Origin of the sequence: Lactobacillus sp. ESL0681, from assembly GCF_029392835.1 — a bacterium.
In the GTDB taxonomy this organism is placed as follows: Bacteria; Bacillota; Bacilli; order Lactobacillales; family Lactobacillaceae; genus Lactobacillus.
Map to the genome: position 1 here is coordinate 113,884 of NZ_CP113943.1, position 115,343 is coordinate 229,226.

Below are 115,343 nucleotides of genomic sequence, written 5' to 3' on the forward strand. Positions count from 1 at the left end.
AACCAGATTATATAACAGTAGCAACTATTGCTTATTGCTGATAATTATGTAAAACTATATTTATATTTTTTAGAAAGTGGGAGAATATGAACAAAGCAATTAAAACTAAAGTAGCAATTGCTACTTTAATGGTGATCCTTGGCGTTGGCGGACAAAGTCAGCAAGCTAGCGCTAAGACGTATAGTAAGGCAATTACCAAGGTAGCTGGCAATAAGAATTACGCCATTTACCATCACGCGACTAAGAAGGGGCCGTCAGGCAAATTTACTTCAACTAAGTATTTTAAGCATGCACAAATTCAATCCAAAAAGTCGGTGAAAACTAACAAAGGTACTTATTGGCAAATCATTGTTGATGGTCGCAACGTTGGTTGGGTTAAGCAAAACTTTTTTACACGTAATAAAATTTCCGTTGCTAAGAAGGTTAGCCTGGTCAATAATGGCAATTTTAGTTTCAATCCTAAAGACGCGATTAGCTATGTAGCTGATAGCAAGGGAACAGCGGTTGATACCAGTAAGGTCAAAACGTCGGTTACTAAAGTTAGCTCAAACAAGCCAGGTACAACTACGGTCAATTATAGTTATGGCAAAGCCAAAGCTAGTGTTAAAGTTACAGTTCGCTCTGATCCAAAAGAGGGTGTAGCTAGCGCATCCCAAATCCCTAAGAATGGTCCTAAGGCGGTGTCAACTTGGAAAGGCAGTTCGAAGTCTTCATCTAGAAATTGGAATGCTAAGCATAATTATACCATTGAGAATAAATCAAATACCTTTAAGGCCAACGGTTTAACGCTCAAGACCAAATTTTTCCAGCCACGGTTTGTTAGTCTTGATTACCACAAGGCAGGAGACAAGATGGGTCAAGTTGGGGTGATTCCTGAAGGGATTACCTTTCGCGGTCACGATTTCACAGTGGCCCTCTTCAATAAGAGCAGTGATCAGTACGGCCATTTGGTGTCTTATGATTTAAGCAAGCTTAATAAGTACAAAGCACAGGATTTGCCGGGACTTAAGTGGTCAACTTTTAGGAAATATGCATCACATATCAAGGTTAGCCCATACATTAAGCTCGGACATGGTCAATCATTAAGTTCGTCTAGCAAGTACTTCTATGTGTTAGCTAATGATAATAGTGCTAAAAATTCGGATAAGGCAGAAGAAATCTTGCAAATTCGAAAATCTGATATGCAGATTAATCAGATTTGGTCATTTAAGATTGCTAATGGCAGTTCGCCGCGCTATATTCATAACGCGACCTTTTCCGGTGACAACACGATGTATTGTCTATTCCATAATGGCAGCAATCATCGCTATGAATATTGGAAAGTGACACGCAGCGGAGATACGTGGACACCAGAAGAAATTGGTGCAACGCAAAGTGACTTTATCAGTAATGGTTCACCTGTTCAAGGCTTTACTTATGATCCTAAGCATCAGCAATTTTATATTGGATTTAATGATTATCTCTTCAGGGTTAAAACAGATGGTACTTATCAAGGTAAACACCATTTAAAGACTAAGCGTGAAATTGAGGGCTTGTCAGTATCTAGCAGTAAACTTTACGTTGAATTTGCACAACGCGGCGAATTAACAGTCGGTAAAACTAAATAATCAAAAAAGCAGCTTCAAGCCTGAAGTTGCTTTTTTAGTTATTATGGGTCCCCTGAGAGTCGAACTCAGATTTTAAGAACCGGAATCTTACGTGCGATCCATTACACTAAGGACCCAATTAGAACATTAATAAGTATAACAGAAATTTAGCGAAAGTAAAATTTTTTATGGTAATTTTGGCTGAAGTCATGCTAGTTAAGCAAAATGGATTTTCGGCTGATTGAATTTTTATTATGCTTACCTATAAACTATCCCAATTAATATCATCTACGTTGGTAAAACCGGTATTATCGTTTTGCCGTCTACGCACTGTTTTTAATACCCCTGTATTTTCTAAATACATGGTCTCATTAATTGTAGTTATTGACTTAAGATTATCCATATTACTCCTAACATTTAATATATATTAAAGCTTAGCAGATTTTAAGCAATTTGTTACTTAAAGTTTATATAATTAGCGATAACGATAGTTTGATTATTTAACTTGATTATATCAAAAAGAATTTATTAAGAGGTGAATTATGAAAAACAAATTTAGAAAACTGCTACTATTGGGAACAATCGTTGCTAGTATTGTAGGAATAAATTCATGCGTATCAATCTATGCTAAAGCAAATAGTAAGCCCAACGTTACTGTTAAAAAAGTTAGGTCAAAAAAACTAACAGCTTTTCCTAAAAAAATGCGTGGTAGTTGGTATAGCTATGTTGATGATAAATTAGATAAAATTGCGATAACTAAAAATAAGGTTTCGTTGAAGAATGGTACTTACTTTACTTTAAATAAAAAAGTTAAAAAGTCACAGGGTAAGCATCACTTCATTAGCACTACTAACGAAAAGATAGAAGATGCAGTTTATGAAGAAACTGAAAATAAGTATATTGCTACCAAAGAAGGTAAAAAACAGAGAAATGCTTATCGCGCTGATAAGTATGAAGGTCATCCTGTATTACTGGTTACAAATTTAAATAATGCTGATTTTACTCAGAACTACTTTAAAAGCAAAAAATTAGCCAAGCAATATACGAAAACACATTATGAACTAGCAACGATAACTTTACCTAAAGGCTATACTACTGAGAACATCCGGGAGGCTATGCGTAATGATGGTAAGTTTAACGCTGAATTTTTTCAGGCTTTGAAAAAGGGTGTGAAAGAAAATGATTTTAACAGAACTGTTGCAGCTGAAAGTCCAGCTGATGAGAAGTTAATCGTTAACCCGGGAAAACTAACTGTTAAGGAGCAAACAATACTGAATGAATATGTCTTAAGATTGATTAATGACGCTAGAAGTCAACTGAAATTGAAACCATGGCTTACAAGTATGGGGACTGAAAAGTTGGCTGATGATATTGCTGCTAGATATAATGCAGGCAACAAAGACTTATATGATGACGATCCAGATTTTATTATCGAAGCAGGTAAGGCTAACGGTCTTAATTTAACTGATGGGTCTGTTGATGCTGTACTTGGACGTGGTGCAACTGGTATGGATCAAATCTCAATGACGACTTTAAAGAAAATAATTTATGAGCAGATAAAAGCTGACATATTTGGCTTTCAAGCCACGGACATGTCGACCGAGGGTGGAATTAAATATGGTAATCTAGGGCTTGCTTGGCGACCAGTTGATTTCGCTTTGCAAGCTAATGATGAGAATAACTATAATTTTGCAAGTCAGTATCCTAGTTTTTTCTTGAATATCACTTCCGACAACCAAGATGATGACTACTCATATTTCAGTTTCAGGCTAACTACTGTTAAGAATATGCCTGCTCCAACTTATCAATTTCATTATGTTAGCCTTCCCGAATCTCTTCTCAAAAATAGCAAGATCAATGTTGGATTTAAGCCTTAGCAAGCTAATAATACTGTATGAGTTTTACCAATAGTATAAATGGATGTTTTTGCTGTCAATAATAAGGGAATATGTCCCAAAAATAGTTAAACATTAGCGGGAATTTTTCCCGCTATTTTTATACGTATTTATGCTTTTCATGTGCTCGTTTTTGTTGAGCCAGAAATGAAGCTTGTTTCCACGGATGGCTCATTGGTGGAATGTACTTCTTTTTAGGCTTTTCAGGTTTAGCTGCCAAGTCAATCTCTGTTGATACTGTGACATGCTTATTTACCTGTGTTAAAGCATAAACTTGCTCATCAACTGCGATAAATAGCTGTCCATCTAAAGCCTGGATGACTAATCCTTTGGTTCCTTTTCCAAAGCAGATCAATTTACCAGCAGTATCAAAGGCCTGATAGTGCTTATTTTTAAAAGCAATTGTGGCACCACTATCAAAATACTGCCAAGGTAGTGTTAATTTTTTCAGGTGTAGGGGCTGTTTCAAAGACAGTTGGAAACTGGTGATAATCTTGACCAAAGAGCTGGTTAAAAGCAGGTACGAAGGTTTCTGTGAGGTATTGATTAGCACCAGCCAGTGAGTTAATACCTGCTAAGCGCAGTTCCATCTTTAGACGACTTTGAACAGTTTGGTTAGCACGTTCAACCATACCTTTGGCCTGCGAAACACTAGTGGTTACCAGATTAGTGCCCAAGGTTTTACAAGCATAACCGAATTGCGTTAAGACGTCTTTATGTTCAAGCTTGGTTTTGGCAGTTTCATAGTTAAAGACGGTGCGGTTATCTGTTTTGAAGCAGTAAGGAATACCATAATTCCTCAAAATTTGTTCAAAAACATGATAATAACCGTTTAAAGTCTCTTGCCAATCAAAATAAGCGCCAACGAGGTTGCCAGTGGCATTATCGATTGCCAGATGCAAGGAAGCCTTTTTAGTACCGAACCAAATAATGTCAGAAGCATCCATTTGGATTTCTTCGCCAAAGTATTTACAACGTGCTTGGCGTGGGTGAGCATCTTCTAAGGCAACGAGATGCTTAACAGCATCATCAAGTTGTTGTGATTGAGCATGAGGGTGTTTAGCCCGATATCGCTGCTTAGCTAACCGTTTACGAGTTCTACGCCAAGTTTTAGGCGGGTAGATATCAGCAGCGGTAAGCAAATTATAAACCAAAGTGTAAGAGACCTTAATTTGTTCACGAGTAGCTAATAGTTCGGTGTAGTGCTTAAAGTTACAGCCTTGATATTTCTGTTGATAAAGAGTTACAATTTGCTTGTTAATCTTTGTAGAGAGAGAGTTAACAGGATGGCGGTCTTTGTTCCCATGAACGAAGGCCGCTTTTCCTTGTTCCTGATATTTTTTAAGTAGTCGGTTAACCTGTCTAACAGTAATGCCTAAGGTCAGTGCAGCGCGATGCTTATTGCCGTGATGATCAAGTAACTCTTTAATTACAAGATATTTTCTTTCAGCGTTCATATTTAATCCAATCCTTTTCAATTTGACCATAACCTCCAATAAGGAGATTATGACATAAAAATTTGGGACATTATTGCTTAATAACACTTAAGACATTATCGCTTATTAATCACAACCAATAGTATAAATGGATGTTTTTGCTTGAATTTTCACAAAAGCACTGCTATACTATAAATGTCGATGGAGGAATGTATGATTTAAGATATTTGTAAATCAGCATGACTCTTATATTTTTGGACATTCTGGGACAATAAGTGACAAATGATGGGTCATAATTGTCCCAAGATAAAAAGGAGAGAAGGTATGTACTCGGAATTTCCAGTGCTCGAGGCTCTCGTTCCCGATATCTTAAAGGTTTTTCGTCAAAGGATTTCAATTCTCGAACAGATTTCACTGAACGCACCAGTTGGCCGCAGAAGTGTGGCTCAAGCGTTAGGGTTATCGGAGAGAAATGTTCGAACCGAAACTGATTATCTCAGCAAGTTAGGTCTGATTGAGGTTAAGAGTTTTGGAATGTTCATGACTGAAAAAGGACAAGAAACCTTGCAAGATGCGGCTCCTCTGATTGATCGGCTAGTTAATGCTCGCAAGAGTGAAATTGAACTGGCACGTAAACTTGGGATTGAGCGAACAATTATTGTTCCTGGCGATAGTGACTTGCAAGAGCGCGTTTATGAACGGATGGGTACAGAACTTAGCTCAGCCTTAGACTTGTTATTGCCATTAGGGCAATCAATTATCACCGTTTTAGGTGGAGTTGCTTTGTCAAAGGCAGCTGGTTATTTATCTAAGAGTCTGGGAAATAATCGACAGTTAGTGTTTGTTCCAGGTCGTGGTGCCTTGGGCGAGAATGTCGCGATTCAAAGCAACACGATCGTTCAAGCAATGGCTGCTAAGACTGGCGGTGAATATAAAACATTATATTTGCCGGAACAAGTTTCTAAAGAAGCCTATAAATCGCTAATTCGTGAAGCAACAGTTGCAGATGTCTTAGAAGACATTTCGCAAAGTGATGTAGTAATTCATGGAATTGGTCTTGCTCATGATATGGCAAAACGGCGCGGATACGATTCAATTCGCTTATCCGAGTTACGCGAGAAAAAGGTGGTCACCGAATGTTTTGGGTGTTTCTTCGATGGCAATGGTAAGATTGTCGATCGCGTGCAACAGGTTGGCTTGCAGTTCGAGAATCTCAATAAAATACCTCACATATTCGCTTTTGCTTGTGGAGGTCGCAAGGCTAACGCAATCAAGGCTTATATGCCCAATGCTCCTCATCAAACCTGGTTAATTACTGATGAAGGAGCCTCAGATAAGATTTTAAAGGAGAAATAATTCTCATTTAAAATAAATTAATTTATATTTCTTATATAGTTCTTAAGGAGGACTTTAGAATATGACAGTTAAAATTGGTATTAACGGTTTCGGCCGTATTGGTCGTTTAGCATTTCGTCGGATCATGGATTTAGGCGAAAAGTCAAAGGATATCGAAGTTGTTGCTATTAACGACTTGACTACTCCAGCTCTTTTAGCACACTTATTAAAATATGACTCAACTCATGGTACTTTCAACCACGAAGTTTCAGCTACTGAAGATTCAATCGTTGTTGATGGTAAGAAATACCGTGTTTACGCAGAACCTCAAGCTCAAAACATTCCATGGGTTAAGAATGATGGTGTTGATTTCGTTCTTGAATGTACTGGTTTCTACACTAGCAAGGCTAAGTCACAAGCTCACCTTGACGCTGGTGCCAAGAGAGTCTTGATTTCAGCTCCTGCTGGTAACGACTTGAAGACTATTGTTTACTCAGTAAATGATGATACTTTAGACTCAAGCGATAAGATTGTTTCAGCTGGTTCATGTACTACTAACTCATTAGCTCCAATGGTTGATGCTTTGCAAAAAGAATTCGGCATTAAGGTAGCTACTATGACTACTATCCATGCTTATACTTCAACTCAAATGTTGCTAGATGGTCCAGTTCGTGGTGGTAACAAGCGTGCCGCTCGTGCCGCAGCTGCTAACATCATTCCTCACTCAACTGGTGCTGCTAAGGCTATTGGTCTTGTTGTTCCAGAATTGAATGGTAAGGTTAACGGTCACGCACAACGTGTTCCAGTTACTGATGGTTCATTGACTGAATTAGTTTCAATTCTTGACAAGAAAGTTACTGCTGATGAAGTTAACTCAGCAGTTAAGAAGTATGAAAGTCCTTCATTTGCTTACAACGATGACGAAATCGTTTCAAGCGATGTTGTTGGCATGACTGCTGGTTCAATCTATGACCCAACTCAAACAATGGTAACTACTGCTGGTGACAACCAATTAGTTAAGACTGTTGCTTGGTATGACAATGAATACTCATTCACTTGCCAAATGGTTCGTACTTTGTTGAAATTTGCTACTCTTTAATCATTAGTTGATTAAACTTAAGTAGTAAAAGAGAAGGCGGAGGGAAATTCTTCCTTCCGCCTTTTTTTGAAAGCAAAAATAATTGAGTTATCGGAGGATTATAGATGGCTAAATTAACTATTTCAGATCTCGATGTAAAAGATAAAAAAGTTTTGGTTCGGGTTGACTTCAATGTGCCAATTAAAGATGGTGTGATTGGTGACGATAACCGGATCGTTGCTGCATTACCAACTATTAAATACATTATTGAAAATGGCGGCAAGGCGATTTTGCTTAGCCACTTGGGACGTATTAAGTCGGATGATGATAAAAAAGAATTGTCACTTAAACCAGTTGCTGCTCGTTTAAGTGAACTCTTGGATAGACCGGTAACATTTGTACCTGAAAATGAGGGTAAATCAGTTGAAAGTGCTATCGATGAGATGCATGACGGTGATATAATTGTTCTTGAAAATACTCGTTTCCAAGATATTGATAATGATTTTGGTAAACGTGAAAGTAAGAATGACCCAACTTTAGGTGAATACTGGGCTAGTCTTGGTGATATTTATGTTAACGATGCCTTTGGGACTGCGCACAGAAGCCATGCTTCTAACGTTGGTATTGCTGAAGCGATGAAGAAGGCTGGCAAGCCTGCTGCAGCTGGTTACTTAATGGAAAAAGAAATTAAATTCTTAGGTGACGCTGTTGCTAATCCAGAACATCCATTTGTAACCATTTTGGGTGGTGCCAAGGTTTCTGACAAGATTGATGTTATCAATAACTTGATTCCTAAATCAGACCACATCTTAATTGGTGGGGGAATGGCATATACATTCTTAGCTGCTCAAGGTCATGATATTGGTAAATCATTATTTGAACCAGACAAAGTTGAGTTAGCTAAACAACTTTTGAAAGATGCTGATGGTAAAATCGTTTTGCCAGTTGACAACTTGGCTGCGACTGAATTTTCAAATGATGCTTCTCGTGAAGTTGTTGGCGATGACATCCCTGACAACATGATGGGCTTAGATATTGGTCCAAAGACCGTTGAAAAGTTCAAGGAAATTTTGAAATCTGCTAAGACAGTTGTTTGGAATGGACCAATGGGTGCTTTTGAGATGCCTAATTTTGCTAAAGGAACTTTAGAAGTTGGTAAGTCATTAGCAGATTTAGAAAATGCTACTACCATTATTGGTGGTGGTGACTCGACTGCTGCTGCTAAGCAATTAGGTATTGCACCGAAGATTTCCCACATTTCAACTGGTGGTGGTGCTTCCTTACAATACCTTGAAGGTAAGGACTTGCCAGGAATTGTCTGCATTTCAGAAAAGTAATTAAGAAAGGATCTAAATATATGCGTACACCAATTATTGCTGGTAACTGGAAACTGCACATGAATCCAGCCCAAACAACTGAATTTGTAGCAGGAGTTAAAGATCAATTACCAGATTCAAACAAAGTTGAAGCATTGATCTGTGCTCCAGCTGTTGACCTTGACGCTTTGGCAAGTGCTGCTAAAGGCTCAAACTTGAAAGTCGGTGCTGAAAATGCCTACTTTGAAGATGAAGGTGCTTTTACTGGTGAAACTTCACCAAAAGTTTTAGCTGAAATGGGCATGGATTACTGTGTGATCGGTCACTCAGAACGTCGTGAATATTTCCACGAAACTGATGCAGATATTAACAAAAAAGCTAAAGCTTTATTTGCTAACCACATTACGCCAATTCTGTGTTGTGGTGAATCTCTTGAAAAGCGGGAAGCTAATCAACAAGCTGAATGGGTTGTTGGTCAGATCAAGGCTGCCTTAAAAGAATTGTCTGCTGATCAAGTTTCGCAATTGGTTATTGCCTATGAACCAATCTGGGCAATTGGTACTGGTAAAACCGCCAGTTCTGATCAAGCTGAAGAAATGTGTAAGACAATTCGTGAAACGGTTAAAGACTTATATAATGAAGAAACTGCTGAAAATGTTCGTATTCAATACGGCGGTTCAGTTAACCCAAGTAACGTTAAAGAATTAATGGCTAAGCCAAACATCGATGGTGGTTTAGTTGGTGGGGCAAGCTTGAAGCCTGACTCATTCTTGGCATTAGTTAATTATCAAGATTAATTTTAATATTTTAAAAAAGACCCTGTTAAAGGGTCTTTTTATATGCCTAATGGACTTGAACGTAAAATCCTTAAAGAGGCTGGGCTAACCAGACATTAACTAGTTACGCAAAGTTGATAAATTATCACTTTGCGTTTTTTTAAAGAGGTGAATAAAATGAGTAAAACTAATGATCTATTTTTGGTCTATCCTGCTGTCTTTACTCCAGAAGCTAAGGGCGGATATTTGATAGAATTTCCGGATATTCAAGGAGCATTTACAGGAATTAACACCGACGATATTTCATATGGTATTGCTATGGCTGAAGAAGCGCTAGGACTGACTTTGGCAGATTATATTGAAAATGCCGATTCGGTGAACCCACCCTCCAACATTAATGAAGTAAAGGTACCGGAAAATGCCTTTGTAACTTTGATTAAAACCAATGTTTCTAAATATTTGAATAATGATAAACTAGTCAAGAAAACTTTGACTATTCCGCAATGGGCTGACCGCAAGGCTAAAAAGCAAAAGCTAAATTTCTCAGCTTTATTGACTAATGCCATTTTGCAACAGAAGTAAATGTTTGCATATATCCGTTTAGATAAAAAATAACCAGTTATTCTTTTGATAATAACTGGTTATTTTTGATGATGATATTTCAACTGAATAATTTCAATTTGGCTTTTAGTAACTTCGGTGTTCACTGTTAATTTTTCTTGACCAAAATCCACTTAGTTCATGTTGTAGTGGCTCTGGTTTGCCAATACCAGTAAAAGGATGCCGAATTGTGTCCATAATCAGTTGATCAATCTTTTTGACTAACGCCTTATCGATTTTTTTCCATTCTATATATTCTTGCCAAGCAGCTTCGGTAAATAGAATGTTTAACTTAGTCATTTGCTAGCTGCTCAAATTCTATCGGTGTCAATAAGTGACTTTTTGAATCAGGCTTGTCAAGCTGGTTAATGGAGTTCTGCAGCGCATTACGGTTCTTTTGAGAAGCAAGTAAATAATTAGTTTCTTGCCAAGAATTATATTCACTTTCTGAAATAACAACCACATTTTTGTTTTCTGGACGAGTAACAATCACAGTTTCACCAAAATTAGTAATATCATCTGCATATTTTTTAAAATTTTGTCTTAACTCTTTTGTACTAACAGCCCTAATATCTGCTGGCATGTATATCACCTCAAATAAATTATAGCATGTGTATCTTATTAAGTACAAATATTTACGAAAAAGATTCAATTTCTGATTTTAGAGCTGGAGCAATATGATCTGCGCCAATCTCTTCAAGTAACTTGGCATAATGATTAGCATGTAAAATGTCATGATTGCAAATTGCAATTTCGGCTTGACAGAGTAGTAATTTGTCATATTGATGGTTAGCCTTAGCAATTGCTGCAGCCTTAGTTAAGCTAGTCTTGGCAGCTGCAAAATTATGATTATCTAAGTATAAGCTAGCCGAATTGATTAAGACACTGCATTTTAATGATTTAAGAAAGGGATAGTGTTTGTCAATCTCATCAAGAACTTTAGAAATTATTTCTTGGTTGGTCACATTGTCAAAGGCATAGGCAATCATGTTAAGAATGTAAATATCATTGATAGTTAGAAGCTTAAACTTTTGTAAATGATTATACCAAATGGGCTGAACTAGTTTCTTGGCTTTTTCAATGTCATGATCTTTACTTATTATTAAGTCTGCTTGTAAAATTAGAGAAATTCGTTCAATGTCCGAATCATTTTCAATCTTTGAACATTTTTTTAGAAGTTGCTCAATTTTATTAGTTTCGGTGCTATGGCTAATGTCAAGTAGCTGATAAAGAATTTTTTCTTTTGGAGTAAATGAATAGTTTGCCTGAATATATTTGAATTCCAGATCGCTAACACCTAAACGCTCAAGTAAGACGTCATAATTGGCTCGAGGACAATAAATTTTACCAGATTCAATCTTTGAAATAGTTTCACGACTAAATAAGTCTTTAGCTAAGTCTTCTTGGCTGATTCCACGCCCTAAACGTATTTTACGAAATGCTTCTCCGAATTCTAAAATAATCATAATTTTACTCCTCTATTCTTATGAGCTAAGTGTAATGCACAATTCATTAATTTGCAATGTAGTAATTGTCCAAAGTATAAAATATAAGTGGTGTGCAAAAATTGCACGGGACAAGCTAGTAAAAATACGATATTATAATTTTGAACATTAATTAATGCATTAAATGTGTTCAAAAAGTTATTTATTTTTTAGTTCGGAGAATAATCATGAGCGGATTACTTAAATTTTGTACATGGTGGTATAAAAATAACTGTGAAAGTAGTTTAGAAGAAGGAGATAATTAAAATGAAAAGCTTAAAGAAAATTGCTGTTAGTCTAGCAACGGTTGCTACAATTGGCATGACTGCTGTTCCAGCATTTGCTGCTTCGGAAAATGATTCGGTTGCAGAAACGCATATGGTTAGTGGGGATAGCCCTTTACTTCTTGCTCGTACAACAAGTTCTGCTAGTGGTGGAACATGGAAATATGACGTTGGAAGTACATACGTATGGTCCTACTACTATCATAAGACTAAGACTCATAAGGCTTCCGTTAAAGCGGGTGATGTGTATATTACTAGTGGCTGGACTAAGAAAGGTAAATGGGCTAAGGCTTCAGCTAAAAAAGCTTTCCCTGATTTTAGGAATTCCATGTATTATGATGTTAAATAAAGTTGGATTTTAATTCTTTTGTAAACCTCACGGTTTACAATAAATCGTGAGGTTTTATTGTAAACACCTGTGAGGTTATAATGCTTAAAAAAATCAAATTGCTATTATTTGCAGCATTAACAACTGCTATGGTTGGTATTTTCGCATTGTTGTTTAACTCATATGCTACTGCTTCTATTCCTAATACAGCCAATTCAATTATGGTTGTTGCCTGGGATAATAAGCAGTCTAAAAGAAAAATCTTCACTCAGATGACCAAACTAGCAAATGATGAGAATATTTCGTTAGTGAAAGCCCGTTTTAATAATTTAAATGGTCATAATAGTAAAGCAATTTATGAGTTTAATTCTGATAAGAGAGCTACTGGTTCTTTTTACCGGAGTGAGCAAACCAAAAAACTAGATAAGCAGGCATTGCAGCTAGAAGCCGTGATTGGTTATTATTATACTTCTGCTCGCGGAGCAACTTTAGAAAAATTATTTAGCAAATTCAAAAAATTGGGTCTAAAAATAATGGCTGCAGATACTGCTTTGACGCCTAAGCGGTTATTTATGATGGTCACTGGCAGTTTCTCAGAAGCGATAATTTTTGCCTTTATTAGTCTACTAGGCATCTTGTTAATTGTGATGTTGCTTGAGAAGATTTATCGATTTAAGGCTTTTGCTGTAATGAAGATTAATGGTTATAGCAATTGGCAAATTATTAGGCATGACTTGTTAAAAGAACTTTTACCACTGGGAGTAATCGATCTAGTGCTAATTGCATTAACTTTTTTCTGGAGTATTTGGCAGTTGACGGCTTCAGGAATAAGTCTGTTCATGTTATATATGGTAGCAATTACTTTTAGCTTAACCATTATCTTTTTGGTGCTGGATTTAATATCATACTTAACCTTAAAGTTAATAGATATTTATGCGGCTATTAAGGGACAAACTAATACTAAGCAATTGTTAGTAATTGGATACTTATTAAAAATAGTAATTATGATTTTATTAACTGTAAATACCGTAGCTTTAGTTAATGGCGTTAAGGATTATCAAATGGACCAAACAGCTATTAAGTTATGGAATAATCAACAAACAAATTATGACTTAAGTCTCTTTTGGGATGATGAAGATCCAGATGCGCCAAATGTTAAAGAAACAAATGAAGTTGGCAAGGCAGTTCATAGATTGGCAATTGAGAATGAGGCAATTCTTGCTAGAAATTCACAAAATTTGCAGCCTAAAATTCATGACATAGATCCTGACTATGGCAATCTAATGTATGTCAATTCAACTTATTTAAAGAAGAATCCAATTAAACTGGCTAATAATACTAATTATGTTTTACCTAAATTATCTAAAAATAATGTGGTGTTACTAGTACCAGAAGATCGCATGTTTCAATTGGCAAAATTTAAAAAGCAGTTACGTGATTTTATTAAGTTTCAACGTAGTTTGCCTAATTACTATTCAGTCCACGGAGCGATTAAGTTAAAGGTCGTGCCGATTAAGAGCAAGCAAATTATCTATAATTATCAACTTTTGGCAATCATGCAAGATACGGTTTCAGTTGATCCGATATTGGTTGTGGTCAATGATGAATTACTATCAGATAACTTCTACTTGGCTACTGCTAGTCAAGGGTTACTTCGGTTTACCGATTTAACTAAATTACGGAAAAGTGTTAAACGCTTGGGTTTGACTAATAATGTTGTTGGTATTTCTAATCAAAAAGTGCAATTAAGCGATTATAAGACGCAAACAAAACAAAAATTTAGTGTTTTAATTATTGCAGTGATCATTTCTATTATCCAATTAGTTTTCATTGAGATCTTTATTAGTAGCAGCTTTTTACAAAGGTGTCGGCGAAAAATGGCAGTTAATGCTATCTTTGGCAGAAGCAACCTCAAACTTATTAATATGTTTCTTTTAGGGAATTTATTACTCGACTTGCTTGTGATGATAATTGTTTTGCAAATCGGACATGGGTTAAGTAATATCCCAATTATGTTGGTCTTTTTGTTATTAGAAACCATAGTAATCTTGTTTACTTGTTGGCGTGGGCAAAAAAATTTATTAACAACTCTTAACCATGGAAATTAGGTGGAAATAATGATTAAAGTAGAAGCGATTACTAAAGAATTTAAACAAAAACCCGTCTTAGAAAAAGTTAACTGCCAGCTCTCTGCCGGCAAAAGCTATGCCATTATTGGTAAGAGTGGAGCTGGCAAGACAACTTTTTTGAATATCTTGAGTGGATTAGAGCAGCCAAGTTCTGGCAGCGTGACCTTCAATGATTTATCAGTTAATGCTAAAAATCAGAAGCAACTATATCGCAATCATTTTGGCTTTGTCTTTCAGAATTTTGGCCTGATTGATAATGAAACGGTTAAGCAAAATTTGGCTATTGGTTTGGCGAATCAAAAACTTACTAAACAGTTGGCACAAGAGGCAATGCAAGCAGTGCTTGAACGAGTTGGACTAGGCAAATTATCGCTTAAGCAAAAAGTTTATATCCTGAGTGGTGGTGAGCAGCAACGAATTGCTTTAGCGCGAGCAATCTTGAAGAAACCTGATGTGATTTTTGCTGACGAGCCAACGGGGTCGCTCGATACTGAAAACAGTGAAGTAGTGCTCAATTCGCTCTTAAACGACTTTGGTCCAGATGCTACTGTAATTATTGCCACACATTCACCGCAGATTTGGCAGCAGTGTGACTATGTAATTGAAATTAAAAATCAAACTATTCATATTACAGAAAATGAGAGAATAGCCAGATGAAGAAATTTTTACTAACTGTTTTCGGTATAATAGTTGTCTGTTGTGGCGGTATTTTACTAATCCATAATCAATACACGGATTATATCAATCCGTTAATCAACATGGAGATTAGTTATGCCAAGGTGCCTAAGCATACGCAAAAATATCGTAATGTGCAGGCCGTTGATAACAATGGCAAGAAGTTACCTTATAAAATTAAATATATTGGCGGATATGATCCAGGTCGGCAGTATATCTATATCGAGCACAAAGGTCAATACGTCAAGCAGATTGAATATCTTCCTAAAGATAAATTTCCTGGTCAAAAATAATTAAAAAAATCCGTTGCTAATTAGTAAGGGATTTTTTTGTTGCGCAATTTTAGAGAGCCTAGAATTTCTTGAAAGATATTTTTAATTAATTGTTGTAAAAATATTCATCTAGTATTAGAATATTAAAATATAATGAAATCAATTTGAAGCTAGTTTAAGGAGGACAAAATGACGAAAACAGCGTATACAAATGTTAATCTCTATGATGGCGAGCAAGAAGCGATCAAGGCAAACAGCTACATGGTAGTTGATGATGGGACTGGTAAGATTACTGCTATGGGCACGGGCCAAGCGCCAGCCGCTGACCAAACGGTTGACTTAGCTAATAAATATGTGATGCCTGGTCTGATTAATTGCCATACTCACACGGTTAATGATCCCAGCGCCGCTGATGGCGATCCTACAGCTAATGTGGTTGAGACGACTGTGCGTTCAGTCAAGAACCTGCATACATTTTTGCAGTCTGGTGTTACCTATATTAGAGAATTGGGCAGCAATTATGATATTGATATTACGCTAAGTCGTTTGATAGCTGAAGGGAAAATTACTAAGGTTCCAGAAATTTTGCCGTCGGGTCGAGCATATTCGATGACTGGTGGTCATGGCGATACACCTAATTTTGGTCATGCAGTTGATTCACCAGATGAAATGCGCAAGGCTGTCCGTCAGGGTTTGAAATTAGGTGCTAAAAACATTAAAGTCATGGCAACTGGTGGTGTTATGACTAAGAATGACTTTATGAATGATCCACAACTTAGCGTTGCCGAAATGCATGCTGCAGTTGAGGAAGCTCACCATAAGGGGTTGACGGTTGCGGCTCATGCTGAAGGCAATCCAGGAATTATGAATGCCATTAAGGCTGGAGTCGATAGCATCGAGCATGGCTTTTATGTTAATGATGAAGAAATCGACTTGATGCTTGAGCAGGGGACTTATTTGACGCCAACTGTTGTGGCTGACTGGGCTTTTCCGACATACGCTGAAGGTAAGGTTCCAGAATGGGAAATCAAAAAGGCGGCTGATGCACTAGACGATTTGCGTAAGAATATTACACATGCCAAAGACCGCGGCGTCAAGATTACTTTAGGAACAGATGCTGGTACGCCATTCAATGACTTCTCCATGACGCCAGTTGAATTACAGCTGTTAGTGGAACAAGGCTTTACTAATTATGAAGCTCTGCGAACTAGCGTTAATTCTGCTAAATTGCTGCAGATTGATGATGAATATGGCACCTTAGCTGAGGGGAAGTATGCTGACTTCTTAGTCTTAGATGAAAATCCGTTGGCAGATGTTCATGCAGTAGCCCAAGCGGATAAAGCTGTCTACAAAAAGGGCCAACGGGCATATTAAGCTAGAGACATCAAAGATAGGGGCACTTAATTATTCCGATCTGCATAATGAAAAAAGCTCAGGAAAACCTGAGCTTTAACAGCTGAACTACTTACGCAGTTTGTCAATGATATCTTTGATATCATCAAGCACATCTTGAGCTTTTGCAAACACAAGATACAACATGAGTAAAAATAGTATTTTGTACGAGATACTTAACGTGCATGCAAAGTGACTACTTGCAACGCGCGGTGACGGTCAATTATGACCGTCTTTTTTTATACAACATTTTTTGATAAATTATGAGAAACACATAAAAATGGCATTCTTTATATTTACTAGCTTTTGATACTTTTTAGATTTTGTCTATATAGTTAAGCTATGGCTTTTTGGCTAATTTGTATTTTCAAGTCTAGCGATGTAATAAATAACATTTATAATTGCTAAATTATTATCATTTTATTTAATTTAATATTGTAAAACGATTTGCTAAGTATTAAAATATTAAATTATAATGAAGAAAGCGACGATTTAAGGGGTGAATAATCATGACCAAAACAGTTTATACAAATGCAAAGTTATATGATGGTGCAACAGAAGCTGTAAAAGCTGATAGCTATCTAGTGGTTGACGATGAAACGGGGAAGATAACTTTGATTGGTACTGGTCAGGCACCAATAGCTGATCAAGTAGTCGATTTGGCAGGCAAATATGTGATGCCAGGACTTATCAATTGCCATACTCATATTGTGAGTGATTCAGACAGTTATGATGCTGACTTAGGAGCTGACGTTGTAACAGCCACAGTTCGAGGCTTGCAGCACTTGCATGATTTCTTGCGCTCAGGTGTGACTTATATTCGGGAGTGCGGCAGTGCATATGATATTGATATTACAATGAGTCATTTAGTGCAAACAGGTAAAATAACTAAGGCACCTGATATTATGCCGTCTGGAATGGCATATTCAATGACTGGTGGTCATGGAGATTCGCCTAGCTTTGGACACTTAGTTGATTCACCTGATGAAATGCGTAAAGCTGTTCGTCAAGGTCTGAAAAAAGGTGCCAAAAACATTAAATTAATGGCGACTGGCGGAGTCATGACCAAGAATGATTTTATGGATGATCCGCAACTTAGCGTTGCCGAAATGCACGTTGCTGTTGAAGAAGCTCACCATAAGAATTTGATTGTTGCAGCTCATGCAGAAGGCAATCCAGGAATTATGAATGCGATTAAAGCCGGGGTTGACAGTGTTGAACATGGCTTCTATGTTAATGATGAAGAAATTGATTTAATGCTTGAGCAAGGAACTTATCTGACTCCAACGGTAGTGGCAGATTGGGCATTTCCAACTTATGCCCAGGGTAAAGTGCCAGAATGGGAAATCAAAAAGGCCATAGATGCTTTAGATGATCTACGTAAGAATATTACTCATGCCAAAGAACGCGGCGTACCAATTACCTTGGGTACAGATGCTGGTTCACCATTTAATGATTTTACGATGACGCCCGTTGAGTTGCAGTTATTGGTAGAGCAAGGTTTTACCAATTATGAAGCTTTGCAAACAAGTGTAAATTCAGCTAAGTTAATGAAGATTGACGATGAATATGGCACGTTAGAGGAAGGCAAATATGCCGATTTTCTGGTCTTAGACGAGAATCCGTTGGCAGATGTCCATGCAGTGGCACAAGCCGACAAGGTTGTCTATAAAAAAGGTCAGCGTGCTTATTAAATAAATTTTTAGGAGAAAATCATGAATCAAACGGTATATACTAACTTTAATCTTTATGATGGTGAGAAAAACGATGTTCAAGCAGATAGCTACATGTTAGTTGATGATGTGACGGGGAAAATTACGAAAATTGGTATAGGTAAAGCACCAACAGCTGATCGGACAATTGATTTGGCTAATAAGTATGTAATGCCGGGCATGATTAACGTGCATACGCATGTTGATAATGATTCAACCACTTTTGATGGCGATCCTGAAGCGAACGTAGTAGTTGCAACTGTACGAGCAGTTCAAAATCTGCATGAATTTTTGCGTTCTGGAGTTACTTATATTCGGCAGTGCGGTTGTTCGTATGATCTAGATATTCCACTTAGCCAAATGATTGCTACAGGCAAAATTACTAAGGTGCCAGAAATGATGCCGTCTGGAATGGTATACTCGATGACCGGGGGCCACGGCGATGCCCCTAATTCTGGTAATCTAGTTGATTCACCCGATGAGATGCGTAAAGCCGTTCGACAAGGAATGAAAAAAGGTGCTAAAGCAATCAAGGTAATGGCAACTGGCGGGGTCATGACTAAGAATGACTTCATGGACGATCCACAATTAAGTATTGCTGAAATGCACGTTGCTGTTGAAGAAGCTCACCACAAAAATCTGATTGTCGCAGCTCATGCTGAAGGAAACGCAGGTATTTATAATGCGGTAAAGGCTGGAGTTGATAGTATTGAACATGGTTTTTATGTAGATGATGAAGAAATCGATATGATGCTTGAGCAAGGAACTTATCTAACCCCAACGGTAGTGGCAGATTGGTCTCTGGCCAAATATGGCAAAGGTGTTTTACCTGATTGGGAAGTTAAAAAAGCCGCCGATGCTGTTGATGATCTGCGTAAGAATATTACGCATGCTAAGGAGCGGGGCGTAAAAATCACTTTAGGTACGGATGCCGGAACACCTTTTAATGACTTTACTAAAACTGCCGTTGAGCTTCAGTTATTGGTAGAGCAAGGTTTTACTAATTACGAAGCGCTACGCACGAGCGTTAATTCGGCTAAGTTAATGAAGATTGACGATGAATATGGCACGTTAGAGGAAGGCAAATATGCCGATTTTCTGGTCTTAGACGAGAATCCACTAGTTGACATCAAGGCAGTTAACGAGCAAGATAAGGCTGTCTATAAAAAGGGACAAAGAGCCTATTAACTTAAATCAAATAAAAACGCTGTGTTTAAACAGCGTTTTTTCTTACTAAATTAATTTAGTTTGATACTAATATTGCCACCAATCGGTGGAAAAGTCGGTAATTTTAACGGAGTGGTGTGCCATTGGGTAAATAGTGTTGCACACAATAAAATAAAGGGGACGTCTTCCGGTCTAGAGATATCACAGGTCAAGACAACACCGGTTTTATTTACCTTCGTCTTTACAGTTGCTACTTGTTTGACACCAGATAAAAACTTGTAGCTACCTTTTTTAATGCTACCAGTGACTAAGTAGTTGAGCCTAGTAACATAAAAGAGATTAGCAATTTTGCTATTAAAGCGTTTGACCTTAACTAGCGAATGGTTAACCACATCGATTGTGAAGGAAGCGATGATGCCATTTCGATCAGAATAAAGTCGTCCAATTTCAGTACCAAGGGTAGTTTTTAAATATAAAGTATGGTTAGGATTATCAAGATTTCCTTGAATAATGAATTTTAATTCACCATTATCGAAAGCAACTGGGATTTGACCATATTCTTGTTTTTGACTTAATTCCATTAAATAGCGCATTAGTCAACCTCTATTCTCGCGCGTTATTTTTGATAAACTGTCTTAAAATATGACCCACGCCATCGTCGTTGTTAGATTTGGTTTCAATCTGCGCGACCTGCTTAATAGCTGGTACAGCGTTTGCCATTGCAACCCCTGTACCAGCGGCACGGATCATGCTTTCGTCATTAAGATTATCGCCAATTGCTGCTACTTCTTCAGTTTTTAAGCCTTGTTTATGAGCGTAATCGAGCAAAGCTGAACCCTTTTGTGCCCGAATATCGTTGATTTCAATGTTGGCGGCAGAACTGGAAGTCACAGCCAAATCGCCAAGCGCTGTGATTTCTTCTTTGACTTCTTTAAATGCTGCATAACCTCGTCCGTCAAAGGCGATAATTTTAGTAATTTCAAGTTGCGGGTCGGCTAGTAACTGTTCAAAATTATCGACTAAAGTCATGCTAAGCATTGCATTGCTGCCAGCAGAAATAGCCACGGCTTCTTTAAAGGTTACGTTGGGATTAAGTGCTATTAGAGAATGAGCCAGATTAACAACACGTTGGCTGATGTCTGCTGAATAAATTTTGCTTTTTGTGACGATTTCAAAATAAATTTGATGTTTATATAAGATTTCTGCAACTGCTCGTGCCTTTGCAGTGGGTAATAAATGCTTAACTTGCAAGTTGCCGTTTGCATCGTAAATCAAAGCTCCGTTAGCATTGATAAAGCCAGTTTGTAAATCAAAGTCTTTCAGAGCGCTACGGGCTTGCTCAGGTGAGCGACCAGTTGCCACCAGAAATTCAATTCCACTATCTTGGGCAGCACGAATTGCTGAGATATTCTCACTAGAAACAGTCATGTTGCTGTTAAACAGTGTACCGTCAAGGTCACAAGCTACTAATTTAATCAATGGTAAGTAACGCCTCCTAATAATACTTATACAATTCCTAGTTTAATACTAACACAATGTGCGTAATCCGCAGCAAGTGCTTATGAGTGAAATTGCTAAAAAAATCTTTAATTAGCAATTTTTTGTCCAGTTTCATTAATTTTCATGATACCATAAAAGTTAAAGGAAGAGAGGCTAGCTTATAATGAAACAGTTTATTGGCAATGATTGGGATGCCGTCTTGGAACCTGTCTTTTCAAGTAGTCAGTATCAGGAATTACATAATTTTTTAAAGAACGAGTACGCTACTAAGCAGATATTCCCAGATATGTATCATATTTTTACAGCTTTTAAGTTGACCACTTTTGCTCAAACTAAAGTAGTTATTTTGGGACAAGATCCTTATCATAATCCTGGACAAGCAACTGGGATGAGTTTTGCTGTGATGCCGGGAACTAAACTGCCACCATCATTACAAAATATTTATCAAGAATTATATGATGATGTTGGCTGTCAACCGGTTAATCACGGTTATCTCAAGAAGTGGGCTGATCAAGGAGTACTGTTACTAAATGCTGTTTTGACTGTCCCTTATGGTCATGCAAATGGTCATCAAGGACGCGGCTGGGAACAGGTGACTGATGCGGCAATTGAAGCGTTAAGTGAGCGCGGTAAGGTAGTTTTTATTTTATGGGGCAAGTTTGCTCAGAATAAAATTCCGCTGATTGATCAAAAGCGTAATGTGATTATTAAATCACCGCATCCGAGTCCATTTTCGGCAGATCGTGGTTTCTTTGGCTCACGACCATTTTCACGTTGTAATGCTGCCTTGAAAAACATGGGTGAAACACCAATAGATTGGCAACTGCCGGCTACTGTTACACAAGCTGATTTAGCATAGATAGGATTAACATGAGCGTTTTTAAATTATTAGAAGAAAAAGTTAAAATTGCACCTAAAAAAATCCGGATTGTCTTTCCTGAGGGAGATGATGAACGGATCCTGATGGCAGCCAACCGCTTAGCAGCAGCCCAAATTATTGAACCAATTTTATTAGGCAAAGTTAATGAACTTAAACAATCGGCTAGGCAGCTAGGACTAGATTTATCAGGGGTTACACTAGTTGAACCAGAAGCTGATGCTGAAATGATTACTGCTTTTATTGCAGCTCGCGGCCGCGAGCTTGAACGGCAACAGGTGCATGAACAACTGCAAGATGCCAATTATTTCGCTACCATGCTAGTTAAAATGGGTAAGGCAGATGGAATGGTGTCAGGTGCAGCGCATTCTACAGCACAAACGGTTAGACCAGCACTGCAATTGATTAAGACTGCAAAAGGGATGCATAGAGTTTCTGGTAGTTTTATCATGGAACGTGGTAGTAAAAAATATCTTTTTGCCGATTGTGCAATTAATATCGAGCCTGATAGTGCAACTCTTGCTGAGATTGCAGAACAATCTGTTCAAACTGCTAAAATGATTAATCTAACGCCAAAAGTGGCCTTTTTGAGTTTCTCTACTAAAGGATCTGCCCAAGGCGAGATGGTTGATCGAGTAGCTGAGGCGGCCAAATTATTTAAACAAAAGTGTCCAAGCATTCCTGCTGATGGTGAATTACAGTTCGATGCCGCGTTTGTTCCAGCGGTTGCCAAACAAAAAGCACCTGATTCCCCGCTTAATGGTCAAGCTAATATTTTTATCTTTCCAGAATTACAATCTGGTAATCTTGCTTATAAAATTGCACAGAGATTGGGTAATTTTGGTGCAGTTGGACCAATCCTGCAAGGTTTAGCTCAGCCAGTTAACGATTTATCGCGTGGTGCTAGTAGTCAAGATGTTTATGACTTGGCAATTTTGACAGCAGCCCAGGTGTTAGAAAAGAATGGGCGAGGATAAGATGAAGCTTGAAGTAAATTCTGCAAGTGAAATGCAGCAGCTTGGTGTGATAATTGCGCAAACTGCTCAAGCTAGTGATGTATTATTGCTTAGTGGTGATTTAGGTGCTGGCAAAACCACTCTGACACAGGGAATTGGCCGCGGACTTGGTGTTAAAAGACCAATTAAAAGTCCGACCTTTACGATTGTGCGTGAATATCGCGAAGCTAGATTGCCATTATTTCATATGGATTTTTATCGACTAGTTGATGATGATTTAGCTTCGATTGATTTAAATGGTTATCTGGCGCAGGCAGGCTTGGTAGTAATTGAATGGCCACAAATGATTAAAGATAATCTGCCTAAAACATACTTGCAATTGACGATTAAGCGTATTGATGATAGTTGGAACTCAACTAAGCGCTTAGTTATGTTTAAGCCGCAAGGTGATCGGGCAACAGCTTGGAGCAAGGAAATTTATTCACAAATCAAATAAAAAACAGGATTGCAGTAATTGCAGTCCTGTTTTTCGTGAATCAAATTTAAACTTGTTCAACCAACTTTTTGATTGCCTCATCGCCAAATTGCTTGTGCTGAGCAATTAAAATACCACCGCAGGCTTCACTATCACTTAGAGCATTGTGATGATGCCAGAGTTCAACTGCCAAAGCGTCTGATACAGTATCAAGTTTATGGTTGGGCAAATCTGGTTCAAATAACCTACTGGTCTTTAAAGTATCAATGACTAAATAATGAGGTTCTTGAATATCATAGCGAGCAAGACTCTGTCGCATAACGTTGGTATCAAAGCGTGCATTATGAGCACAAACGAGCATACCTGGTTGAAATAGTTCCTTAATTTGTGGCCAAACTTCGGCCATAGTTGGCGCATCTTGAACATCTTGAGCGGTAATGTCATGAATTTGAATGTTACGTGCATCAAATGGCATTTGCGGATTGATGACAGTATAAAAACGATCAACAATTTGATCATCGCGCACCATTACCAGTGCTAGCGAACACGCGCTTTCTGGATGACGATTAGCGGTTTCGAAGTCCATTGCAATAAAATTCATTTTTTCTCCTTTAAAACTAATTTTTAGTATAACATAGTGTGAAGCGAGTAAGTGAATGCGGTAAAATAAAGAATAGATAAAGAGGTTTTAGCTTTGGAATTACTTAACTTAAAAAGGAATGGGCTTGAAATTAACCAGCAAGTTCCACTTAGTAAATATACGTTTACTAAGACAGGAGGACCAGCAGAATATTTAGCTTTTCCACGAAATCAGTCTGAACTAGAGCAGCTACTGCAGGCTGCTAAACTTGATGAGCTTCCCGTAACGGTTATAGGTAATGCCTCTAATTTAATCATTCGGGATGGCGGAATTGACGGTCTAGTGCTGATTTTGACTAAAATGAACCAAATAACGATCAGCAAGCAATCAGTCACTGCTGAAGCTGGCGGGAGAATAATTGATACGGCTTTTGCGGCTGCTAATCATGGTCTTAGCGGCTTAGAATTTGCTGCTGGGATCCCGGGCAGTGTTGGTGGTGCGGTCTATATGAATGCTGGAGCATATGGCGGCGAAACTAGCCAGGCACTATTAAGTGCTAAAGTGCTAACTTTAACTGGTGAGATCAAAGAATATTCTAATGAAGAAATTCACTTTACCTATCGTCATTCACTTATGCAAACCACTGGGGATGTCGTAATTGCGGCAACTTTTAAATTGCATCCTGGCAAAAAGTCGGCTATCCTAGCTCAAATGAATTATCTTAACGCATTACGCCGTTATAAGCAGCCATTAGAATATCCGTCTTGTGGCAGTGTCTTTAAACGGCCAGTGGGTCATTTTGTTGGTCCGATGATTATTCAGGCCGGATTACAAGGAAAGCAAATTGGTGGTGCACAAGTTTCTCAAAAGCATGCCGGTTTTATTGTTAATAAAGGTGATGCTACTGCGACGGATTATCTTAAGTTAATCAAATTAATTAAAAAGACAATTAAACAAAAATTTGGGATAGATTTACAAACTGAAGTCAGAGTCATCGGTAAACCCAGCAATTAAAATTGCAAACTAGCAAAGGAGGAGAACTTATGCATTTTAACGTGGCGAATCTTTTAACTTGGAATAACTTGTCAATTGTACTTGATATTTTAATTATCTGGTTCGTAGTTTATCACTTAATTGTCTTGATTAGAGGGACGAAGGCAGTTCAATTAGCCAAAGGAATCGTATTGATTTTTATTGTGCGATTAATTGCAGGGGTTTTGCAGCTGCATACGACTACTTGGCTACTTGATCAGGTAGTTTCTTGGTCGGTACTAGGAATTATTATCATTTTTCAGCCAGAAATTCGGCGAGGTCTAGAACACTTAGGACGATTACCGATTTTTGGTGGGCATGAGGCTAGTGAGCGCGATGAGTCATTACGCTTTATTGATGAGCTTGACAAGTCAATTCAATATATGTCTAAAAGGCGGATTGGTGCTTTAATTACCATTCAACAAGAAACTGGTTTAGAAGATTATATTGAAACAGGTATCAAACTTGACGCTAAGGTAACTGGTGAATTATTAATTAATATCTTTATTCCTAATACACCGCTGCATGATGGTGCTGTAATTATTGGTAAAGATCATGAAATAGCTGTAGCTGCCGCATATTTACCATTATCTGATAGTACGATGATTCCTAAGCGGCTAGGGACTAGACACCGTGCAGCAGTTGGTATTTCAGAAGTTACTGATGCAATTACAATTGTTGTTTCGGAAGAAACTGGTGGAGTAACGATTACCCGTAACGGTCGGTTTTATTTAGATATGAGTCGAGAGGATTACTTAAAATACTTAAAAGCGGAGTTAGTTCCAGAAGAAAAGTCAACACCCAAATGGTACCAAAAATTATTCAATAAAGTTTGGAAATGGGGTGCTGATCGATGAAAGCTTTTTGGAAAAAGTCTTGGTTTATTAGTTTATTGTCATTGCTAATTGCAGTTTTATTAGTAATTTATACAAATTATACCCAAGAAGGTTTTATGACCCAGGGACAGCCAGAACGTACTAAGCAAACGGCTAGTGAGAAGCAAACTGTTAAGGTGCCGCTGCAAGTGTCTGTTAATACTGATAATTATTATGTTGTTGGCTATCCTGCTAAGGTCAGTATTACGCTTGAGGGCTCTAGCGCATTAGTTACTTCTGCTGTTAATACACAAAATTTTCGGGTATATATTGATTTGACTCATAAGAGTGTTGGCGATCATACAGTAAAGGTTCGGGTTAGTGGGCTGAGCAATCAAGTTTCCTATAAAATTAATCCTAAATCTGTTCATGTAAATATTCAAAGACGAAAATCAGTCACAGAGCCTGTACAAATAGAGTATAATAAGGATGCTGTGGCCCATGGTTATAAGCTAGGCAAAACGAGCGTTTATCCGCAACAAGTTGAGATAACTGGTGCGCGGAGTGAAGTTGATCAAATTGATCAGGTAGTAGCTAAGGTTACTCTACCTAATGAAATTAATCATACTTATGAGCGGCAGGTGAGTCTAATCGCTGAAGATAAGCAGGGGCGTCAGCTTAATGTAATCATCGATCCGGCAACCGTTAAGGTAACTATTCCGATTTCAGTAGCCAAAAAGGCAGTTAAGGTAGATTTACGACCGCAACATGAAAAAGTGGATAAAGTTTATTCATTAACTGCTAAAAATGATTATGTTACTGTATATGGCAGCCAAGAGGCGTTGAAAAAAGTTAAACGGTTAAAAGTGCCGATTGATTTAAAGGATGTTCAGTCTACAACTACTAAAGAGGTTAAATTACCATTGCCTGATGGTGTGGTTAAAGCTGAACCCAATCAAATTAGCGTTCAAATTAAAGTTAAAGAATCGATGAATTCTAATAATGCTAAATAAATTTTACTTAAGGAAAGGTTGTTTTTAATGTTGAAATATTTTGGCACTGATGGTGTGCGTGGAGTTGCTAATCGAGATTTATCACCAGAGATGGCGTTTAAATTAGGTCGTGATGGCGGCTATGTTTTAACTAAAAATAAGCAAGATCAGCAAGCCAAGGTTTTGGTTTCAAGAGATACTCGGGTGTCTGGTGAAATGCTAGAATATGCCTTGATCTCGGGGCTGTTGTCCGTTGGGATTGAGGTTTTAGAAGTAGGAGTAATTACCACACCTGGATTGTCCTATTTGGTTAGAGCTCAAGGAGCTGATGCTGGTGTACAAATTTCGGCTTCACATAATCCGGTCCAAGACAACGGAATTAAGTTTTTTGGTAGTGATGGATTAAAGCTCTCTGATGAACTAGAAGGTGAGATTGAAGAATTAGTGGATGCCACCGTTGACTCTTTACCTAGGCCTTCAGCTCAAGGCTTGGGCACTGTAACTGATTTTCATGAAGGTAGTTCGAAGTATTTACAATTCATTGAAAATACGATTCCTGAGGATCTTGATGGAATTAAGGTAGTCATTGATGGTGCTAATGGTGCTGCCAGTAACTTGATTTCACGGTTATTTGCTGATTGCGGCGTCGATTTCACTACTATTGCTACCCATCCTGATGGTTTTAATATTAATGATCAAGTTGGCGCTACTCATACAGAAAAGCTGCAGGCAGAAGTGGTTAAGCAAGGTGCCCAGCTCGGTCTAGCTTTTGATGGTGATGCCGACCGCTGTATTGCAGTTGATGAAAATGGTCATGAGGTCGATGGCGATCATATTATGTATGTCATTGGGACGTATTTAAAAGATTGTGGTCGTCTTAAAAACGATACTATTGTGACTACTGTAATGAGTAATCTTGGCTTTACTAAAGCCCTAGAGCGTCAAGGAATTAAGAATGTACGCACTCAAGTTGGTGATCGCTATGTTTCTGAAGAAATGCGTGCTCATGGTTATAATTTAGGTGGTGAACAGTCTGGTCATGTTATTATGACAGATTACCACAATACTGGAGATGGAATGCTGACAGGCTTGCATTTGATGTTAGTCATGAAAAAGACTGGTAAATCTCTATCAGAATTATTAGCTGACTTTAAAGAGTATCCGCAATGTTTAGTTAATGTACCTGTCGATGATAAAACTGCGTGGCGCAAACACCAACCAATTCTTGATGTAATTGCAGAAGTTGAACAAGAGATGGGCGGTGAAGGTCGAGTTTTGGTTAGACCATCGGGCACTCAATCGCTATTGCGGGTAATGGCGGAAGGCCCAACGCAAGAACAGACTGATGCCTATGTCAAGCGCATAACTGACGTGGTTGAAGCAGAAATGGGCGAATAAAGTAAAGTTTATAACGATAAAATCCTACTTTTGGTAGGGTTTTTTTGTTGGCAAAATCACCTAAAAATTTTTTCTTTTTTATCAAGGTGCGTTGTATACAATCCCACTGCACATAGTCTATACCAATTATATAATATATTGCTTGACCAATTTAATATATTGGTCTAATATTCCATGTGTTATAACGAATTAATGGATTAGTCCATATTTAAAGCATTGACTAGACCAAAGGAGAAAAATATGTGCGGAATTGTTGGAATTGTTGGTAAATCGGCCAGAGAAGTAATCTTAAGTGGCTTAACTAACTTAGAATATCGTGGTTATGATTCGGCGGGGATTTATCTCAATGACTTGGCTGGTAAAGAGTATCTGGCTAAGGCGACTGGAAAGATTCATCAGCTCGAGGCTAAGCTTACTCCAGATCAACAAGGCTTAGTTGGGATTGGACATACTCGTTGGGCTACTCATGGAGAACCATCAGTCAATAATGCCCATCCTCAATTTGACGAAACTAAGCGATTTTATTTAGTACATAATGGTGTGATTGAGAATTATCAAGAACTAAGAAGCCAATATCTGTCAGAAGCAGCTATGGTTTCCGATACGGATACCGAAGTAGTAGTGCAATTGGTCAGTAAATTTGCTCGTGAAGCTAACTTGTCAGCCTTTGCGGCTCTGAAGAAGACTTTAAAGTTGCTTAAAGGATCATATGCCTTTTTATTAATTGATAACACTAAGCCAGATCATATTTATCTAGCTAAAAACAAGTCACCATTACTATTGGGAATTGGAGATAATTTCAATATTATTGCTTCTGATGCATTGTCTGTTTTAGATCAAACCAAGACTTTTATTGATCTCCATGACGGTGAAGTTGGTGACATTACCAATGATAGCTATTACTTGGAAACTCTTGCTGGAAAACCGGTAATTCGCAAGCCTTACCAATTAGAGATTGATCCTAATGCCGCTTCAAAAGGGACTTATGATTTTTACATGATGAAAGAAATCTGTGAGCAACCAGCTGTATTGCGACATTTAACGCAGTACTATCTTGATAAATCGGGCGAACCTAGAATAGATGATGAAATTGTTAAGACTATGGCACAAGCAGATCGCTTTTATATCTTTGCTGCAGGGACTAGCTATCATGCAGGGCTAGTTGGCAAAATCTTGCTCGAACATTTAACAGGTATCCCGACCGATGTTGGCTATGCTTCGGAAGCTGGCTATCATTTTCCTTTATTATCACGTAAGCCATTTTTTATTTTCTTATCGCAATCTGGGGAAACTGCCGATTCGCGAGTAGTCTTGCAGGAAGCAATTAAGCGAAAAATTCCTAGTTTAACTTTAACTAATGTTATGGAATCTACTCTGGCGCGAGAAGCTAATTATGCAATTTCACTTGAAGCGGGTCCAGAAATAGCGGTGGCTTCGACTAAGGCTTACACTGCGCAAATAGCAGTTATGGCGATTTTGGCTAAAGCAATTGGGAAACAGCTGAAAACAGTCACTGCTAAGCAATTTAATTTAAAGACTAACTTGGCTTTAGCGGCTGAAGGAATTGAACAGCTAATTGCAAATCAAGCGAAAATTAAGCAATTGGCCAAAACGAAGCTAATTTCATCACGTAACGCTTTCTATCTTGGACGCGGAATTGATTATCCAGTTGCCTTGGAAGCAGCATTAAAATTAAAAGAAGTTTCATATATTCAAACAGAGGGCTTTGCAGCAGCAGAGTTAAAGCATGGGACAATTTCACTGATTGAAAATGATACGCCAGTGATAGCTTTGATAAATGATCCAGTAACTGCTGGCCTCATGCGAGGCAATATTCAAGAAGTAGTCGCTCGAGGAGCTCAAGTGATTACTATTGCGAGTCAGGATTTGGCACAAGCCCAAGATGATCTTGTATTAGCCAATATTGATTATTATCTGTCGCCATTAATTTCAGTGGTGCCAACACAGTTGCTTGCTTATTATGCGGCTAAGGAAAAGGGACTGAATGTTGATCAGCCGAGGAATCTTGCTAAAAGTGTCACAGTTGAATAAAAAGTAAAAAAGGTCGTAAGTAATTGCGACTTTTTGTATAATAAAGGAGTTGATAAAAAAATAGTGGGAGGTTAAGCTATGGGGATTAAATTAATTGCAGTCGACTTAGATGGGACATTGTTGACTAGTAACAATGAGATTTTGCCGGAAACTGAAAAATTGCTCAAGCAAGCAAATGAGCAGGGCATAAAAGTTGTTTTGGCTACTGGCAGACCGTTATCTGGTGTAATGCGGTATAACGAGCAGCTTAGTTTGGCAGGAAAGGCAGACCAATACAATATTGTATTTAATGGCGCCGTAATCCAAAACTTAGCTGGCAAAGTTGTGATGGATCAGAAGATGAATTATCATGATTTTACTAACATGATTCGTTTGCAAAGATTGGCTCATGTTAATCTTCATTTTGAAACGCCCGATTGTTTTTGGTGTTGTGATCGTGACTTGGCAGCTAGCCTCGCCTTGAATGCTGCGACTACCAATAACATGATTAAAGTTCGCCCGGTTGAAGAAATTCCACAGGATTTTTCCTTTAATAAGGTTGGCTTAACGATGATTGATGATTTGCAAGAGATGGATAAGCTCTGGCAAAATCTACCAGATTGGGTTTTTGCAAAGTATGATGTTGTCCGGAGTTTTCCTGAAATTATTGAGCTTAACCTTAAGAATGCCTCTAAAGGCAATGCCTTATTACAGCTAGCGGCTCGTTTACAAATTGCCCCCAATCAAGTAATGGTGTTTGGCGATCAAGGTAATGATGTCTCAATGTTTGCTAATCCGGATTTTAAGAAAATTGCGATGGGCAATGCAATTGAGGCCATTAAGGATAGTGCCGATTATGTAACAGATGATAACGACCATAACGGAATTGCCAAGGCACTCAAAAAGTTCGTTCTATAGTAAAATGAAGTTAGGCTAAGTAAATGGTTACAAAAAATAACGTACATAATATTTCTGAAGCCGAATGGGAAGTTATGCGAATTGTTTGGACACTCGGTGAAATTCATACTGGACAAGTAATTGCAGAATTACAGGCTAAAAAAGCTTGGTCTGAATCAACCATCAAGACTTTGATGGGTCGTCTTGTTAAAAAAGGGCTGTTAAAGACACGTAAGGATGGTCGCAGATTCGTTTATTCAGCAACAGTTAGTGAAAATCAAATGATGCTTGAGGCAACTCGTCAGATGATGGGGCATATGTGCGATATGCACAAAGGGCAAATGCTGCTAGAACTAATTAAGGATGTTCCGTTGTCAAAATCTGATATTGAAAAACTTGAAAAGCAATTGACGCAAAAAGAGCAACAGGCTCCAGACACAGTTGATTGTAATTGCTTAGCTTCCGAGCAACATGATTGTTAGGGAAAGAGTAAGATTTACACTAGGAGGTATTAGAATGAAAAAAATTAGCACAATTCTTTTGCGATTAGTGTTTACAGTTTTAATTTGTCTGTCAGGCTACCTACTTTTGACTAGCCCATTGCAATTAAATGTTGCCAACACTCGTGATATGGCTAAGGAAGTGCTACATAAGTCAGTTGATGCAGAAAATGATCCAAAATTAAAAGCTTCTTTAGAGTTGGCTCAAAAGTTTGGCTTAGAGGATAAGGTGCTTGAAGCCTTACCTAAGAAGTATCAACGAGATTTTTCGTACAATAGTTTGTATGACTTAGGCGTGACTTATAAGCAAAATGGTGAACTAACTGCTCATGATTTGGCTTTACCGGAAAACAATCAGGTACAAAAAGCTGTTAGTGAAGTGATTCTACATAAGCTTAACCATGAATTAAAGGAAAATGCTGAGCAAGTTGATCAAGTAATTAGTGTTTTTCAATATTTCGCCTTTGCAATGGTCTTGGTCTTTACTTTGGCTGCACTATTGGCAGTGTTTGGTCGATATTTTGCGTCGATAGTTACCTTATTAGCAGCAATTGGTTCCTTTGGATTTTTGCAGTTTTATGCCAATCAGTTAGTAACTGTCTTGCAAAAGCAATTGTATCATGGAATCAATTTTGTCAATTCACAACAATTATGGTGGGGCTTGTTAATCGGAATTGTTGCTGGCCTTATCTGGCCAATCTGTTTGAAGTTAACCAAAAAGCGTGCTTAATTATTTTAAGATGAAGCAGGCTAGTTACGATGAGTGTAACTAGCCTGCTTTATTTTGATAACGAATACAACTTGCATTTTTATTTACAGACTACTAGTATAGATATTTAGTTAGCAAGCTAACTAATAGGAGGAAAAATAGATGCAAAGAAAGTTAGATACAAAGTTAATCTGTTCTATTCTGGCAGCAGGATTAATGTCATTTTGTGGTGTATTAATTGAAACGGCGGGAAATGTGACTTTTCCAACGTTAATGCATGAATTTCAGGTTAATATGGCCACAGTTCAGTGGATGACAACGGGCTATTTACTGGTTGCCTCGATTGTTATGCCACTGTCAGTTTATTTGAAGAAGAATTTCAGTTCGCGTAAATTATTTATTGTGGCTGCAACTCTATTTATTTTAGGATTAATAATTGATGCAAGTGCCAATCATTTTGAATTATTAGTTCTTGGCCGAGTTGTACAGGGAATTGCTGCAGGCATCGCGATTCCACTGATGTTTAATCTAATTCTGGAAAGAACGCCATTTGAAAAAATTGGGTTAATTATGGGAATTGGCACGATGATTACAGCTGTTGCCCCAGCTTTAGGACCAAGTTTTGGCGGACTTATAGTTAATAAGTTAGGCTGGCGGTTTATTTTTATTTTAGTGATTCCGATCATGGTGATTTCTTTAATTCTTGGCTTAATCTTTATTACCAAAGATCCGTATGACCTAGAAAAGCCAAGTTTGGATTGGGTTGGTTTTCTGAGTATTGCAGTTACGTTTATTGGGGTTATCTTAGCGTTTAGCAATTTATCGACAATTCTGCGTAAACCGCTGAGCTTTTGGATACCATTAATTTTGGGAATAGTTGCACTGACTATTTTTATTAAGCATTCTCTTGTTGCAGACAAGCCCTTAATTAACTTGCAAGTGTTTAAGCAAAGCAAATTTACGTATGGCCTATGTGCGTATTTTCTATTTCAAATTAATACTTTAGGGCTATCATTTATTTTACCTAATTATGCGCAAATCGCTAATCAGCAGACAGCCTTGACAGCAGGTCTATTGATGTTGATAGGTGCTCTCTTAGGTGCAATTCTTTCACCAATAGCTGGACGTTTATTGGATAATTATGGCGCGCGTAAGCCAATTATGCTGGGAGGTATCTTAGAAATACTTGGCGGGTTACTTTTCTGCGGCTTTTCAGCAAATCTTTCAGCGGGCAAAATTATGTTATTTTATAGCATTGTCATGGTTGGTATCGGACTAGTGATGGGTAACACGATGACTAGTTCTTTGGGTGCCTTGACTGAAAAAGAGAATGCTGATGGCAATGGGCTATTTAATATGGCACAACAATTTGCTGGTGCAGTTGGCACCGCAATTGTCTCAGCGATTGTTCAAGCAGTAGAGCAGGCTAGTCACGCGCCAAATGCTGCCGCTAAGTTTATTAGTGGTGCTCAAAGTGGGCTAATCTTTTTAATTATTCTCGTTATTATTGGTGTATACTTACTTTATCGCGCTACTAATGAGGTAAAGAAATAATGCAAAGAAGACTAGGTCTGCTGTTACAAAGATTGCAAAATGTGTATAGTCGTAATCTTGATCACTATGCTAAAAGTATCGGCTTAACTGGTACCCAAATGCTAATAATTGAATATTTGGCTTCTTTTAGACAGAAAAAGCCACTTTACCAAAAAGATGTCGAACATGAATTTAATATTAGGAAGTCAACAGCAACTAATATTCTAAATTTAATGGTTCAAAAAGGGTTAATTGTTAGAATGACTAGTTCAGTGGATGCACGCCTAAAGGAGCTTGAACTCACACAAAAAGCAGAACAGCTTGACGAACAAGTTACTCAATATTTTATAGCTTCAGAACAAAAAACCGAGCAAATCTTGGGCAAACAGGCTAAACAGGAATTGATGGCAGATCTAGTTAAACTAGAACAAGCATTAAATAAGTAAGATAAAAGCAGCTACACCGAGTCGATGTAGCTGCTTTTATTATCTATTTTAAATGTTCTGCGAATTTTGCAATATTATTATCAAGATAATCCTGATCAGATATGTTTTGTGGTAATTTGCTGTAAGCGAATTTAAAGACAACTTGACCTAGATTCATTAATAACAGGTTACTGACTTCCAAATTAACATTAGTGTCAGCTGGAATTTCGTTAGCCTTTATCATTTCCTGAAATAGCTTACGATAGAGGTATTTTTCCATGATAATAATATTTTGACTGGCATTAAGTAATTCTGGATAATCTTGGTTTTCGTGGAGTGAAATAAAGAAAATGCTGCGATGCTTCTCTAAAAAGTGTTGTGAAAGATTAACGGCATTTTGGATATCCTTTTGTGGATCACCACTTAATTCAAAATTGACTTCATATTCATTAATTTCATTTTCACATTGATCAATTAGTGCATTTAAAATACTCTTTTTATCAGCAAAATGGCGAAAAATAGTACTTTCATTAATCCCAGCTTCAGTAGCGATCTTTTTAGTAGTTGTGCCCTTGTAACCGTAAACACTAGTTAATTTAGCGAAAGTATTAACAATTTTTTGATCCATATAATTGGAACGCATCTAATTCCCCTTAGTTTTATTTTCTATATTAGCATATTCAATGGGTCATTATACCAACTAATTAGCCGATTGGTAAAGAAACTAAATTGGCATTAGTCAAGATATGCTATATAATGCCTAGTAGACGAATATAGGAGGCATTTAGATGGAAAAAGAACAAAGAATGCAAATTTTGTCAGACTTGGTTGAACTTCATTCGGTTAATGGGGACGAGTTACCAGTTGCCAATTACCTCAAGAAGTTGTTAGATAATGCTGGAATCAAGAACGAGATTTTACCATTAAAGGGTGCAACTAATCGGGCAAATTTAGTAGCTGAAGTCGGTTCTGGTAAGCCAGTCTTGGTAATTTCTGGTCATATGGATACAGTCGATGTCAATGAAGATAAGTGGAACAGCGATCCATTCAAGATCAGTAAAAAGGGCGATCTACTTTATGGTCGCGGGACTACTGATATGAAGGCAGGTCTGGCTGCAATGGTGATTGCTTTAATTGAACTTAAAGAAAAGCAAGTCGAAATTCCTGGGACAATTCGTTTACTTGCAACTGCTGGCGAAGAAGTTGGTCAGCCGGGAGCAGAGCAATTGCAACAAGCAGGTTATCTTGACGACGCAGATGCCTTGTTAATTGGCGAACCATCTGGGTATAATCGGTCAGTTTATGCTAGCAAGGGAGAAATTAATATTAACTTGCTAGCTAAAGGTAAAACTGCGCATAGTTCAATGCCATTCATGGGAATTAATGCTGTAGAAAATATGCTAGAATTACTGAATCAAATTAAGCAGCGTATGCATGAGCTTAGTGAAGATAAGCATAATGAAGTTTTAGGTGATACAGTTTTTAATATTGATGTTATCCATGGCGGTAATCAGGTTAATGCCATTCCTGGGACTGCTAACGCAGAACTTAATATTCGTACAATTCCAGAATTAACCAATGAAACCATTATTGCTGAATTGCAAAGTGTGGTTGAGCATTATAATGCTGATCATCAAGGACAAATTGAAATGTCGGTTGGGATGGATATTGTGCCGATTGTTGGCGATCCAAATGCTAAATTAGTCCAAGTGGTTCATGCAGCAGCTAAATCTTATGTGCAACAACAAAAGCAATCGGCTGCAGAGCTCAAAGCAATGCAGCAAGAAGCGAGTTTATTAGGGCAAACATATGAGCCGGGAATGATCTTAAATGAAGGTGTCTCAGGTGGTACTGATGCATCAAAATTCTTGATTAATAACCAGACCGGTTTTGCCTATCTGGTTTATGGTCCAGGTAGCAATACACCACACCAAGATAACGAATATGTTTCTGAGCAAATGTATCTTGATTTTATTGAAATTTATAAGCAAATCTTTCAAAACTATGGTAAGTAAAGCTCGGGATTAAAATTGACGCTAGGCAAACTGCTTAACGTCTTTTTTTGACTAAAATAGTTTGCCAGTTTTAACTAATGAGGTGGAAGTTAAGTATAATTTTAGTTAGAATTTTCTTTATAAGGGTGGGAAGTGTCATGTTAAGAAAACAAGCAATTAATGTAGGTGTCTTGGCAGCTAAATTGCTGATTGAATCAGGTTCAGAAATTTGGCGGGTTGAGGATACTACTAAACGAATAATCAAGTGTGCTACAAACGAGAATCCGGAAGCATTTATCAGTTTAACCGGGGTTTTGGTTAGTTTGCCTCGCACCTCTTATAGTCGATTTGTTCAGGTTGAAAAACGTAGTATTAATATGGCGCGTATTAGCAAGGTTAATCAATTATCGAGGCATTATACTGCTGGCAAAATTAGTTTAGATCAATTAGAGCGAGAATTATTGGGAGTTCAAGCTTCTGGTCCACAATTTCCAATTTGGTTACAGACTTTAGCTGCTGGAATGGAAGGCGCATTGTTTATGTATATTTTTACACAAACCTATGATTGGCGCGATTTTCCTTTAGCTTTTATGACTTCAGCAATAGGCTATTGGGTAACGCTGTATCTATCAACTCACGTCCGAATTCGGTTTATTAGTGAATTTGTTGGTGCGCTATGCATTGGGGTATGTGCCGTAATTGGGGTAAGGTTGCACTTAGGTTTCAATGTACAAAATATTATTATTGGAGCGGTTATGCCGCCAGTTCCTGGTATTCCCATGATCACGGCTGTCCGTGATATTTTTGAAGGTAATTTATTATCGGGTCTTGAACGTTTAATGGAAAGTATTATTACACTTTGTGCCTTAGCATTTGGCATTGGGGTAGTTTTGCATTATGCATAATGAAAGGAATAGATAATGAGCTTTTATCATTTTATTATTCAGGCGCTATTCAGCTATTTGGGGACTATCATGTTTGGGATATTTATTAATTTACCTAAAGATGCGCTGAATGCGGCAGGATTAATTGCTGGTGTTGGTTGGTTAGTTTACTGGTTTATGGTTAACTTTGATTTTGGCGCAATTTTAGCCAATTTCGTCGCGGCCTTTGTGGTTGGGAGTTTAGGAATTTTGCTCGCTGCTAAAAAGAAAATGCCCAGTACAATGTTTGTGATTGGCTTGGTACCGCTGGTGCCTGGAGTAAGTGGGTATCAGGCAATCGCTGCCGTAATTGATCATTCGCCGATGGTTGCTTTACAAAAAACGATTCACGTTTGTATGGTGGCTGGGGCAATTGCTTTAGGTTATGTTTTTTCACAAGTAGTGTTAGAGTTAATTAAGAATAGGCGACACAGTCTAAGTTAAACTGTCTTTACTTTTAGGGTTAAATAGTTTATGATTAAACTAATTTAATTGTCATAAATATCGCAGGTAGATCCAATGAAGAATTTTAAGTAAAAATAACAACAATTTAATATTTTAACTTAATAAAAACGATGGGGTTACTATGCAAATAATTGATATCCAAAAAATAAGTCAGCAGGTCAATGCGCGGACGCTTTTTTCTGCTACCCACTTAATTGTCAATGAACATGATCGTGTTGGTATTGTTGGCAATAATGGAGCTGGCAAAACTACCTTGCTTAGACTAATTGCTCATGAGTTACCACTTGACCAAGGACAAATCATCGTTAAGCAAAGCGCGAATTATATTGCAGCGAGTGTAGATCCAAACTTAGCACTTAGTGGTGGACAGCAGCAATGGCAGCTTGAACGCAATCAAATCTTAGCAGCTAACAAGCTATTGCTGCTTGATGAGCCCACTAATAATCTTGACAGCCAGCATGTTGAACTACTAATTAACCTACTTAAACGTTATCGAGGAACGATTATTTTAGTTTCGCATGATCGATATTTACTCAATGCGATTTGTTCCAAAATATGGTCAATTGAACAACAAAAAATAACTGAATATGTTGGTAATTATGACTCCTTTGTTCAAATGCAGACTCGTCAGCGGCAAAATCAGGTCAAATTATGGGAAAATCAAACTAAGGAAAAGAAAAAGTTACAGGCAGCGCTCACTACTAAACAAAACCAAGCTAATAGGGCGGCTAAGGCACCTAAGGGTGTTGGCAAAAATGAGGCTAAGAATGTAAAAAATTATTATGCGAATAAACAAAAGAAGTTAGATCGCTCTGCTAAAGCACTTAAGCAACAAATAACTAAATTGCAAGCAGTCAAGCAACCGCGAAAAACTAAACAAATTAAGATTGATCATCAAGTTACTAATAATTTGAAGAATCAGGTATTAGTAAAATTTAATAAATATCGCGGTGATTTTTATGGCCAAATGCTTTGGCAACCATTTACGGCTAGCATTCGGGCAAGTGATAAGATTGCTCTAATAGGAGATAATGGCAGTGGTAAAACGACATTTATTACGCAAATGTTGCATAGCGATGCAGTTAGTCTCAGTTCAGCAGCTAAGATTGGTTATTTTAGTCAGCAGATTAAGAACTTGATTTGGTCTAGAACAGTTAAGCAAAATGTGATGACGACAGCAAATGTGGCTGAATCCGAAGCTTTAACTTTATTAGCCTCAATGGGAATTGAGCGGGAACTGTTTAATCAGCCAGTTGATGAGTTAAGCGATGGTCAGCAGACTAAGGTAGCGCTCGCTAAAGTTTTACTAAGCGAGATTAATTTTTTATTGTTAGATGAGCCAACTAACTATCTTGATTTGGCTTCAATTCAAGCTTTAGAGCAGTTTATGCAGCAGTTTTCTGGGGCAGTATTATTGATCTCTCATGATCAAGCATTAGTGCAAAATGTGGCTACTACTATTTGGCATATTGCAAATAATAAAATTATAATTAATTAAAAAATAACCAACCAAGTAATTTGGTTGGTTATTTAATTTGGTCTAACTTTAGTTACTTCACCGCTATTGAGAGTATAGTGGGTTGCTCCAATTTGTAAAATCAAATTAGCGTTTTGGTCAAGATCAATCGCGCGGCCGGTTAACTTTTTATGCCCTATTTGCACGGTTATATCATGGCCAAGCATAGTTAGTCGTTTTTTATAATCTGTCAAAAACTTACCTTCAGCAAAATTGGGTAATATTTGCACAATCTTTTGGATTAGATTATTAACAAATTGGCAAAATAGGGCATCAGTTGGTGGATTTACTAGTAAATTAGCAGCATTAGCTAACTCAAGGTCTGGAGTTGCTTGATGTAAATTACAACCAATTCCGATGACTGCTAACTGGGGTTTTACCTGTTCAACTAAAATACCGGCTATCTTTTTTTGCTTAAATAATAAATCGTTTACCCACTTAATCTCAGTATCTAAGTGAAATAGTTCTAAGATAGCTTCATGCAAGCACCAAGCAATCCCGGTCGTTAACAGACCTTGATTGTGTCTGGATAAGTTATCAATTGGACAGATTAGTGAGAGATAGACTCCTCCTGCGCTAGAAATAAACTTGCGATCCTTTTTACCATAACCGGCCGTTTGCTCATCGCTGCCTATTAACATGAAACCAGGGTCAGATATTCTATCAGCAATTTGTTTAGCAGAAGTATTGGTTGACGAAATTCGCTTGTACCAAGTCAGAGTAATTGGCAAGTTAGCCAGCAATTTTTGTAACTGTTGTTCTTTAACAAGATTGTGTTCATGTTTCATGATAATTACTTCTTATTTTAAATAGTTTGATATTCAAATCATTTCAGACGGACTATAACTTAATTAGCCTTGATATTAACACAAATCTGCATAAAATTCAGTAATAAAATTGACAATTTGTCCGTAATGCAATATCATACTCGAAATAAATACTTTGATATCCAAAGTATCATGTGATGATTAATTGAAATAGATTAATTACACAAAAAATGTCATAGAGATAGAGAGGAAGTTGCGATGGAAGCGGATCTGAAGAAGATTAATGATTTATTAACCACGGTTTACAACGATATCATGCACGTTGAAGAAAAAGAATTGCGGAAAAGTGAATTTAAAGATATTTCAATTAAAGAAGTTCACGCGATTGCTGCAATTACAATGTATGATCATAAGACCAGTTCGCAGCTTGCCAAAGATCTAATGATTACAGCTGGCTCGGTGACGACTACGATTAATAATTTAGTACGCAAAGGCTATGTGATCCGAATTTATGGTGAAGATGATCGCCGCATAGTGCGGTTAGGTTTAACTCACCGTGGCCGATTAGTCTATCGTGCCCAAGATTCATTTCATCGTTACATGGTTAAGAAATTTGTGGCTGGCTTTAACGATGAGCAGGTTGAAATAATTGAGCATGCGTTGTTAAATTTAAGAGCTTTTTTGGAATTTCCACCACATTTTGAAAGTAAGGAAAATAAAAAGAATGGGCCTAAAGATTAAACAAACGGCGCATTATGTACCTGCCAAGGTAGTCACTAATGATGATTTAACACAGTTAATGGATACGTCGGATGACTGGATTGTTAGCCGTACTGGAATTAAGCAGCGCCACATTGCTACAACTGAACAAACTTCCGATTTGGCTGCAAAAGTTGCTAAACTGCTGTTAACAAAAGCAAATTGTTCGGCAGATCAGCTTGATTTTATTATCGTGGCAACTATGTCGCCAGATTATCAGACGCCTGCAACTGCTGCGATTGTCCAAGGAAAAATTGGTGCAGAAAATGCATTTGCTTTTGATATTAATGCAGCTTGCTCAGGATTTATTTATGCTATGTCGGTTGCTGATAAATTGCTTACCCATTATCGACGAGGCTTAGTAATTGGCGCAGAAGTTTTGTCAAAATTAGTTGATTGGCAAGAACGCTCGACTGCAGTTTTGTTTGGTGATGGTGCTGGCGGAGTTTTAGTTGAAAATGACAGTGACAATTTTTTGGTGGCGGAAGATTTAGCTACTTTTGGTGATAGCGGAAGTCAATTAACGGCAGGTTATCAAGCGGTTAATTCGGCTTTTACTCAAGATAAAACTGCGATACATCAAAAATATTTTGAAATGGATGGTCGCGGCGTTTATCATTTTGCGACTCATGAAGTTCCAACCTCGATTGTGCGAGTTTTGACTAAAGCCAATTGGCAACCCGATGAGGTTAAGTGGTACTTATTGCACCAAGCAAATGGTCGTATTTTGACCTCGATTGCGCGGCATTTGCATCAAGATGAACAAAAATTTTTGCAAAATGTTGCCTGCTTTGGTAATACCTCAGCAGCCAGCATTCCCATTCTGCTAGATGAAGCAGTTAGTGATAAGCGAATTAAACGCGGCCAGAAACTGATTTTAAGTGGCTTTGGCGGCGGACTGACAGTTGGCAGTATCGCAATTATTTATTAGAGAATTTAAGGAGTTTTAAATAATGACAGATCAAGAAGTTTATAACAAAGTAAAAGAAATTATCGTTGACCAAACTGGTGAAGATGAAGCAGCAGTTACCTTAGAGGCAAATATTAAGGATGACTTAGATGCTGATAGCTTGGATATTTTTGAAGTAATTAACGAATTAGAAGATGAATTTGATATCAAGATTGAAAGTGAAGAGGGAATTGAAACTGTTCAAGATCTTGTCAATTTCGTTAAAAAGCAATTAGCTGCGAAAGAAGGCTAACTAATGAAATTAAGTCCATTAATGAAAAGTTTGGGACTTAAGTACCCAATTTTTCAAGGCGGAATGGCTTGGGTAGCTGATGGTAAATTAGCTGCTGCGGTATCAAATGCTGGCGGCCTAGGGATTATTGGTGCAGGCAATGCACCTGGATCTGTAGTTGCTGAGGAAATTGCTACTGCCAAAAAGTTAACTAATCACCCATTTGGGGTGAATGTCATGCTGCTATCACCTTACGTCAAAGAGGTCGTTGACGTGATTTTAGCTAATAAAGATGCGATTACGGTGGTAACTACTGGTGCAGGTAATCCCTCTGATTATGTCGCTGACTTTAAAGCTGCTGGCATTAAAGTAATTCCGGTTGTTGGTTCAGCTGGTCTAGCTAAAATGATGGAACGAGTTGGCGTTGACGGTGTAATTGCTGAGGGCATGGAATCTGGCGGTCATGTTGGTAAGCTCACTACGATGGCATTAGTTCCTCAAGTTGTCGATGCAGTTAATCTTCCAGTGATTGCTGCGGGTGGAATTGGTGATGGACGCGGTCTAGCAGCTAGTTTCATGTTAGGTGCAGAGGGTGTTCAAATGGGAACACGCTTTTTAGTAGCGACTGAATCGAAGGTTCATCCTAATTATAAAAAGGCAGTTTTGAAGGCTAAAGATGCTAGTACCCTAGTTACAGGTGAATTTGCTGGTCATCCTTCGCGGGTTTTGAAAAACAAAATGGCTAAAAAATATCTAAAAATAGAAAAAGCCGAGGCCTTAAAAGATGAACCTGATTATGCCGAATTAGAAGAAATGGGTAGTGGCAGCTTGCGTAAAGCAGTGCTAGATGGCGATCAGGAAAATGGTTCTTTTATGGCTGGTGAAATTTCGGGGTTAGTTAAGCGCGAACTACCTGCTGCTGAAATTTTAGCAGAAGTGGCAACTCAAGCCGATGAATTGTTGAATGGTAAGCATTAAATCATGATTGGTTTATTATTCAGTGGACAAGGATCCCAGCAAACAGGCATGACTCAGGACTTATATGATCAGGTGCCTAGATATCGGCAAGTAATTGATCAGGCAGCTGATATTTTAGGCTTTGATTTACCTGGTGTATTATTTGATCCAGCAAAAGCTGCAGCCTTAAATGAGACTAAGTATTGTCAGCCGGCGATTTTGGCCGTTAGTTATGGTTTGTACCAGTTGTTAGTAGATTATTTACCACCAGCCAAATTTGGTATTGGCTTGAGTTTGGGCGAATATAGCGCATTAGCAGCTAGTAATGAGTTAACTTTTGCTGATGCACTTAGATTGATTAAAAAACGTGGCGAGTTGATGCAGCAAGCGAGCGAGCAAACTCCCAGTAAGATGGTAGCAATCATAAAAGCTGATTTAGCTGATGTACAGTTAGCTTGTCAAGCAGCTGAAAATTCAGGCGCAATTGGTGTAGCTAATGTTAATACACCTCATCAGATAGTAATTGGTGGCGAAATTGCAGCAGTAGATGCGGCGACTAAGCAATTACAAGCTAGTGGTGCTAAAGTGCTTCCCTTGCAGGTTAGTGGGGCTTTTCATACTCCACTAATGCAGCCAGCACAAGCTGAATTAAAAAAAGAATTAGCGAAAGTTACTTGGACCAGAGGTGCTTTTCCAGTTTATAGTACGACAACTCAAGCAGAGTTTGTTCCTGAAATAATGGTTGACAATTTGACCAACCAATTGATTTCAACAACTTATTTTGCCAAGACATTAACTGAACATCTAGCTAAATTAGATGCTGTAATTGAGGTCGGACCTGGCAAGACGCTGATTTCCTTTGCCCGTAAAATTAAGCGGCAATTACCAACTTATCGAGTTGATAGCTATCATGCTTTGCAAGCAACAATTGCTTTTTTGGAGGCTAGTTAATGGATTTAAAAGATAAAGTTGTGCTCGTTACTGGTAGTTCAAGAGGGATTGGCTTAGAAGTTGCTCGTGCCTTTGCTAAAAAAGGTGCCAAAATTGTATTAAATGCTCGCAAGCCGATTGCTCAAGAGATTGTTACTGAATTTGCCGAGCAAACCGAAGTAATTGACTTAAGTGCTGATGTAACTGATGAGGTGCAAGTTAAGGCTCTGATTGAGCAAATTTTTACTAAATTTGGTCAATTAGATGTGGTTGTCAATAATGCTGGTATTGTCAGAGATGGGCTGCTTAATCGCATGTCAGAAACTGATTTTACAGAAGTGGTTAAGACAAATTTAGTTGGTACTTTCAATGTAATTAGGCAAGCATTAAGACCAATGTATAAGCAGCGATCAGGTTGCTTTATTAATATGGCTAGTGTAGTCGGTTTAACTGGCAATATTGGGCAAGCGAATTATGCTGCCAGCAAAGCTGGTGTGATTGGTCTGACTAAGTCTGTTGCAAAAGAGGCAGCTTTAAGGAACTTACGTTGTAATGCGATTGCTCCGGGGATGATTGCCACCCAAATGACTGAGCAATTAAGTGAAAAGCGGCAAGCAGAAATTGCTAAGCAAATTCCACTTAAGCGTTTTGGTAATATTGCAGAGGTAGCACAGACAGCAATTTTTTTGGCACAAAATGACTATATAACTGGTCAGGTCATTACAGTCGATGGCGGCTTGACCATGCAGTAAGGAGAAAAAATGACAAGAGTTGTGATTACGGGCATGGGCGCGTTAACTCCGATAGGTAATGACGTAGCTAGTTTTGCTGCTGGTTTAAATACACAAAAAGTTGGTTTTAGTCCGATTTCCTTTGATGCTAGTAAAACTGGTGTAACTTTAGCTGGAGAATTAGTAGACTTTGATCCCTTAAAGCATTTAAGTAAAAAAGATACTAAGCGAATGGATCTATTTACGCAGTATGCGGTTTATGCTAGTGACGAAGCAGTTAGCCAAGCTGGTATTAATAAGGACAATACTGACAGCAATAATTTTGGCGTAATTTGGGGTACTGGTATCGGCGGTCTAACTACGATTGAGCAACAGACCATCAAGATTCGTGAAAAAGGGGCAGATCGAGTATCACCGATGTTTATCCCAGTTTCAATTGCGAATATGGCGGCTGGTAATCTATCACTGCGGTATCATGCTAATGGAATTAGTACGACTGTGGTAACCGCTTGTGCCTCAAGTAATAATGCGATTGGTGAAGCTTATCGTCAAATTAAAGAAGGGCGAAGCGAAGTTATGGTAACGGGTGGTTCAGAAGCCGCAATTAATGAGGACGGAATTGCGGGTTTTGCTGCTTTATCTACGTTATCAACTGCTACTGATAAAACAAAAGCTAGTTTACCATTTGATCGTAATCGAAGTGGTTTTGTGATGGGTGAAGGCGCCGGTGCTTTAGTCCTGGAGTCGTTTGAACACGCACAAAACCGTGGTGCCAAAATTTTAGGCGAAATTGTTGGTTATGGTGCAACATCTGATGCTTATCATATTACTTCACCAGATCCTACTGGTACCCAAGCGGCTCGGGCAATGGCGTTAGCAATTGATGAGGCTGGAGTTACTTCTGGTGAGATAGGTTATATTAACGCTCATGGTACTGCTACTAAGGGTAACGATTCGGCGGAAACCACTGCAATTAAAAAAGTTTTTGGTCAGGATAGTAACGTACTGGTTTCTAGCACTAAAAGTATGACTGGGCATTTACTAGGTGCTGCTGGTGCAATTGAAGCAGTTGCCACTATTTTGGCTTTAACAACTGGACAATTGCCAGTAAATGTTGGTTTAACTGAGCCGGATCCAGAATGTGCGCTTAATTTAGTTACTACGGAAAATAATCAGACACAAGTTACTTATGCTATCAGTAACTCGTTTGGTTTTGGTGGACATAATGCGGTACTTGTGCTAAAAAGGTGGGATGATTAAATGACCTTTGAAGAAATTCAAAAATTAATTGACCAAGTTAATCAAAGTAATATTACCAAGCTAAATCTAGATTTTGATGGTGGACATCTAGATATTGATAAAGAAAAGTTAGCTCAACCAAGCATAACTGAACAAGTAGCTCAACCAGTTGCTGAAGCTAAACCGGAAATCGTTGTTAATCAACCGCAAATCAAAGCACCGCTAGTTGGAATTGTATATTTACAAGCTAACCCAGATGAAGCACCGTATAAAAAGATCGGTGATCATGTTGAAGCTGGTGAAGTGGTTTGTGTAATTGAAGCAATGAAGATGATGACTGAAGTGAAAAGTGAGCTGAGTGGCACGATTAGTGAAATTTTAGTTTCTAATGAGGAAGTCGTTGAATTTGACCAACCGTTGTTTACGGTTACACCAGAATAGAAAGTAAAAAAATGGAAGAACAAGTAGAACCACAAACTTTAGATATCATGCAGATTGAGCAGATTTTGCCGCATCGGTTTCCAATGTTACTAATTGATCAAGTATTAGATTACCAAGCTGGTCAATATGCAATCGCACGCAAAAATTTGACGATTAACGAAAGTTTTTTTCAAGGACATTTTCCTGATAACCCGGTAATGCCGGGCGTATTAATGGTTGAAGCTTTAGCGCAGACAGGTGCTATTGCCTTATTAACTTTACCTGAATTTGCTGGTAAAACTGCATATTTTGGCGGTATTAAAAATGCTAGATTTCGGCAAATGGCCAAACCTGGTGATAGTTTACGTTTAGAAGTTCAATTAGAGAAGTTACGTGGTAATGCAGGAGTTGGTAAAGCTAAGGCTTATCTTGGTCAAAAGTTGGCTTGCAATGCCGAATTAACTTTTGCAATTCAATAGGACGGATAGAATGTTTGAAAAAGTATTAATTGCTAATCGCGGTGAGATTGCGATTCGCGTAATCCGTGCCTTACGTGAGTTAGGAATTAAGTCAGTCGCGGTTTATTCAACTGCTGATAAAGACGCCCAGCATGTCAAAGAAGCTGACGAAGCAATTTGTATTGGCGGACCGCAGCCGGCTGATTCGTATCTTAATATGGAAAATATTGTTAGTGCTGCCTTATTAACTGGGGCACAAGCAATTCATCCTGGTTACGGCTTTTTGTCTGAAAGTGCTGAATTTGCCCAGCTGTGTACAGATTGTCAACTTAAATTTATTGGTCCAGCAGCTAAAACTATTACGCTGATGGGCAACAAGGCTAATGCTCGAGAGACTATGCGGCAAAATCATGTACCAGTGATACCTGGAAGTAAGGGTTTTGTTAAAGATGCAGAAACAGCATTAGTTGTCGCCAATCAAGTTGGCTTTCCAGTAATGCTTAAGGCTGTTTCTGGCGGCGGTGGAAAAGGAATTAGGCAAGTTGATCAGGCTGAGGACTTAACCGCAGCTTTTTTGGCAGCGCAAAAAGAAGCCAAGTTATCATTTGGTGATGATCGAATGTATCTGGAAAAAATTATTTCTCCAGCTAAACACATTGAAGTGCAGATTCTAGCAGATCAGTCTGGACACGTCGTGGCATTGCCTGAACGTGATTGTTCAATGCAACGTAATCATCAAAAGGTAATCGAAGAAACCCCGTGTAGTCAAATTACTGCTGAAGAAAGAACCTATTTACAAACAATTGCGGTAAAAGCAATTAAGGCAATTAAATACGAAAATGTTGGTACAATTGAATTTTTAATGGATCCTGAGCATCACTTCTATTTCATGGAAATGAATACTAGAATTCAAGTTGAGCATTCAATTACCGAGGAAGTTGCAGAGTTTGACTTAGTTAAGGCCCAACTAGAAATTGCTGCCGGTCAAGACTTAAAGATTACTCAAGACCAAGTCAAAGTTCATGGTGCAGCAATTGAAGCTAGAATTAATGCTGAAGATCCGGTTAAAAACTTTAGGCCGCAAGCTGGTAAAATTAAGCAAATGGCGTTACCCGGTGGCTTAGGAATCAGGATTGAAAGCGGCGTTAACAGCGGTGATACAGTTTCACCATTTTATGATTCGATGATTATTAAGATAATTGCCCATGCTGATAATCGCAATGTTGCTATTAACCGCTTGCTAGATGCTTTAACTGAGTTTAACCTGCAAGGCCTGACTACTAATCGCAATTTTTTGCTTAAGTTGCTTCAGGATAGTACCTTTAATCGTGGTGACTATCTGATTACTTATTTGGATGAAGAATTTTTACCTCAATATATCAAAGATAATCAATCTAGAGAGGAGGCAAAATATGATTAACAAATTTACTTCACATCCTACAAAAGCACTTAAAGCATACCAAGATCAAGTTCCCGAGGGGATTTATCGGTCTTGTAAGCAATGCGGAAGTGAATTTTATGCGCCTCAGGCTGGTAAATATCAAACTTGTCCCAATTGTGGGTACGGCTTTCGCGTATCGGCTAAAGAGCGGTTAAAAATGTTAACGGATAATTTTACTGAATGGGATGCTGAAGTAGTCAGTAGTGATCCGCTTAATTTTCCTAATTATCAGACAAAGTTAGCGCAAGCACAAAAAAAGAGTCAATTGCAAGAGGCAGTTCTAACTGGTCAAGCCCAATTTGGTGATTACCAAGCTGGACTTGGCATTATGGATCCAACCTTTATTATGGGGAGTTTAGGAACTGCAACAGGTGAAAAAATTACCCGCTTATTTGAAAAAGCAACGGCTAAAGCATTACCGGTGATTATGTTTACTGCTTCTGGTGGAGCTCGCATGCAAGAAGGAATTCATTCCTTAATGCAGATGGCCAAAGTTTCTCAAGCAGTTAATGGTCATCGCGATGCTGGGCTAGCCTATATTGTTGTTATTATGGATCCGACTACTGGCGGTGTAACAGCTAGCTTTGCTTCGCAAGCCGATATTATTTTGGCTGAGCCTAAAGCAATGATTGCGTTTGCTGGTCGTAGGGTAATTGAACAGACAATTCATAAAGAATTACCCAAAGACTTTCAAAGTGCCGAAAATGCTTATCAAAATGGTTTTGTTGATGCAATAGTTCCACGCAATGAGCAAGTAGCGACGTTAACGCAATTGTTAGCGATTTTTGCTAGTCAAAAGTGGGGTAGCAAAGATGTCAAAAAATAAAAAAATTGCAGAAATTATGGCAGGAGCACGTAGTACTGACAAAACGGATATGATGGCTTTAGTTAAGCAATTGTGTCCTGATTTTTTTGAGATGCATGGCGATCGTGTGGCGGCAGACGATCCTGCAATTATTGCCGGACTCGCTACCATTAATGGGCGTGCTGTGGCGGTAATTGCTACTAATAAAGGCCAGGATTTGGATACCAGAATGGCGACCAACTTTGGTAGTCCTACTCCGCAAGGCTATCGTAAGGCACTGCGAGTAATGAAAACGGCGCAAGCATTGAATCTGCCAATTATCACTTTAATTAATACCCCTGGTGCTTATCCTGGAGCTACTGCCGAAGCTAGTGGTCAGGGTCAGATTTTAGCTAAAAATATTAGTGAGATGCTGCAATTAACAGTGCCACTATTGACAATAATTATTGGTGAAGCTGGATCTGGGGGCGCCTTGGCACTGGCTTGTAGCGATCGGGTATGGATGCTTGAACATAGTATGTATACTGCCGTATCTCCTGAAGGCTTTGCGTCGATTATGTATAAAGATGGTCAGCAGGCGCAAAAGGCAGCTGATGTAATGCATATTGAACCAGCATGGCTTAAAGAACACGAAATTGTGGAACAAGTTTTGCCTGAACGGGTCTTGGCTAATGATGCTGCAGAATTAAAACAATTAATTGCTAAGCAACTAGAAGATTTTGATCAGTTGTCATTAGTTGAATTATTGGAGCAGCGGCAAGTGCGTTATCGTAAATTTTAAATTAAAAAAGAGAACCTGAATTGAAAGGTTCTCTTTTTTTGCTTTATTTAGCTAATAACTTGTTTAGTTCTTGTTTGAGCTGATCTTTTAGATTAGCTAATTCTATTTGATTGGGGCGAGTGCTATCTGCATACATTATATCTTTATCTAACCACCAAACTGGTCCAGGGATCGGGGTGTCATGCTGTTTACGCGGGAAAAGATGCCAGTGCAAGTGTGATTCACCGTTACCTAATAGTTCACAGTTCATTTTGTCAGCTTGAAAGGCCTCAGCTACAGCCTCATTAACAAGACTCATTTCATGTAAAAATAAGTCTTGCTTTTCACTAGGTAAATAGTATAGCTCTGTAACATGTTGCTTACTTAAAAATAAAGTATAACCCTTGAAATATTGGTTATCGCCTAAAACAACATAACCAGTTGTTAGTTCTTGGACAAAGTAGGGGTTTTGTTGTTTTTTAATTAACGCAATTCGCTGACAAATTTCACAATTTGGATTACTATCTGTCATAATTAGGTGCCTTTTTGGTAATTTGTACATCGTGAGGATGGGATTCCCGTAAACCAGCGTTAGTTATTTGGACGAACTGTGCTTTCTCGATTAACTCTGCAATAGTTGCAGCGCCGACATAGCCCATACCTGAGCGCAGACCGCCATTAATTTGGGTAATAGTATCGGCAACATCACCTTTATATTCGACTCTAGCTTCGACGCCTTCAGGGACTAGTTTGTTAGCTTCGTTGACACCGCCTTGGAAATAACGATCAGATGACCCATGGGCTTGTGCCATCGCGCCAACAGACCCCATGCCACGATAAGCCTTATATTTGATCCCGTTGTCTTCAAAGATTTCACCAGGAGCTTCAGTCGTACCAGAAAGCATACTTCCCAGCATAACGGCGTTGCCACCAGCAGCGATAGCTTTAACAATGTCTCCAGAATATTTAATGCCGCCATCAGCAATAATTGGCTTATGGTATTCGCGTGCAACAGTAGCCGCGTCATAGATAGCAGTAATTTGCGGTACACCGACGCCGGCAACGACCCGAGTTGTACAAATGGAGCCTGGACCAATGCCAACCTTGACTACATCGACGCCAGCATCAAATAGACTGCGAGTTGCTTCGCCGGTAGCAACGTTGCCAGCAATTAACGTAATCTTAGGGAAGTGTTTGCGGATTTCCTTGATTTTTCTTAGAACACCAGCTGAATGACCATGTGCTGTATCAATTACAATGGCATCGGCACCTTTTTCAAGGAGTGCTTGTGCTCGTTCCAACGTATCGCTAGTGACGCCGATTGCGCCAGCAACTAATAGGTGGTGGTGGACGTCAACCGCTGCTTTAGTGATACTTTTGGGGACAACTACGCTTTTAACATTGGCAATCTCACTGGCTTGGGCAGTAATTGACATATTTTTGTGGACGACACCTAATCCACCTTGTAGTGCCATGGCAATAGCCATGGCGCCTTCGGTGACAGTATCCATTCCCGCGCTGATCAAGGGAATATTCAGTTTTAGATTTGGTGCCAATTCAGTTTGCAAGTCAACTTCATTAGGTAAGACATGACTCTGCGCTGGGATTAACAAGACGTCATCAAAAGTTAGCCCTTTTTTAGCAAATTTAGTTGTCCAATTTGACATTAATTCTACACTCCTTGCTTATAAAAATAGAAAATAATTTTATTACACTTTACTAGTGATTTAAGGTGGGGTCAAGCTAAAATTGAGCTACAGGGAAATAGCTTTTTAAAAAAGCACTGTTAAAAATACTGGCTGGCATAATAGTTATTTTATTTAAACGCTATGTCCCAATTTTCTCAGATAAGCAGCAAAACTTTCTTGTTCACCTGCAAGACCTGCCTGTTTTTCTTCGTACCAATTAATCTTATCGTTTAGGATTTGTAAGTGATGCTGGACTTGCTCGAATTGCTTAAGGAAGTCTTGCTTGGTCTTTTTTAATAATGCTAATCGAGCTGGGATGGTCTCATCCCCTTGGCTGCGTAAATTAACGTAGGTTTTTAAGTCGGCAATTGCCATACCAGTACCCTTTAAATGAAGCAAAAACTTCATCCAGTCAATATCGTCTTCAGTATAGAAGCGGCGACCAGAACTATTTCGGTGCGGTTTAATTAAGCCTTGTGTTTCATAGAAACGCATGGTTGAGGAATTAAGCTTGAACAACTTGCTAAACTCTCCGATGCTATATTGTTTTTTATTTGTTACCACGGTTATTCTCACATTCTGTAATTAATGGATTGACTTAAAGTGGGCTTTAAGTAATATACTAACAATAATTGATTAAGGAGGATTTGTAAATGGTTAAAAAACAAACAGCTGGTCGCAAAAATTTGGGTAATTTTGCCCCGCAATTTGCTGCCTTAAACGATGATGTTTTATTTGGTGAAGTCTGGGACAAAGAGTCTGAGTTATCAGCCCATGATCGGTCATTAATTACTATTGCAGCGTTAATGGCAATGGGCAATACTGAACAAATTGGTGATCATTTAAAAATTGGATTGCAAAATGGTGTTACCAAAGAAGAAATTGTTGCTGAAATTACGCATTTAGCTTTTTATGTAGGTTGGCCTAAAGCCTGGTCAACTTTCAAGCGCGCAAAAGAAATTTGGTCAGCGACTGACCAGCCTAAACAGCCAGGTGTTTTTGCAACGGGTCCAAGTAATGATGACTATGCGCAGTATTTTACTGGTAAAAGCTATAATGAAACCTTGGTTTTACCCAATGGCGAAGATGTCAAGGTGCCGGTTAATAATGTGACCTTTGAACCTGGTTGTCACAATAATTGGCATATTCATCATGATGGTAGCCAGATTTTATTGGCAACTGGTGGTCGTGGTTGGTATCAAGAATGGGGTAAGCAGCCTCAAGAATTAAAGCCAGGCGACGTGGTGGTTGTTCATGATGGCACCAAGCATTGGCATGGTGCTGCTAAAGATTCTTGGTTCAGTCACTTAGCGATCACAACTGGCTCAACTGAGTGGCTTGAAGCAGTAGCTGAAGCTGATTATAATAAGTTAAACTAGAAAATATAAATTAATAATTTTTATAGGAGCATTATTATGAGAGCAGCTGTTTTTGTTGAACCTGGCAAGATTGGGCTTGAAGAAGTACCTAAACCAACTATTAAAAAGCCAACTGATGCAATTATTAAAATTGTTCAGACTTGTGTTTGTGGTTCAGATTTGTGGTGGTACCGTGGCCTTTCTAGTCGTAAAAAGAATTCCTTGATTGGACATGAGGCAATTGGAGTTGTCACTGAGCTTGGAAACGAGGTTAAGCAAGTTAAGGTGGGAGATTTTGTAATTGTGCCCTTTACTCATGGTTGCGGATATTGTGCTAATTGCTTGGCCGGGTTTGATGGTAATTGTTTAAATCAGGAAGCTGGGCCAAATGGTGGCTACCAAGGTGAGTATTTGCGTTATTACAATGCTAATTGGGGCCTAGTAAAAATCCCAGGAAAACCTAAGGATTATTCACAAGAGCAATTGAATTCTTTACTAACTTTAGCCGATGTGATGGCTACGGGTTATCATGCTACTTATAGCGCGCAAGTGCAGCCTGGTGATACAGTAGCTGTGGTTGGTGATGGCGCTGTAGGATTATGCGGTGTAATTTCAGCAAAATTGCGCGGTGCTAAACGAATTATTGCAATGAGCAGACATGAAGATCGTCAGCGATTAGCTAAAGAGTTTGGTGCAACCGACATCGTTTGTGAAAGAGGAGAAGCAGGAGTTGCTGAGGTCATGACTCTGACTAATGGCGCGGGAGTTGATGCTGCGTTAGAGTGTGTTGGAACTGACTTGGCAATTGAAACTGCCAGCCAAGTTTGTCGTGCTGGAGCAATTGTAGGGCGAGTTGGTTTGCCACAGGTTACGAACCTTGATACAGCTAAACTTTTTAATAATAATGTTGGTTTGCGTGGTGGAATTGCAGCGGTAACCACACATGACCGTAAGATTTTACTTGATGCTGTATTAACGGGGAAAATAAATCCTGGAAAGGTCTTTACTAAAGTATTTACTCTTGATCAAATTCAAGCAGCATATGAAGCGATGGACAAGCGCATGGCAATCAAGTCATTGGTAAAGGTTGCAGATTGTTAAATATCATCAAAAGAGGCTCCTGAAGATATTTCAGGAGCCTTTTTGCTAGCTGTGTGAGCTTATTAATAATGGTGACTACGAGTTTGCAAGACAAACTTGATTTGGCTGGTATAAGCAATAATTCCGATTATTAACCAAGTTAAAGTAACAAATATGCTGGTGGTCAAATTGGCATGATTAAACTTGATAAAATTAATTGGTTCATAGAAAGGAAAAAGTAGCGCGATTTTATTTAGCCATGTGGGATAAGCTGAAATAATTACCAGTACACCTGCTACTAATTGCATGATTGAGCTAAAAATATTTATTAAAAAGTAGGGATCATTCATTCGCCATGATCCTGCCCAGGCACCAAAGCCCAGAACTGCTCCATAAAGACAAAGTAGCGGCAATAGAATTACTGCCCGTTTGATTAGTACAATTGGCGCGCCAAAGCAAAAGAGCAAACCAAGGTTAATTAATGCAAGACTCATTCCGATGACAAGAGCAACTAACGTCTTAATAGTCCAATAGCGCCAACTGAAAGGGCGTTTAGCGATTAATTCGTAATCGATTTGTAAATCGGCATCTTTAATTAATAGTTGCCCCATTGTTTGCATTGCTAGACTAGCAGCGTCAATTGCGATCGAAGCAACTGCTACACTCCAGTCGAGTTTATCAGTATACTGGGCATTAATTAAGACTAGTAAGAATAAATCAATTATTGGTGTAATAAAGAAATAAACTAATTTAGTACGCCAATTATGTAAAAATGATAGTGAAGAAAATTGTGTAGTCAGCATTAGATTATCTTCAGAGCTCCTTTCTTACGAGCTAAAAAGTTAATCTTTTTAACTACTAAATTAATCAGAATCATCCAAAGACACAGACTGCATAAGTAGGCAGGCCAGTCAAGGCTTTGCTGCCTGGTAATATTGGCAACGGGTGTCGTTAATGGAATCAACCACTTAGAAATGTTGGTTAATGGTGTCAGAATGGCGCTGTTACCGAATAACCCAGCTAACAATAAAATTGGTGTACCAATTAGCGTTTCGTAAACCATCGCATCGCTAGTAAGGGTTAAGCAAGAGGCAATTAAGATTCCCATCAAGCTTGCTGCCAGCCATAATAGTAAGCAGCTTAAGACAAACTGTCCGGTAACTTGTCCAGTTGCCACGCCAAAAATTTTGGCTAAAATAAAGGCAATCGGAAAACTACACAGTCCATAACTAGAAGCAGGTAGCAATAACGTAATTAGTGACAGACGTTCATCGTATTGATTGTTCAATAAGTAGGGCAATGTGCCTTTTGCCTGTTCAAAATTAATGCAGCCAGCAACAGTGGTACATGAAGTCCATAGTCCGAAAATCCCGCTTTGTCGCCAAAGCATAGGATTAGTAAGAGTATGACTGGCATAAGCGACAGTGTATTGGACTAAGAAGATCGATACTGTACTGGTAATTGTTAACCAGACGAAGTACTGATCTGACAAGTAATCTTTGACATGGAAATAAAACAAACGGATAAATCTCATTGTTATTTCCTCCGCAGTTTTGGTGCCAATGCTAAGTAAGATTCTTCCAAGGTATTGGGATGGTCAGAACTTTGGCTATTTGCTTGCTTAACAATTTCAGTGACGCTGCCACTGGCAAATACCTTGCCAGCCCCCAGTAAAATAATATTATTGGCTAATTGCTCAACTTCAGTCATTGTATGACTGGTAAGTAAGATACTGATGCCACTACCGGCTAGCTGCTTTACTGTATTGCGAATGCTACTAGCGATTTCAACATCCAAACCGCTAGTTGGTTCGTCAAGGAGCAGCAAACTAGGATTGCCAAGCAGAGCACGAGCAATATGTAGCCTTTGAATCATGCCTTTAGAAAAGGCACTTATTTTTTTATTGGCAACGCCTGCTAAGTCAACTATTGATAGTACCCGAGTAATTTCTGCTGTTTGTTTTCTATATGGGACTTTAGCTAAATCAGCAAAAAAAGATAGGTTTTGTTTAGCAGTTGCACTACGGTAAAATCCTAATTCCCCGCCAAAAGAAACGCCCATTCTGGGTCTTTTTCTGGTGGTGGTAATGTCGTGACCATTCATGATGACTTTGCCAGCAGTTGGCAGCAAGTAGCCGCCAATAATTGAGACAATAGTAGTTTTACCTGCACCATTTGGCCCTAATAAAGATACTATTTCTCCTTGACCGATTGTAAACGAAACATCGACTAACGCAGTGAAATTTTGTCTGCGCTTTTCGTAGGTCTTTTTTAAGTGTTCAATTGATAAAATGTTTTTCAAAAATATGCTCCATAAATTAAGTTAAAATTGGCTATCACTAAAAAGGAAGGGTGTGATAATCATTTTTACTGTTTAATTTTGAAGACCTATTTGATAGTTTAACATTAAGGCTATGTGAGGTAGTATAGCATAAAAATCATTTTAGTCCCATTCTTATTTCAGAAGTTTTGCTATAATAGACTTTAAGATTGTCGAAGTAGGGGGGACTGTTAAATGACATCACTTGAACATTTACAAAGGGTAACTATTGGCAAAGTAGCCAAAAATAAGCCTATCAAATTAGTCGATTATGATCCAAATTGGGCAACGTTTTTTGAAGCTCAAAAAACTAAAATTAAGCGGGCCTTAGGTAAAACGGCCCTAAAAATCGAACATGTTGGTTCAACGGCAATTTCGGGATTATGTGCTAAGCCAATTGTTGATATTTTACTGCTAGTTCCTGATTCAGCTAAGGAGCAAAGTTACTTGCCGCAGCTGGAAGAAGCAGGCTTTAGCTTGCGGATACGTGAGCCTGATTTTGAGGAACATCGGATGCTGATTGATGTTGGTGAACACCTGCATTTGCATGTTTATAGTCCCAACAGTAAAGAAGCAAAAGACTTAGTTAACTTCCGAGATTGGCTCAGAATTAATGAGGTTGATCGCTTAAAATATCAGCAAACAAAAGCCAAGTTGGCTAAGCAAAATTGGTCAACAGTTCAAGATTATGCTGATGCTAAGGGGCCAGTGATTGACGAAATTAAGCAACATGCTAATGCTTATTTTGCACAAAAAAGGTAGCACTTCAAATTGAAATGCTACCTTTTTAGTTTTAATCGACGGATTTTAAAGCTTCAAGCATGTCTAAATTACTTAATTTGTGATTAACAACATAGCCTAATACGATAGTCACAATCCCGATGACTCCTAGAGGCCAAAGAAAACTTGATGCGGTTAGCGCTGGGTTGAACATTACGTTATCGGGTGGAACTACATACAAGATGTAGCGATAGAGTAAATCACCTGTCAGATAACCCACTAAAATTCCTATTCCAGTTAGTAAAATTGTTTCTCGGTAGATATACAGCGTGACTTCCTTTTCATAAAAGCCTAATACTTTAATCGTTGACAATTCGCGAATGCGCTCGGCAATATTAATGTTAGTTAGGTTGTATAAGATGACAATTGCCAATAGGCCAGCCACAACGATTAAGACTATCATAATTAGGTTGAGTGATTGAACAACTACGTCGAGTTCCTGGCTGATAGCAGTATTTTGGACAACGCCGCTAACACCGCTTAATTTCATGAATTGAGCTGCTTCTTTGCGAGTGTTTGCTTGGTCACTATTTTTCAAGATAACTAGATTGGCATTGGAATGATATTTATGATTAAAGACTTGCTGATATTGCCGTTGATTCATAAAGACAAAGTGTCCGGTGTACATTTCGGTAATTCCAGCAACCGTCATTTTTTGTTGATGACCAGTGGCACTATTTAGGGTAATTTGACTACCTTTTTTAGCTCCCAATAAATCAGCTAGACGCTCTGAAATAATCACACCCCGATTAGAGAGTTTGATTTTCTGGTTGGTTGAGCGCTGATTAAGCGTAACGTATTTAGAAAAGCTCTGCTGCTTTTGCGGCACAATTAAAGTAATGCTTTGATTATCACCATTTTTACCAGTAGTTTTATTCATTGACTCATAGTAAACTGGAGTTTCCGATTTAATCGCTTTTTGCTGCAACTTAGCTTTAATTGCCTTAGTATTGCTGGAACTGTGAGCGACAATCAAATCATAATGAAGCAACTGTGAAAATTGCCGTTCATTCATGTTGCTAATGGAATTTTTGACTGCAAAACCAGCAAAAAGTAGCGTAGCAGCACCACAAACGCCAAAGATGGTCATTAGCATCCGTTTTTTATAGCGAAAAATATTCCGAGCAGTGACTTTATGCGTAAAGTTAAGTCGATGCCAAATAAAGGGAATTTTTTCTAACAAAATTTTAGAGCCAGCTGCTGGTGGCTTTGGTAATAGTAATGCAGCTGGTTGTTCTCGAAATTCATTTTTAGCCGTTAAATAAGCAGGTAGAACAGAACTTGTCCAAGCTAAAATGAGGGCAATCAAGCTGATTGGCCAATAAAAGTGGGTTTCAATCGGCGGCAGAGTAATCGATTGGTAATAAGCATGATAAACAATTTGTGGCATCAATGTATGTCCTAAGAAAATGCCAACCAAAGTACCCATAGTCCCAGCTGAAAAGCCGTAGAAAACGAACTTACTAATAATGGTACGATCATCATAACCTAGAGCCTTTAAAGTACCAGAATTGATTCTTTCCTCATCAATGAAGCGGTTCATAGTAGTAAACGTCACTAACGCAGCTACAAAGTAAAGAAAAATGGGGAAGACTTTGGCTAGATCGTCTACCACCTGTGCGACTGTGGTATAAACTAAATTACCATCACCACCAGGAATTTCTCGACGATTATTGACGCTATAACTGGGCTTTTTCAGTTGTTTAAGCTGCTTTTTCGCTTTAGCAATTTTAGTTTGTCCTGCAGTAATTTTTTGAACTGCGGTTTTACTTTTGGCAGTGAATTCTGCTTGCTTAGCTTGCAATTGTTTTTCAGCCACAGTTATTTTAGCTTGAGCTTGTTTGGCAGATAATTGCTCTTCTGGAGATGGATTTGGATTCTGCCGAGCTTGCGCGGTTAATTGCTCCTTTTGAGTTGTTAATTCATTCTGATTATCGATCAATTGTTTTTTGGCTGAATTTAACTTTTGCTTTGTCTGAGACAGTTTTTGTTCACTCGGTTGTAGCTGTTTTTTCGCAGTCGCAATAATCCGCTGTTTGCGAGCTCCAGCATTGGACTTGAGTGTTTTAGTCAATGCTTTTTTATGACGACGGAGTTTTTCAGAATAATCTTTGCTATAAGAATCAAGGCCATGCAGATTTTTGTAAGTTAGATTAGCTACTGTGTAAACCGTATGGTCGAAGTTTTGGGGATTGACGATCCCATAACCGTTGAGTTCGCCAGTACCGCTAGTACTTTGACCCAGATTAACGTTTGATAGGATTTGCCCAGAATAAATAAAACCAACAATTTTGAAATGATGGCGTTTTAGTAACGTAGTTCCTAAGGCATTCTTTTTTTCAGTAAAAACAATTGTTTGCCCAAGATGATATTTTTTGGAGAACTGAGCAGCTAGGGCAATTTCATTATTATGTTTTGGTAAACGACCATTGCGTAATTCGTATTTGCCAACTTTTTTAGGCTTAGAAAAAATTCGAAAACTTTTAGTACTATTTTTGACCACAGTATCGGTCATATAACCGAACTCAACATCTTTAAGACCTTTAGTTTGGCGGATTTTTTTAGCATCTTGTTTATCAAGTCCATAATTACTCATGACGGATAAATCAGGTGTATTGAGTTTTTGTGCATAGTGATTACCGGTATCACGCATATCTGGCCCAGTAACCATCAGGCCGACTAGGGCAAAAGCACCAATCAGCATTAAGCCAAAAATTGATAAAAATTGTCCCTTAGTATGTTTAATTGATTGCCAGATATCTTGCCAAATTATCTTATTCATCAAAAAAGCCCTCTTTACCATCTAATGTTTGCAATATCTTCGGGATGTTTATTTTGAGTAATTTTGGTAACTTGTCCATCGTGAAAGTGAATTACCCGATCAGCAATTGGTGCAATGGTACTATTATGTGTCACGATAACAACAGTCGCACCATCTTTACGGCTCATATTGGCAATGGTCTGTAATACACTCTTGCCAGTTTCGTAATCAAGGGCTCCAGTTGGTTCATCACAGAGTAGAATTTTTGGATTTTTGGCAATCGCGCGGGCAATTGCCACCCGTTGTTGTTCACCACCGGATAATTCAGCTGGAAAATTATTAATTCTTTGCTTAAGTCCGACATCAATCAATGTTTGGACTGGATCTAACGCGTCAGGGACAATTTCAGAAGCTAATTCAACATTTTCTTTGGCTGTTAAATTTTGGATTAAGTTATAAAATTGAAAAACAAAGCCAATATCATTACGCCGATAAGTCGTAAGTTGACGTTTATTATAGTTGGCAATATTTTTGCCATCAATAATTACTTCGCCGTCACTGTTAGTATCCATTCCTCCTAAGATATTGAGAATTGTTGACTTACCAGCACCAGATGCTCCAAGAATGATTGCTAATTCACCTTTTTCGATCGTAAAATTAACGTCGTTATTAGCTAAAACTTCGGTTTTTCCAGTTCGATAACGTTTATAATTGTGCTTTACTTCGATATAACTCATCTAAATATCCTCCTTATCTATATGCTAAGTCATTATCAATTTAGGTAGCTCTCTAAAACCTGCAATACACCCATTTCGTTATTGCTAGGCGCTTCATATTTAGCGATTGCCTTTAACTTAGGATCACCATTTTTCATAGCATAGCTGAAACTTGCAAGTTCAATCATTTCTTGATCATTCATGCCGTCACCAAAAGCAATTAAGTCTGCTGGGGTGAGGTTAAAATAGCGTAAGAAATATTTAATTCCTTGTCCTTTGTTTACTCTGCTAGGCATGACGTCAATATTGTTAAAGCCGCTACTTGTACAGTGAATACGCTCAGGACTATTTTGATTGAATTTTTTCTCTAATTCGTTAGCTAACTCGGCAGAACAGTTAAGGGTTAATTTAGTCAAATTTTCCCAAGTAGGAATATCCTCTAAACTGGCAATTTCACTGACATCAGGATAAAAGAAGCGCATTGAATTTTTAAATGGAGTGCGTGCCTTTTTGCTAATGTATGAACCATTAAGACCACTTGCGGCAATTTGGGTTTCGGGATAATTGGTTTGAACAAAATTAATTAATTTGATACCAGTTTGGTAGGTGAAAACATGACGCGCAATGATTTGATTATCTTGAGTCAAAATTGCTCCGTTATCAGCTACGATGTCAATTCGGTCTAAGAAACCATGAAAATCCTTGCGTAGTCGTGATAACGGGCGACCGCTAGCAGCGATGAAGTGAACATGGTGTTTACGTAAAGCAGTTAAGACTTGATCAAAGCGGTTGCGGTCAAACTCTTTGTCGTCATTAACAAAAGTTCCGTCCATGTCAACTGCTACTGCTTTAAAAGGAATAGTTGTCATTTAATTCTCCTTAATTTTCTATTTGAGTATATTATATAATAGTTACAAGAATATTTTAATTCTAGTTAATTGATAATTTTGCCATACAAAAAACAGGCACATCAAGTAGTGTACCTGCTTTTTTAAAAATAACAATTACTTTCTAACTTGGCTAGGTTTTCTTTTGCCAATTTGCCAGCAAATAAAGATAGCGATTATGACATCAGCAGTGTTTTTAAAAGCTGATTTAAAATGTTTGGATTTTATTAAGTGGCCAATATCTAACTGCTGCTTTGCCAATTATAGAGTCTCGTTTTACTGGACCAAAAAAGCGTGAATCCCTTGACACATCGCGGTGATCACCCATTACCCAATAAGCATCTTTAGGAACTTTATAGCTAAAATTTGTAGTGTAAGTATGCCCAGCATCATTATCAACTTTTTTATAGTGATTTTCTAGATAAGGTTCCGATAGTAACTTACCATTAACGTACATTTTGTCATTTTTTGAAACGATTTTATCACCGGGTAATCCGATAATTCGCTTAATATAAAAATCTTTAGAATTGTCTTGAGCATTTTTTGGAGGATGCAACACTACAATATCATTTCGCTTGGGTTTAAAGTTCCGAAATGAAATTAGACGTTCATTATTTTCAAATGTTGGTTGCATAGAGATCCCAGATACTCGATCGTTTGAAATTACAAAGGTAATTAACAAATAGAAAGTACCAAGAATAGCAGCTATCATGATGATGGTTTCTAAGAAAAATTTACTCCAACTTTCTTCTTCATTTTGTTGGCTTTTCATATAGTTTATGCTCCTTTGGGCTTAATTAATTTAATTATAGTCGATTTTAGATACATGTAAATAAAAATCATTAGATAAACAGAGTTAATGTTTCTATTGTAGTTGATTTATCGATGAAAAAAGCTCCCAAAGGGAGCCTTAAAAAATTGTCCTAATGATTACTTCTTAACTTGGCTAGGTTTTCTTTTGCCAATTTGCCAGCAAATAAAGATAGCAACTGCGACTTCAACAATAATTAAGATAATATTGAGACCCAGCTTCATCTGACCAAGATTAATAGCTGAGATGCCAAAGAGCTGCTTTTGAGCACCAAGATAAAGATCTAGAATTACAGAACCAATAATTAGTACAGACATTGTTAGCCACTGGTCTCTGCTAAAGGCAATTCCATACTCTTCTTCACGGCGTCTGATTCCTGGTAAGATTGCTCCTAAACCGATTAAAACAACTACGGCAACAATATTAATGATTAATTCGTACCACCAATAACCACTGAATTGCTTAACATCTTGAGGGGCAATTCCTAAAACAGTGGCCATTGCAGTGACTATTAGTAAAAGTAAACCAACTAGATACGCTAACTTATCATTTTTAATGAATGTGTAATTAGATGGGAATTTTTCTGGATTTTTGCGAATCCGCATGAAAGAGTAGAAAATCCAACAAGTAACACCAGGTGAGATAATACCATTAAGGTTTAGTAACCAGTTAAATATGTCATTCATATCTGGCAAAAAGATTCCCAACAGCATGATAAATGCAGAAAGTGAAACAGTTAGAATATAACCATTAACTGGTAAATCGTTCTTGTCCTTTTTACGTAAAAAGCGCGGCATATATTTATCACCAGTATCAGAAATTAACATTCTGGTCATGGCATCAAGTAAAACGGCTAATAACGCAGCGTTATAAAAAACAGAAGTCCAAGCCCAAAAGTAGAGCAAGCCTTTACCCAAGCCGTATTGGTGTCCGACCATGTCAAAGACGTAATAGGCACCATTCATTTTTAAATCGTTAGGAATATGGTAAGCATCAATGTAGATTCCTAAAGCAAAAGAACCAAAAACAGTTAGGAAAATGGTCATTGTAGCTAAAGCAATCATAGCTTTAGGAAAATCAGCTTTTGGCTTTTTCATTTGGGTGACATAGGGGGCAACCAATTCACAACCGTTAAGGGCATAGATTAACATGGCGATGGTTGTCCAATAGTGCATATCAAATTTAGGAATCAGGGTTTTCCAAGTAAATGGATGAGTTGCCATATGGCCACCTGATTTTGCTAGGCCTAAAAATGCTAAGAAAACAAACATTAAGGTCATAACGAGCATTAAGCCACCACCGATGGTAGATAGGAATTCCATTGAACGCGAAAAGTAATGTTCGACAATAATGAAGATAATGAATAAGGCAAAAGTCATTAAAGCAAACTTAGTGTTAGAAATTTGATTTTGAAATTTTTCCGAGCCAGTTAATGCCCAGCCAATATCGACGATTAATTCATTAGCAGAATCGACTGCATAAGGAATAGAAGCTGCCCAATAGGTCCAAGCAGTAAAGTAGCCTAGAAATTCGCCATCAGTACCACGCACCCATGAAGATAGGCCACCACCTTCTTTACTGAAGACAGAACCTAGTTGTCCAACCATTAATGAATATGGAATTACGTAAAAAATACACATAATAATCCATGAAGTAACAACGGGCATACCTTGGTTCTGAAAATTATACATAATATCGTCAAGACCAATAACTGTACAAAAAGCCATTAAGGTCAAGACTGGCCACGAAATATATTTCGGTTTTGCATTTATTTCATCCACTTATTTTCTCTCCTTTAAAAATAATCAACGTTTCTATTTTACTCATTAATTGATTGGCTGACTAGAGTAAATTGGAGTTATCTAGCTGAAAAACTTGTATACTAGTTCAAAATTAAGAAAAATTTGCTTAAAATGTTGCTAGTATTGAATTTTCTGTGGTCATGTTGTAAGATTATTATCGTTAATATTATAAAAAAGAAAGAAGGATTCTTATGTCAGGACATTCAAAATGGCACAATATTCAGGGCCGCAAGAATGCGCAAGACGCTAAGAGAGGTAAAATTTTCCAAAAACTATCTCGTGAAATATATATGGCTGCAAAGAATGGTGGTCCTGACCCCTCAGGGAATCCTAACTTGCGGATGGTAATTGATAAGGCTCGTTCTAATAATATGCCTAAGGCTAATATTGATCGTGCAATTAAAAAAGCTGATGGTAATTCAGATGAGCATTACGATGAAATTTCTTATGAAGGTTACGCACCGGGCGGTGTAGCAGTTTTTGTAGAAGCTTTAACTGATAACAAAAATCGGACTGCTTCGGCGGTGCGGGTGGCTTTTACACGTAATGGTGGCTCACTTGGTGCTACTGGTTCTGTTGCCTATATGTTTGATCGTAAAGGTTATTTAGTAATTGACCGTTCGACTACTGATGCTGATGAAGATCAGATGTTACTTGATGTAATGGATGCTGGTGGCGATGACTTGCAGACTAGTGACGATGCTTTTGAGATCTATACTGACCCTAAGCAATTTGCTCAGGTGCGTGATGCATTAGCTAAGGCTGGTTATCAGTTTGCTAACGCTGAGTTGACGATGATTCCAGAAAATACTACCCCAGTTCCAGCTGATAAGAAGGAACAGTTTGCTAATTTAGTTGATGCATTAGAAGACGATGATGATGTCCAAAATGTTTATACTGCGGCAGCTGACGAAGACTAATTAAATAAGTTAATTTAGAAATCACTCAAATTATTTTGGGTGATTTTTTGTTTTGCCAAAAAAATACTACTATTTTTGCGTATATATTAATGTAAAGGAGGTATGTATGCGAATTAAAGAAATGGTAGGTAATTTGATTGAAACAGCAATTTCTAAGCATGCTAGTGATATTTTCTTTTTGCCAGACGATAACCAGTTATTGGTTAATTTACGTACATTAAAAGGGTTTACTAACCAAGCAAATTTTACCGAAAACGAAGGTAAGGAAATTATTAACTTTTTAAAATATGCTGCACAAATGGATATTGCCGAGCATCGTAGGCCTCAAGTAGGGGCATTAACTTACCAAGTTAATGACGTAAATTTTTACTTGCGTCTATCTAGTGTGGGCGATTTTACTGATAAAGAATCGTTAGTGATTCGAATTATTTATCAAGTTAATACTGGACAATATTTTTTGCCTGATCAAATTGATCAGTTGCGCTCTTTAACACATAAGCGCGGTTTAGTCATTACCAGCGGCCCAACAGGATCTGGTAAAACAACGACAATGTACAAACTTGCTAAGTATGTGGGACAAAACCAAATGGTGATGACAATTGAAGATCCAGTTGAGATTCAGGAATCCAGCTTCTTGCAAACACAAGTTAATTTGGAAGCAGAGATTAGCTACACACGTTTATTGGAAGCAGCGCTAAGGCATCGACCAGATATTTTAATTATTGGAGAAATTCGTAATGCCACTACAGCAAGACTAGCAGTTGATGCGGCTTTGAGTGGACATTTGGTGTTAGCTACTGTTCACGCGAAGAGCACTTTGCAAACAATTTCTCGTCTAGAAAGTTTACAAGTTGATCGCAATGAATTGGTTAATTGTTTAACAGCGGTGACTTATCAACGTTTGCTGCCAACGCAAGCTGGTTATTCATGCTTAATGGATATTGCAGCTGGATCAGTATTACGGAGAAATATTTTACAAAGTCAAAGAGGTAATTTTGTTGCTTGGAGTCAGAATTTAACTGAGTTAAAGAAAAGAGGCGAGATTAGTGCGCAAATATGTGAGCAGTTTCAAGCAGGATAAGCTATCTAGTATGGAACAACTGACTTTTCTTGATTATTTACAAAATTGTTTGGCAAATGGCTTTTCGTTAAATACTAGCTTGGAACTAATTTCAATATTATGGGTTAAGCGAAGTAAGACCTTGACTAAATTGAATCTAGCAATGCAGCAAGGAGGGCAATTGGGCAACGAAATGCTTAAACTCGGTTTTTCTAAAACTACTGTGACACAAATTGATTTGGCTTTAGAGCAGGGTAACTTGTTAGACTGCTTAAAGCAACTAGCAACTTTAAATCGCTTAAAGAATGAGCAAATCAAAAAATTAAAAGCAGAAATGTCATATCCCTTTATGTTGGTAATTATGATGTTGGCATTATTAGTCTTTATGCAAACTTTTGTATCTGATCAGTTTACAGATACTAATGAATATACAGGCGATTTATTATTACTAGGAATATTAGCTTTGAGTATATTGTTTTTGTATTTTTTGACACAGATAGTGGCATTACTAAAAAAGCAAGACTACCACTCATTAAAGAAACTGTCGCACTATCCGATTATTGGACCAGTTATTAAAGTATATGTTAATTATTTATTGGTTTATGATGTTGGCTTGTTGATCGCTAGTGGCTTTTCCTTACAAAAAATGTGTGAATATGCTTCTAGGCAAACTAAGGGATCTTTGCAGCAATTTGTTGGAGTAAAAGTTGGACAGCAGCTAGAACGTGGAAAAAGTTTATCGCAAATTATTAGACAAGAAATATTTTTGCCGGATGAATTAATATTATTGCTGCAAACAGGGTCTAAAAAGGGCGATTTAAGTAGCAGATGTTTGTTATTAGGTCAGAGCTTATTTACGGAATTAACTAATAGAATTGAGAAAACGATTATCAACGTACAACCCTTTTGTTTTATTTTGATTGGGTTATGTATTATCGGGATGTATTTAAAATTATTGCTGCCGATGTATTCGATGATGCAGCAAATTTAAGGAGTTAACCAAGATGAAGAAAAAAGCGAAAAATTATTTATTAAATATTATTGCTAAGACACGCAAACCTCAAGGCTTTACCTTGATTGAAATGGTAGTTGTTATTGCCATAATCGTCTTGTTGATTTTGATTATTGCCCCCAATCTAACTAAGCAAAAGCAAAATGCTAGTGATAAGACTGATGATGCCTTTAAGACGACATTACAGACACAAACGGAATTATATGAAGAAGATAGTTCCCGAAAAGGTAAGGAATTGAATTTTCAGAATATGTTTGATGATGGATATCTGACCAAGAACCAGTTAGAAAAGTCCAAGAATTATAAGGTAGTTAATGGTGTGGTTGAAAAGAATAAGTAAAATCAAATTAACTGGTTTTAGCTTGGTTGAAATGATGGTCACACTGGTGATCTCGATTAGTCTAATTATGTTAGGGGTTGTTCAATTAGGAACATATCAAGATCAGTTGATTTTAAATAATACCACTAAGGAAGTTAAAAGCTCAATTGAGCAAGCTGCCAGAGTCTGTACGATTAGACATCAAGCAATAATGATTAATTATTATCCAGTTTCCAAAAGAATAGCTTTGATTGGCAAAAATTATTCACGTCAAATAAAGCTAGATTCACAAATTGAAGTTTATAACTTGACTAGCTTAAAGATATCAGCAAAGGGATCAATTTCACCACAAACAATCACTATAACTAACCATAAAAGTTCACAAAAAATCAAATTACAAATGATGTGGGGAAGAGCGATTGATGGTAAAGATTAAACTTAAGGGCTTTTTGCTAGCTGAAAGTATGATTGCATTAATTATTGCAATCTTAGGGGTAACCTCGATCGCATTGATTGTTGGGCAAAGTCGAGCAACAGAACGCAAGCTGGAGTCAAAAACCGATCGTGCTTATGCTTGGCATGTATTAAAGAAAGCCAGTTTAACTAAAATTGAAGTTCATGATTGTGTTTATGAATTAGCAGGTAATCAAAGTGTTTATGACGCAACAAATAAAAAAATTTATCAAATTAAAAAATAAGGGTTTTATGCTTTCTGAAGCAATATTTGCCATATTTGTTACTTTACTGGTGGTGACTATTTTACAGAACCTGTTAAAGAGTGTTACAACGGCTGATCGTGCTGGTCATCGAACAGACGATATTGCGTTTGCTTATGTTCAATTTGATCGTTTTTTTCATGATAATGAAACCGAAACTGCTTATATTTTTGAAGGTGGTTCTAATTCTAGGCAGGTCGGCATAGTTAAAGTAGAAAAATCTGGTCAGAAGAAAACCTATCTTTTGAACTTTTATAAAAATATGTTGCGCATGACTACTCCTGAAGGTGGTCATATGCCGCTGTTACTAAATGTCAAGCGTGCGATTTTCACGCATACTAGTAAGCAAATTTTGATAAAGGTTACGGAAACAGATAATCGTTATTCCGAATTAGTATTTGAATTAGACAAACCACCAATAAAAAAGAAGACAAGAAATGCACAAATTAAAATCCCTAAAAGTAAAAGCTAGTGCCCTATTAAGCAGTGTATTAGTGTTAGCAACATGTATAGTTTTTATTCAGTTTTATCAAACAGTTTATCGAGATAGTATGGAAAATAATTTATTGTTGATTGAATATTTGATTAACGAATGTTAGCGTAAAGTATTTGTGGGGAAAATAAAAAATAGAAGATTACCTTCTGCTAAAATGTAGTTTGAACAAGATTACATTCAGAGAGGTTTTCTTCTATATGATTAGTTTACTACAAGACTTACAACTTTTGTTAGATAATTTGACTGCTAATACTAATAAGCTGCTTGGTAACCAGCTTACTTTTGATGATTTGTTAGAAGCTTTTATGCAAGAATTACGCCATTGGGGCTTAAACCTAATTGGGACTTATCTTGAGCAGCTCGATGATAATTATAAGCAGTTACCCAGTCGTAAACAGAAATATATCGTTAAAGCTACGCGAACTTGTATTAAGCAAACTCTGTATGGTCAGCTTAGCTTTAAGCGTACTTATTACCAAGATAAGAAGTCTAAGCAATATTTCTTTTGGTTAGATCGGGCATTATCCTTTGAAAAATATGGCCGCATGACTCTAGGCTTTAAGGCAGCTGTCTTAGAAAATGTGGCTAAGTATCATTATCAAGCAGCCATTGACATGCTTAAGTACAGTGAAATTCATTCTAAAACCACAGTCATGAATATTGTGCATCGTGAGGGACAGCTATTGCCTAATCAGCCAGATCAGGTCCAACCGCGCGATAAGCAAATTGTTTATTTAGAAGCTGATGAAGACCACGTGGCCTTTCAAGATGGCAGTAATCATTTTATGAAGCTGGTTTATGTCCATGAAGGTTATGATGAAAGGCAGAAGCGGCATCATTTAATCAATCCGAAGTATTTTACCGGTACTTATCCTGGAGTAGCCAATGAACAACTCTGGGACGAAGTCCTATGTTATTTAGAAGCTAATTATCCACAGGCTAAACAAGTTTATCTGGCTGGCGATGGCGCACCATGGATTAAAGCTGGAGCTAAATATTTACCTAACTGCAAATTTGTCTTGGATCGCTTTCACTTGTTAAAGTATTGTCACAAAGCAACCGTTAATACTAAAGCCAGTGCAGCTTATCGGTTATATCATTGGGCTTTAACAGGTCAGCAGGATAAAGTAGCGTTATACTTTAAAACCCGTTTTAGTGATCCAGAATTAACCAGAACACAAATAGAGGCGCTAAAGCAGGCAAAGACCTATCTATTAGGTAATTGGCAGGCAATCTTAAATACCCAAGCTCCAGCCTATCAGCGCTGCACGGCTGAAGGACATATTAGTCATTATTTGTCAGAACGCCTAAGCTCAAGACCAATGGGCTGGAGTAAAAAGGGCGCTGAAGGTGTAGCTAGGAGTATTATCTTCCAGTTAAATGGTGGCGATATTACTCATTATTTGCTTAAAAAGCAAAAAGAAACAGCTAAAGCGCAAAGAATTATGCAAGTAGATCAGCGGTTTAAAGCCAAAGCAGAGACTTATTATGATGAATTTCAAGTAGAATTTGGGGAAACGGCCAAAGCCCATTACTGGAATCAGGGAATTATCAATGGTGGACAATTAATTGAGCTGCCAGAACAAATAATTTAAAAAAGCAAAAACTACGAAAAGCAGCAGGTAAAGGCTAAAAGTTTATTACCCACAAAAAGTTGACACTAACTTAACGAATGATTTTCTTGCATGCATTACCCTATTTCTATTAAAATATCTAAGAGATAGGGGAATATAATGGATAAAATCGAAGATCTTTTTAATAAATTTACGGATTGTGTTGAGTTTTTACAGGAAAGGTTGAACGTTTCATATAGTGATGCACTAATTGAAACGTTTGATAATCTCGAGAGCGGCAAAATCAAGGTTGAAATGGGTGCACCAGACAAAGAGTCTGTAGCCATATTAAGTCAGAAATATGCAGAGCTAGGATATGGACAACTCTCGCGAGCTACTAAGGTGCAACTTTTTACTTTATTAACGTTAAAAGCGGAAACTGAAGACAGCATAGATACCAATCAAATGCCAACACCGCCGCTAATTTCGACGGTAATAGCGTTGATGATGCAAAAATTACTGCCAAACAAGCAACTTACAGTTGTTGATCCAGCAATTGGAACTGGCGATTTATTGTATTCGGTAATTAATCAACTTAAGGGTGTCAATCATTCAAGTTTTCAATTCAAATTAACAGGTATTGATAACGATGAAGAAATTTTAAGTTTTGCAGATATTGGTGCACATTTAAATGACCTTAAAATTGACTTATATTGCCAGGATGCGTTAAATCCTTGGCTAATTGATAGTCCAGATGTGGTAGTCAGTGATTTGCCCATTGGTTATTATCCGGTTGACGAAAATGCTAAAAAATTTGCCACTAAGGCCCAGCAAGGACATTCATTTGCTCACTTATTATTTATTGAGCAAATAATTAAAAATCTTAAGCCAGCTGGTTATGCTTTTTTAGTAGTTCCACAATCAATTCTTGCGGGCAAGGTTGGGGCAGATTTTATGCCTTGGTTAACAAAAAAAGTTTTTATACGTTCGATAATCGAGTTGCCTGATAAAATGTTTAAAAATAAATTTAATCAAAAATCAATTTTAGTTTTCCAAAATCATGGACAAGAAGCAACTAATAGTGAAGTATTTCTCACAAAGTTGGACTCAACTAAGCAAGAGGAAGCACTGGTTAAACTTAATGTTAAGCTAAATGAGTGGTATAATAAAAACATTGATTAATTTGTGAAAAATTTAAAAGTTATTTGTGCGGAGGAATTTTATTTATGAAAAAAGTTTTAGCAATTAACTCAGGTAGCTCTTCTTTTAAATATAAGCTGTTTGCGCTACCTGAAGAGAAAGTTTTAGCTGAAGGAATTGCTGATCGAGTTGGTATCGATGGCTCTTCTTTTGAAATTGAATTAGCTAACGCAGAGAAGCACACTGAAGAAGTTGCTATACCTGATCAAGAAACAGCAGTTAATCTATTGCTAGATTCCTTAAAGAAATATCAAGTAGTTGATGATCTCAATGAGATAGTTGGTGTTGGTCATCGAATAGTTGCTGGTGGTGAAGACTTTGCAGATTCTGCAATTATTGATCAAGAAAAATTGCAGAAAATTTATGATTTAAAAGAGTATGCCCCTTTACATAATCCGGCAGAAGCTAAAGGCATTGAGGCATTTATGAAATTATTGCCTAATGTACCAGAAGTTGGTGTATTTGACACTTCATTTCATCAGAGTCTGGATCCAGTTCATTATATGTATTCTATTCCTAATAAATACTATGAAAAGTATGGCGTCCGTAAATATGGTGCTCATGGTACCTCAGTTAGATATATTGTTGCTAGAGCAGCTGAGTTATTAGGCAAAGACGCTAAGGATCTGAAGTTGGTTGTTTGTCACTTGGGATCTGGCGCTTCAGTTACAGCTGTTAGAGGCGGTAAGTCATTTGATACTTCAATGGGCTTTACACCACTTGCTGGTGTGACGATGGGTACACGTTCAGGTGATGTTGATCCTTCTGTTTTGCAATATATTATGAACAAAGAAAATCTTGATATTAATCAAATGATTGATATTTTGAATGATGAATCAGGCTTGGTAGGAATTTCTGGAATTTCTTCAGATATGCGTGACTTAGAAACTAATCCTGATAAAAAAGCTAGTCTAGCTCGTAATATCTTTGTTAATCGCGTAGTACAGTATGTTGGTTCGTATATTGCTGAAATGAATGGCGTAGATGCAATTATCTTTACGGCTGGTATTGGTGAACATGATAGTAGTGTACGTGAAAATGTTATGAAATCATTCGAATATGTTGGATTGGAACCTGATTTTGAAGCCAACAAGTCAAATGGTGAAAAGTTTATTTCTAAATCTGATTCAAAAGTTAAGGCAATGATTATTCCAACAGATGAAGAATTAATGATTGAACGTGACGTTGTTCGATTGGCTCATTTGAACTAGTTTTTTAGGTTTTAATTCGTATGTTAAGTGTAGTTTATGCTATAATTAAGAAGTCAAAACGGGGATGTTTTGGGATTCGACAGGCGTAGATTCGCATTGACTGCGATTTGTAGGTTACGGCTACATTAAAACGTTACAGAACTTTAACTGCAAATAAAGAAAATTCATACGCATTAGCTGCTTAGTTTAGCAGTTATGCCTTGCCTGGTATTGGATTGCTCATGTCTAGTATTGGGTATCAAATCAATGAGTTACGTTTAACTACCTCATCTGAATAGTTAAAAAGAGTCTGAGCAGATTAGCTAGTCCATCCTAGCTCTGTTATATGGCGTTTTGGACTAGTGAAGTTCAAATAATATAACTATGATCGTAGAGGTCAGTGATGGAATGCGTTTGGACAGGGGTTCAATTCCCCTCATCTCCATATCTATGTAAATTAATGTTAATAGGTGTTAAAAAACGCTGATTTAACAACATTCTTGTGAATAGATGTAAATGGTTAATAAATTTTAGTCTGTGGAAAGTCTGTGGAATTTCTACATAGAAAGAAAAGCACTACTCCGAAAGAGTGGTGCTTTTTAAATGTCTAAAAGTTTAATAGAATTAATGGCGTCTTTTTTGTTTTGGGTAGTTAAGTGAGTATAAATATCCATTGTCATTTCGATTGTTTCATGGCCCATTAGCATCTGAACTGTCTTGGGCTTAACGTTAGTTTCACTAATTAGTAGAGTAGCAAAGGTATGGCGAAAACCATGAATTGTTATTTGTTTTAAATCGGGATTAGCTTTATAAATAGCATGTCGCCATTGGTCAGGTTTGCTGAGTGTTAAATAATTTCCTTGCATTGTATGAAAAAGTTTGTTGCTGACAAGTGGTTGCTTCATTTCATAGTCCTGATATTCAATCAACAATTCTTTGAGATTGTCGGTGATTGGAAGAGTCCTAATTGACATTTTACTTTTTGGTGATTTTTTGATAGCCAACAGATAGTGTCTTATTTACTTCGAGGGTGCTTTTATCTAAGTTAATGTCATTCCAGGTTAGTGCCAAAGCTTCTGATTTGCGCAAACCGGTTGAAGAAAGAATCTTAAAAAAGGTATAAGCCCTAAGACTATATTTTTGCGCTGCAGCTAAAAAATCTTCAAGTTCTTGCCTAGTGTAAACATTTTTTCGTATATCTCTTCGTGGCCTAGAGGTTTTCTTGGGCATAATTATTCGCTTAACTGGATTTTCTTTTACATACCCAAATCTGATTGCATATTCGTATAAAGTACCAAGCTGTCTAACTACATCTTTGTATTTTACGATTTCTTTTGCTTTTTTATTAGCAAATTTTTGTATGTCTTTAACTTGAATTTTGTCCATGTACTTGTCGCCGAAAATCGTTTTGAGGTGGACTCTATACATTATTGCAATTTTATTGGCAGTTGATTCTTTGACTTGATCTTTATAGCTTTCAAACCAGAGCTTGTACAATTTCATCAACTTTAATTTGATTAGGACGTTGATATTGCTTTTCTCCACCTTGAGCCTTTAATTTGTTGTAAGCAGAAGAGGCTTCACTGTAGGTCTTAAATCCTTGCCGTGTAACATTGATTTTTTTACCATTTTCATCTGTGCCAAGATATGTTTGAAATTTCCAACGCTTTGCACCAGATTTAAGAGTGTATTCTTTAATCTCTTTATTTGTCCTTCTGGGCATGTTTATTCCTCCTTATTATGTTAAAATTGAGTGAGCAAAAGGGCATAGTATCCCTAATGCGGTTATTTAATCCTACAAGAGTAACATTTGGCGATGTGGCTCTTGTGGGATTTTTTTGTTGTAGAAATGATATTAATTTCGATACTTTTTTAAATTTTTCTTGTTATAGTACGCCAACCAATTGCTGGTGTTCTTATTATATATCCAAAAATAACCTTTCCCGTTTGCTGGCCCTATACCTGGAATATGTCCTTGAAATCCCCATGACCAAGATGCCATTTCTGCAACATGAACTACAGAACCCTTTTTAAGCCATTTTTTCTTCATTGGATATTCTTTGTAGCCAGGGACATTGGCGTTGATCTTCCAAATTTTAACTCGTTTAGTCGTAATTACTTTACGAGGATGAAGTGGTCTCTGCCAATAACTCGATTTAAATGAAGGAACAGCCTGCACAGTTTTCACTGATATAATAGCTGGTGAAATGCCTAGGGATACAGCCACAAACAAAAGTATAAGTTTCTTTTTCATAGAAGTTCCTTATCTATTTTAAAGTCAAATATAAAGAGTGACCATCTGTATGAATACCAGAATTAACTTCTGCCACTGTAATTTGATCACTAGGGCTTTGACTGATATTTGAACTAGTAAGTTGGATACCAAGGCTTTTACCTGGCTTAACTAAATAATCATCGTAAATAAATGTTAGTGGTACACCATTCATAGTTACTAGAACATATTTGTTAAAAATATCGGCTACATTAAGTTCAGTTTTAGACTTATTAGTAAAACTACAAAATAAGTTAATTGAATCTTGCTTATTTATTGCGTCGCCAATCGTCAATTGCCCTTTATTTTTTATATAGAAGATATTATCTTCTAAAAAGATATCATACTTTTTTGTCTTTTTGTTAAATGCTTTTTTCTCTTTTGCTTTTTGTTTTTTTCTCTTTGCAGCATTATACTGAGCTTCTGTTTCAAACCAATTAGCTGTCTTATGTGGGTAGCACCAATTAGAATATTTATTAAATGCCCAATAATAGCTAAACTGTAAAACTGATCTTATAGATTCTCTAGAACCTTTTTTAAGTACTTTCTTTTGAGCAAGATATTCATGGCCAACGCCTTCTTTATGCCATTTAATCTTTCGAATAGTTATATTTTTGGTTAAAACTACTGAATGCCACTTATTACCATATAAGTCTTTTTTACACCAATATGAGTATGGCTTGTACTTTGCTGCACTAACTTCTTGCGTAGATATTGCGGTTGGTATCAAAAACACCACAGCCATAACTAAAACTAGCCATTTCTTTTTCATAGTTATACCTCGTGCTATTTAACTAATTTATACCAACCTTTTGGCTTTGAAATGACCCAAAAGTATTTATGTTTATTAGATTTAAAATACCCATCAGCAAAACCCTTTTTGTGCATAATCCATTCGTATTTCATAGAATGTTCTATTTTTAATTCAGTACCAACTTTTAAAGTTTTTGATCTAACATAAATAGTTCGGTAAAGTGGAAATCTTTTTTTATTTTCGTAAGCCTTAACAGGTTTTATAACTTTGACTTTCCGCGGTTTGTACCACCATGAATAACTATGTGCTGAAACATTAGTGCTTATGCCGCTTAAGCCAAGCAGTAGGGCAGTAGCACCTGCTAAAACAATTTTCTTGGTTTTCATATAAACCCTCCTACATAATTGTGATAAAATAGTACACAGGAACCGCTGTCAAAGCGTGTTTGTTTTAAGCCTTCAAGATTCAACTATCAACCCGAGTCTTGAAGGATTTTTTGTTTAATTCTAAAATATGATCTTATACTTTTTTAGATCAATTATCTTTTTATCAATTTTAGTTTTTGTAGGTTTGTTCTTAGGATCTCTTTGTTGTGTAAAGTAGCATGGAATTTTTTAACAGATCCAAGCGATTTGTTTCTCTTTGTTCCAACAATTTCATTAATTGATCGAGATGATATAACATTTCCACTTCCTTTTGCTGCCTTAATAGTATAGCGCCCTGGTTTAATTTTGTTATTTTTACCTACTTTATAAGTTCCTGAAATAAGTTTAATTTTTTTAGCTGCTTGAACAGTGGTAGGCACGGTTTTGCCAATATAACCAACTGAAGTTATTGCAATAGAGCTAGCTGCTAGAAATGACAGTACTTTTTTATTTTTCATAATTTCTCCTTTAAAATAATAATATATTTGTTAATAAAAATGTTTTTCTATACAATAATATAAATATATCCGAATAAAACTATATATTATTTATAATAATTTTATACTTGCACTATTGAGAATAAATGTCAATATGCTTACGTAAAAATGTTGATGGATTTCTAAACAGTTTTATAAAGAAAGATGAAGTAAATTAAAAAACGATTTATTTTATTAGTAGGGTTTAGATTAAAATTACGTAGTGAAAAGAATATTTTTTTCAAGAAAATTTACTTTACGTAATAAAAATATATTATAATAAAGCAAAAATAGATAGAAAGCATAAAAAAGTAGAAAAGTTCTAATCTTTACTATCTAATTTAATATCACGGTTAACAAAGAAAGGCAGTATTATGGATCCGCTGGTATTGCTCTCGTACTTGGAATTCTATTATTTGTATTAAGAAAAGCAATTTACAGCAAAGGTGAATTGAAACTGCAGTTTAGCACGTTTGTTATATTATATTTTTTAAGTGGAAGTAATTATCAAAAGTAAAATATTTTTATTATTATAGTAGGATAGATTTTAATGGATCCAGCATGGTTGAGTTAGTATTAACTAGTTCGTTTGTTAAACTTTTTATGTGTGACGTATAACTAGGAATACTTTATTTCATAAACTAAGGAATATTAACAATACTTGAGCTTATTTGTATTTTTAAGGCAAGAAGTAAATTTTATGCTAGGTATGTTCTGGCTTGCAGGGGATAGTTAGTGAAGATGAACTAATGATTTTTCAATCTTTTTAATTTTTGAATGTTGATGTATCAGTGTTTTTTTACTGTATTCCCCACGTATGTGGGGGGTGATCCGTTTGAAATTGAACTGCACACCTTGCCAGTCAGTATTCCCCACGTATGTGGGGGTGATCTGAACATCTTGCGTTGAAATAAATACACCTTTTGTATTCCCCACGTATGTGGGGGTGATCCCTCAATGGGAACGTGGCGGCTATACTAGTCAACGTATTCCCCACGTATGTGGGGCCTTTTTTATTTATATTTAATAAAAAATATATTTACTTTTAATATTAAACGATGTAAAATTACAAAAACACTTTTACAGTCTCAAAATAGGGAGTTTAATAATGAAGGTAAAACGATTGGTAATAGTTGGAATAACCAGTTTATTAAGTATGGTAACTTTGGTGGGGTGTGGCACTAATAATAGTTCGCAACCTAAAAAAGTTAATAGTACTGCGAAATTTATGGTTAAGGATATCATTGCAACAATGGATCCGTCGCTCAATACTGATGTGATTGGCAGTCAGGCTGCAACAAATACAATGGAAGGTTTATATCGTTATGAGGGCAAAACGCTTAAGCCAGCACTTGCTACTAAAATTGTTAAACCGACTAACAACGGCTTGACCTATACTTTTCCTTTGCGACATTCAAAATGGAGCAATGGCGATGAATTGACAGCTGCTGATTTTGTCTTTGCATGGCGGCGAACAGTTGATCCTAAGACTAAATCACAGTATGCCTATATTTATGAAGGGATTGCTAACGCAGAAGCAATCACTGCTGGTAAAAAACCAGTCAATTCGTTAGGAGTAAAAGCTTTAGACAAATATACTTTGCAGGTTACTTTGGAAAAACCTATTCCATATTTTAATAAATTAATGACCGGTGAATTTTATTTTCCACAAAATAAGAAAGTTGTGAAAAAATGGGGTAAAAAGTTTGGCACAAATTCCAAAGCGTCAGTTTTTAATGGACCGTATAAATTGGTTAATTGGGACAGTCCAGATAATACTTGGACCGAAATAAAGAATAATAATTATTGGAATGCCAAAAATGTTAAAGTTAAAAAGTTGCAATATCAGGTAGTTAAGGATCCAACTACTGCTTTAAATTTATACCAATCAAATAAGTTAGATGATGTGACTATTAGTGGTGATAATGCTAAGCAAATGCGAGGCGATAAAGATTATAATTCTCGTAAAATGAATTCTATTTTTTATTTGGCACCTAACCTAAAGCGGCAGGCATTATTTAGAAATAAAAAGATTAGGCAAGCAATTTCATTATCAATTGATCGAGTTCAATTAACAAAAAAAGTTCTTGGTGATGGTAGTAAGCCGCTTAGTAGCCTGGTACCGCAGAATATGTCTTTTGATCCAGCTGATAAAACCAAGGATTTTGTGGATGAAGTTAAACCTAGTGCGGCTAAATATGTCAAGTATGATCCCAAAAAGGCTAAAAAGCTTTGGCAACAAGGCTTAGCTGAAACAGGTAATCAAGGTAAAAAGTTTAATTTAGTCTTATTAGGTGACGATACTGATGTTTCCAAGAAGCAATGTGAATTTATCCAAAATCAATTAGAAAAATTACCAGGAATAAAAATCACGTTAAATAATGTGCCATTCAAAAGTCGAATTAGTCGCTCTGGTAGTGGTGATTTTGACTTAGTGGTGACAACGTGGACGGCAGATTTTCCGGATCCAATTAATTTTCTAACGTTAATGACTTCTAAAGCAAGTTACAATTGGGGTAAATGGACTAATAAAAAATTTGATCAGTTAGTTGCAAGGAGTATGAAAGAAGATGCCAATAATGCCAACAGGCGCTGGCAAGATTTGAAGACTGCTCAAAATATTTTAAATGAAGAGCAAGGTGTAAGTCCGCTATACCAGCTCGGAGAAGCCCATTTAACTAAATCTCGAGTTAAAAACTTGATAATTTCACCTAATGGAAATTACAATTTGGCTACCCTGAGATTGACAGATTAATAATCATCATCTAAATCACTTTGGCTGTAACCAGAGTGATTTTTTATGCTCAAAAATCAACTTGCTGACAGAGCTTTGTTTAAAATATTGCCGATTGCCGGTTCCTTATAGATTGCTACTACATCGTATTGCAAGGTAGGAATTTCTGGTAAATAGCCAAGTGTGTCAGTATAGGGGATATTAAGTGGTAATTCTTTTGGATAAAGTGCTAGACCATGATTTAAGTAGACGTTTGTTAGCGCAGCGTCAAAGCTGTCGAGATAAATTACTTTTTGGTAGCTTATCTGCAATTTTTGCAAAATAATTTGAATTTTAGTCTGAACGTCGTTGCCATCAGTAGCTGACCATTTTTGTAAAAAAAGCGACTGTTTAGCTACAGTTTCGTTATTTATCGTCTGATTATGAAAAGTAGACTGATGAAGCAGTACCCCAAAGTTAGCAGTACCAATCTTCTTAATTCTGATATCCTTAATTTTGCTGACGGCAGTTGAGAAGCCTACTAAAATATCATAGTCATTTGCCGCTAATTTAGTTATACTACTAGAAAATTTTTCGGTATCAAGTTCCAATTGTAACTGTGGATTTAGTAATCTTAATTTCTTTGATAACTCGAGTGCCCAATGGCTAAATCCACGTAAATAGTGGATCTTTAGAGTTTGGTAACTATCATCTAGCTTGCTAACTTTTTCGTTAAAGTTATCATAATGCTTGAGCAAGGCAATTGAGTAATGATATAGATTAATACCAGCAGGAGTAACCTGAAAATGAGAAGTTGAGCGATCGATTAAATTAAGTTGGAGCTCATTTTCCAAATTTTTGATAGCCTTACTAATTGCTGTTTGCGACACAAAATTACGTTTAGCTGCAGGCGTGAATCCTTGTGTTTCCACTACATCAATAAAATATTTAAAAGCCAATAAATTGTATTTCATAAGTTTCTCCTTGAGCTTATAACTTTAGGTAATAAGTTATTATCATTCTATGTTAGCGCTTACCAAAAAGATAGTATAGAGTTAAAGGTGCAAGCAAGGAATTTTTACTTAAAACTTAAGATTATTAATATTAAAAGGAGTGATTCCAGATGGTACAAAAATATATCTTGGCAATTGATGAGGGCACAACCAGTACACGTGCAATCATCTTTGATCACAAAGGTAAAAAAGTAATTGAATCACGTAAAGAATTTCGACAATATTTTCCTAAACCTGGCTGGGTTGAGCATGATGCCAATGAAATTTGGAATTCAGTTTTATCGACAATTGCCAATTCGTTCATCAACTCTGAAATCAAACCTGATCAAATTGCAGGTATTGGCATTACTAATCAGCGTGAAACGACGGTTGTTTGGGACAAAAAGACGGGGTTACCAATTCATCATGCAATTGTTTGGCAATCAAGGCAAACTTCCAAGTTAGCTGATCAATTAATTGCCGATGGAAATCAGGAAATGATTCATCAAAAGACTGGTTTAATTCCTGATGCATACTTTTCAGCTACAAAAATTCGGTGGATTTTGGATCATGTACCTGGTGCTCAGCAGAGAGCAGAAAATGGTGAACTGCTATTTGGCACAATTGATACCTGGCTGGTTTGGAAACTAACTGGTGGAAAGGTTCATGTAACTGATTATTCAAATGCTAGCAGGACAATGCTGTTTAATATTAAAAAACTTGATTGGGATGATGACATTCTTAAGTTACTTAATATTCCGCGACAAATGTTACCAGAAGTTAAAACCAATTCGGAGGTATATGGTAAAACAGCAGATTACCATTTTTATGGTAGTGAGGTGCCGATAGCAGGGATGGCTGGAGACCAACAAGCTGCGTTATTTGGTCAGTTAGCCTTTGAACCAGGAATGGTTAAAAACACTTATGGTACCGGTGCTTTTACAGTCATGAATACGGGACATGAGCCAGAATTTTCTGCCAATAATCTATTAACAACGGTTGCTTATGGTATTAATGGTCAGGTAAATTATGCTCTAGAAGGCAGTATTTACGTTGCTGGATCGGCTATCCAATGGTTGCGTGATCAAATGAAAATTATTAGCGACGCTACAGAATCGGAAACTGCGGCTCGTAATTCAAGCGATCACAATGAAGTTTTTGTGGTTCCTGCTTTTACTGGTTTGGGTGCGCCATACTGGGATTCGGAGGTGCGCGGAGCAGTCTTTGGCTTAACTCGTGGCTCTTCACGTGATGACTTTATTAAGGCTACACTGCAATCACTGGCATATCAAAGTCGTGATGTAATTGATACCATGCATCAAGATACTGAAATTGCTATTCCAAAACTTAAGGTCGATGGTGGTGCTGCTAATAATGATTATTTAATGCAATTCCAAGCTGATATTTTGGGAATAGAAATTGAACGAGTTGAAAATTTAGAAACCACGGCTTTGGGTGCTGCCTTTTTAGCTGGTTTAGGAATTGGTTTTTGGCATAGCCTCGATGAGTTAAAAGGTATTCAAAAGGTAGGTAAGGTCTTTAAGCCGCAGATGAAACCAGCTGAACGGGAAAACTTATACAAAGGCTGGCAATCTGCTGTAAAGGCGGCTCAAAGTTTTTCATATCATGCCCTTTAATAGTAATAATAATTTTTAATGGAGGATAACAAATGGGATTTTCACTTAAAACTAGAAAAAAAGAAATCGAGCAGCTAAAAAATATTGACTTAGATTTATTAGTTATTGGTGGTGGCATTACTGGTGCAGGAATTGCCTTGCAAGCTAGCAGCGCCAAAATGAAAACTGGATTAATTGATATGCAGGACTTTGGCGCCGGAACTTCATCGCGTTCAACTAGACTAGTTCATGGCGGGATACGCTATCTCAAAACTTTTGATGTACAAGTGGTGTCTGATACGGTTAAAGAACGGGCGGTCATTCAACATATTGCACCGCACATGACCCAACCAGATCCAATGATTTTGCCAATTTATGATGAGCCAGATACTACATTTACAATGTTTTCGGTTAAGGTCGCTATGGATTTATATGATCACTTAGCTGGTATCGAAGGAGACTCCCCATTAACTAAATATGCCAATTATACGATTGATAAAGCAGAAACGTTAAAACGTGAACCGCAACTAAATCCAGTTAACTTAGAAGGCGCAGGGGTTTATTTAGACTATCAAAATAATGACTCTCGGCTAGTTTTGGAAAATGTCAAAAAGGCCCACGAACTTGGCTGTTTAGCGGTTAGTAGGCTAAAAGCAATTAAAATTTTACATAATGAAGCCAAACAGGTTAATGGCGTAAGAGTTAAAGATTTGCTAGATGGAACAGAATTTGACATTCATGCTAAAGTTGTTATTAATGCCGCTGGTCCGTGGTCAGATGAAGTCAGACAGACAGATCAGTTAACTTATAAGGAAGCCCGTTTGCGTCCAACTAAAGGGGTTCATTTGGTAGTTGATCAATCGCGGCTAAAGGTTCCACAACCAACCTATTTTGGTTCAGGCACCGCAGATGGCAGAATGATTTTTACCATTCCAAGAGAAGGGAAAACCTATATTGGTACTACAGATACTGATTTTCATGGTGATTATAATCATCCAGTTGTTGAACAAAGTGATGTTGATTACCTACTAAAGATCATCAATCGAAAATATCCTACAGCACATTTAACACTGGCTGACGTTGAAGCTAGTTGGGCAGGTGTACGGCCATTAATCGGCGTAGAAGATGCTGGTAATGCAGCTGCTGATGCAGTGACTGGTGCCAGCGTTTCAGATAGTACCTCGGCGCCTTCTGCTGTTTCTCGAGGAAGTTCATTGACAACTGCTGATGATGGACTTATTACGCTTGCAGGTGGCAAGCTAACTGACTACCGGATTATGGCTAATGGAGCAATGGAAAAGATTGCTCAAAAACTGCATGATGATTTTGGAGAAGCTTTTGTTTTACCAGATTCAGCTAAAGTCAAAGTTGCGGGTGGCGATTTTGATTCAGACAATGCAGAGGCAGAACTAGCAAAAATTGCGCAAGCCGGAGAGGCAGTTGGTATTTCACCAGCTGATGCTCAAGAAATTGCTAGCCTGTTTGGTTCAGAAGCAGCCAAAATTTATGACCGTGCTAAGCAAATTACTCCAGAACCAGGACTTACTTTGGGACAGACTGCAGCACTGGATTATTCCTTAGCAGAAGAAATGACGCTCACACCAGTTGATTATTTATTGCGGCGCACATATCATGTCTTATTTAAGAATGATACTTTAGATAAAGTTAAAGTGGGTGTTGTTAACCGCATGGCTAATTATTATGGTTGGGATCAGCAGCAACTGGATTATTGCACACAAGAACTAGAACAAGTAATTGCAGATTCTCGGCTTGAAAGGTTAAAGAATACTAATTAAAGTAGCATGCTTAACACTATTAATTTTTAAGGGACTAACTTCCAATTGATTTTTGGAGGTTAGTCCTTTACTTTTTACTAATTAATTTGTTAAATTATCAATACAATTTTTATTTTGCTTGTGAAAAGTTTAAAATTAAGAAAGTAATAACTATTTTTGTTAAGCGAAGAAATAGAAAGGGGAAAGGATGATATACATTGCTTGTGGTTTGCTAATTTTAGGTGTGGGACTTTTGTGGTTAATTGCACCAGCTAAGCAGGCTAATCCACTTTATGGTTACTCTTCATACTTGGCTCAAGTTAATCAAGCTAGTTTTCAGTTTGCCCAAAAACGAGCAAGTCAATTTTGCATTATTTTTGGACTACTTCAACTTGGAATTGGAGTAGTGATCCATCTTTTGCAATGGGATCGGTATTTTTTGCTGTGGTTATTGACGTTTTACTTTTTTATTTTATTTCCAATTGTGGCAACGGAAAAAAGTTTAAAAGCATTTTTGCAAAAACGTCATGAATTACCACCAGATTATGTGGAACCCGATCAAGTAAAACACGAAAAAACTAAAGGACTTAAGGATCGAAAATGAAGCTTAAAATTTTAATGGTTGAAGATGATGCCTCAGTTGCTGAAATGATGGGTATGTTCTTTAAAAAAGAGGGTTGGAGCCAAGAAGTAGCTGTTGATGGCGAGGAGGCAATTGCTAAGTTCACCAAACACCCAGACCAATATGACTTAATTACTTTAGATCTGAATTTGCCTAAAAAGGATGGGATTCAAGTTGCTAAGGAAGTTCGCGCGATTTCACCAACTGTTCCTATTATCATGTTAACAGCCCGTGATAGTGAGGCTGATCAAATTTTAGGATTAGGTGTAGGAGCGGATGACTATGTTTCTAAACCTTTTAGTCCATTGGCACTGATTGCTCGAATTAAGGCACTATTACGCCGAATTATGATTGAGGATAATCAAAAGCTGGTACAGGCAAGTGACAAACCTGAATCTTTTGATCTTACTACCAATCATGTACAAATTTCCAAAACTAGACGCGAAGTACTGTTTGATGGTCAATTGGTAGATAATATTACACCGAAAGAATTTGACTTGTTGTATACGATGGCCCAAAAGCCAAAGCAAGTCTTTTCGCGTGAACAATTATTAGAGTCCGTTTGGGGCTACGATTATTTTGGTGAAGAAAGAACTGTTGATGCACATATTAAAAAATTACGGCAAAAATTAGAAAAAGTTGGTGCTAACGTAATTCAAACAGTTTGGGGTGTTGGCTATAAGTTTGATGATTCACAGGCAGACAAATGAAGTTAATTTATCAACATCTGCTTAGCTTTTTACTAATAATTTTTACTACGGTTGCGATTATTGGTTATGCGGAAATCACGTATGTTACAGATCAAGCTTATACCCAAAACTATCAGCGCATGGATGATTATGCTGCTTCTTTAAGTGATTTGGCTGTTGCTAATCAAAAAAATGGAACGGTTACGCTTAATTCAGAATTCTTAAATCAATTACAATTTGTTTTACGTAGTGATGACTTGCATTTGAGAATTTTTGATGCAGCTGGTAAGCAAATTTATCCTAAAAATGAACAAAAATTCTGTTTACCCCAGTCAGTTTTTTCTATTTTGAACCAGGGACGTGAAATTCGGGTAAAAAATAATAATGATTCGAAGGCCTATTTTGGACATACTAAGGACGCTTATACTGGGGTATTAGTTCCATGGACAAATAAAAATAAGTTGATTGGGTCGATTTGGCTAGGTTCACGAGTCAAGAATGTGGAGCGCTCAATTGTCACTGCTAAGCATAACTTATTTAATGCACTAATTATTGCCTTGATTGTTGGATTAATTTTGAGTCTAGTTTTGTCATATTATTCAACTAGCAAAATTAAACGATTATCACGGGCAACTAAAAAGGTGCAAGCTGGCGACTTTGATGTTCAGATTAAATATCAGGGAAATGATGAAATAGACCAATTAGCTGCTAGTTTTAACCAAATGGTGCGTACGCTAAAAAAATCTAACGAAGAAGTTAGACAACAGGAAAAGCGCCGAGATCAGTTTATGGCTGATGCTGCTCATGAAATGAGGACACCACTTACAACGATTAATGGTATTTTGGAAGGCTTACAGTATGATGCGATTCCTGAAGAATCGAAGCCAAAATCGATTGCATTGATGAGTAGGGAAACTAAACGTTTGATTCGACTAGTTAATGAAAATCTTGATTACGAGAAGATTCGTAATAACAAGGTTAATCTTACTAAGACTCAGTTTAATGCAACTAAGGTGCTAGAGGACGTTAAGATTCAACTCAAACAAAATGCAGTTAAAGCAAACGATCAGTTGCAGGTAATATCACCGCAAAAATTGCTGATTTATGCTGATCGTGATCGCTTTACCCAAATTGTTGTTAATTTAGTCCAAAATGCTATCCAATTTACTACTAATGGTCAGATTACGATTACTGGTCGCAGGATTGAACATGGGAGTGAAATCGTCGTTACGGATAATGGAATTGGTATGAGTCAAGAGCAGATGCAATATATTTTTGAGCGTTTCTTTAAGGCTGATCCTTCTAGAGCAAGACTTGGTAAGGGAGAGTCAGGGTTAGGTCTAGCAATCGTTGCTTCATTGGTTAAACAGCATGGCGGTAAAATTAGAGTTAATTCGGTACCAAATCAAGGGTCAACGTTTGTGATAACGATTTATGATCAGGGTTATGAAGAAGTTATTAGTAAATAAAGAAGCACTACCAGTTAGTTTGGTGGTGCTTCTTTAAATTCTATTTATCTTCTGTTTGTTGCCATACCTTTGCGGTAGCTGGGATCTTGCCTAGATTGGTAATATCGTCTTTATCAACAACAATTAAATTATTTGGCCCTGTGGCCAAGTTATTGAAACTATCTAAACTTTGATTCTTAAAATAACCATCGCTTGCATCGGCTAAACTTGCTTGCAGTTTAGCAATTCGGTAAGCTTCTGCGTCTGCTCTAGTTTTGACCGCTTCGGCATTAGCTTTAGCTGTGGCAACTAGCGCCTCATTTTTAGCTTTAGTAGTCAGTTCAATGTTTTTTGCTTCACCTTCAGCTTTTTCAATCGCAGCAATCTTTTCACGATCAGCAGTTAGTTGTTTGTCCATTGCCTTTTGAATTTCAGTACTTGGCAAGAGCTCATCAATATTGACCCTAACAACACGAATCCCATAAATGTCAGTCAAATCACCAATTGCATCTGACAACTGGGCGTTGATCTCGCTAGTTGAGCCCAAGGCATCATTAAGATCCATCCGCCCAATAATATCACGCAAGTGACCTCTAATTAATTCAACCATCGATTTAACAGAATCAGTGTTATTGTAAAAGTATTTATATGAATCAGTAACTAGGTAATTTAAAGTTAGACTAGTTGTGATTTCTGCATTGTCTTTAGTGATAATTGAATATTTGGATATTTCTGCTGGAAACATTGCCAAAGATACACGGCGAATATGTTGGACTAATGGAATGATGAAAACAAAGCCAGCCTTAACGGTTCTAGAATACTTGCCAAGCGTTTCAATCAGTCCCTCATTGTTTTGTGGAATAACTCGAAAGCCAGATAGCAACACACAAATTAATAAAATTATTATAATAGCTTTAAGCATTATAGTTCTCCTTCAATATCCTATACTATAATTTTTACTATTAATTATAATCTTTTTATTATTTTTTACTATCTTTATTTTTAGCCTTTTTTTGCTGACTTAACTGATTATTTTTCACATCTGCTGGAATTTTGGTAATATCATCTGAACGATTTTTGAGTTGGGGAGCATCAGTTTTGTACAGTTTAGTAGTGGTGCCGTGATGACGACTAATTAAGGCAGTTGAATTCGTCTTTAATTTAGTAATGATATCTTCCATCTGCTGATAGTTTGTCAGATAATCAAATTGTTCAGGATTTACTGGTTTAAAACCAACTGGAGTATAGAAACGCAACAAGTTATGATTATTTAACAAATCAGAGTATTTGAGTGACTTTTTAGCCTTTTTAGCTAAAGCATTAATTTCAGTTTTTTCTTGTTTGGTAAAATTAATAATTTGTTTGCCGGTTTTACGATCATAGACATCACCTTTTTTACCTTTTCCGCCAATGATGACATATTTTTGACTGACCACAGTTCCATTTCTGAAGACAAGCCAAGGTTGGTATTGTTTAGAAAATAAGTCACTGCCGAATTGGATGTAATTTTGGTTAGAAATCCCTAATAAATGAAGAAGTGTTGGTAAGACATCGATTTCTCCAGCTACTTCTTTTTTTATTTGACCTTTTAGGTTAGGTGCATGGATCATGAAGGGGACGCGCTGCATTTGGACATCATTATAACTATTCCAGGTATCAGCACTTTCTCCAATAATGGGGGCTAGCGTCTGATTTTCTGAATTACTTAGTCCGTAATGATCGCCATAGATAATTACCATAGTGTTTTTAATTAATCCAGATTTAGTAAGGTAATCGAAGAACTCTTTGACTGCTTGATCAAGATAATGAGCTGTTTCAAAGTAATTATTGATTGATTTATCACTGGTATCGGTAGTCTGAAAAGCTGGATCAAGGTCCTCTTTGTCCATATCAAATGGGGTATGGTTGGTGAGTGTAATGAATTTACTATAAAAGGGTTGTTGCATGCGTTCAAGGTATTTGATACTTTCATCAAACATCAGCTTATCCTTAATGCCATAACCTAGAGTATCGCTTTTGGCGTTACTGAAGTATTTTTGATCAAAGAAATAATTATAGCCCATGTTTTTGTAGACATCATCGCGATTCCAAAAAGTACTAGCATTACCGTGAAACACTGCAGAAGTATAGTTACCATTTTCGTGTAAAATTTGTGGAGCTGCTTGAAAAACATTGCTACTGCCAAGAGAAGTGAAAAGTGAGCCGTCAGAAATACCATAAGTGCCAGTTTCAAGCATATTTTCGGCATCACTTGTCCGTCCGACACCAACCTGATGATAGAAATTGGCAAAACTAATTGTATGCTGATTATTGTAAAGTGAGTTAAGAAATGGTGTCACAGGCTTGCCATTAATCTTTAAGTTAATCAGAAATTGCTGAAAACTCTCGAGGTGGATAACAATTACGTTTTTGCCCTTTTCCTTACCAAAATACTGTGAATTAATTGGCAGTTTGCTTTGCTTGGTAAACGCTAGAACTTTATTCAAGTCAGCCGCATTGGCATTGCGATTTGTTTGTTCAGTTTGCTCATTTTTCACAGCATCATAAACAGTATAGGTATCGATTCCCAAGTATTTTACGACATAAGAACGATCAAAAGTAGTCCCCAATAGGCGCGGTCTGGAGGTTTCTGCTAAGAAAATATTAGTAACTAGTATTAGGACACCAACAGTGCTTGCAGCAAAAGGTGTTAGTAACCCATAAGAATGTTGATCTACTTGGAGCTTATGACTGCACAATAAGATCAAAATGATAATTAGATCGAGCCAAAGTAAAAGGTCACTTGGTTGCAATAAGGCAACGGCACTTTTACCTAGGCCTGGTGCTACCTTGCCAGCATTAGCGATAGTTTTAACAGTAATAAAATCGGAAAACTGCCGATAATATAGAACATTAGCAAAGAGCAAACCGGTGTTAGCAAAATCCATTAGCAGCATAACGCCGTATGATACTAGGGGCTTAGGAAAGTAAAACCCGATACTGAACAAAAGAGTGGCTGTTCCAATTGGGCTAAGCCACATAATGAAGTGCTGGTAAGGATCGTTGATTCCTAAATTGAAGTCATGATAAGCGGCAAAGATATATTTCAGAGTAAATAAACTAACTAGTAAGATGAAAAATCCAGTTCTGGTTTGAATAAAATTGATTAATCGCTTTTTTTGCAAAATGAACTCTCCTTAATAGTTTTAATTTTAATAGTTTAGTTAGCTTTAGTCATTTTTTTCGACATTGTTAGTCATTTTTTAAGATTTATCATACCAAAGTTTTGTATAATGAGCTGTACTCTATTTTAGGAATTGATCGAGATATGATTTTTTTAGGACCACTTTATAATTTACTTGCTCAAAATTTTGCTACTAAACTTAACCATTTTGCCTTAGTCAAATTGACGATGCTAGCGATTGATAAGACTCTATTTTACTTTTTATTGTTTGCTTTATTGCGATTGGTTTGGCTATTGGCAGTAAGAAGACGCCGGACAATCAAATCAGAAGCTGGGGTCTGGCTATTTAGTTTTTATCTAATTTTATTACTAATGGTAACTACTTTCCGCAACACTTATTTTCCTTGGCAATTATCGTTTGATTTTAGTCGTCCGTTGAATGAGATTAATTTAACCTTTTTAAAGGAAACATGGAAATTGTTTTATGCCAGTAGTCAATTGGATTTTTTTTACAATTCATTAGGTAATATCTTATGCTTTATTCCATTTGGTTTTTTGGCGCCGTTTGTTTTTTCAAATAAGCAATCTTTTTGGCGAGTTATACTAGCTGGAATTATTTTATCAGTTTTTATCGAAGGGATGCAGTTTTTATTACAGACTGGTGTTAGTGATATTGATGATGTTTTTTTTAATAGTTGTGGGGCAATAATCGGTTATCTATTTTATTGGTTAGTTAATCGCTTTCGGTCTAATTAAGGCAAACTTTTTAAAACTAGGAAAAAGCACTGGAATTTACAAAATAAGATTGCTAAAATGTTCTTGTGAAGTAAATATTATATACAGTAAGGAAGCAAATTTATGAGTTTAATTAATTTTGACAATACTAAACTAACACCATTTATTCATGAAAATGAGCTTGGTGAGATGCAAGCATTAGTTGATGCAGCAGATAAAGAGTTAAGAACTGGAACTGGAGCCGGTAGCGATTTTTTAGGTTGGGTTGACTTGCCAGTTAATTATGACCGAGAGGAATTTGCGAGGATCAAGCAAGCTGCTAAACAGATTCAAAGTGATTCAGAAGTATTAATTTGTATTGGTATCGGTGGCTCATATCTTGGCGCCCAAGCTGCAATTGAATTTTTAAATAGTGCTTTTTATGGTAAGGCTAAAGAAAACTATCCGACAATTGTTTTTTGTGGTAATTCACTTTCAGGTTCATATCTGCACGATTTAATGGCATGGCTAGGCGATAAAGACTTCAGTATTAATATTATTTCTAAATCAGGAACTACTACTGAGCCTGCAGTTGCTTTTAGAATTTTTAAAGAAAAGCTAATTAAAAAGTATGGTAGGGAAGCTGCTAAAAAGCGAATTTATGCTACAACTGACCGTGCTAAAGGTGCACTTAAGACTGAAGCTGATGCAGAAGGCTATGCTGAATTTGTTGTACCTGATGATATTGGTGGGCGTTATAGTGTGTTGTCTGCTGTTGGTTTATTGCCAATTGCAGCTTCTGGTGCAGATATTGATCAATTAATGCAAGGTGCTGCTGATGCACGTAGTGATTATAGTGATACTGATTTAAGTAAATCAACGCCATATCAATATGCAGCTTTGCGTAATATTCTTTATCGTAAAGGTTACACGACTGAAATTGTTGAAAATTATGAACCAACTTTGAGAATGTTTGCTGAATGGTGCAAACAGTTAATGGGTGAGTCTGAAGGTAAGGATAATAAAGGTATTTGGCCAGCAAGTGCCAACTTTACTACAGATTTGCATTCATTAGGGCAATATATTCAAGAAGGCCTGCGTAACTTATTTGAGACAGTAATTAGAGTGGAAAATCCATCTAATGATGTTGAAATTCCAGATGATGAAAATAATTTGGATCAGTTGAATTTCTTGTCAGGGAAGAGTTTAAATTACGTTAACGATCGTGCATATGAAGGTGTGGTTTTGGCGCATACAGATGGCGGGGTTCCCGTAATGACAGTTAACATTCCTGATCAAACTGAACATACTTTGGGGTATCTCATTTACTTCTTTGAGCTGGCAATTGCGATTTCAGGATATCTTAACGGCATTAATCCATTTAACCAGCCAGGAGTTGAAGAATATAAGCGCAATATGTTTGGCTTATTGAATAAACCTGGTTATGAAGAATTACATGACAATTTAACTGCGCGCTTTGAGCAGGAATAATTAAATTAAAACGGAGTAGAGCTTTAATAGTGATGCTCTGTTTTTGTTTGAGATGAAATAATTAAATTACATTGCAAGTTGATTTTATAAATTTAGAATTGCTACTTAGAAAATTCTAAATTTATTTTTCTGGAGCTTACGCTTGTAAACATTTGACAACCATGCAGGATAAATAAGACGCAGATTTTGGTGATTGACAAATCGAAGTTAAAGAACATCATAATCGCTTTCATTTAGGCAAAAAAACAGTATAATTGAACTAGCAAATCAAAAGGAGTTTTTTACGATGATGTGTGATAACTTATTTTTCAAAATTTTATGGGTAATCATTTACGGAATAACCGCTTATTTTACTTTTACGGGTAAAATGATGCCAGCAATGTATTGGATGGCTGGTGGGATGCTTTCACAAGCTGTTGTGGATTTGGTCTATCATTTTTTACCAAGTCACAAAAAATGCTAAATTTAAAGCTACTAAAGTCTCTTTGACTAGTTTTAGTAGCTTTTTTTATTTGCAAAAATTTATTGATTTAACCTTATTGGTCGTTTTCTTTTAAAAAACTTTGGATGATTTTTTCTCGAATAGTTAAAAAGATCTGATTATGACCAGTTGGATGAACACGGTTAGTTAGGATTATCAAGCCTGTTTTTTTAACTCGATCGAGCAGCATTAAGGTGCCAGTGTAGCCTGTATGCAAAATGAGTGGATAATGTTCTTGCGGATCAAAGCGTAAGTCCCAGCCCCAAGATCGAGCTTTTAGTCCAATTGGATTTTTATTTTCAAATAACTGGCTGACTGTATTTTGTCCAAAAGGCAGAATATTGCGGTCAATTCCCAGGTAGCCGTTACTGATAGTGATTAGGTCTGGAAGATTAGCAAAAAGTCCGGCAGATCCACAGTCCTTTCCTAATTGACGTGCCTTAGGATCGTGAGCAATTCCTTGCAATATTTGATCGTTGCTAGTAGTTGGGACACAATCTTTTTTAATGGGTGAAAAAGTAGTATGCTTCAAACCCATTGGTGCAAATATCTCTTTCATTGCGACATCTTGGATTGATTGACCGTAGATTTTGGTAATAACCATTCCAAGTAAGATAAAGTTAGTATCCGAATAACGCATTTTATGCTCAAATTCACTAGTTACGGGTAAGTGAATAAGTGAATCGAGTAAGTCATCATGAGTAAGTTGATCGCGATTAGGAATCCAACCGGCGATACCACTGGTATGAGTTAATAAGTGATATAGACGTACTCGCTTATCACTAAATTCAGGAATAAAATCATGTAGCGGCTCTGAAAAGTTAATTTTGCCTTGATCGTATAATTTTAATAAAATATTTTCAGTTGCTAGTACTTTAGTTAAACTAGCAAGATCGTATTTAGCAAAAGGACTGAGTTGTGTTACGGTTGGATAAATACTGGCAAAGCCAATTGTAGAAGTAAAGCTTTGTTCATTTTCAATAAAAGCATAATTTACTCCAGGGACAATTCGCTCTGAAACCATTGATTCAATTAAGGTTTGTGTAGCTGAATAATTACTCATAATAGGTTTTCCTTTGCAAAATTGTTTTTATTATTTATTATAGCGAATTTTCTCTTGACAAGAACACTTTTTACAAGCATAATAATTTATGTTGATTTTGCCCGTTGGTCAAATGGTTAAGACGCCACCCTCTCAAGGTGGAGTTACGAGTTCAATTCTCGTACGGGTGATTTTATCAATGGGATATAGCCAAATGGTAAGGCACAGGTTTCTGGTTCCTGCATGTTTCGGTTCGAGCCCGGATATCCCAATAATTATGATTTGTCTTAGTTTCAACTAGCTTTAAGCGTTGATACTAAGACATTTTTGTTTTTGCGATTTTTTGAAATTACACTAAATTACGTACTTAGGTTACAACATTCGGTTACAACATTTTGGCAAAGGTAGATTAATCAAAATATTCTAAAATTGGTCTAAACGTAAAAAAGTGACCCGAAAAATGCTATAATATCAAGTGTTCAGAGATTTAATTATCTATTAGCTTAGATACCTTAAGGAGCTTAAAAGGGCTTCTTTTTTTGTTTGTACAGGTACAAAATTGTATAAATCGGTGCAAAATTTTCGGTTGTAAGTGTCAATTTAAAAGTAATTAATTCCGCCATCGGATATTTACGATACAATCTTTTGCATTTTACAAGGTAGAAAAATCTTAACTTCTGGAATTGTCTTAAAGAGATTTTCTCTTTTTAGGGGGGGACTTATTTGTCGGATTTTTCATTTTTAGGGGTTCGGATTTCTCGGAATTACTACTTTTAGGGTGTTAAGTTTTTTGCAGGGGCGCGATTTGCGCCCCCTTAAAGTTAACCTTACCGAATAATACCGTAACGATTCGCAACTGTATTAAAAAATCCCCTGAAAGTATTTCTACTAACAGAGGATCATTTTAATGACTGCCTAAAATGACTGGTTTTAGGTCTTTTCGAGGTTTACGCCTCGTTGAACTAATCAATTATATTGTATAAGCGATAATTATTATTGTCAACTTAATTTGATCTGATAAAATGATTGATGGGGTTATTAAAGAGATGACTACTCTTAATAATGATAACTCTGGGAGGCGATAACGCCTTGTTGAAACTAATCATTGAGCTAGTAATTGAAATATTAGCTAACATTATTTCAGAGTGGTTAATCAATCATTTCATGAAATAGTTATTCAAAGGGAGCGTGTGGGCAATACCACTGCTCTCTTTTTATTATAGCAGGTGTTTATTAGCTGAGGTACTAAAATAGTGCGTTAGAGATGTTAACTATTAACTTGAATTATCACGGATCTAATACATAACGAGGAGATTTATTTTAAAGAATGGCAAAAAGAAGATTATGAACCAGAACTTATTTTTATTAGTACTAGCATTGAAAATGAAATTGGTATTTAAGATATAATAAGCGCTGAGGCGGTTTAATGGCTGAAGATGATGCATTGAAAATGAATGATATTAAGAGTTTAGAGCAATTTAAGGATCTAATTGATACAGGTTATGAGATTGAGTTTATCTTGAATAATAAGCATTGGTTATTAGAGCCAGATCAAGATGAGACGGATTTTTCACCAAAAAGAGAATTAGCAAGTGATGATAATGTTAAAAAGTTTAACAATACTGATGAAGTATTGAACTATCAGATTGACGGTCAACGATTGGCTGACTCATGGTCAAAGATGACTAAGGTAGAGTGGTAAGCTATGGCTGGAGATGATTACCTAAAGCAAGGTAAAGCTATTTCTAATGAAGAATTAGATGAAATTGGTGGTCAATATAATCAACAATATTGGAACTATGTTTTGCTTAATATGTCTGAACAAGATTACATTACTGGCAATACACAAGTAAAGGCTTTGGGCGGGACAAGTATTAAGTATAACAACTTGCAAATTACTCCAACTGGGATTGAATACTTATTTAGCAATTCAATGATGGAACGAGTTAAACGAACACTAAAAGATATTAAAGGAATTATTCCTGGAATGTAGCATTCAGAATTATCTGAGTGTTTTTTTCTACTCAAAGTCAAATATATCAAGATATTAAATTATAGTTCTTGCAGTCAATTACTAAATTATGATTGCTTAAATGTTAAAAAATAACGCAAGCAAAAAGCCCAGTTATAGCTAATAAACTGAGCTTTTTAAGTTTGAAGAGTTAATTTCCCCAGATACTTTTACATTCCGCCCTTAATAATTTTCTTTTCTGCCATTGTTTTGCGTAATGACAGCAAGGCTGTATAAGTTGATAGAATATAGACTTTTTTGGTCGGAACTTTGGCAACCTCTGTCATTACTTCGTCGTTGTTTGCCGTAGTAACCATATTATTAGGATCAAAACCGGCGACCTCAAGTCTAAAATGCATATCTTGATACCGTTCACCACCAACAATCACTTTTTTTATTTGATCTTGCTGCAAGTCTTCAAATTGACCATCCCAGATCCAAGATGTGTCAATTCCGTCAGCATGATTAGCGTTGAGCAATGTCACTAGTGAATATGCTTCTGATTCAGTATTAAGCATATGCAGGACTTCGTCTAGACCGACAGGATTTTTAACTAAAATTAGATTAATCTTTTTGTCTGCATAATTAATTAATTCTTGACGACCAAAAACTCGCTTATTAGCAGCAAAAGATTGGGCGATTTCTTCATCACTTAAATCAAATTCCCGTGCTACTGCATAGGCAGCTAATGCATTATAAATATTATAGGTACCACCAATATTTATCGTATAATCTTTTTGTCCCATTGAAAATTCTAACTTATCAGGTGTCTGGTTAAGAATTTGTGTAACACTGTATTTTAACTTTGGTCGTTGATAGCCACAATTAGGACAGAAAAAATTACCTAGATTAGCATAGATACGCTCGTGGAAATGGATTACTTGATTGCATTGCGGGCATAAAACGCCATCGGTGTTAACCGGAGCTTTAAAATCTTGAGATTGCTGACTTTTGTCTAAGTTAAAACCATAAAAAACTTTTGGATTAGGCAGGTCAACTGAGGAAAAGATACTGGCATCACCGTTAGCAATAATTGTTGCCTGAGGAGCTAGTCTAATTCCAGCAGTGATTTTGTCATATGTGGTATAAATTTCGCCGTAACGATCCATTTGATCACGAAAGATATTAGTTAAAACATAATAACTAGGATGAACTAGCTCAGTAACCATTTTTACGTTTGCTTCGTCAACTTCTAAAACGGCCATTTTACGTTTAGCTTTGTTATTTTGGTGTGCTAAAAAGGCAGTTACAATTCCTTGCTGCATGTTTGAACCAGACGAATTAGTTAAAACGTCACCATATTTCTGTTTTAACGCGGCTACAATCAAGGCGGTTGTCATTGTTTTACCGTTAGTACCTGTAACAATGATTATTTCATAGTCCTTGGCTAGAGCATTTAACACGTTTGGGTCAATTTTCATTGCTAACTTTCCTGGAAAACTAGTACCACCTTTAAGTACGTTATGAAGGAACCAGTAACTTGATTTGCCAGCGATTTTAGCAATGTTTGCTTTTAAATTCATATTTATCCCTCACTTTAAAATCATAATAAACTATAGCATAGCGCATAACTTAAAACGAGTTTTTAACGACGATTTAACTGCACAGATTTTAATTTTCATCTATACTAGATAGGTTAGGTGAATTTAATTTAAACAAAGGAGCAAACTATGGCACAATTATTTTTTCACTACGGCGCAATGAGTAGTGGCAAAACAATTGAGATTCTCAAAGATGCACATAATTATGAAGCTCAGGGTCGAAAAATTGCCCTGATGACTAGTAATGTAGATGATCGTAGTGGTGTTGGCACAATTGCTTCAAGGGTCGGAATCAGACGTGATGCTATTCCTATTACTGAGCAGATGAACTTATTTGATTATATTAAGCAGTTAAGTAACGAAGATATTGCCAAAGGTGATGGTGCAATTGCGTGTGTCTTAATTGATGAAGCTCAATTTTTACAGCGACATCATGTTTTGGAATGCGCTAAAATTGTCGATGAACTTAAGATTCCGGTAATGACCTTTGGCTTGAAGAATGATTTTCAGAATAATTTATTTGAAGGTAGCAAGAATTTATTAATTTTTGCAGATAAAATTAATGAAATCAAGACGATTTGCCATTATTGTGGTCGTAAGGCTACAATGAATTTACGAATTCATAACGGAAAACCGGTTTATGAAGGAGAGCAGGTACAAATTGGTGGCGATGAAAGCTATTATCCAGTTTGTCGTTTTCATTATTTTCACCCAGAACAGCCGAGGACAAGAGAGGTATAAACGAGTATGGATAAAGTTATGGCACAGCTTGAAGGCTTAGTAGCTCATTATGAAGAGCTAGAAGAGCTAATGGCTGATCCAGAGGTAATTAATGACACTAAGCGGTATATGAAGGTTTCCAAAGAAGCCGCAGAATTGCGCGAAGTAGTCGAAAGATTTAAAAAATATCAAGCAGATCAAGCGGCAATTTCTGATAATAAAGAATTTATTGCTAAGGAAAATGATGCTGACTTAGTAGCAATGGCCAAAGAAGAAAACAGTGATTTAGAAAAAGAAATTGCTGAATTAGAAGATCAAATAAAGATTTTGATGTTGCCCAAAGACCCTAATGATGACAAAGATATCATTATGGAGATTCGGGGAGCTGCAGGTGGTGATGAAGCTTCGTTATTTGCAGCTGATTTGCTTAGAATGTATGAAAAGTACGCAGAACGACAAAATTGGAATGTTTCTGTAATTGATAGTGAGCCAACGGAAGTTGGTGGCTACAAGCGGGTCGCCGTAATGATTACAGGAGATAAAGTTTATTCCAAATTAAAATATGAAAATGGCGCTCACCGGGTGCAGCGGGTTCCTGTAACTGAGTCTCAAGGTCGTGTTCACACTTCGACTTCAACTGTAGCTGTGATGCCCGAATATGAACAAGTTGATATTGACTTAGATCCTAAAGACATTCGGGTAGATGTTTATCGCTCAAGCGGTGCGGGTGGTCAGCATATTAACAAGACCTCCAGTGCTGTACGGCTGACGCACCTGCCAACTGGTATTGTGGTAGCAATGCAAGATCAGCGTAGTCAGCAGCAGAACCGTGAAAAGGCGATGCAAATTTTAAAATCACGGGTGTATGACTACTATGAAAGTCAAAATCGTGATCAATATGATGCTAAGCGGAAAACGGCAGTTGGTACCGGTGATAGATCTGAACGGATTAGGACTTATAATTATCCGCAAAATCGCGTGACTGACCACCGAATTGGTTTAACGCTTAACAAGTTAGACCGAATTATGAATGGTGAATTGGATGAAGTTGTCGATGCTTTAATTCTTTATAATCAAACTAAGCAGTTAGAGGAGTTGGCAGATCAAAATGTCTAGCATAAAAACCTTAAAGGATTTGCGAACTTGGGCTAGAGCAACAGCCTCTGAAGCACGATTAGAAGATGTTGATTATCTACTAGCAGAACGTTTAAATTTGACTCCAAGTGAATTTCAGTTAAAGCAGGATATGCAACTTACTGCTGACCAGATCGCGCAGGCACAAAAAGATTTACGAAAATTAGCTAAAGGTAATTCTCCCCAATACATTTTAGGTTATGCTTGGTTCTTCGGATATAAAATCATGGTGCAGCGTGGAGTCTTAATTCCGCGGTTTGAAACTGAGGAACTCGTTAATCTAGCACTTTCCAAATTGCAGACTGGTGATAAAGTGCTGGATTTGGGAACTGGTTCAGGTTGTATTACAGTGGTATTGGCTAAGGAGGCACAAAAGCGTGAACTTTCCGAGTTAACCCTGTTTGCATCTGATGTCACTGATTCCGCTCTAAGAACCTGTGAGGAAAACTTTCTAACTTATGATCTTGATGTAACTGTTCGTAAGGCGAATGTTTTAATTGGTTTAGAAAAATTTGATAAAATCATCTCAAACCCGCCATATATCAAGGAAAGTGAAACTTCACAAATGGATGAAAATGTTTTGCAAAATGAACCTAAAGAGGCTTTATTTGGCGGAAAAGATGGTCTTGAATTCTATCAAAAATTTGCTCAGCAGGTTCGTGAACATTTAAATAGCCATGGTGAATTTTTCTTGGAATTTGGTTTTAGTGAACAGCAGCAATTGCAAGAATTGTTTGCTAGCAAGTTACCAGATTTTACAATTGAATTTCACAGTGATCTAGCTGGTAAGCCGCGGATGGTGGCTGGAAGGTGGAATAAATAATGGAAACGAAGTTTTTTTCACAAGAAGAACTTGATAAGGCAGTGGCGTTACTAGCTAAGGGTGAGTTAGTTGCTTTTCCAACCGAGACCGTTTATGGCTTAGGAGCTTTAGCTACTAATGAGCAAGCGGTGAAATCCGTTTATGCGGCTAAAGGTCGACCAAGTGATAATCCGTTAATTGTGACAGTTGCAGATGAAATGATGATGGCTGATTATGCTAGAGAAATTCCTGAGCGAGCACGCAAATTGATTAAAGAATTTTGGCCGGGACCACTAACATTATTGCTCTTTGTTAAACCTGGTAGCTTGCCTAAGGCAGTCACTGGTGGACTTGAGACAGTGGCGTTTCGTTGTCCAGATGATGAGTTAACGCGTTCCTTAATTGCTAAGCTTGGTGCTCCAATCGTTGGGCCATCCGCTAATACTTCAACTAAACCGAGTCCAACTACTGCCGAACACGTCTATCATGATCTTAATGGCAGGATTGCTGGAATTATCGATGGTGGTCCTGCCCGGGTAGGACTTGAATCAACCATTATTGATTTATCTGTCAAAGATCCCGTAGTTTTACGTCCAGGTGAAATAACGCCGCAGCAATTAAGCTCTGTTTTAGACGAAGAGGTACTGATTAATACTGGCAAGGTGACTGACCAGGCCATCCCTAAAGCGCCGGGGATGAAGTATCGCCATTATGCACCTAGTGCCCCTGTGGTCGTGGTTGATACTGTTCAAGATTTTAGTGACCTTAATCTTAATAAGCAAACTGGGGTAATAGCATTGGATACTGTTTTAGAGAAATTAAACTTGCCAGCTGCGAATAAATTTAGTTTAGGAGACAGCCTTGTTTCAGCAGATCATAGTCTATTTGACGGCTTGCGTTATTTTGATGATCAAGAACAGATTAAACAAATATATGTTCAAGGTTTTAATGGCACTCAAGCTAGTTTAGCTTATATGAACCGGTTAAATAAGGCAGCAGCTGGGCATCATTATCAGGCAAAATAAAAATAATTTGGCAAAGGACTTTAAACCCTTTGCTTTTTTGATTAGAATACTTATTAAATGTAATTTGTTTTTATACAGGAGGAAATTATGGGCAAATTTACGGTTTTGAATCATCCCTTGATTCAGCACAAGTTGACTATTATTAGACGCAAGGATACAAGTTCAAACGAGTTTCGGCGAATTGTTGGTGAAATCGGTGGCTTGATGACTTATGAGATTACTAGAGATTTGCCAATGCAAGATGTCGAAATTGAAACGCCTATTGGCAAAACGACTCAAAAAGAAATCGCTGGTAAAAAAATGACCATTGTACCAATTTTGCGAGCAGGAATTGGGATGTTAAATGGAGTAATGGAAATGATCCCGTCAGCTAAGGTTGGTGTGATTGGCATGTATCGGGATGAGGAAACTTTGAAGCCACATGAATATTTCTGTAAGATGCCTAGTGATGTTGCTGAGCGTGCTTGTTTGGTAGTTGATCCGATGCTGGCAACGGGTGGTTCTGCTAATATGGCGATTGGTGCTTTAAAGAAACGCGGTGTTAAAGATATTAGATTGGCAGTTTTAGTAGCTGCACCAGAAGGTGTTAAAGCTGTTCAAGATGAAAATCCTGATGTTGATATTTATACCGCGGCTGAAGATGAGAAATTGTTGTCTAATGGTTATATTTTCCCTGGATTAGGCGATGCAGGAGACCGTATTTTCGGGACTAAATAAGTTATTTATTCAAATAAATAATGTAATTCGCTTACAAATATGCACAAAATTATTGAATGGTGGTAATATGAAATGAGTGTTCACTAAAGCGAACACGAGAAGGGAGGTCACGAAGTAATGGAGAAATCATTTGTTTTCAAGTTTATGGGTTTAAACTTTGACCTTGCTGGGATTATTGGCTCAACGCTGATGGCTGCAGTTGTATTATTTGTTTGTATTTGGCTTTCTCGAGAAGTTGAATTGAAGCCAAATAAAAAGCAAAACGCTTTGGAGTATTTGCTAGATTTTACCGATAATATTGTTAAAGGTAATGTCAGTGATACTGCTGCCCAAAAGCATTTATCGCTTTATGCTTTTGTCTTGTTTATTTTTATTTGGTGTATGAATATGCTAGGCTTGTTCTTAGAAGTCAAAGTTGGCGACTTTACGCTAGTTAAATCGCCAACAGCAGATCCAGTTACAACCATGGCATTTGCAATGATGTCTTTGCTTTTATCATTTTCATTTGGAATGCAAAAGTTTGGTGTTAAGGGATATTTTAAGAATTACTCTGCACCAGTTAGCTTTATGCTTCCAATTAATCTGATCGAAGAGGTTACCAACTTCTTAACTTTATCATTGCGATTGTTCGGTAATATTTTTGCCGGAGAGGTATTGTTAACTTTGATCGGTAACAGTTTGGCACCAAGTATGGGTATTCCAACCTTAATTGTGTCGGCACCACTTGCAATGATCTGGCAAGGTTTCTCTGTCTTCATTGGCTCTATCCAGGCATATGTTTTTGTAACTTTGTCGATGGTATATATAGGTAAGAAAGTTACAAAAGAATAATTTTTTGGAGGTTTAAATATGTCACAAGCTTTTAGATATATCGCTGCTGCTTTAGTAGCTGGTGTTGCAGCTTTAGCTGCTTCTTGGGGTAACGGAAAAGTTATTTCTAAGACAATTGAATGTATGGCTCGTCAACCAGAAAGTTCTGGCGATTTAAGATCAACTATGTTTATCGGTGTTGGTTTGATCGAAGCCGTTCCAATTTTGGCAATTGTTATTGCATTCCTGATTCTTTTTTAGTTAAGACAATAATTTAGATTAAAAAAGAGAGAAGGGCAGTAAATGAAATTTCAAACTTTACTCGCAGCTTCTAATCATATTTATCTTGGTAATACCATTTGGTATTTGATTGTTTTTGCAATTTTACTTTTGTTAGTTAAGCATTATGCTTGGGGACCCGTCTCTGAGATGATGGAAAAAAGACGTCAAAAGGTAATTAGTGATTTGGATTCTGCTGCAAGCAATCGTAAAAAAGCTGAAGTTTTAGCTAATGAACGTGAAGCTGCCTTGAAGAATTCAAGACAAGAGGCAACTCAAATTCTCTCTGATGCCAAGGCAAGTGCACAAAAGACTAGTAGTAAAATTGTTGCTGATGCAAATAATGATGCTGCTGCAATTCATGAAAAGGCTAAAACTGATGCTGCACAAGCAAAATCAGATGCTTTAAATGATGCACAAACCCAGGTAGCGGATATTTCTGTTGCAATTGCTGAAAAGGTAATTGCCAAGAATTTGTCTGCAGATGACCAGAAAGATTTAGTCGATCAATTTATTAAGGGGCTGAATGAATAATGGCCTTAAGTAGAGAAGAGATAGCTGCGCGTTATGGGACTGCATTATTTGAATATGCACAAGATATGAATGCGTTGGAAACTGTATATGAAGATTTACAGGAGCTAGCAGTTGCTGTTGATGAGAATCCGCAGATCTTAAATGTTTTCAGTGACCCGATTTTTAATAGTGATGAAAAGAAAAAATCACTAGCAATTATCGAGCATGATCTAACTGATGAAGTTCAAAACTTTTTGAATTTCTTATTAGAATATGATCGATTTGCTGATTTACTTGAGATTATAACTTATTTTAAACAGTTATACGATGATGCAGGCCAGATTGTATCTGGTACAGTAACAACGGCAATGCAGCTCGATGAATCACAACTAAAAGCTCTTAGTCAAGGTTATGCCCAAAAATATGGTCTTAAAGAGGTTCGGCTTGAAAATAAAGTTAACCAAGACATTATTGGCGGGGTAGTTTTGCAAGTTGGCGATCGTGTAATTAACGGTTCTGTCAAAAATAAGCTAAAAAAGATTCATGCGCAGTTAGTTAATAAAGATTAAAAGAGGTGAAACCATTGAGCATTAAAGCAGAAGAAATTAGCTCTTTAATCAAGCAACAACTTGAACATTATGATGACAAACTTGATATTGAAGAAGTTGGTGTTGTAACCTACATCGGTGATGGTATCGCCCGTGCCCATGGACTAAACAATGTTTTGGCTAATGAGTTGTTGAAGTTTGACAATGGTTCTTATGGTATTGCCCAAAACCTTGAATCCAATGATGTTGGGATCATTATTTTGGGGGACTTTGATAATATTCGCGAAGGTGACCAGGTTAAACGAACTGGTGAAATTATGCGAGTTCCAGTTGGTGAGGAATTGATTGGTCGTGTCGTTAATCCGTTAGGTCAACCCGTGGATGGCTTAGGTGAGATTAAGACAGATAAAACTCGTCCAATTGAAGCCCAAGCGCCAGGTGTAATGGAGCGTCAATCAGTTGATGAGCCATTACAAACAGGAATTAAAGCAATTGATGCTTTGGTTCCAGTTGGTCGTGGTCAGCGTGAATTAATTATCGGAGATCGTAAAACTGGTAAAACTAGTTTAGCCATTGATACAATTTTGAATCAAAAGGGCCAAGACGTTATTTGCGTTTATGTTTTTATTGGTCAAAAGGAATCAACTGTTAGAACTCAAGTTGAAACTTTGAAGCGGTTTGGTGCGATGGATTATACCATCGTGGTTGAGGCTGGTCCTAGTGAACCAGCACCAATGTTGTATATTGCGCCATATGCTGGTACAGCGATGGGCGAGGAATTTATGTACAATGGTAAGGATGTGCTGATTGTTTTTGATGATTTGTCTAAGCAAGCAGTTTCTTATCGTGAACTTTCCTTGTTGCTTCGTCGTCCGCCTGGTCGTGAAGCTTATCCTGGTGATGTTTTCTATTTGCATTCACGCTTACTAGAACGTAGTGCCAAACTAAGCGATGATCTTGGCGGTGGATCAATGACCGCCTTACCATTTATTCAGACAGAAGCAGGAGATATTTCAGCGTATATTCCTACTAATGTAATTTCAATTACTGATGGTCAAATTTTCTTACAAAGTGATCTATTCTTTGCCGGAACAAGACCAGCGATTGATGCTGGTAATTCAGTTTCTCGTGTTGGTGGTAATGCTCAAATCAAGGCTATGAAGAAAGTCGCTGGTACATTGCGAACAGACTTGGCAGCTTATCATGAATTAGAGAGTTTTTCACAGTTTGGTAGTGATTTAGATCAGACAACCCAGGCCAAATTAAATCGAGGTCGGCGAGTTGTTGAGGTTTTGAAGCAACCATTACATGATCCAATTCCTGTAGAAAAACAAGTAGTGATTTTATATGCTTTAAACAAAGGCTTTCTTGATGCTGTTCCTGTTGAAGATATTGGTAGGTTTGAAAAAGAACTTTATGATAGCTTTGATAGTGGACATGCAGATTTATTAAAGCAAATTCGTGATACTGGTGATTTACCAGATGAGAAAAAATTGCAAGATGCAATTGAAAAATTTGCTGATAGCTTTTCACCAAGTAACAAATAGGAGGTAAATTATGCCTGCATCTTTACTTGAGTTGAAGAAAAAAATTGCTTCGGTTAAGCAAACTGGTAAGATAACGGAAGCCATGCGAATGGTTTCTGCTTCAAAGTTGAATCAGACTGAAAAACGTGATGAAGGATATTCTGTTTATAATGAACATGTCAGACAAACTTTATCACGGCTAATGAGTGCACAAGTAATCAATCATTTACGCAAAGAGCATGTCGGTATTGATGAAGACAGTATTGCTAAAATCGACTATGAGAATATTTTCGGTTTAGGTGTTGTTTCCGATATGGTTCAGGAACGTAAAGAAGTTAAGTCAACGGGTTACCTGGTAATTACTGGTGATCGCGGCTTAGTTGGTTCTTATAATAGTGCTGTAATTAAAAATATGATGGGCTTAGCTGAGGATGCTAAGGCTGCTCACCGAGATATTAAAATTTTAGCAGTTGGTTCTGTTGGTGCTAGTTTCTTTAAAAAGAATAATCTCAATGTAGTTTATGAAAATGATGATATTAGCGATGTACCAACTTTTGATGAAATTTCACCGGTTGTTTCGACTGCAATAAAAATGTATTTAAACGGGGTCTATGATGAGTTATATGTTTGTTATACTCACCACATTAATACCCTGTCTTCTGCATTCAGAGTTGAAAAAATGCTTCCAATTGTCGATATTGATATTGGTATTAAGGAAGCTGAAGAACATAAGAATTTAGAATATGATATTAAGCCAAACGTCAATACGGTTTTGTCTACGTTAGTTCCCCAATATGCCCGTTCTACGATTTACGGTGCAATTTTGGACGCTAAAACAGCTGAGCATGCAAGTTCAATGACTGCAATGCAAAGTGCGACGGATAATGTTGATGAGTTGGTTTCAGGTTTAACTACTAAACTAAACCGTGCAAGACAAGCAGAAATTACTACTGAAATTACTGAAATTGTCAGTGGTGCTAATGCTTTGCAATAATTAGAGAAAAGGAGGTAGATATTTTGAGTGAAGGCAAAGTTGTTCAAGTAATTGGCCCAGTTGTCGATGTTAAATTTCCACTTGATAAAAACCTACCTGATATAAACAATGCTTTACGCGTGCTTGTGTCAAAGGAAACGTCTGTTATCCTTGAAGTTGCGCTAGAGCTTGGAGATGGCGTCTTAAGAACGATTGCCATGGAATCTACTAACGGTCTCAGACGTGGAATGGAAGTTGAGGACACAGGTGGTCCTATTTCTATACCAGTCGGTAAAGATACCCTAGGACGCGTTTTTAATGTTTTAGGAAATCCAATCGACAATGGTAAGGAATTTGGAAAAGATCATCCACGTAATAGTATTCACCGTGATGCTCCGAAGTTTGATGAACTAACTACTAGTCAGGAAATTTTGGAAACTGGGATCAAAGTTATTGATTTGCTTGAGCCTTATGTTCGAGGCGGAAAAGTTGGATTATTCGGTGGTGCTGGTGTTGGTAAAACAACAATTATTCAAGAGTTAATTCATAATATTGCTCAAGAGCATGGTGGTATTTCCGTGTTTACTGGTGTTGGCGAAAGAACTCGTGAAGGTAATGATCTTTACTTTGAAATGAAGGCTTCAGGGGTTTTGAGTAAGACTGCTATGGTCTTTGGTCAAATGAACGAGCCGCCTGGTGCCAGAATGCGAGTTGCTTTAACTGGCTTGACGCTAGCAGAGTACTTTAGAGATGTTGAAGGTCAAGACGTTTTGCTCTTTATTGACAATATCTTTCGGTTTACTCAGGCTGGTTCTGAAGTTTCAGCTTTGTTGGGTCGGATGCCTAGTGCTGTTGGATATCAGCCAACTTTAGCAACAGAAATGGGTCAATTGCAAGAACGAATTACTTCTACTAAGAAGGGGTCGATTACTTCAATTCAAGCCGTTTATGTTCCAGCCGATGATTATACTGATCCGGCTCCGGCTACAACATTTGCTCACCTTGATGCGACAACTAACTTGGAGCGAAGCCTAGTTGAGCAAGGGATTTATCCAGCGGTTGATCCACTTGAATCAACTTCTAGTGCATTAGATCCTGAAATTGTTGGTAAAGAGCATTATCAAGTGGCTACTGATGTTCAGCATATCTTACAGCGTTACCATGAATTGCAGGATATAATTTCTGTTTTAGGAATGGATGAATTGTCTGATGAGGAAAAGCTGACGGTTAGCCGTGCAAGAAAGATTCAATTTTTCTTATCACAAAACTTTTTTGTTGCAGAACAATTTACTGGATTACCAGGATCATATGTTCCAATTAAGGATACTATCAAAGGTTTCAAGATGATTCTTGATGGACATCTTGATGATTTACCTGAAGATGCTTTCCGTAGTGCAGGGCCAATTGATGATGTAGTTAAAAATGCCCAAAAGATGGGTGTAACTGCTAGTGATCCTGAAGCTAAAGCATTGTTAGAAAAGTAGGGTGATGTCAAATGGCAGATCCAGAAAAACTTTTTATGGTAAATGTTGTAACTCCTGATGGTGTAGTTTATTCACATCATTCCACTATCATTGAGATGAACGCAATTGATGGTCGAAGATCAATCATGTACAATCACTTGCCGATTTTAACACCACTATCAATTGGTGAAATCAAGGTAAAAAGAAGTCGTGAGCAGAATAAAGTAGTTGATCATATTGCAGTTAGCGGTGGCTATTGTGAATTTTCTGATAATACTGCTACAGTAATAGCTGACAGTGCTGAAAGGTCAAGTAATATTGATGTTTCTCGTGCACAGGCTGCTAGGAAGCGAGCTGAGCAGACAATGGCTGAAGCAAAAGAAAAGCATGATGAACGTTCACTTGAAAGAGCTCAAGTAGCATTAAGAAGAGCTGTAAATAGAATTAGTGTTTACAATTCAAATATTGGTAATTAGAGTTTTTAAAACGGATGTACTAGAAGCGCATCCGTTTTTATTTACTAAAGAAAAGTGAGAAATAAAATGTTTCAACTTGGCGTACATGCATTGATCAGCATTATAATTTACTTGATTATGATTGCACTTTCTTTTCAGATAATGAAAAGTATTAGAATAGATAGAATAATTAAAAGAGGTAAAACCTTTGAAGCACAGCTGTTGGTGATCTTTTTAGCAATTGCATTAGGATATACGGTTGGTAATTTTTTTATTTCCTTAATGGATACTTCTTTGCAATTAAGCAACTTCTTTTAAGAGTTAGTAAAAACTAGTTACTAGCAAGGCAGATACAATAGCTTTATGGTAAAATATTGATTGAATGTATAGGGAGGATTATTGTGGCAAGAGATATAGGAATAGATTTAGGAACAGCCAACGTATTAATAAATGTTTCTGGCAAGGGAATAGTATTAAATGAACCATCCGTTGTTGCTGTAAATACTAGTACAAATAAAGTGGTAGCGGTTGGGACCGAAGCATACAAAATGGTTGGTCGTACGCCCGGTAATATTCGTGTTATCCGACCACTGAAGAATGGTGTAATTGCTGACTTCGATATTACTGAAGCAATGTTATCTTATTTTATTGAAAAATTAAATGTTAAGGGGTTCATGTCTAAACCTAGCACGCTAATTTGCGCACCAACCGGAGTGACTTCAATTGAGCAAAAAGCAATTATTCAGGCCGCTGAAAAATCTGGTGGTGGCAAGGTCTACCTTGACTTTGAGCCTAAAGTAGCTGCAGTCGGAGCGGGTCTTGATATTTTTAAACCACAAGGCAATATTGTCATTGATATTGGTGGTGGTACAACTGATATTGCAGTGTTATCAATGGGTGAAATTGTTACGAGCAAGTCATTGCGTTATGCTGGTGATCATATGAATCAGGCAATTAGTTCATATATTAAGAATAAGCATAATTTATTAATTGGTTCGCGAACAGCTGAACAAATCAAGATTGAAATTGGTAGCGCATTTGATCCGGATGATGAGCAAACGATTACAGTTCGCGGACGTGATATGGTTGATGGTTTACCTAAACAAGCAACAGTTTCAGCACCAGAAATTCAAGAAGCTTTACATGACGGCTTAATGAATATTATTGCTTCAACTAAAGAGGTCTTGGAAAGTACGCCACCAGAATTGTCAGCTGATATTATTGATCGTGGCATCATGCTAACAGGTGGTGGTGCACTGCTTAAGAATATTGATAAACTAATTTCATATTATTTGAAGGTTCCAGTTTTAACGGCCGATCATCCATTAGAGGCAGTTGCACTTGGTACTGGTACGTTACTTAAAAATATTGAAAAGCACAATCATCATTAATTAAGAAGGAGATTAACTTGGGTAAATGCCTAATTTTTTTAGTTAAAATTTATCAAAAAATTATTTCGCCAGCTTTACCTAAGACCTGTCGATATTATCCCACATGCTCTAGTTATATGATAACTGCACTAAAAAAGCATGGAGCCTTTTTGGGATTAATCATGGGAATCTGTCGTATTTTACGATGTAATCCTTTTGTTCGTGGTGGTGTAGACCCAGTACCTGAAAAATTTACTATTTTTCGTAATGCTCATCCAGAAAAATATGAAGATGAGATTATCGCAAAGAAGTTTCATCCAGATGTGAAATAGGAGCAAAAATGTCAAAAAAACCAGAAAATATTAATGTTGAGATAAATGAAGTAAAAGGCAAACAATTACCTACTTGGGAAGTAGTTATTCCCAATAAAAAGGCGATCGGAGTAATTGAAAAAACCGAAGGTCGTTATCGGGCTGTTACTGGTAAAACTAGTAATGTTTTATATGCTAAAACTTTGGACAGTGTAATTAATGATTTGCTTTCATACTTTGTTTTGCATGAGAAATAATAAGTAGTGATAATTAATGGTAAAAGTAGAAAATAAAACGAATTTATTTGATCGTATTGCCTGGAATATTGTTTTACCGATAATTGCTTTTGCATTAATTGGATTATATTCAATCTATTTTGCTGCTGCAGATGATCCTAGTCATATGGGAAGCCCACTTAAGGCAGTAGTGATGCAGGGCTTATGGTATTTCATTTCAATTGTAATTGTTATCTTTGTAATGCAGTTTAATGCGGAACAGTTGCTACGTGTAGCGCCATATTTTTATGCTTTAGGAATTTTATTGCTGATTGCAGTATTATTTCTTTATAATCGAAGTGCATTTGTCGACACAGGTGCTAAGAGTTGGTTTAAGTTAGGACCGATTTCTTTTCAGCCTTCAGAAGTGATGAAACCCGCTTTTATCTTAATGTTAGCGCGAGTTGTGCATGATCATAATCAAAAATTAGTGCATACCATTAAAAATGATTGGCTGTTATTAGGAAAAATCTTTGCCTGGTTATTGCCAGTTGCAATTTTACTAAAATTACAAAATGACTTTGGTACTCTGCTGGTATTTATTGCGATTGCTGGTGGTGTGATTCTAGTTTCAGGAATTTCCTGGAAAATAATTACGCCAATGATTATTTTGGTAGTGGCTGTGGCAGGATTAGTTATTTTTATGGTAACTACACCTGGTGGACAAAAAATCTTGAGTCATTTTTTTGAACCTTATCAGTTTAAACGAATTATGGCCTGGTTAAATCCATCAACGGATACTTCGAGTGGAGCGTATCAACTGTGGCTTAGTATGCAAGCGATTGGTTCAGGACAGATCTTTGGAAATGGCTTTGGTCACTTAAATGTTTATGTACCTGTTCGTGGTTCAGATATGGTTTTTTCTGTTATTGGTGAATCATTTGGCTTAATTGGTAGTGTGGCTGTGATTTTGCTTTATTTGTATTTGATTGTACAAATGGTCAAGATCACTTTTGAAACTAAAAATGCCTTCTATTCTTACATTTCAACTGGTGTAATTATGATGATCTTGTTTCATGTTTTTGAAAATATTGGTATGAGTATTGATCTTTTACCACTGACAGGTATACCATTACCATTTATCTCACAAGGTGGTTCAGCGCTTATTGGGAATATGATGGGAATTGGCATGATTTTATCGATGAAATTCCATAATAAGGATTACATGTTTAGTCAAGCTGGAGATTTTTAATATATAAAAAGAGTTCATCATAAAATGAACTCTTTTTATATACATTAATTTTCTTTGCCGCGACATACTAGCACATCGGATTCTGCTGCTTGAGTAACATATTTAGTTACACTACCAATTAATAAACGTTCAACAGCATTAAGCCCGGTGGCTCCAAGTATAATTAAATCGATTTGATGTTTTTGTGAAAAGTCATGCGCAATTATCGTTTTGGGTGACCCAAACTCAATTGTGTAATGCACATTAGCAGTGTATTTTTGAGCTATGTGATAGTAATGCTTAATTTTTTCTTGGGCATCGCTTGAAACCTGCTCAACCATTTCCGAATCGAAACTCGAAACGTTTTGAAATGAACGAGTATCGATTACGTGTAAAATATCTAAAGTGGTATCGCTGCGATCTTTAACTATCCCAATTGCCTTTTCAAAGGCTAAATCAGCTTCTTTAGATCCGTCAATGGCAACCAAAACATGATGGTATTGTTTCATTATAAAACACCTCTTAGTTTTATTTTACCAAATATTCTATAGATTACTCATTTATTTGATTGATTAATAAACTAAATGTCAAAATAGTAATTGAACTAATTATTAAAGTGATGAAGTTAAGGTACTTATTAGCTTGAAATAGCAAAATGAAGCCAAGTATACATTCGATGCCTAGCAATACTGCAGTCCAGGACATTATCGTAGTAAAATAGGGATTATTTTGACTGTTAAAAATCAAAAAATGTCCATTGCGATTGTGCCAAAGGTAATAAGCAAGGTATAGCAGCAGTAATAAAAAAATTCCCATCACAATTTTGATAATCATAAAAACTCCTTAAAAAATAAAAGAACGGTCTAAGACCGTTCTATGTTGAGTTCTAAAAAAATCCGAATTGACCAAACATAGCATAATGACGCTTGTTGAACCCGCAATGTTCAAAAATTGAGTAGTAGCGCAGCGAATATGGATCCTATGCTAATGATAGTCTTCCGATTCGGTAGTTATTTACTAACTCGCACGTCTTTAGTTTGATCGGTCAACTTTATACATTTAAGCCTGTTGATCAACTCAGATCAATTGATATAGTATCCAATTTCCTCAGACTTGTCAAGGTTTTGAAAGTCCAGTTATTCATGCTTCTGAAGTTCGTCTTGTTGCATTTTCTGTAAAGTATGATGCTGTTGTTTCAAAGCTTTTTCAAATTTAGAATTCCCCTTAGGCTTAAAATAGTCTTTACCAAGTAATTTATCTGGTAGATATTGTTGGGACACCCAATCATTAGGGTAGTCATGAGGATAAAGATAATTTGTACCATGTCCAAGTTTTTTGGCACCAGAATAATGAGCATCTTTTAAATCATTGGGAATGGCACCAATATCATTTTTTTGAACGTCAGCTAAAGCCGCGTCGATTGCACTAATTGCACTATTACTCTTTGGAGACAAAGAAAGTTCAATTACTGCATTTGCTAAAGGAATTCGAGCCTCAGGTAACCCTAATGATTGAGCAGTTTGAATTGCCACAATAGCCCTCTGAGCAGCTGGTGGGTTTGCTAGACCGATATCCTCATAGGCGATGACGCTAAGTCTACGGCAAATTGCAACTAAATCTCCGGATTCAATCAGTCTAGCAAGATAGTGGAGTGCAGCATCTGTATCTGAGCCGCGAATTGACTTTTGAAAAGCTGAAACTAAGTCGTAATGACTATCTCCAGTAGCGTCAAAATTTTGACTACGCATCTGGATTGAATCTGACATAGCCTTTTGGTCAATCTTGAAATTAGTAGCTGTTTTACCAGCGGCAATTAATTCCTGTTTAGTTGATCTGACAGCAAGCTCCAAGCCATTGAGCGTAGCGCGTAAATCTCCGTTGCCCTTTTGAATTAATAATTTTTCTGCATCATTGGTTAAGGTAACTTGATAATCTCCTAAACCGTTTTTTTCATCTAATAGGCAGCGATGAATTGCTTGACTGATATCTGATTCTGTTAACGGTTTAAGCTCGAAAATCTGACATCGAGATCTAATTGCTGGTGAAATTGAAATATAAGGATTTTCTGTAGTAGCACCAATTAGAATGATCTGACCAGATTCAAGTAAAGGTAATAGAAAATCTTGCTTAGTTTTATCTAAACGGTGAATTTCATCAAGTAAAAGAATTACTGTGCCACTCAGTTTGCCTTCAGCAGCTACTTGCTCTAATTGTTTTTTACTGTCAGTGGCCGCATTTAATTTGCGAAAGGCATACTTAGTTGATCCTGCGATTGCGCTAGCAATACTAGTTTTGCCAATACCTGGAGGCCCATAGAGAATCATTGAAGAAAGGAGCTTGGCCTCAACCATACGGCGAATAATTTTACCTGGACCAATTAGGTGTTGCTGACCAACTACTTCGTTGAGATTTTGCGGTCGCATTCGATAAGCTAAAGGCTTCATTAATTATCTCCATGGAATAGTCGATGCCAAAAGCCAGATTTTTTCTTTGGCTGTGAGCTTGATAACTGGTCTTTAGGCAATTCAGGGGAATAAACTTGATTAACTTCAATTCTAGGTTTATTGATTGCGGTTTTGGCTACTACTAAGATTGCCGTATCTTCACTACCAGTGCGGGCAGTTTCATTGTTAACTAAGGTAAAAGGGACCTCATAACGGCCACACTGTGCCTCAACTTGATTTAAAAAATTATCATCTAAATTGCCGTTAATTAGAATTGAGTAGCCCTGGTAATCGGCAAAATGATTTAAAAAAAGACTAGTCAATTTTGGGTCAGTTACTTCGGTATTATTCATTCTGACTAATACGCGTTCGCGCAGTGATCCTAAGAATCTTCTGCGTTCATCTGGTTTAGTTTGCGGTGTAATACCTTGAGCAGCGTGTTCAACACGGGTATTTAAATCTTCGGTCATTACAAGAGTTCCTTTCTTAGTAACAAAAAAACCTCTCCCAACGGAAAGGTTTTCGTAAATAAAAAATTAAAGTAACTTGTTGTAATATTCAACAACTAAAGCTTCATTAATTTCAGGTTCCAATTCATCACGTTCTGGTAAACGTACAAAGGTACCTTCCAGTTTATTGTCATCAAATGAAACAAATGAAGGACGATTTACTACAGCTTCAAGAGCGTCTTTAACTTGTTGTAAGTTCTTTGATCTTTCTCTTAAACCAATAGTCTGACCAACTTTAACTTCATAAGAAGGAATGTCAACTCGCTTGCCATCAACAGTAACATGACCGTGGTTAACTAATTGTCTAGCTTGCTCTCTAGTAGTGGCTAAACCTAGACGATAAACTACGCTATCTAAACGACGTTCAAGTAAAATCATGAAGTTAACACCGTGTTCGCCTTGACGAATCTTACCAGCGCGTTCAAACAAAGTTCTAAATTGACGTTCATTCAAACCATACATCCAACGCAACTTTTGCTTTTCGTGTAATTGTTCACCATATTCTGATAAACGACCACGTGAATTTGGACCATGTTGACCAGGAGCATAGTTACGACGACTAATTTCCTTGCCAGTACCTGAAAGTGAGATACCTAATCTTCTTGAACGTTTCCAACTTGGACCTGTATATCTTGACATAAAATCCTCCAATAAATTCTGATAACAGTTTTTGGAGTAAAATACTACACATAAGCTCAACATTCGTGCATCTTAATTTTCATTTTCGCCTGTTGCAGCCGAAGGTTACTCGTTCACTAAACGTATTAAGATGGTGACGTTCTTGTCGCTTAAAGCTGCAAATATTTTACACGAACTTTATTATAAAGGTGTTAAGCAATGAAAGCAAGTTCAGTGAATCAACTTTAATGTGACTATCGGGCACCTACTTGAAGATAAATTTAAAACTGTTTTCACAGTTAACCATAAATTTGGTATAATTAAGCTAAATGTCGGAGGAAAAATTATGTCATCAACCCAGTCTATAGTTACCGTAGTTATAATTTTAATGATTATTCTTATTGTGGCATTTATGGTTATTGTTAATCGGCGACAATTGCGTGAGATCATCGAGCTTGACAATTTAATTAGTAAAATTGAAAAGATGGACTTGCAACAGGATATTGAACGCCTTAATAAGATGGAGCTTGCTGGTGAAAGTTTAACAACGCTAACAACTTGGCAAAATTGTTATCAAGATGCAATTGAAAATAAAATTCCGCAAGTTGAACAGCTACTTGAGCAAGCTGCAGATCAAAATGTCCATTATCATTTGTTTAAAGCACATAAAAATATCAAACAAGCGCAAGAAATACTGCAGCCAACTTATGATGACGTCAAAAATACTAAGGAAGTTTTCACTGAACTACTTGAATCTAATCGAGAAAATCAATTACAATATGAGGCATTACTTAAACTTTATCGGCAAATGCGTAAAGCTGTTTTAGCTGACTCATTTGATTATGGAGCTGCTTTAGATAAAATTGAAACTGAATTAACTGCTTTAGAAGCTGATTTTGCAGAAGCTAAGGGTTTAACCGCACAGGGTGATCAAGTTGAAGCTAAACGGATTTTATCTAAAATAAAAGTTGCCTTAAATAATATGCAAGATAAGCTCCCGAAACTAAAGCAAAGTCGCCACGAACTTGATAGTGTGTTTCAAGCACAGTTAAGTGAGTTATCTGATACATATAAATTAATGATGTCTGAGAAATTCTACATTACTAAAGTTGATGTGCTTGCAGAAATTAAGAAGATTCAGCAACAGGTAGCGCTGGCCAATGAATTTTTGGCTGATTTAAAGATTTCTAAATTAGCTGATGAAATTCAGGAGATTAAACAAAAAATTGATTATTTGTATGATCTTTTAACCAAAG

Annotated in this window: 120 protein-coding genes, 2 tRNA genes, 1 other RNA gene and 2 pseudogenes (1 of these 125 running past the window's edge); 89 read left to right on the forward strand and 36 right to left on the reverse strand. The window is 37.1% G+C overall.

Translation table 11 applies throughout. The features are described from left to right. The first annotated feature begins 86 nt into the window (after window positions 1-86). The gene (locus OZX59_RS00625; RefSeq protein ID WP_277126217.1) at window positions 87-1,607 is read left to right on the forward strand and encodes an SH3-like domain-containing protein; all 1,521 of its coding nucleotides are present in this window, start codon (window positions 87-89) and stop codon (window positions 1,605-1,607) included. A gap of 241 nt (window positions 1,608-1,848) precedes the next feature. Here OZX59_RS00625 and OZX59_RS00630 read toward each other — a convergent pair whose 3' ends face one another. Further along, window positions 1,849-1,989: a hypothetical protein gene (locus OZX59_RS00630; protein WP_277126218.1), complete on the reverse strand. Its 141-nt coding sequence runs from the start codon at window positions 1,987-1,989 to the stop codon at window positions 1,849-1,851. 139 nt (window positions 1,990-2,128) lie between these two features. Here OZX59_RS00630 and OZX59_RS00635 point away from each other — a divergent pair, with 139 nt between their 5' ends. Further along, window positions 2,129-3,463, forward strand: a complete 1,335-nt coding sequence (locus tag OZX59_RS00635) for a hypothetical protein (RefSeq protein ID WP_277126219.1) — start codon at window positions 2,129-2,131, stop codon at window positions 3,461-3,463. A gap of 118 nt (window positions 3,464-3,581) precedes the next feature. On the opposite strand, the gene OZX59_RS00640 is transcribed toward OZX59_RS00635, so the two are convergent. Both OZX59_RS00640 and OZX59_RS00645 read right to left on the reverse strand, forming a co-directional pair. Continuing rightward, window positions 3,582-3,950 carry a hypothetical protein gene (locus tag OZX59_RS00640; protein WP_277126220.1) on the reverse strand — a complete coding sequence of 123 codons (369 nt, stop codon included), beginning with the start codon at window positions 3,948-3,950 and terminating at the stop codon, window positions 3,582-3,584. Further along, complete coding sequence (locus tag OZX59_RS00645; RefSeq protein WP_277126221.1) at window positions 3,898-4,959, reverse strand: ISNCY family transposase; 1,062 nt, start codon at window positions 4,957-4,959, stop codon at window positions 3,898-3,900. Before OZX59_RS00645 ends, OZX59_RS00640 begins: the two co-directional genes overlap by 53 nt. A 282-nt stretch (window positions 4,960-5,241) precedes the next feature. Here OZX59_RS00645 and OZX59_RS00650 point away from each other — a divergent pair, with 282 nt between their 5' ends. The 5 genes from OZX59_RS00650 (at window position 5,242) to OZX59_RS00670 (ending at window position 10,004) form a co-directional block, all read left to right on the forward strand. Continuing rightward, complete coding sequence (locus OZX59_RS00650; RefSeq protein ID WP_277126222.1) at window positions 5,242-6,273, forward strand: sugar-binding domain-containing protein; 1,032 nt, start codon at window positions 5,242-5,244, stop codon at window positions 6,271-6,273. 61 nt (window positions 6,274-6,334) lie between these two features. Further along, on the forward strand, window positions 6,335-7,351 hold the full coding sequence (gene gap, locus OZX59_RS00655; protein WP_277126223.1) for a type I glyceraldehyde-3-phosphate dehydrogenase: 1,017 nt from the start codon (window positions 6,335-6,337) through the stop codon (window positions 7,349-7,351). Between the two features lie 104 nt (window positions 7,352-7,455). After that, window positions 7,456-8,667: a phosphoglycerate kinase gene (locus tag OZX59_RS00660; protein ID WP_277126224.1), complete on the forward strand. Its 1,212-nt coding sequence runs from the start codon at window positions 7,456-7,458 to the stop codon at window positions 8,665-8,667. Window positions 8,668-8,687: 20 nt separating this feature from the next. Further along, window positions 8,688-9,443, forward strand: a complete 756-nt coding sequence (gene tpiA, locus OZX59_RS00665; protein WP_277126225.1) for a triose-phosphate isomerase — start codon at window positions 8,688-8,690, stop codon at window positions 9,441-9,443. Window positions 9,444-9,599: 156 nt separating this feature from the next. Next, entirely contained in the window at window positions 9,600-10,004 is a 405-nt protein-coding gene (locus OZX59_RS00670; protein ID WP_277126226.1) for a type II toxin-antitoxin system HicB family antitoxin, read from the forward strand. Between the two features lie 59 nt (window positions 10,005-10,063). On the opposite strand, the pseudogene OZX59_RS00675 reads toward OZX59_RS00670, so the two are convergent. The 3 genes and pseudogenes from OZX59_RS00675 to OZX59_RS00685 all read right to left on the reverse strand — a co-directional run bounded on the left by OZX59_RS00675 (window position 10,064) and on the right by OZX59_RS00685 (window position 11,488). Further along, window positions 10,064-10,322 (reverse strand): annotated as a pseudogene (locus tag OZX59_RS00675) (Txe/YoeB family addiction module toxin). Next, entirely contained in the window at window positions 10,315-10,605 is a 291-nt protein-coding gene (locus tag OZX59_RS00680; protein ID WP_277126227.1) for a type II toxin-antitoxin system Phd/YefM family antitoxin, read from the reverse strand. Before OZX59_RS00680 ends, OZX59_RS00675 begins: the two are co-directional and overlap by 8 nt. 52 nt (window positions 10,606-10,657) lie before the next feature. Next, entirely contained in the window at window positions 10,658-11,488 is an 831-nt protein-coding gene (locus OZX59_RS00685) for a helix-turn-helix transcriptional regulator (protein ID WP_277126228.1), read from the reverse strand. A gap of 285 nt (window positions 11,489-11,773) precedes the next feature. Between OZX59_RS00685 and OZX59_RS00690 the strand changes: the two genes are divergently transcribed. From OZX59_RS00690 to OZX59_RS00720, 7 genes are all read left to right on the forward strand, one after another. Further along, a complete protein-coding gene (locus tag OZX59_RS00690) occupies window positions 11,774-12,139 on the forward strand; it encodes a lactococcin 972 family bacteriocin (protein ID WP_277126229.1) in 366 nt (121 codons plus the stop codon). Between the two features lie 80 nt (window positions 12,140-12,219). Then, window positions 12,220-14,226, forward strand: a complete 2,007-nt coding sequence (locus OZX59_RS00695) for a hypothetical protein (RefSeq protein WP_277126230.1) — start codon at window positions 12,220-12,222, stop codon at window positions 14,224-14,226. Between the two features lie 9 nt (window positions 14,227-14,235). Next, window positions 14,236-14,904, forward strand: a complete 669-nt coding sequence (locus tag OZX59_RS00700) for an ABC transporter ATP-binding protein (protein WP_277126231.1) — start codon at window positions 14,236-14,238, stop codon at window positions 14,902-14,904. Continuing rightward, the gene (locus OZX59_RS00705) at window positions 14,901-15,215 is read left to right on the forward strand and encodes a YxeA family protein (protein ID WP_277126232.1); all 315 of its coding nucleotides are present in this window, start codon (window positions 14,901-14,903) and stop codon (window positions 15,213-15,215) included. Before OZX59_RS00700 ends, OZX59_RS00705 begins: the two co-directional genes overlap by 4 nt. Before the next feature lie 168 nt (window positions 15,216-15,383). After that, on the forward strand, window positions 15,384-16,568 hold the full coding sequence (locus OZX59_RS00710) for an amidohydrolase family protein (RefSeq protein WP_277126233.1): 1,185 nt from the start codon (window positions 15,384-15,386) through the stop codon (window positions 16,566-16,568). Window positions 16,569-17,095: 527 nt separating this feature from the next. Further along, a complete protein-coding gene (locus tag OZX59_RS00715) occupies window positions 17,096-18,280 on the forward strand; it encodes an amidohydrolase family protein (RefSeq protein ID WP_277126234.1) in 1,185 nt (394 codons plus the stop codon). A 21-nt stretch (window positions 18,281-18,301) separates the two neighbouring features. Then, the gene (locus OZX59_RS00720) at window positions 18,302-19,486 is read left to right on the forward strand and encodes an amidohydrolase family protein (protein WP_277126235.1); all 1,185 of its coding nucleotides are present in this window, start codon (window positions 18,302-18,304) and stop codon (window positions 19,484-19,486) included. A gap of 50 nt (window positions 19,487-19,536) precedes the next feature. Here OZX59_RS00720 and OZX59_RS00725 read toward each other — a convergent pair whose 3' ends face one another. Continuing rightward, on the reverse strand, window positions 19,537-20,058 hold the full coding sequence (locus OZX59_RS00725) for a hypothetical protein (protein WP_277126236.1): 522 nt from the start codon (window positions 20,056-20,058) through the stop codon (window positions 19,537-19,539). A 10-nt stretch (window positions 20,059-20,068) separates the two neighbouring features. Next, window positions 20,069-20,944 carry a Cof-type HAD-IIB family hydrolase gene (locus OZX59_RS00730; protein WP_277126237.1) on the reverse strand — a complete coding sequence of 292 codons (876 nt, stop codon included), beginning with the start codon at window positions 20,942-20,944 and terminating at the stop codon, window positions 20,069-20,071. A gap of 181 nt (window positions 20,945-21,125) precedes the next feature. Here OZX59_RS00730 and OZX59_RS00735 point away from each other — a divergent pair, with 181 nt between their 5' ends. Genes OZX59_RS00735 through tsaE form a run of 3 tightly spaced genes read left to right on the forward strand, consistent with a single transcriptional unit; the run spans window position 21,126 to window position 23,294 of the window. After that, window positions 21,126-21,824 (forward strand): uracil-DNA glycosylase, encoded by a 699-nt coding sequence (locus OZX59_RS00735; protein ID WP_277127025.1) that lies wholly within the window; start codon window positions 21,126-21,128, stop codon window positions 21,822-21,824. An 11-nt stretch (window positions 21,825-21,835) separates the two neighbouring features. Then, a complete protein-coding gene (pta, locus tag OZX59_RS00740; protein ID WP_277126238.1) occupies window positions 21,836-22,819 on the forward strand; it encodes a phosphate acetyltransferase in 984 nt (327 codons plus the stop codon). After that, window positions 22,806-23,294 (forward strand): tRNA (adenosine(37)-N6)-threonylcarbamoyltransferase complex ATPase subunit type 1 TsaE, encoded by a 489-nt coding sequence (gene tsaE / locus OZX59_RS00745; protein WP_277126239.1) that lies wholly within the window; start codon window positions 22,806-22,808, stop codon window positions 23,292-23,294. The genes pta and tsaE overlap by 14 nt, the downstream gene beginning before the upstream one ends. A gap of 46 nt (window positions 23,295-23,340) precedes the next feature. Here tsaE and OZX59_RS00750 read toward each other — a convergent pair whose 3' ends face one another. Continuing rightward, a complete protein-coding gene (locus OZX59_RS00750) occupies window positions 23,341-23,874 on the reverse strand; it encodes a 3'-5' exonuclease (protein WP_277126240.1) in 534 nt (177 codons plus the stop codon). A gap of 93 nt (window positions 23,875-23,967) precedes the next feature. Here OZX59_RS00750 and murB point away from each other — a divergent pair, with 93 nt between their 5' ends. From murB to OZX59_RS00800, 10 genes are all read left to right on the forward strand, one after another. After that, the gene (gene murB / locus OZX59_RS00755) at window positions 23,968-24,867 is read left to right on the forward strand and encodes a UDP-N-acetylmuramate dehydrogenase (protein ID WP_277126241.1); all 900 of its coding nucleotides are present in this window, start codon (window positions 23,968-23,970) and stop codon (window positions 24,865-24,867) included. Window positions 24,868-24,896: 29 nt separating this feature from the next. Continuing rightward, the gene (gene cdaA, locus OZX59_RS00760) at window positions 24,897-25,742 is read left to right on the forward strand and encodes a diadenylate cyclase CdaA (RefSeq protein WP_277126242.1); all 846 of its coding nucleotides are present in this window, start codon (window positions 24,897-24,899) and stop codon (window positions 25,740-25,742) included. Further along, complete coding sequence (locus OZX59_RS00765; RefSeq protein WP_277126243.1) at window positions 25,739-26,713, forward strand: CdaR family protein; 975 nt, start codon at window positions 25,739-25,741, stop codon at window positions 26,711-26,713. Before cdaA ends, OZX59_RS00765 begins: the two co-directional genes overlap by 4 nt. Before the next feature lie 27 nt (window positions 26,714-26,740). Continuing rightward, window positions 26,741-28,090: a phosphoglucosamine mutase gene (gene glmM, locus OZX59_RS00770; RefSeq protein ID WP_277126244.1), complete on the forward strand. Its 1,350-nt coding sequence runs from the start codon at window positions 26,741-26,743 to the stop codon at window positions 28,088-28,090. Between the two features lie 240 nt (window positions 28,091-28,330). Further along, a complete protein-coding gene (glmS, locus tag OZX59_RS00775) occupies window positions 28,331-30,142 on the forward strand; it encodes a glutamine--fructose-6-phosphate transaminase (isomerizing) (RefSeq protein ID WP_277126245.1) in 1,812 nt (603 codons plus the stop codon). A 78-nt stretch (window positions 30,143-30,220) separates the two neighbouring features. Beyond that, on the forward strand, window positions 30,221-31,039 hold the full coding sequence (locus OZX59_RS00780) for a Cof-type HAD-IIB family hydrolase (protein WP_277126246.1): 819 nt from the start codon (window positions 30,221-30,223) through the stop codon (window positions 31,037-31,039). Between the two features lie 23 nt (window positions 31,040-31,062). Then, on the forward strand, window positions 31,063-31,500 hold the full coding sequence (locus tag OZX59_RS00785) for a CopY/TcrY family copper transport repressor (RefSeq protein ID WP_277126247.1): 438 nt from the start codon (window positions 31,063-31,065) through the stop codon (window positions 31,498-31,500). Window positions 31,501-31,534: 34 nt separating this feature from the next. Continuing rightward, window positions 31,535-32,248, forward strand: a complete 714-nt coding sequence (locus OZX59_RS00790) for a hypothetical protein (RefSeq protein WP_277126248.1) — start codon at window positions 31,535-31,537, stop codon at window positions 32,246-32,248. A gap of 141 nt (window positions 32,249-32,389) precedes the next feature. Continuing rightward, on the forward strand, window positions 32,390-33,781 hold the full coding sequence (locus OZX59_RS00795; RefSeq protein WP_277126249.1) for a DHA2 family efflux MFS transporter permease subunit: 1,392 nt from the start codon (window positions 32,390-32,392) through the stop codon (window positions 33,779-33,781). Then, a complete protein-coding gene (locus OZX59_RS00800; protein ID WP_277126250.1) occupies window positions 33,781-34,206 on the forward strand; it encodes a MarR family winged helix-turn-helix transcriptional regulator in 426 nt (141 codons plus the stop codon). The genes OZX59_RS00795 and OZX59_RS00800 overlap by 1 nt, the downstream gene beginning before the upstream one ends. Window positions 34,207-34,249: 43 nt before the next feature. Here OZX59_RS00800 and OZX59_RS00805 read toward each other — a convergent pair whose 3' ends face one another. After that, the gene (locus OZX59_RS00805) at window positions 34,250-34,828 is read right to left on the reverse strand and encodes a TetR/AcrR family transcriptional regulator (RefSeq protein ID WP_277126251.1); all 579 of its coding nucleotides are present in this window, start codon (window positions 34,826-34,828) and stop codon (window positions 34,250-34,252) included. Between the two features lie 145 nt (window positions 34,829-34,973). On the opposite strand from OZX59_RS00805, the gene OZX59_RS00810 reads away from it, so the two are divergent. The 4 genes from OZX59_RS00810 (at window position 34,974) to abc-f (ending at window position 39,065) form a co-directional block, all read left to right on the forward strand. Next, the gene (locus OZX59_RS00810; protein WP_277126252.1) at window positions 34,974-36,200 is read left to right on the forward strand and encodes an ArgE/DapE family deacylase; all 1,227 of its coding nucleotides are present in this window, start codon (window positions 34,974-34,976) and stop codon (window positions 36,198-36,200) included. Between the two features lie 137 nt (window positions 36,201-36,337). Then, on the forward strand, window positions 36,338-37,084 hold the full coding sequence (locus OZX59_RS00815) for a threonine/serine exporter family protein (RefSeq protein WP_277126253.1): 747 nt from the start codon (window positions 36,338-36,340) through the stop codon (window positions 37,082-37,084). 15 nt (window positions 37,085-37,099) lie between these two features. Next, complete coding sequence (locus OZX59_RS00820) at window positions 37,100-37,546, forward strand: threonine/serine exporter family protein (RefSeq protein ID WP_277126254.1); 447 nt, start codon at window positions 37,100-37,102, stop codon at window positions 37,544-37,546. Between the two features lie 142 nt (window positions 37,547-37,688). Next, complete coding sequence (abc-f, locus tag OZX59_RS00825) at window positions 37,689-39,065, forward strand: ribosomal protection-like ABC-F family protein (protein WP_277126255.1); 1,377 nt, start codon at window positions 37,689-37,691, stop codon at window positions 39,063-39,065. A gap of 32 nt (window positions 39,066-39,097) precedes the next feature. Here abc-f and OZX59_RS00830 read toward each other — a convergent pair whose 3' ends face one another. Continuing rightward, complete coding sequence (locus OZX59_RS00830) at window positions 39,098-39,871, reverse strand: biotin--[acetyl-CoA-carboxylase] ligase (protein ID WP_277126256.1); 774 nt, start codon at window positions 39,869-39,871, stop codon at window positions 39,098-39,100. A gap of 237 nt (window positions 39,872-40,108) precedes the next feature. On the opposite strand from OZX59_RS00830, the gene OZX59_RS00835 reads away from it, so the two are divergent. From OZX59_RS00835 to accA, 12 genes are read left to right on the forward strand one after another with little or no spacing between them, the layout of a single operon-like run. After that, window positions 40,109-40,591, forward strand: coding sequence for a MarR family transcriptional regulator (locus OZX59_RS00835; protein ID WP_277126257.1), 483 nt, complete (start codon window positions 40,109-40,111; stop codon window positions 40,589-40,591). Further along, complete coding sequence (locus OZX59_RS00840; RefSeq protein WP_277126258.1) at window positions 40,575-41,540, forward strand: beta-ketoacyl-ACP synthase III; 966 nt, start codon at window positions 40,575-40,577, stop codon at window positions 41,538-41,540. The genes OZX59_RS00835 and OZX59_RS00840 overlap by 17 nt, the downstream gene beginning before the upstream one ends. A 22-nt stretch (window positions 41,541-41,562) precedes the next feature. Next, window positions 41,563-41,811, forward strand: a complete 249-nt coding sequence (locus OZX59_RS00845; protein ID WP_277126259.1) for an acyl carrier protein — start codon at window positions 41,563-41,565, stop codon at window positions 41,809-41,811. A 3-nt stretch (window positions 41,812-41,814) separates the two neighbouring features. Continuing rightward, on the forward strand, window positions 41,815-42,768 hold the full coding sequence (locus OZX59_RS00850) for a nitronate monooxygenase (RefSeq protein ID WP_277126260.1): 954 nt from the start codon (window positions 41,815-41,817) through the stop codon (window positions 42,766-42,768). Window positions 42,769-42,771: 3 nt separating this feature from the next. Continuing rightward, window positions 42,772-43,698, forward strand: a complete 927-nt coding sequence (locus OZX59_RS00855) for an ACP S-malonyltransferase (protein ID WP_277126261.1) — start codon at window positions 42,772-42,774, stop codon at window positions 43,696-43,698. After that, window positions 43,698-44,429 carry a 3-oxoacyl-[acyl-carrier-protein] reductase gene (gene fabG, locus OZX59_RS00860; protein WP_277126262.1) on the forward strand — a complete coding sequence of 244 codons (732 nt, stop codon included), beginning with the start codon at window positions 43,698-43,700 and terminating at the stop codon, window positions 44,427-44,429. Before OZX59_RS00855 ends, fabG begins: the two co-directional genes overlap by 1 nt. Window positions 44,430-44,438: 9 nt before the next feature. Beyond that, window positions 44,439-45,668 (forward strand): beta-ketoacyl-ACP synthase II, encoded by a 1,230-nt coding sequence (fabF, locus tag OZX59_RS00865; RefSeq protein ID WP_277126263.1) that lies wholly within the window; start codon window positions 44,439-44,441, stop codon window positions 45,666-45,668. Then, window positions 45,669-46,088 carry a biotin/lipoyl-containing protein gene (locus OZX59_RS00870; protein ID WP_277126264.1) on the forward strand — a complete coding sequence of 140 codons (420 nt, stop codon included), beginning with the start codon at window positions 45,669-45,671 and terminating at the stop codon, window positions 46,086-46,088. Between the two features lie 11 nt (window positions 46,089-46,099). Continuing rightward, a complete protein-coding gene (gene fabZ / locus OZX59_RS00875) occupies window positions 46,100-46,546 on the forward strand; it encodes a 3-hydroxyacyl-ACP dehydratase FabZ (protein WP_277126265.1) in 447 nt (148 codons plus the stop codon). Between the two features lie 10 nt (window positions 46,547-46,556). Then, window positions 46,557-47,945: an acetyl-CoA carboxylase biotin carboxylase subunit gene (locus tag OZX59_RS00880; RefSeq protein WP_277126266.1), complete on the forward strand. Its 1,389-nt coding sequence runs from the start codon at window positions 46,557-46,559 to the stop codon at window positions 47,943-47,945. Further along, window positions 47,938-48,792, forward strand: a complete 855-nt coding sequence (locus OZX59_RS00885) for an acetyl-CoA carboxylase carboxyltransferase subunit beta (RefSeq protein ID WP_277126267.1) — start codon at window positions 47,938-47,940, stop codon at window positions 48,790-48,792. The genes OZX59_RS00880 and OZX59_RS00885 overlap by 8 nt, the downstream gene beginning before the upstream one ends. After that, window positions 48,779-49,552: a carboxyltransferase subunit alpha gene (gene accA, locus OZX59_RS00890; RefSeq protein ID WP_277126268.1), complete on the forward strand. Its 774-nt coding sequence runs from the start codon at window positions 48,779-48,781 to the stop codon at window positions 49,550-49,552. The genes OZX59_RS00885 and accA overlap by 14 nt, the downstream gene beginning before the upstream one ends. A gap of 43 nt (window positions 49,553-49,595) precedes the next feature. On the opposite strand, the gene OZX59_RS00895 is transcribed toward accA, so the two are convergent. The 3 genes from OZX59_RS00895 to OZX59_RS00905 all read right to left on the reverse strand — a co-directional run bounded on the left by OZX59_RS00895 (window position 49,596) and on the right by OZX59_RS00905 (window position 51,789). Further along, complete coding sequence (locus OZX59_RS00895; protein ID WP_277126269.1) at window positions 49,596-50,063, reverse strand: HIT family protein; 468 nt, start codon at window positions 50,061-50,063, stop codon at window positions 49,596-49,598. Further along, the gene (locus tag OZX59_RS00900) at window positions 50,053-51,198 is read right to left on the reverse strand and encodes an IMP dehydrogenase (RefSeq protein ID WP_277126270.1); all 1,146 of its coding nucleotides are present in this window, start codon (window positions 51,196-51,198) and stop codon (window positions 50,053-50,055) included. The genes OZX59_RS00895 and OZX59_RS00900 overlap by 11 nt, the downstream gene beginning before the upstream one ends. Before the next feature lie 153 nt (window positions 51,199-51,351). Then, window positions 51,352-51,789 carry a MerR family transcriptional regulator gene (locus tag OZX59_RS00905; RefSeq protein WP_277127026.1) on the reverse strand — a complete coding sequence of 146 codons (438 nt, stop codon included), beginning with the start codon at window positions 51,787-51,789 and terminating at the stop codon, window positions 51,352-51,354. 83 nt (window positions 51,790-51,872) lie between these two features. On the opposite strand from OZX59_RS00905, the gene OZX59_RS00910 reads away from it, so the two are divergent. Beyond that, window positions 51,873-52,598, forward strand: a complete 726-nt coding sequence (locus OZX59_RS00910; RefSeq protein WP_277126271.1) for a carboxymuconolactone decarboxylase family protein — start codon at window positions 51,873-51,875, stop codon at window positions 52,596-52,598. Between the two features lie 36 nt (window positions 52,599-52,634). After that, a complete protein-coding gene (locus OZX59_RS00915; RefSeq protein ID WP_277126272.1) occupies window positions 52,635-53,678 on the forward strand; it encodes a zinc-dependent alcohol dehydrogenase family protein in 1,044 nt (347 codons plus the stop codon). Window positions 53,679-53,740: 62 nt separating this feature from the next. Here the strand turns inward: OZX59_RS00915 and OZX59_RS00920 are convergent, their stop codons facing one another. The 3 genes from OZX59_RS00920 to OZX59_RS00930 are packed head-to-tail and all read right to left on the reverse strand — an operon-like array spanning window position 53,741 to window position 55,958. Beyond that, window positions 53,741-54,460 (reverse strand): antibiotic transporter permease, encoded by a 720-nt coding sequence (locus tag OZX59_RS00920; RefSeq protein WP_277126273.1) that lies wholly within the window; start codon window positions 54,458-54,460, stop codon window positions 53,741-53,743. Further along, window positions 54,460-55,191 carry a multidrug ABC transporter permease gene (locus OZX59_RS00925; protein ID WP_277126274.1) on the reverse strand — a complete coding sequence of 244 codons (732 nt, stop codon included), beginning with the start codon at window positions 55,189-55,191 and terminating at the stop codon, window positions 54,460-54,462. Before OZX59_RS00925 ends, OZX59_RS00920 begins: the two co-directional genes overlap by 1 nt. 2 nt (window positions 55,192-55,193) lie before the next feature. After that, complete coding sequence (locus OZX59_RS00930) at window positions 55,194-55,958, reverse strand: ABC transporter ATP-binding protein (RefSeq protein ID WP_277126275.1); 765 nt, start codon at window positions 55,956-55,958, stop codon at window positions 55,194-55,196. 213 nt (window positions 55,959-56,171) lie between these two features. Between OZX59_RS00930 and OZX59_RS00935 the strand changes: the two genes are divergently transcribed. After that, window positions 56,172-56,738, forward strand: coding sequence for a GrpB family protein (locus OZX59_RS00935; RefSeq protein ID WP_277126276.1), 567 nt, complete (start codon window positions 56,172-56,174; stop codon window positions 56,736-56,738). 31 nt (window positions 56,739-56,769) lie between these two features. On the opposite strand, the gene OZX59_RS00940 is transcribed toward OZX59_RS00935, so the two are convergent. The 5 genes from OZX59_RS00940 to OZX59_RS00960 all read right to left on the reverse strand — a co-directional run bounded on the left by OZX59_RS00940 (window position 56,770) and on the right by OZX59_RS00960 (window position 63,712). Next, window positions 56,770-59,538, reverse strand: coding sequence for an FtsX-like permease family protein (locus OZX59_RS00940; protein WP_277126277.1), 2,769 nt, complete (start codon window positions 59,536-59,538; stop codon window positions 56,770-56,772). 14 nt (window positions 59,539-59,552) lie between these two features. Next, on the reverse strand, window positions 59,553-60,254 hold the full coding sequence (locus tag OZX59_RS00945; protein ID WP_277126278.1) for an ABC transporter ATP-binding protein: 702 nt from the start codon (window positions 60,252-60,254) through the stop codon (window positions 59,553-59,555). 35 nt (window positions 60,255-60,289) lie between these two features. After that, window positions 60,290-61,102 carry a Cof-type HAD-IIB family hydrolase gene (locus OZX59_RS00950; RefSeq protein WP_277126279.1) on the reverse strand — a complete coding sequence of 271 codons (813 nt, stop codon included), beginning with the start codon at window positions 61,100-61,102 and terminating at the stop codon, window positions 60,290-60,292. Window positions 61,103-61,328: 226 nt separating this feature from the next. Continuing rightward, window positions 61,329-61,892, reverse strand: coding sequence for a signal peptidase I (gene lepB, locus OZX59_RS00955; RefSeq protein ID WP_277126280.1), 564 nt, complete (start codon window positions 61,890-61,892; stop codon window positions 61,329-61,331). Window positions 61,893-62,050: 158 nt separating this feature from the next. Further along, window positions 62,051-63,712: an amino acid permease gene (locus OZX59_RS00960; protein ID WP_277126281.1), complete on the reverse strand. Its 1,662-nt coding sequence runs from the start codon at window positions 63,710-63,712 to the stop codon at window positions 62,051-62,053. Window positions 63,713-63,924: 212 nt separating this feature from the next. Between OZX59_RS00960 and OZX59_RS00965 the strand changes: the two genes are divergently transcribed. The 11 genes from OZX59_RS00965 (at window position 63,925) to ssrA (ending at window position 72,647) form a co-directional block, all read left to right on the forward strand. Beyond that, window positions 63,925-64,653 carry a YebC/PmpR family DNA-binding transcriptional regulator gene (locus OZX59_RS00965; protein WP_277126282.1) on the forward strand — a complete coding sequence of 243 codons (729 nt, stop codon included), beginning with the start codon at window positions 63,925-63,927 and terminating at the stop codon, window positions 64,651-64,653. Between the two features lie 106 nt (window positions 64,654-64,759). After that, the gene (gene comGA / locus OZX59_RS00970; RefSeq protein WP_277126283.1) at window positions 64,760-65,734 is read left to right on the forward strand and encodes a competence type IV pilus ATPase ComGA; all 975 of its coding nucleotides are present in this window, start codon (window positions 64,760-64,762) and stop codon (window positions 65,732-65,734) included. Window positions 65,735-65,744: 10 nt separating this feature from the next. Then, window positions 65,745-66,704, forward strand: a complete 960-nt coding sequence (locus tag OZX59_RS00975; protein ID WP_277127027.1) for a type II secretion system F family protein — start codon at window positions 65,745-65,747, stop codon at window positions 66,702-66,704. Between the two features lie 13 nt (window positions 66,705-66,717). Then, a complete protein-coding gene (gene comGC / locus OZX59_RS00980; RefSeq protein WP_277126284.1) occupies window positions 66,718-67,065 on the forward strand; it encodes a competence type IV pilus major pilin ComGC in 348 nt (115 codons plus the stop codon). After that, a complete protein-coding gene (locus OZX59_RS00985; protein WP_277126285.1) occupies window positions 67,049-67,480 on the forward strand; it encodes a Prepilin-type cleavage/methylation protein in 432 nt (143 codons plus the stop codon). The genes comGC and OZX59_RS00985 overlap by 17 nt, the downstream gene beginning before the upstream one ends. Continuing rightward, window positions 67,467-67,742: a hypothetical protein gene (locus OZX59_RS00990; protein ID WP_277126286.1), complete on the forward strand. Its 276-nt coding sequence runs from the start codon at window positions 67,467-67,469 to the stop codon at window positions 67,740-67,742. Before OZX59_RS00985 ends, OZX59_RS00990 begins: the two co-directional genes overlap by 14 nt. A gap of 7 nt (window positions 67,743-67,749) precedes the next feature. Further along, the gene (locus OZX59_RS00995) at window positions 67,750-68,232 is read left to right on the forward strand and encodes a ComGF family competence protein (RefSeq protein ID WP_277126287.1); all 483 of its coding nucleotides are present in this window, start codon (window positions 67,750-67,752) and stop codon (window positions 68,230-68,232) included. Between the two features lie 221 nt (window positions 68,233-68,453). Then, window positions 68,454-69,851: an ISLre2 family transposase gene (locus OZX59_RS01000; RefSeq protein ID WP_277125782.1), complete on the forward strand. Its 1,398-nt coding sequence runs from the start codon at window positions 68,454-68,456 to the stop codon at window positions 69,849-69,851. Between the two features lie 138 nt (window positions 69,852-69,989). Beyond that, window positions 69,990-70,991, forward strand: coding sequence for a class I SAM-dependent methyltransferase (locus OZX59_RS01005; protein ID WP_277126288.1), 1,002 nt, complete (start codon window positions 69,990-69,992; stop codon window positions 70,989-70,991). A 44-nt stretch (window positions 70,992-71,035) separates the two neighbouring features. Then, a complete protein-coding gene (locus OZX59_RS01010; protein WP_277126289.1) occupies window positions 71,036-72,220 on the forward strand; it encodes an acetate kinase in 1,185 nt (394 codons plus the stop codon). Between the two features lie 60 nt (window positions 72,221-72,280). Beyond that, window positions 72,281-72,647, forward strand: a transfer-messenger RNA (tmRNA) gene (gene ssrA, locus OZX59_RS01015). 151 nt (window positions 72,648-72,798) lie between these two features. Here the strand turns inward: ssrA and OZX59_RS01020 are convergent. The 5 genes and pseudogenes from OZX59_RS01020 to OZX59_RS01040 form a co-directional block, all read right to left on the reverse strand. After that, window positions 72,799-73,922, reverse strand: a pseudogene (locus OZX59_RS01020) (site-specific integrase). A 132-nt stretch (window positions 73,923-74,054) separates the two neighbouring features. After that, the gene (locus tag OZX59_RS01025) at window positions 74,055-74,453 is read right to left on the reverse strand and encodes a hypothetical protein (RefSeq protein WP_277126290.1); all 399 of its coding nucleotides are present in this window, start codon (window positions 74,451-74,453) and stop codon (window positions 74,055-74,057) included. Between the two features lie 13 nt (window positions 74,454-74,466). Continuing rightward, on the reverse strand, window positions 74,467-75,243 hold the full coding sequence (locus tag OZX59_RS01030; RefSeq protein WP_277126291.1) for a hypothetical protein: 777 nt from the start codon (window positions 75,241-75,243) through the stop codon (window positions 74,467-74,469). Window positions 75,244-75,257: 14 nt separating this feature from the next. Next, a complete protein-coding gene (locus tag OZX59_RS01035; protein WP_277126292.1) occupies window positions 75,258-75,611 on the reverse strand; it encodes a hypothetical protein in 354 nt (117 codons plus the stop codon). Between the two features lie 152 nt (window positions 75,612-75,763). Continuing rightward, complete coding sequence (locus OZX59_RS01040; protein ID WP_277126293.1) at window positions 75,764-76,108, reverse strand: hypothetical protein; 345 nt, start codon at window positions 76,106-76,108, stop codon at window positions 75,764-75,766. 1,126 nt (window positions 76,109-77,234) lie between these two features. Here OZX59_RS01040 and OZX59_RS01045 point away from each other — a divergent pair. Then, window positions 77,235-78,881 carry a peptide ABC transporter substrate-binding protein gene (locus OZX59_RS01045; RefSeq protein ID WP_277126294.1) on the forward strand — a complete coding sequence of 549 codons (1,647 nt, stop codon included), beginning with the start codon at window positions 77,235-77,237 and terminating at the stop codon, window positions 78,879-78,881. 56 nt (window positions 78,882-78,937) lie between these two features. On the opposite strand, the gene OZX59_RS01050 is transcribed toward OZX59_RS01045, so the two are convergent. After that, window positions 78,938-79,813: a LysR family transcriptional regulator gene (locus tag OZX59_RS01050; RefSeq protein WP_277126295.1), complete on the reverse strand. Its 876-nt coding sequence runs from the start codon at window positions 79,811-79,813 to the stop codon at window positions 78,938-78,940. Between the two features lie 149 nt (window positions 79,814-79,962). Here OZX59_RS01050 and glpK point away from each other — a divergent pair, with 149 nt between their 5' ends. The 5 genes from glpK (at window position 79,963) to OZX59_RS01075 (ending at window position 86,002) form a co-directional block, all read left to right on the forward strand. After that, window positions 79,963-81,468: a glycerol kinase GlpK gene (gene glpK / locus OZX59_RS01055; protein ID WP_277126296.1), complete on the forward strand. Its 1,506-nt coding sequence runs from the start codon at window positions 79,963-79,965 to the stop codon at window positions 81,466-81,468. A 32-nt stretch (window positions 81,469-81,500) separates the two neighbouring features. Next, on the forward strand, window positions 81,501-83,243 hold the full coding sequence (locus OZX59_RS01060) for an FAD-dependent oxidoreductase (RefSeq protein ID WP_277126297.1): 1,743 nt from the start codon (window positions 81,501-81,503) through the stop codon (window positions 83,241-83,243). A 187-nt stretch (window positions 83,244-83,430) separates the two neighbouring features. Beyond that, window positions 83,431-83,826: a hypothetical protein gene (locus tag OZX59_RS01065; protein WP_277126298.1), complete on the forward strand. Its 396-nt coding sequence runs from the start codon at window positions 83,431-83,433 to the stop codon at window positions 83,824-83,826. Continuing rightward, window positions 83,823-84,554: a response regulator transcription factor gene (locus tag OZX59_RS01070; RefSeq protein WP_277126299.1), complete on the forward strand. Its 732-nt coding sequence runs from the start codon at window positions 83,823-83,825 to the stop codon at window positions 84,552-84,554. The genes OZX59_RS01065 and OZX59_RS01070 overlap by 4 nt, the downstream gene beginning before the upstream one ends. Continuing rightward, window positions 84,551-86,002: a HAMP domain-containing sensor histidine kinase gene (locus OZX59_RS01075; protein ID WP_277126300.1), complete on the forward strand. Its 1,452-nt coding sequence runs from the start codon at window positions 84,551-84,553 to the stop codon at window positions 86,000-86,002. The genes OZX59_RS01070 and OZX59_RS01075 overlap by 4 nt, the downstream gene beginning before the upstream one ends. A 40-nt stretch (window positions 86,003-86,042) precedes the next feature. Here the strand turns inward: OZX59_RS01075 and OZX59_RS01080 are convergent, their stop codons facing one another. Next, a complete protein-coding gene (locus OZX59_RS01080; protein ID WP_277126301.1) occupies window positions 86,043-86,903 on the reverse strand; it encodes an SPFH domain-containing protein in 861 nt (286 codons plus the stop codon). A gap of 58 nt (window positions 86,904-86,961) precedes the next feature. Beyond that, the gene (locus OZX59_RS01085; RefSeq protein WP_277126302.1) at window positions 86,962-89,145 is read right to left on the reverse strand and encodes an LTA synthase family protein; all 2,184 of its coding nucleotides are present in this window, start codon (window positions 89,143-89,145) and stop codon (window positions 86,962-86,964) included. Between the two features lie 143 nt (window positions 89,146-89,288). Between OZX59_RS01085 and OZX59_RS01090 the strand changes: the two genes are divergently transcribed. From OZX59_RS01090 to OZX59_RS01100, 3 genes are all read left to right on the forward strand, one after another. Further along, entirely contained in the window at window positions 89,289-89,900 is a 612-nt protein-coding gene (locus OZX59_RS01090) for a VanZ family protein (RefSeq protein ID WP_277126303.1), read from the forward strand. A gap of 102 nt (window positions 89,901-90,002) precedes the next feature. After that, the gene (locus OZX59_RS01095; protein ID WP_277126304.1) at window positions 90,003-91,349 is read left to right on the forward strand and encodes a glucose-6-phosphate isomerase; all 1,347 of its coding nucleotides are present in this window, start codon (window positions 90,003-90,005) and stop codon (window positions 91,347-91,349) included. A gap of 286 nt (window positions 91,350-91,635) precedes the next feature. After that, window positions 91,636-91,812, forward strand: coding sequence for a hypothetical protein (locus tag OZX59_RS01100; RefSeq protein ID WP_277126305.1), 177 nt, complete (start codon window positions 91,636-91,638; stop codon window positions 91,810-91,812). A 73-nt stretch (window positions 91,813-91,885) separates the two neighbouring features. Here OZX59_RS01100 and OZX59_RS01105 read toward each other — a convergent pair whose 3' ends face one another. After that, window positions 91,886-92,893, reverse strand: a complete 1,008-nt coding sequence (locus tag OZX59_RS01105) for a serine hydrolase domain-containing protein (protein WP_277126306.1) — start codon at window positions 92,891-92,893, stop codon at window positions 91,886-91,888. Window positions 92,894-92,991: 98 nt separating this feature from the next. Between OZX59_RS01105 and OZX59_RS01110 the strand changes: the two genes are divergently transcribed. The 4 genes from OZX59_RS01110 (at window position 92,992) to OZX59_RS01125 (ending at window position 94,865) form a co-directional block, all read left to right on the forward strand. Continuing rightward, window positions 92,992-93,063: transfer RNA gene (locus OZX59_RS01110), tRNA-Glu, on the forward strand. A 9-nt stretch (window positions 93,064-93,072) separates the two neighbouring features. Continuing rightward, window positions 93,073-93,144, forward strand: a tRNA-Gln gene (locus OZX59_RS01115). A gap of 1,154 nt (window positions 93,145-94,298) precedes the next feature. Further along, window positions 94,299-94,574 (forward strand): hypothetical protein, encoded by a 276-nt coding sequence (locus tag OZX59_RS01120; protein ID WP_277126307.1) that lies wholly within the window; start codon window positions 94,299-94,301, stop codon window positions 94,572-94,574. 3 nt (window positions 94,575-94,577) lie between these two features. Continuing rightward, entirely contained in the window at window positions 94,578-94,865 is a 288-nt protein-coding gene (locus tag OZX59_RS01125; protein WP_277126308.1) for a YjcQ family protein, read from the forward strand. 188 nt (window positions 94,866-95,053) lie between these two features. Here OZX59_RS01125 and OZX59_RS01130 read toward each other — a convergent pair whose 3' ends face one another. After that, window positions 95,054-96,406, reverse strand: coding sequence for a Mur ligase family protein (locus OZX59_RS01130; protein ID WP_277126309.1), 1,353 nt, complete (start codon window positions 96,404-96,406; stop codon window positions 95,054-95,056). Between the two features lie 147 nt (window positions 96,407-96,553). Here OZX59_RS01130 and OZX59_RS01135 point away from each other — a divergent pair, with 147 nt between their 5' ends. From OZX59_RS01135 to OZX59_RS01220, 18 genes are all read left to right on the forward strand, one after another. Continuing rightward, window positions 96,554-97,165 carry a thymidine kinase gene (locus OZX59_RS01135; protein ID WP_277126310.1) on the forward strand — a complete coding sequence of 204 codons (612 nt, stop codon included), beginning with the start codon at window positions 96,554-96,556 and terminating at the stop codon, window positions 97,163-97,165. 6 nt (window positions 97,166-97,171) lie between these two features. Beyond that, a complete protein-coding gene (prfA, locus tag OZX59_RS01140) occupies window positions 97,172-98,260 on the forward strand; it encodes a peptide chain release factor 1 (protein ID WP_277126311.1) in 1,089 nt (362 codons plus the stop codon). Further along, entirely contained in the window at window positions 98,253-99,101 is an 849-nt protein-coding gene (gene prmC, locus OZX59_RS01145; protein ID WP_277126312.1) for a peptide chain release factor N(5)-glutamine methyltransferase, read from the forward strand. The genes prfA and prmC overlap by 8 nt, the downstream gene beginning before the upstream one ends. Beyond that, window positions 99,101-100,105 carry an L-threonylcarbamoyladenylate synthase gene (locus OZX59_RS01150; protein WP_277126313.1) on the forward strand — a complete coding sequence of 335 codons (1,005 nt, stop codon included), beginning with the start codon at window positions 99,101-99,103 and terminating at the stop codon, window positions 100,103-100,105. Before prmC ends, OZX59_RS01150 begins: the two co-directional genes overlap by 1 nt. Before the next feature lie 87 nt (window positions 100,106-100,192). Then, window positions 100,193-100,822, forward strand: coding sequence for a uracil phosphoribosyltransferase (gene upp, locus OZX59_RS01155; protein WP_277126314.1), 630 nt, complete (start codon window positions 100,193-100,195; stop codon window positions 100,820-100,822). A 117-nt stretch (window positions 100,823-100,939) separates the two neighbouring features. Beyond that, the gene (gene atpB / locus OZX59_RS01160) at window positions 100,940-101,653 is read left to right on the forward strand and encodes a F0F1 ATP synthase subunit A (RefSeq protein ID WP_277126315.1); all 714 of its coding nucleotides are present in this window, start codon (window positions 100,940-100,942) and stop codon (window positions 101,651-101,653) included. A gap of 18 nt (window positions 101,654-101,671) precedes the next feature. After that, window positions 101,672-101,893: a F0F1 ATP synthase subunit C gene (gene atpE / locus OZX59_RS01165; RefSeq protein WP_277126316.1), complete on the forward strand. Its 222-nt coding sequence runs from the start codon at window positions 101,672-101,674 to the stop codon at window positions 101,891-101,893. A gap of 42 nt (window positions 101,894-101,935) precedes the next feature. Then, entirely contained in the window at window positions 101,936-102,445 is a 510-nt protein-coding gene (atpF, locus tag OZX59_RS01170) for a F0F1 ATP synthase subunit B (RefSeq protein ID WP_277126317.1), read from the forward strand. Further along, window positions 102,445-102,993: an ATP synthase F1 subunit delta gene (gene atpH, locus OZX59_RS01175; protein WP_277126318.1), complete on the forward strand. Its 549-nt coding sequence runs from the start codon at window positions 102,445-102,447 to the stop codon at window positions 102,991-102,993. Before atpF ends, atpH begins: the two co-directional genes overlap by 1 nt. A gap of 14 nt (window positions 102,994-103,007) precedes the next feature. Then, on the forward strand, window positions 103,008-104,519 hold the full coding sequence (gene atpA, locus OZX59_RS01180) for a F0F1 ATP synthase subunit alpha (RefSeq protein WP_277126319.1): 1,512 nt from the start codon (window positions 103,008-103,010) through the stop codon (window positions 104,517-104,519). Between the two features lie 10 nt (window positions 104,520-104,529). Then, window positions 104,530-105,492 carry a F0F1 ATP synthase subunit gamma gene (locus OZX59_RS01185; protein WP_277126320.1) on the forward strand — a complete coding sequence of 321 codons (963 nt, stop codon included), beginning with the start codon at window positions 104,530-104,532 and terminating at the stop codon, window positions 105,490-105,492. A gap of 23 nt (window positions 105,493-105,515) precedes the next feature. Beyond that, window positions 105,516-106,955 (forward strand): F0F1 ATP synthase subunit beta, encoded by a 1,440-nt coding sequence (atpD, locus tag OZX59_RS01190; RefSeq protein ID WP_277126321.1) that lies wholly within the window; start codon window positions 105,516-105,518, stop codon window positions 106,953-106,955. Between the two features lie 11 nt (window positions 106,956-106,966). Further along, window positions 106,967-107,410 (forward strand): F0F1 ATP synthase subunit epsilon, encoded by a 444-nt coding sequence (locus tag OZX59_RS01195; RefSeq protein ID WP_277126322.1) that lies wholly within the window; start codon window positions 106,967-106,969, stop codon window positions 107,408-107,410. Window positions 107,411-107,476: 66 nt separating this feature from the next. Further along, on the forward strand, window positions 107,477-107,707 hold the full coding sequence (locus tag OZX59_RS01200; RefSeq protein WP_277126323.1) for a DUF1146 family protein: 231 nt from the start codon (window positions 107,477-107,479) through the stop codon (window positions 107,705-107,707). 83 nt (window positions 107,708-107,790) lie between these two features. Then, window positions 107,791-108,780 (forward strand): rod shape-determining protein, encoded by a 990-nt coding sequence (locus tag OZX59_RS01205; RefSeq protein WP_277126324.1) that lies wholly within the window; start codon window positions 107,791-107,793, stop codon window positions 108,778-108,780. Between the two features lie 17 nt (window positions 108,781-108,797). Continuing rightward, the gene (gene yidD / locus OZX59_RS01210; RefSeq protein ID WP_277126325.1) at window positions 108,798-109,091 is read left to right on the forward strand and encodes a membrane protein insertion efficiency factor YidD; all 294 of its coding nucleotides are present in this window, start codon (window positions 108,798-108,800) and stop codon (window positions 109,089-109,091) included. Between the two features lie 8 nt (window positions 109,092-109,099). Then, window positions 109,100-109,327 (forward strand): DUF2969 domain-containing protein, encoded by a 228-nt coding sequence (locus OZX59_RS01215; RefSeq protein WP_277126326.1) that lies wholly within the window; start codon window positions 109,100-109,102, stop codon window positions 109,325-109,327. 16 nt (window positions 109,328-109,343) lie between these two features. Further along, entirely contained in the window at window positions 109,344-110,537 is a 1,194-nt protein-coding gene (locus OZX59_RS01220) for an FtsW/RodA/SpoVE family cell cycle protein (protein WP_277126327.1), read from the forward strand. A 44-nt stretch (window positions 110,538-110,581) separates the two neighbouring features. Here OZX59_RS01220 and OZX59_RS01225 read toward each other — a convergent pair whose 3' ends face one another. The 4 genes from OZX59_RS01225 to rpsD all read right to left on the reverse strand — a co-directional run bounded on the left by OZX59_RS01225 (window position 110,582) and on the right by rpsD (window position 114,108). Continuing rightward, on the reverse strand, window positions 110,582-111,028 hold the full coding sequence (locus tag OZX59_RS01225; RefSeq protein WP_277126966.1) for a universal stress protein: 447 nt from the start codon (window positions 111,026-111,028) through the stop codon (window positions 110,582-110,584). 624 nt (window positions 111,029-111,652) lie between these two features. Beyond that, a complete protein-coding gene (locus OZX59_RS01235) occupies window positions 111,653-112,960 on the reverse strand; it encodes a replication-associated recombination protein A (protein WP_277126329.1) in 1,308 nt (435 codons plus the stop codon). Next, the gene (locus OZX59_RS01240; RefSeq protein ID WP_277126330.1) at window positions 112,960-113,430 is read right to left on the reverse strand and encodes a YueI family protein; all 471 of its coding nucleotides are present in this window, start codon (window positions 113,428-113,430) and stop codon (window positions 112,960-112,962) included. The genes OZX59_RS01235 and OZX59_RS01240 overlap by 1 nt, the downstream gene beginning before the upstream one ends. A 66-nt stretch (window positions 113,431-113,496) precedes the next feature. Continuing rightward, entirely contained in the window at window positions 113,497-114,108 is a 612-nt protein-coding gene (gene rpsD / locus OZX59_RS01245; RefSeq protein ID WP_277126331.1) for a 30S ribosomal protein S4, read from the reverse strand. Window positions 114,109-114,433: 325 nt separating this feature from the next. Between rpsD and ezrA the strand changes: the two genes are divergently transcribed. Then, window positions 114,434-115,343: the 5' portion of a septation ring formation regulator EzrA gene (gene ezrA / locus OZX59_RS01250; RefSeq protein WP_277126332.1), read on the forward strand. The gene runs 806 nt beyond the window's last position; 910 of the gene's 1,716 nt are visible here — the first part of the coding sequence; it begins with the start codon at window positions 114,434-114,436; the stop codon falls past the right edge of the window.

Coding starts and splice junctions, on each gene's coding strand:
- OZX59_RS00625 (WP_277126217.1), top strand. CDS start 87: ATGAACAAAGCAATTAAAACTAAAGTAGCAATTGCTACTTTAATGGTG.
- OZX59_RS00630 (WP_277126218.1), bottom strand. CDS start 1,989: ATGGATAATCTTAAGTCAATAACTACAATTAATGAGACCATGTATTTA.
- OZX59_RS00635 (WP_277126219.1), top strand. CDS start 2,129: ATGAAAAACAAATTTAGAAAACTGCTACTATTGGGAACAATCGTTGCT.
- OZX59_RS00650 (WP_277126222.1), top strand. CDS start 5,242: ATGTACTCGGAATTTCCAGTGCTCGAGGCTCTCGTTCCCGATATCTTA.
- gap (WP_277126223.1), top strand. CDS start 6,335: ATGACAGTTAAAATTGGTATTAACGGTTTCGGCCGTATTGGTCGTTTA.
- OZX59_RS00660 (WP_277126224.1), top strand. CDS start 7,456: ATGGCTAAATTAACTATTTCAGATCTCGATGTAAAAGATAAAAAAGTT.
- tpiA (WP_277126225.1), top strand. CDS start 8,688: ATGCGTACACCAATTATTGCTGGTAACTGGAAACTGCACATGAATCCA.
- OZX59_RS00670 (WP_277126226.1), top strand. CDS start 9,600: ATGAGTAAAACTAATGATCTATTTTTGGTCTATCCTGCTGTCTTTACT.
- OZX59_RS00680 (WP_277126227.1), bottom strand. CDS start 10,605: ATGCCAGCAGATATTAGGGCTGTTAGTACAAAAGAGTTAAGACAAAAT.
- OZX59_RS00685 (WP_277126228.1), bottom strand. CDS start 11,488: ATGATTATTTTAGAATTCGGAGAAGCATTTCGTAAAATACGTTTAGGG.
- OZX59_RS00690 (WP_277126229.1), top strand. CDS start 11,774: ATGAAAAGCTTAAAGAAAATTGCTGTTAGTCTAGCAACGGTTGCTACA.
- OZX59_RS00695 (WP_277126230.1), top strand. CDS start 12,220: ATGCTTAAAAAAATCAAATTGCTATTATTTGCAGCATTAACAACTGCT.
- OZX59_RS00700 (WP_277126231.1), top strand. CDS start 14,236: ATGATTAAAGTAGAAGCGATTACTAAAGAATTTAAACAAAAACCCGTC.
- OZX59_RS00705 (WP_277126232.1), top strand. CDS start 14,901: ATGAAGAAATTTTTACTAACTGTTTTCGGTATAATAGTTGTCTGTTGT.
- OZX59_RS00710 (WP_277126233.1), top strand. CDS start 15,384: ATGACGAAAACAGCGTATACAAATGTTAATCTCTATGATGGCGAGCAA.
- OZX59_RS00715 (WP_277126234.1), top strand. CDS start 17,096: ATGACCAAAACAGTTTATACAAATGCAAAGTTATATGATGGTGCAACA.
- OZX59_RS00720 (WP_277126235.1), top strand. CDS start 18,302: ATGAATCAAACGGTATATACTAACTTTAATCTTTATGATGGTGAGAAA.
- OZX59_RS00725 (WP_277126236.1), bottom strand. CDS start 20,058: ATGCGCTATTTAATGGAATTAAGTCAAAAACAAGAATATGGTCAAATC.
- pta (WP_277126238.1), top strand. CDS start 21,836: ATGAGCGTTTTTAAATTATTAGAAGAAAAAGTTAAAATTGCACCTAAA.
- tsaE (WP_277126239.1), top strand. CDS start 22,806: ATGGGCGAGGATAAGATGAAGCTTGAAGTAAATTCTGCAAGTGAAATG.
- OZX59_RS00750 (WP_277126240.1), bottom strand. CDS start 23,874: ATGAATTTTATTGCAATGGACTTCGAAACCGCTAATCGTCATCCAGAA.
- cdaA (WP_277126242.1), top strand. CDS start 24,897: ATGCATTTTAACGTGGCGAATCTTTTAACTTGGAATAACTTGTCAATT.
- OZX59_RS00765 (WP_277126243.1), top strand. CDS start 25,739: ATGAAAGCTTTTTGGAAAAAGTCTTGGTTTATTAGTTTATTGTCATTG.
- glmM (WP_277126244.1), top strand. CDS start 26,741: ATGTTGAAATATTTTGGCACTGATGGTGTGCGTGGAGTTGCTAATCGA.
- glmS (WP_277126245.1), top strand. CDS start 28,331: ATGTGCGGAATTGTTGGAATTGTTGGTAAATCGGCCAGAGAAGTAATC.
- OZX59_RS00780 (WP_277126246.1), top strand. CDS start 30,221: ATGGGGATTAAATTAATTGCAGTCGACTTAGATGGGACATTGTTGACT.
- OZX59_RS00785 (WP_277126247.1), top strand. CDS start 31,063: ATGGTTACAAAAAATAACGTACATAATATTTCTGAAGCCGAATGGGAA.
- OZX59_RS00790 (WP_277126248.1), top strand. CDS start 31,535: ATGAAAAAAATTAGCACAATTCTTTTGCGATTAGTGTTTACAGTTTTA.
- OZX59_RS00795 (WP_277126249.1), top strand. CDS start 32,390: ATGCAAAGAAAGTTAGATACAAAGTTAATCTGTTCTATTCTGGCAGCA.
- OZX59_RS00800 (WP_277126250.1), top strand. CDS start 33,781: ATGCAAAGAAGACTAGGTCTGCTGTTACAAAGATTGCAAAATGTGTAT.
- OZX59_RS00805 (WP_277126251.1), bottom strand. CDS start 34,828: ATGCGTTCCAATTATATGGATCAAAAAATTGTTAATACTTTCGCTAAA.
- OZX59_RS00810 (WP_277126252.1), top strand. CDS start 34,974: ATGGAAAAAGAACAAAGAATGCAAATTTTGTCAGACTTGGTTGAACTT.
- OZX59_RS00815 (WP_277126253.1), top strand. CDS start 36,338: ATGTTAAGAAAACAAGCAATTAATGTAGGTGTCTTGGCAGCTAAATTG.
- OZX59_RS00820 (WP_277126254.1), top strand. CDS start 37,100: ATGAGCTTTTATCATTTTATTATTCAGGCGCTATTCAGCTATTTGGGG.
- abc-f (WP_277126255.1), top strand. CDS start 37,689: ATGCAAATAATTGATATCCAAAAAATAAGTCAGCAGGTCAATGCGCGG.
- OZX59_RS00830 (WP_277126256.1), bottom strand. CDS start 39,871: ATGAAACATGAACACAATCTTGTTAAAGAACAACAGTTACAAAAATTG.
- OZX59_RS00835 (WP_277126257.1), top strand. CDS start 40,109: ATGGAAGCGGATCTGAAGAAGATTAATGATTTATTAACCACGGTTTAC.
- OZX59_RS00840 (WP_277126258.1), top strand. CDS start 40,575: ATGGGCCTAAAGATTAAACAAACGGCGCATTATGTACCTGCCAAGGTA.
- OZX59_RS00845 (WP_277126259.1), top strand. CDS start 41,563: ATGACAGATCAAGAAGTTTATAACAAAGTAAAAGAAATTATCGTTGAC.
- OZX59_RS00850 (WP_277126260.1), top strand. CDS start 41,815: ATGAAATTAAGTCCATTAATGAAAAGTTTGGGACTTAAGTACCCAATT.
- OZX59_RS00855 (WP_277126261.1), top strand. CDS start 42,772: ATGATTGGTTTATTATTCAGTGGACAAGGATCCCAGCAAACAGGCATG.
- fabG (WP_277126262.1), top strand. CDS start 43,698: ATGGATTTAAAAGATAAAGTTGTGCTCGTTACTGGTAGTTCAAGAGGG.
- fabF (WP_277126263.1), top strand. CDS start 44,439: ATGACAAGAGTTGTGATTACGGGCATGGGCGCGTTAACTCCGATAGGT.
- OZX59_RS00870 (WP_277126264.1), top strand. CDS start 45,669: ATGACCTTTGAAGAAATTCAAAAATTAATTGACCAAGTTAATCAAAGT.
- fabZ (WP_277126265.1), top strand. CDS start 46,100: ATGGAAGAACAAGTAGAACCACAAACTTTAGATATCATGCAGATTGAG.
- OZX59_RS00880 (WP_277126266.1), top strand. CDS start 46,557: ATGTTTGAAAAAGTATTAATTGCTAATCGCGGTGAGATTGCGATTCGC.
- OZX59_RS00885 (WP_277126267.1), top strand. CDS start 47,938: ATGATTAACAAATTTACTTCACATCCTACAAAAGCACTTAAAGCATAC.
- accA (WP_277126268.1), top strand. CDS start 48,779: ATGTCAAAAAATAAAAAAATTGCAGAAATTATGGCAGGAGCACGTAGT.
- OZX59_RS00895 (WP_277126269.1), bottom strand. CDS start 50,063: ATGACAGATAGTAATCCAAATTGTGAAATTTGTCAGCGAATTGCGTTA.
- OZX59_RS00900 (WP_277126270.1), bottom strand. CDS start 51,198: ATGTCAAATTGGACAACTAAATTTGCTAAAAAAGGGCTAACTTTTGAT.
- OZX59_RS00910 (WP_277126271.1), top strand. CDS start 51,873: ATGGTTAAAAAACAAACAGCTGGTCGCAAAAATTTGGGTAATTTTGCC.
- OZX59_RS00915 (WP_277126272.1), top strand. CDS start 52,635: ATGAGAGCAGCTGTTTTTGTTGAACCTGGCAAGATTGGGCTTGAAGAA.
- OZX59_RS00920 (WP_277126273.1), bottom strand. CDS start 54,460: ATGCTGACTACACAATTTTCTTCACTATCATTTTTACATAATTGGCGT.
- OZX59_RS00925 (WP_277126274.1), bottom strand. CDS start 55,191: ATGAGATTTATCCGTTTGTTTTATTTCCATGTCAAAGATTACTTGTCA.
- OZX59_RS00935 (WP_277126276.1), top strand. CDS start 56,172: ATGACATCACTTGAACATTTACAAAGGGTAACTATTGGCAAAGTAGCC.
- OZX59_RS00940 (WP_277126277.1), bottom strand. CDS start 59,538: ATGAATAAGATAATTTGGCAAGATATCTGGCAATCAATTAAACATACT.
- OZX59_RS00945 (WP_277126278.1), bottom strand. CDS start 60,254: ATGAGTTATATCGAAGTAAAGCACAATTATAAACGTTATCGAACTGGA.
- OZX59_RS00950 (WP_277126279.1), bottom strand. CDS start 61,102: ATGACAACTATTCCTTTTAAAGCAGTAGCAGTTGACATGGACGGAACT.
- lepB (WP_277126280.1), bottom strand. CDS start 61,892: ATGAAAAGCCAACAAAATGAAGAAGAAAGTTGGAGTAAATTTTTCTTA.
- OZX59_RS00965 (WP_277126282.1), top strand. CDS start 63,925: ATGTCAGGACATTCAAAATGGCACAATATTCAGGGCCGCAAGAATGCG.
- comGA (WP_277126283.1), top strand. CDS start 64,760: ATGCGAATTAAAGAAATGGTAGGTAATTTGATTGAAACAGCAATTTCT.
- OZX59_RS00975 (WP_277127027.1), top strand. CDS start 65,745: ATGGAACAACTGACTTTTCTTGATTATTTACAAAATTGTTTGGCAAAT.
- comGC (WP_277126284.1), top strand. CDS start 66,718: ATGAAGAAAAAAGCGAAAAATTATTTATTAAATATTATTGCTAAGACA.
- OZX59_RS00990 (WP_277126286.1), top strand. CDS start 67,467: ATGGTAAAGATTAAACTTAAGGGCTTTTTGCTAGCTGAAAGTATGATT.
- OZX59_RS00995 (WP_277126287.1), top strand. CDS start 67,750: ATGCTTTCTGAAGCAATATTTGCCATATTTGTTACTTTACTGGTGGTG.
- OZX59_RS01000 (WP_277125782.1), top strand. CDS start 68,454: ATGATTAGTTTACTACAAGACTTACAACTTTTGTTAGATAATTTGACT.
- OZX59_RS01005 (WP_277126288.1), top strand. CDS start 69,990: ATGGATAAAATCGAAGATCTTTTTAATAAATTTACGGATTGTGTTGAG.
- OZX59_RS01010 (WP_277126289.1), top strand. CDS start 71,036: ATGAAAAAAGTTTTAGCAATTAACTCAGGTAGCTCTTCTTTTAAATAT.
- OZX59_RS01025 (WP_277126290.1), bottom strand. CDS start 74,453: ATGAAAAAGAAACTTATACTTTTGTTTGTGGCTGTATCCCTAGGCATT.
- OZX59_RS01030 (WP_277126291.1), bottom strand. CDS start 75,243: ATGAAAAAGAAATGGCTAGTTTTAGTTATGGCTGTGGTGTTTTTGATA.
- OZX59_RS01035 (WP_277126292.1), bottom strand. CDS start 75,611: ATGAAAACCAAGAAAATTGTTTTAGCAGGTGCTACTGCCCTACTGCTT.
- OZX59_RS01040 (WP_277126293.1), bottom strand. CDS start 76,108: ATGAAAAATAAAAAAGTACTGTCATTTCTAGCAGCTAGCTCTATTGCA.
- OZX59_RS01045 (WP_277126294.1), top strand. CDS start 77,235: ATGAAGGTAAAACGATTGGTAATAGTTGGAATAACCAGTTTATTAAGT.
- OZX59_RS01050 (WP_277126295.1), bottom strand. CDS start 79,813: ATGAAATACAATTTATTGGCTTTTAAATATTTTATTGATGTAGTGGAA.
- glpK (WP_277126296.1), top strand. CDS start 79,963: ATGGTACAAAAATATATCTTGGCAATTGATGAGGGCACAACCAGTACA.
- OZX59_RS01060 (WP_277126297.1), top strand. CDS start 81,501: ATGGGATTTTCACTTAAAACTAGAAAAAAAGAAATCGAGCAGCTAAAA.
- OZX59_RS01065 (WP_277126298.1), top strand. CDS start 83,431: ATGATATACATTGCTTGTGGTTTGCTAATTTTAGGTGTGGGACTTTTG.
- OZX59_RS01070 (WP_277126299.1), top strand. CDS start 83,823: ATGAAGCTTAAAATTTTAATGGTTGAAGATGATGCCTCAGTTGCTGAA.
- OZX59_RS01075 (WP_277126300.1), top strand. CDS start 84,551: ATGAAGTTAATTTATCAACATCTGCTTAGCTTTTTACTAATAATTTTT.
- OZX59_RS01080 (WP_277126301.1), bottom strand. CDS start 86,903: ATGCTTAAAGCTATTATAATAATTTTATTAATTTGTGTGTTGCTATCT.
- OZX59_RS01090 (WP_277126303.1), top strand. CDS start 89,289: ATGATTTTTTTAGGACCACTTTATAATTTACTTGCTCAAAATTTTGCT.
- OZX59_RS01095 (WP_277126304.1), top strand. CDS start 90,003: ATGAGTTTAATTAATTTTGACAATACTAAACTAACACCATTTATTCAT.
- OZX59_RS01100 (WP_277126305.1), top strand. CDS start 91,636: ATGATGTGTGATAACTTATTTTTCAAAATTTTATGGGTAATCATTTAC.
- OZX59_RS01105 (WP_277126306.1), bottom strand. CDS start 92,893: ATGAGTAATTATTCAGCTACACAAACCTTAATTGAATCAATGGTTTCA.
- OZX59_RS01120 (WP_277126307.1), top strand. CDS start 94,299: ATGGCTGAAGATGATGCATTGAAAATGAATGATATTAAGAGTTTAGAG.
- OZX59_RS01125 (WP_277126308.1), top strand. CDS start 94,578: ATGGCTGGAGATGATTACCTAAAGCAAGGTAAAGCTATTTCTAATGAA.
- OZX59_RS01130 (WP_277126309.1), bottom strand. CDS start 96,406: ATGAATTTAAAAGCAAACATTGCTAAAATCGCTGGCAAATCAAGTTAC.
- OZX59_RS01135 (WP_277126310.1), top strand. CDS start 96,554: ATGGCACAATTATTTTTTCACTACGGCGCAATGAGTAGTGGCAAAACA.
- prfA (WP_277126311.1), top strand. CDS start 97,172: ATGGATAAAGTTATGGCACAGCTTGAAGGCTTAGTAGCTCATTATGAA.
- prmC (WP_277126312.1), top strand. CDS start 98,253: ATGTCTAGCATAAAAACCTTAAAGGATTTGCGAACTTGGGCTAGAGCA.
- OZX59_RS01150 (WP_277126313.1), top strand. CDS start 99,101: ATGGAAACGAAGTTTTTTTCACAAGAAGAACTTGATAAGGCAGTGGCG.
- upp (WP_277126314.1), top strand. CDS start 100,193: ATGGGCAAATTTACGGTTTTGAATCATCCCTTGATTCAGCACAAGTTG.
- atpB (WP_277126315.1), top strand. CDS start 100,940: ATGGAGAAATCATTTGTTTTCAAGTTTATGGGTTTAAACTTTGACCTT.
- atpE (WP_277126316.1), top strand. CDS start 101,672: ATGTCACAAGCTTTTAGATATATCGCTGCTGCTTTAGTAGCTGGTGTT.
- atpF (WP_277126317.1), top strand. CDS start 101,936: ATGAAATTTCAAACTTTACTCGCAGCTTCTAATCATATTTATCTTGGT.
- atpH (WP_277126318.1), top strand. CDS start 102,445: ATGGCCTTAAGTAGAGAAGAGATAGCTGCGCGTTATGGGACTGCATTA.
- OZX59_RS01185 (WP_277126320.1), top strand. CDS start 104,530: ATGCCTGCATCTTTACTTGAGTTGAAGAAAAAAATTGCTTCGGTTAAG.
- OZX59_RS01195 (WP_277126322.1), top strand. CDS start 106,967: ATGGCAGATCCAGAAAAACTTTTTATGGTAAATGTTGTAACTCCTGAT.
- OZX59_RS01200 (WP_277126323.1), top strand. CDS start 107,477: ATGTTTCAACTTGGCGTACATGCATTGATCAGCATTATAATTTACTTG.
- OZX59_RS01215 (WP_277126326.1), top strand. CDS start 109,100: ATGTCAAAAAAACCAGAAAATATTAATGTTGAGATAAATGAAGTAAAA.
- OZX59_RS01220 (WP_277126327.1), top strand. CDS start 109,344: ATGGTAAAAGTAGAAAATAAAACGAATTTATTTGATCGTATTGCCTGG.
- OZX59_RS01235 (WP_277126329.1), bottom strand. CDS start 112,960: ATGAAGCCTTTAGCTTATCGAATGCGACCGCAAAATCTCAACGAAGTA.
- OZX59_RS01240 (WP_277126330.1), bottom strand. CDS start 113,430: ATGACCGAAGATTTAAATACCCGTGTTGAACACGCTGCTCAAGGTATT.
- rpsD (WP_277126331.1), bottom strand. CDS start 114,108: ATGTCAAGATATACAGGTCCAAGTTGGAAACGTTCAAGAAGATTAGGT.